Raw genomic sequence first — 115,343 nt, forward strand, 5'->3', positions numbered from 1 at the left:
GTTTGCTTCCAATAATCATGGAATAATTGAATGGTCATCGAGCTAGCTACATCACCAGCTCGATGACCTCCCATTCCATCTGCTACTACCGCTAAAATATTTCCATCTAAATTGTGAAAAACTCCCGCACTATCTTCATTATGTTGACGAACTTTTCCTTTATCTGATAGAAACACGGCTTTCATCTCGTCACCTCGTCTCTTCTTTACGCTCCTTCGCACGTAACTGACCGCAGGCTGCATCAATATCATGACCTTGTTCACGGCGAATTGTTACATTCACTCCACGATCTTTTAACGTTTTTTCAAATAAGAAAATTTGTTCACGTGGGGTACGTACATAATCACGTTCAGGTACGTAGTTTACCGGAATTAAGTTTACATGACATTTTACACCTTTTAAAAGCGCAGCAAGTTCTTCAGCTTGCTCAACTTGGTCATTTTCTCCTCCAAATAAGCCATATTCAAACGTAATACGACGCCCTGTTCTATTTACATAGTATTTAACAGCTTCCATTAAGTCTGGTAGCTTATAAGCACGGTTAATCGGCATTAATTTTGAACGTAACTCTGTATTTGCAGAATGCAATGAAATCGCAAAATTAATTTGCATATCTTCTTCAGCGAACTTATAAATTTTTGGAACAATTCCACTTGTTGAAACTGTCATATGTCTTGCGCCAATATGAATTCCTTTTTCATGGTTTACAATGCGTAAGAATGACATTAAGTTATCATAATTATCAAACGGCTCTCCAATTCCCATAACAACAAGCGAACTTACACGTTCTTCTGTTTCATCAAGTGCACGTTGCACTTCTACTACTTGCGCTACAATCTCTCCAGCCTCTAAGTTTCGTTTTAACCCACCAAGTGTAGATGCACAGAACGTACAACCGATACGGCATCCGACCTGTGTTGTTACACAAATAGAATTTCCATATTCATGTCGCATTAACACTGTTTCAATAGAATAACCATCATATAATTGGAATAAGAATTTAATTGTTCCATCAGAAGATGTTTGTTTTACCAATGTATTTAAAGTAGTAATATCAAAGGAATTCGACAATTTATCGCGTAATCCTTTAGAAAGATTCGACATGTCGTCATAATTTTTTACACGTTTTTTATATAGCCAATCAAAGATTTGTCCTGCACGGAATTTAGGTTCTCCTTGTTCCTTTAACCAATCTTGCATTTCATGAAGTTGTAAAGAATAAATTGATGGTTTTTTCGTTTCTAAATTTTTCTTTTGTTTTCTCACAGTCGTTTCCACGATGCTACACCTTCTTCCTTAAACAAGCAATATAAAAGCCATCTGTTGCAAAATAATGCGGTAAAATTCGCACTTGACCTTCATCAATATACGGATTTAACTTTTCTGGCATGCGATCTTTTATCGTAGTATCCCATTCAAATTCAGGATGCTCTTGTAAAAATTGCTTTATTACTTGTTCATTTTCTATTTTTTCTATTGTGCACGTACTATAAACAAGGCGACCACCTTGTTTTAATAACGGTGCTATTTTTTCTAGTATTGCAAGTTGAATCGTCGATAATCTTTCACTATCGCCTTTATTTTTACCTAACTTAATATCAGGTTTACGTCTAATCACACCAAATCCAGAACATGGTGCATCTACTAATATTTTATCAAATGTTTCATTCGCAAAGTGTTCTTGCACTTTTCTAGCATCTAGTGCTTTTGTTTCGACATTTTCTAGACCAAGTCTCTCTGCTTGTTGTTTAATTAAACGTACTTTGTGTGCATGTAAATCAAGAGACATAACTTGACCTGTTCCTTTTAATCGCTCTGCAATGTGCGTTGTCTTTCCGCCCGGAGCAGCACAACTATCAAGAACTTCATCTCCCTCATTCGGTTCTAAAGCGCGTGCTACAAGCATAGAACTTTCATCTTGAATAGAAAGAAAACCTTTTTTGAACGCATCTGTATGCGCTACATTCCCTCTTTCAATTTGAATTGCATCCTCTGATAAATCGCCGCGCTTCGCTTCTATACCTTCACCAGCCAACAACTCAATTGCTTCTTCTACTGTTATTTTATCAACATTTACACGCGCTGTTGGTACCGGGGGTAACATGTTCACTTCACACATTTTCTCTGCTGTCTCTAAACCATATTCAGAAGCCCAGTCTTGCACAAGCCACATTGGATGACTTGTTGCAATTGCCAAACGTTCTATTGGATCCTTGATTTCATCTACAGAAGGTACCCCTTCTCTCTGAATCGAACGTAATACCCCGTTTACCATACCAGCAATCCCTTTATGCCCGCGACGCTTTGCAATTTCAACTGCTTCATGAATAGCCGCTCTTTCTGGCACTCGGTCTAAATAAATCATTTGATATAAAGATAAGCGAAGTAATACTCTTACCCACGCCTCAACCTTCTTTTTTAAAAAAGGCTGTAAATAATAATCTAATGTGTCACGACGTTGAATCGTTCCATATACAATTTCAGTTAACAAACCAATATCTTTTCTATCAATTGCATTTTTTTCAATTAGATTATTTAAAAGTAAGTTACTGTATGCACCACTTTTTTCTACTTGAATTAAGCCATCAAGAGCTAACTCACGAACATTTTGTCTCATGCATTTTCTCCTAACTTTGTTCCAATTTCAGGTTTTGTGCCACGTAAAAATTGCGAACAACTCATACGTTTTTTACCAGAAGGTTGCAATTCAGTGATTTTAACACCTGTCTCATTCCCTGTTGCAACAACAAATCCATCTTCTTCAAGAGCTACTATTGTACCTGGTTCAGCTTTCTCTGTAATAGAGACCTTCTCTCCCCACCATACTTTAATAACTTGTCCTGCCAAAGTCGTATAAGCGACTGGCCATGGATTCAATCCGCGAATGTGATTGTATACTTCTTCACCTGTTTTTGTCCAATCAATTTTCTCTTGCTCACGTTTTATATTATATGCAAACGTTACTTCTTCTTCATTTTGTTTAATTGGTTCTAACTTACCTTGAATTAATAAAGGTACTGTTTTAGATAGAAGGTGTGCCCCTGCTTCACTTAACTTATCGAATAAAGAGCCTGTCGTTTCACGCTCTTCAATCTCGACTTCTACTTGCGTTAAGATATCACCAGCATCCAATTTCTCTACCATATACATAATTGTAATACCCGTTTTTTCTTTACCTTCCATAATTGCATAATGGATTGGTGCACCACCACGAAGTTCAGGTAGTAAAGACGCGTGGACGTTAATACATCCATACTTCGGTGCTTCTAAAATTTCATTTGGTACAATCTGACCGAAAGCAGCTGTTACAATTAAATCTGGCTCTAATGCCAAGACTTGTTCATATTCGTCTTTTTCACGAATTCTTAACGGTTGTAACACCGGAATACCATGTTTTTCTGCTTCAACTTTAACAGGTGTAGGTGTTAATACTTTTTTTCTACCTACCGGACGATCGGGCTGCGTCACAACACCTATTACATCATAGCCATCTTCGATAAGACGACGAAGCACCGGCACTGAAAAGTCCGGTGTTCCCATAAATACTACTTTTATCATTTAAAAACCGCTCCTTTTAATACCTATTCTAATTCGTTTTCCTCATAATATCTTGTCACTTTCGATGTAAATAACACACCGTGTAAATGATCGATTTCATGTTGAATTGCACGTGCTAAAAATCCTTCTGCTTCTAGTAAAAATACTTTACCTCGGCGATTTTGCGCACGTACTTTAATATAATCCGCACGTTCCACTTCACCATAAAGTCCCGGGAAGCTTAGACAGCCTTCGGGACCTACTTGTTCACCACGTTTTTCTAGTATCGATGGATTGATTAACTCGATTTTTCCCGTATCATCACCGATATCAACTACCGCAACTTGCAAGCTTACACCTACTTGAGGCGCAGCTAAACCGACTCCGTCCGCAATTAACATTGTTTCATGCATATCTTTCAACAATTTCACTAACTTTTTATCAAAGTTAATTACTCTTTCGCATGGTGTTTCTAATACTTCATTTGGATGCTTTACTATTTCTAAAACTGCCATATTTCCCTCCGCTACATTAACATTGTTGGATTAAAATCAATTGAGATTTGTAGCTCTTTTTGCATTTCTGCTTGATAATGTTCATTTACCATTTTGAGCACGTTCTTTAAGTTTGGTTCCCGTTTGTATTTTATCATGCATTGATAACGATATCTATCTTTTATCCTTGGAATTGCTGAAGCAACCGGTCCTAACACCATTGTTTGCTGCGTGCAGTGTGCCCGTAAATGACCGACAATTTTTTCCGTCACTTGCACTGCCTTTAATAATTCTGGATGAGATACTGTTACAAGTACAACATAGTAATAAGGTGGATATTGTCTTGTTCGTCTCATTTGCATTTCTTGGTCAAAAAACACATCATATTGTTGGTTCTTTGCTAACTCTATACTGTAATGTTCTGGCGTATACGTTTGAATTATAACTTCCCCTGGCAATTCATGTCTGCCTGCTCGTCCACTTACTTGCGTCAATAACTGATACGTCTTTTCACTCGCTCGAAAATCAGGTAAGTGAAGCATCGTATCTGCAGTTAAAACCCCGACAAGCGTTACTTTAGGAAAATCTAATCCTTTCGCAATCATTTGTGTTCCAAGTAGTATATCTGCTTTTTCTTCCCCGAACGCCTTTAATAATTTTTCATGCATTCCTTTGCGACTTGTCGTATCTACATCCATTCGAATGACTCGTGCCTCTGGAAATAGTTTTGTAATTTCTTCTTCTACCTTTTGTGTACCTGTACCAAAGAAACGAATATATGTACTTTGACAAGCAGGACACTCAGTCGGCATATTCTCTTCGTGACTGCAGTAATGACATTTTAAACGATGGTTCATTTTATGATATGTCAGCGAGATATCACAATGCGGACATTGTACAACATACCCACAATCACGGCACATAACAAATGTAGAATGACCTCTTCTATTTAAAAAGAGCACCATCTGTTCTTTCTTTTCTAATCGATCTGCTATTTTTTCATGCAATGCCTTCGAAAACATGGAACGATTCCCGTCACGAAGTTCCTCACGCATATCAACAATCTCTACTGTTGGTAAAGCTTGTTTATTCATACGTTTTTCCATCGTTAGTAATTCATACACACCTTTTTTCGCTCTTGCAAACGATTCAAGTGTCGGTGTTGCACTACCAAGAACGATAGGACATTTATGATATTGCCCCCTCCACACAGCTACATCCCTTGCATGATACCTCGGATTATCTTCTTGCTTATAGCTCGATTCATGCTCCTCATCAATAATAATAATTCCTAAATTTTCAAAAGGAGCAAATACAGCTGAACGTGCACCAACTACAACTTTCACTTCTTTTCTTAAAATCTTACGCCATTCATCATATTTTTCTCCAACAGACAGCGCACTATGAAGAACCGCAACTTGCGAGCCAAATCTGCCTTTAAAACGATCTACCATTTGAGGCGTTAGTGCAATTTCAGGAACAAGCACAATAGCTTCTTTCCCTTTCGCGAGCACCGCTGCTATAGATTGTAAATATACTTCTGTTTTTCCGCTTCCTGTAACACCATATAGTAAAAATGGATTGTAAGTTTCATTTGTAATTGATGATAAAATCGGTGCAATAACTTGCTTTTGTTCCTCCGTAAGTGGGAATGGTTTCGTTTGTTCAAAATCATCATCGTCATACGGATTTCGGTAAACTTCCACATACTTTTCTGAAATTAGCCCCTTTTTAACAAGTGCTTTAATCGGAGCGTCTGTTATTTGCAACTCTTCTGTTATCACTTTCAACGGCACACTTTTATAATTTTCCACAAAATAATAGAGTACATCTTGTTGTTTTTTACTTTTCAGTTCAAATGCTGCTAATTCCAATTTATCTTCTGACAACTCCGGTTGAACGACTCTTTGTTTCTTCTTTTGCACTTTATCTTTTACCTGATAAACAACTTCAATCGTGCCATTTTTAATTTCTTGTTGAATCGTGCGGTATAGATGCGGCTGCGTCTCAATCGCTTCCCAATCTATCGCTTCTTTGTCCTGAAATAAAAACAGTAGTTCAGGTGCTACTTCTTCTTGTTTACGAAGTTGTAGACGCTTTTTATACGTTGCTTTTATCGCCGTTGGGAGCATGACTTGAAAGGCTGAAATCATATAACATAACGTTTCGCTTGTAAGCCAATATCCAAGCTTTAATAATTCCTCGTTTAAAACTGGTGTTACATCTAATATTTCATGGATTGTCTTTAACTTCTTACTTTCTACTTCAGCCGAATCTTTGATCCCAATAATAAAGCCTTGCAATTTCCTTGGACCAAATGGAACTACTACACGCATGCCTGTCTGGACAATATCTTCCCACTTTTTAGGGATAATATAATCAAATGGTCGATCAGTCTGACGTGCAGGTACATCAACAATTACACTTGCAAATTTCATAGACGATCATCTTCTAACATCATTTCAATTTGCTTTAATATTTCACGAGCAACCTCTTTCTTCGTTAAAAGTGGTAACTCGATAACTTCTCCATCTTTTCTATACATTGTTACAATGTTTGTATCTGTACCAAATCCAGCTCCTTGTGCCTTTACATCGTTCGCAACAATCATATTCGCATTTTTCTCACGTAATTTTTTTGTTGCGTATTCCTCTACCTTTGTCGTTTCAGCCGCAAAACCGATAAGTAACTGTTTATCCTTCATCTCACCTAACGTTTTTAAAATATCTACTGTTCTCTCGAGTTCGATTACAGCATCACCATTTTTCTTTTTCATTTTATTATCATGAACATATTTCGGGCGATAATCTGCAACTGCTGCTGTTTTAATGACAACATCTACGTTTTGATACTGTTGCAGAACTACTTCTAACATATCTTGTGCAGATTCCACTTGTACCGTGTTTACATGTAATGGTGGGTTTAATGCTGTCGGTCCCGAAACAAGTATGACATCAGCACCTAAGTTCGCTGCCACTTCCGCAATTGCATATCCCATTTTCCCAGAAGAAAAATTGGTCATAAAACGTACTGGATCAATCTTTTCACGAGTTGGGCCAGCAGTTATTAATATTTTTTTTCCTTGCAATGGTTTTTGTTCGGAAAAACCCTCTTCTAACCGTGCAATAATTGCTTCCGGTTCTTCTAGTCTTCCCTTCGCAACATAACCACACGCTAAAAAACCTTCTCCAGGCTCAATAAATGTATATCCTAACGTTTTTAACGTCATCATATTTTTTTGTACAATTTTGTTTTCATACATATGCACATTCATAGCAGGTGCAATCCAAACTGGGGCTGTAGTAGCTAACAAAGTAGTTGTAATCATATCGTCTGCAATACCACCAGCTAACTTCCCAATACAATTGGCAGTAGCAGGTGCAACAAGTACTACATCTGCCCAATCTGCTAAATCGATATGTGCAATAACAGCTGAGTCTTTCTCATCGAATGTATCTGTATATACGTCATGGCGAGAGAGTGCTTGAAATGTAAGAGGCGTAACAAACTTCATTGCCGACTCACTCATCATTACTTTTACAATAGCACCAGCTTGTGTCAATTTACTAGTTAACGCAGCCGCTTTAAAGACCGCAATGCCTCCTGTTACACATAGAAGTATCTTTTTCCCTTTTAGCATATGGCTCGTCCTCTTTCTTTTTCAAACTTATAATACTGAAACAGAATTCCCAGCTCATCAGTACCAATATTTCTTCCCTATCGTAAAAAAATAACAACCTACTTGTAAATAGGTTGTTACCGTTACATAGAAAATTATAAAGTCTATGTTTTAATTTGTCGAAAAGAATGTCTTAATCGATGATTTTGTCTTCGCTTGGTACATATTTTAATACTTCTGCATCGATTTCTTCTAATGATTTACCTACACATTTATGAGAAACAGGTTGCTCGATAACACAGTTATCCGCAAGTTGCATTTCACGTGCACGTTTTGCAGCTACTGTTACAAGTGTATATTTAGAATCGATTTTTGTTAATAATGAATCAATTGATGGATTTAACATAATTATAGACCCTCCGTCATTTCTTTATAATATTTTGCTACTCTTTCACGGCGGCAATGTTCACCAACCACAATTGCTTTAATTCTTTCACAAGCTAATTCAACTTGATCGTTTTCTACAACATAGTCGTAAGCGTCCATCATTTCGATTTCTTCTTTCGCTACCGTTAAACGATTTTCAATAACATCTTCAGTTTCTGTACCACGGCCGACAATGCGGTTCTTTAGTTCAGATAAACTTGGAGGTGCTAAGAAAATGAATACACCTTCTGGGAAAGCTTTCTTAACTTGAATTGCTCCTTGCACTTCAATTTCTAAGAATACATCTTTTCCTTCTTGTAATGTTTTTTCAACATAGTCAATCGGTGTTCCGTAATAATTACCTACGAACTCAGCCCACTCAAGTAATTTTTCATTACGAATCATTTCCTCAAATTCTTCTCTCTCTTTAAAGAAATAATCCACACCATCTACTTCACCTTCACGTGGCTTACGTGTCGTTACTGAAATGGAGTACTGAAAACGTGTATCCTCATGACTAAACAGCTCTTTTCGAACCGTTCCTTTACCAACCCCAGAAGGTCCTGAAAGAACGATGAGCAATCCTCTTCTACTTCTCATAAATATGTAAAACCTACCCTTCCTCACTTAAATCTTCTTTATTATTCAAACGATGTGCAATCGTCTCTGGCTGAATTGGACTTAATACCACATGCCCATCATCCATAACAATAACCGCCCTTGTTTTTCTCCCATACGTAGCATCAAGCAAAGCATTATGTTCGCGTGCTTCCTGTACTGTTCGTTTAATAGGAGCTGACTCCGGACTTACAATAGCAATAATTCGATGAGCAGATACAATATTTCCGTATCCAATATTTAAAAACCGCATGGCCATAGTTTGCGCCTCCTAGTAAGTCTATCCGATTTCTCCACCACGTATAACTTTATATATTTTTTGAAAGCTACTCAATATTTTGTACTTGTTCACGAATTTTTTCAAGGTTATTTTTCATTTCTACAACATATTTTGAAATTGTTAAGTCATTTGCCTTAGAACCAATCGTATTAATTTCTCTATGCATCTCTTGCACGATGAAATCCATTTTTCTTCCAACAGGCTCTTCAATCTGCAGTGTTTCACGAAATTGCTCTAAATGACTTTGCAAACGAACTAACTCTTCGTGAATATCACAACGCTCTGCAAAGATTGCGACTTCTGTTAACAATCTTTGTTCATCTAGATCTTGATTATGTAATTCTTTTAAGCGATTTTCTAATCGTTCACGATATTTTTGTGTAACAATCGGTACATGCGGAATAATTGCGTTTACACAATTGTGAATCTCTTGTAAACGATACGCTATATCTTTATGTAATCGTTCTCCTTCGCCATCTCTCATCGTTTTTAACATATGAGCAGCTTGGCGAACAGCCTCATATAAACCGTTCTCAAATTGTTCATTTACATTTTCTACTTCTTCAATCGCTGTTACTTCTGGCATTTCCATTAATTGCTGAAGTGTAATAGAATCTTGTAATTGAAATTTTCCTTTTATATCTTCCATAATCGATTGGTACTGCTCAAGAAGCGACCAATTCACACTTAATTTTCTTTCAACAAGCCCTTCACCCGTTATACTAATAGACACTTCAATGCGTCCACGCCGAACTTGTTCTGCAATTATTTTACGAATTTTGTCTTCAAATACCATCATTTGCTTCGGAAGTCGAATACTCATCTCTAGAAAACGGTGGTTCACCGATTTCATTTCTACTGTAATTTGAAAAGTATCATTTTCTACTTTCGACCTTCCAAATCCTGTCATACTACAAATCATTTTTATCACATCCAAGCCATGAAATAACTCAATGAAAAAGGTAATAGAGACAAGGCTCTACTACCTTCTGTAAATTATATCACATTTTCATATCATTGACTATTTCAAGTTTAATCCCTTCTTATATAATACTGGCTTTTCCTTCTTCCCCTTTTTCCCTGTTAATAAAGAACCTACTAATAAAAAGGTCGGAATTGATGACAAACCTCCAATTAACAACCAATCTCTTGCTTGTATTGGCATTGTACTAAAGATCGGTTGTAGCGGTGGGTAATATATAACCACTAACATTAACAGTAAAGAAATGATAACCGCTCCTACTAAATACACGTTCCCAAACGGATTACGGTGGAAGATAGAATGTTCACTTCGGCAGTCAAATACATGAATAAGTTGTGCAAGTACCAACGTCGCAAACGCCACAGTTTGTGCATATTTCAATTCATTTGGATGTTGATTATATGCAATAATAAACGCCACTAACGTCACTGCTCCAATTAGAAAGCCACGACTTATAATTTTCCAGGCAAGCCCTCTAGCAAATACCCCTTCTTTCGGATGACGCGGCGTTCTCTTCATCACGTCTCCTTCCGCCTTATCCAATCCTAATGCCATCGCCGGTAATCCGTCAGTCACTAAGTTCACCCATAAAATTTGAATGGGAACCATCGGCAGCGGTAATGCAAGTAACATTGCAAATAACATGACTAAAATTTCTCCTACGTTCGATGCTAATAAATAACGAATAAACTTACGTATATTCTCGTATATATTTCTACCTTCTTTAATTGCTGATTTAATCGTAGCAAAATTATCATCTAGCAAAACAAGAGAAGAAGCTTCTTTCGCAACATCTGTCCCTGTAATTCCCATCGCTATCCCAATATCCGCTGTTTTTATAGCCGGAGCGTCGTTTACTCCATCACCTGTCATCGCTACTATATGCCCTTTATTTTGCAACGCCTTAACAATTTTCAATTTATGTTCAGGTGATACTCGAGCAAATACATACGTGTCTTCTACAACACTTTCTAGTTCCTCTACATCCATATTCGCGAGTTCTACTCCTTCAACAACACGTCTACCAGGTGGTAAAACCCCTAATTGTTCCGCAATTGCCATTGCTGTCACTTTATGATCTCCTGTTATCATCACTGTTCGAATACCAGCTTCTCTGCACTCTTTTACAGCCTGTTCTACCTCTGGTCTTGGCGGATCAATCATTCCCTGTATCCCGACCAACATAAAATCTTTTTCAACGTCTCTTTCATGTTCAATAGAATCTGTTACTTTTAATGGCTTAAATGCAACTGCAATTGTTCGAAGCGCTTGACTACCTAAACTATGAATAGCCGCCTGTACTTCTTTTCTATACAACTCACTTATCGGTTGTTGCTTATCCCCCCATAAAATCGTTTGACTCATTTGCAGGAGGACATCTGGTGCTCCCTTCGTAACAAGAAACTTTTTCCCCTCTCTATCTCGCACAATAACACTCATCATTTTTCGAGTTGAATCGAATGGAAATTCACGAATGATTTCAAATTTCCCTTTCAGTGCCTCACGCGTTATCCCCGCCTTCATTGCTGCAGCTACTAGTGCTCCCTCAGTTGGATCTCCATCTAATACATACGCCTTTTTCTTTTGAATAATATTTGCGTTATTACATAGTGAACCAAATGTGAGTAGTTGATACAATGCTTTTGTTTTAGCTGGATCACATTCTTTTTCACCTTTCAAAAAAGATCCATTAGGTTCATACCCTTGCCCCGTCACTTTCCATAACTCTCCACCTGACCACATATGTGTTACCATCATTTTGTTTTGCGTCATTGTTCCTGTTTTATCAGAGCATATAACAGAAGCGCACCCTAACGTTTCTACCGCTGGTAACTTCCTTACAATTGCTCTCTTTTTAATCATACGCTGTACACCAAGCGATAAAGCTACTGTAACGATTGCTGGTAATCCTTCAGGAATAGCAGCAACAGCTAGCGACACTCCTGCTAAAAACATATGGTACACTTCATTCCCTTGATACACACCGGCTAATACGACAAGCGCTGTCAAAATAAGAGCCACAATAATTAATATTTTCCCGAGTTGCTCTAATCTTCTTTGCAGTGGTGTTTCCATTTGCTCTGCATTTTGTAACATATTTGCAATTTGGCCCATCGCTGTATTCATACCAGTTGCTACAACGACCCCTGTTCCAGCTCCTCGTGTAATCATCGTACCCATAAAAGCCATATTTTTTTGATCACCAATTGAAACATCTTGCCCCTGCAGAGCTTCTACCTTCTTCTGCACCGGTACTGACTCTCCTGTCAAAGCTGATTCTTCGATATATAAACTTGATGCCTCAACAAGACGTACATCCGCCCCAATACGATCACCACTAGAAAATTTAATGATATCACCTAAAACAAGTGCTTTAGACGGTGCTTTTACCCACTTTCCATTCCGCATTACAGTAACTTGCGGGGCGGCTAGCTCTTTTAAAGCTTCCAGTGACTTTTCAGCCTTTCTTTCTTGAAAAAAGCCAAGAATACCATTGATAATAACAATCGCAACAATCGCAATAGAATCAATGTATTCACCTAAAAAAGCCGAAACTATTGTTGCACCAAATAAAACAAGTACCATAAAATCTTTAAACTGCGCCAAAAATACCATCAGTGCAGAAGGCCTTTTGGCTTCATCTAATTCATTTGTACCAAATTTTTTTATTCGCCCTTCTGCTTCCTTCTCTGTAAGTCCAACCTTCACATTCGTATTCGTTCTTTCTTCCACTTCGTGTGCGCGCATTCCATACCAGTTCATCCCGCTATCGACCTCCTGATTCCAGACATACTCTATTGAAAGCTTATTCAGCCTCGTCCAAAAAAATGCTATAATTAACTTTTAGTTAGAAAGGAGTGTTCATTTATGGCATTCGATGGATTATTTACAAGAGCAATTACACATGAAATTGCAAATTCTCTTTACACAGGAAGAATTTCCAAAATATATCAACCTTCAAAATACGAGATTTTATTACATATTCGAGCAAACGGAAAAAATCAAAAACTAATTCTTTCCGCTCATCCGACATATGCACGTTTACACTTAACAAATCAAAATTACGATTCACCTGCACTTCCGCCAATGTTTTGTATGCTTCTCCGCAAGCATCTAGAAGGTGGTTTCATTGAAAAAATTGAACAAATTGATTTAGAGCGCATTATTCAAATTACAGTTCGCAGTAGAAATGAAATTGGTGACGAATCACTAAAAACATTAGTAATTGAAATAATGGGACGACATAGTAACATCATTTTAGTAGACACAAAAACAAACAATATTTTAGATAGCTTAAAACACGTTTCTTTAGCAGTAAACCGACATCGAACTGTATATGCTGGAGCGGAATATATTGCACCACCAGCACAACATAAAATTAACCCACTTCAGATTGAAACAAATGATGAATTTATTAGACCGCTAGACTTTCTATCTGGAAACATGGATAAACAGCTTGTCGGCACCTTTACGGGAATATCGCCGTTATTCGCAAAAGAAGTAGTGAAAAAAGCAGGTATGGTAAATGAAAAAGCATTAGCGAACGCATTTTTCTCCATACAAAAACCATTACTAACTCATACATATTCACCAACAATGACTACTTCAAATGGGAAAGAATTCTTTTATCTTTTCCCTCTTGCACACTTGCAAGGAGAAGATAAAATCTTTTCATCTGTTAGTGAATTGCTAGACCGTTTCTTTTTCGGAAAAGCAGAGCGCGACCGTGTAAAACAACAAGCTTATGATTTAGAGCGCTTTATGCAAAACGAAAAAAATAAAAATGAGAAGAAACTCATTAAACTAGAAAAAACATTACAGGATGCCGGAAAAGCAGATAAATATCAACTCTTTGGAGAACTACTTACAGCCAATATGTACGCTTTGAAAAAAGGTGATAAAGATATTGAAGTCGTTAACTATTACGACGAAAATGGCGGAACTGTAAAAATTACATTAGATCCTTTAAAAACGCCATCTGACAATGCGCAACGCTATTTCCAAAAGTACCAAAAAGCGAAAAATTCAGTTGTTGTTGTAGAAGAACAAATTGAAAAAACAAATGAAGAAATTCTTTATTTTGATAGCTTACTTCAACAAATGGAAGCTGCTTCTTCAAAAGATATTGAAGAAATTCGTGAGGAATTAGCTGAAGAAGGTTATATGCGTAATCGTAAAACGAAAAACGCAAAGAAAAAGCCTACTAAACCAGTATTGGACAAATATTTAGCAAGTGATGGCACAGAAATTTTCGTCGGTAAGAACAATAAACAAAACGATTACTTAACAACGAAATTTGCCCGTCGTGATGAAATTTGGTTACATACGAAAGATATCCCTGGGTCTCATGTTGTCATTCGTTCTCTTGAACCTACCGAAGACACTGTGTTAGAAGCAGCTAAAATCGCTGCCTATTTCAGTAAAGCAAAAGATTCTAGTTCTGTTCCTGTAGATTTCACCAAAATACGCCATGTCAAAAAACCGAGTGGTGCAAAACTTGGTTTTGTTACGTACGACAATCAGCAAACCGTATATGTAACACCTGATGCTGATACTGTAATGAAATTAAAAGCGTAAATATAAAAAATGCGTTGCTTATAAGTAACGCATTTTTTATATATTTTCAATTTAGTTGCTATATCCATTCAATATTGTCAAAAAAATTGACAGTGTCATTTCACATTTGTATAAATTTTTTTACAGCATATAAATAAAGTGCACGTGTAACTCCAATCAATATTTTTTCATCCCCTGCCATTTATTGAAGCAATCTGGATTTTATGAACAAAAAGTCTCCCACAAATTGCGGGCTATTTTTTTATCTCCCCTAAAATATATGTTTCCCCTACTATCCTTTCTTCAAATATACATTTTGGCACGCTATTTGCTTTATTCAATACTATGAATAGGGGGAATTAACATGACTTTAAAAATTAATAAAATCCAAAATCAACTACAAAACTATGAAATTGACGGATTGCTTATTACAAAAAAAGAAAATCGGCAATATGCAACAGGCTTCACAGGTAGTGCTGGCGTCGTCTTAACCTCTGCGGATAAAGCTGTTTTTATAACTGATTTTCGCTATGTAGATCAAGCGAAATCACAAATAAAAGATGCTGAAATTATTATGCATAAAGGAAATTTAGAAAAAGAAGTTGCACATCAAGTATCGAAATTAAACATTCAAAAACTCGGAATTGAAGAAAACAACATGACATTGCAACAATATAAAAACTTACAAAAATACGTACATGCGGAAATGGTTCAAGTGTGCGAAATCATCGAAAATATTCGTATTATTAAAGACACGCCTGAAATAGAAACAATGAAAATCGCAGCTAATATTGCTGACAAAGCATTTCACCACATCCTTACGTTTCTAAAACCAGGAATAAGTGAAAATGATGTACGAGATGAGTTAGAATTTTTCATGCGTAAAAAAGGGGCTACCTCCTCATCATTTCAAATCATTGTAGCTTCTGGCATCCGTTCTTCACTTCCTCATGGAGTTGCATCAAATAAAATAATCGAGCGAGGCGACGTCGTTACATTAGATTTCGGTGCACTTTACGACGGATATTGTTCCGATATCACACGTACTGTAGCAATCGGAGAACCATCAGAAGAATTCAAAAAGATATACAATGTTGTACGAGAAGCGTTAAAACGTGGGACGGAAGCAATTAAACCTGGGGAAACTGCGAAAAGTATCGATGATATAACGAGAGATTACATTACTGAGCATGGATACGGCCAATATTTTGGACACTCTACTGGTCATGGTCTTGGGTTAGAAATACATGAACCTCTTCGCCTATCCCAAGAAAGTAAGACTATTTTAGAAGAAGGTATGGTTGTTACAGTTGAACCTGGTATTTACATACCAAACTGGGGCGGTTGTAGAATTGAAGATGATATTGTCATTACAAAAGACGGATATGAAGTTATTACAAAATCAAATCGGGAACTAATTGTCATACCTTGTTAAAATCATGACCTTTTTTAACAGGAGTTTTTCTCTGCACATAGAATTCTTTCTCTGGAGTAATCGTTTAAAGAGGGGGAATATTAATTGAATTTTGTAATTGATAAAATAGATGGTTTGCAAGCTGAATTTTCCAAACTTGTTTCCATGATGAATTACGCTCGCTATACAACAATGCAAGCGGTGGAAGGTTTAACAATTGAAGAACTTGATTATTTATATGATGAGGAAGCAAACTCAATTGGTATGCTTTTGTGCCATATGGCTGCTATTGAATTTTACTACCAAATTCATACTTTTGAAGACCGTGAACCAACGGAAGCTGAATTAGAACGGTGGTTACCTGCTATTGAGTTAGGGGCTCTTGGCCGCGAGAAAATAAAAGGAAACTCTATAGAATTTTACATAAACACATTACAAGAAGTACGTTCCAAAACGATCGAGACTTTTCAATCGTTACCTGATGAATGGCTATTTAAAACGACAGAATTTTGGTATGACAAACCAGCAAATAACTACTTTAAGTGGTTTCACGTATTTGAAGATGAAATCAATCATCGCGGACAAATTCGTTTAGTTAAAAAGATGCAAAAATCTCATTCAGTAAAATGAGAAAATGCCACCGAATAAGGGTGGCACTTTCTTTTATTCATTAGCGAATAGCTTTTCATTTACTTTTTTGGCGACTACCGCTACCAACATTAAAATGCATATTAAATATATCAATTTCGCAATAAATAACCAGCCTTGAAACATTACAATTCCATCTATTATCTCATTTCCTTTCAATAACAAAAAAGGAATCGTGCTAATTATAATGACAAACTCGATGCTGAAAACAATTTTCTTTTTTCGGCTATACGCTTTCCATTCATCCCAGCGATACATAGGAGCAAATATCAATACTCCTATACATAATATAATTGGTACCCATTCACTTTTAAGAAATTGCCCTGAAATAACTGATAATAGTAAACAAACGAGCACACCATAATAACCTATTTTCTTTCTCATTCGTACTCCCCCATTCTACTTCTCCTTTAATATGTAACTTGCTACGCTTATAACAATTCTTAGAAAAACAACAACGACAATTACAAGATAAAGACCTTTTGCAGAAGACATCCATTCTTGAAAAATAGACATTTTCTCCATTTGCTTCTGCCCTTCTATTAAAATAAACCCTACGAAAAATGAGCAAACAACAATGATACCTATCATAATTCCGATACTTTTCTTACTATATTGTTTCATATCATCCCAGTTATATAAAAGGATAAATACAAACCCGAAAACAGGTATGATACTGATCCATTCATTGTTTGTAAACAAGTTTAAAATGATTAATAGACTACAAGATATAACGAATCCCCAAAATCCAATTTTTTTGTGCATAAGCCCTCCTCGAATTCCATTTTTAGGATTAATTGTATCGTAACATCCATTTCCACTTCTTACCATTATAGTATATGAAATTTTACTTTTTTTCTTTTTCCTATACTCACATACTTTTACTGCTTTCATACAATAAACTACACGAATGCCTAAAGGGTGTGAATGTTATGGGAGTTGAATTATCCCTCTTGCCGTTAGCGGTATTTTTCAAAGTTTCATTTATGCCATTACTGAGCTATTACCAACTATATTAATCATCTCTATTATCGTATCAATGAGCAATCTACTCGTTCATACTGGCATAAATGATACGATGATTTCACCATTTACAAAGATGATTCGTACACCTGCACTCGCCTACTGGATTATCGGCCTTTTAATGATGACAATTTCTTTCTTCTTTTGGCCTTCTCCAGCTGTCGCTTTAATGGGAGCTATTTTATTACCCGTCGCTGTACGCGTCGGCCTTCCGCCAATTGGAGTTGCCATTGCTATGAACTTGTTCGGACACGGCATCGCCTTATCTGGTGACTTCGTTATTCAAGGTGCACCGAAATTAACAGCAGACGCTGCTGGTCTTCCTGTTTCCAGCGTTGTTTCTGCCAGTGTTCCCCTCGTTATCGTTATGGGTATTGTGACAACTTCCGTCGCATTTTTCTTCTTACGAAAAGAATTTCATACAGGCTTATCTATACAAGAATCTATTCCATCAACTGAGTCTTCTAAAACGCCCACCTCATTATCTCCTCAAACAAAAAAATGGCTCGCTATTTGTATTCCGGTCGTATATGCCATCGATATCCTTTGCATGATTCAATTTAAACTACAAGGAAGCGATGCAACTGCACTTATCGGCGGGACGACTGTTATTATGATTATCATCATTTCCCTTATCGCCTACAAAGGTAATGGACTAAATAAAACGACCGATTATTTTATAGAAGGGCTCCAATTTGGATTTAAAATCTTTGGTCCAGTTATCCCAATTGCTGCACTCTTTTATTTAGGAGATAGCGGCTTTGTAAAAATTATCGGAGACTATTTACCGAAAGGTTCACACGGAATCATTAACGACTTAGGAATCGCTTTGTCTCAAACTGTTCCTTTAAATCAATACGTATCGGCGGGAACATTAACTATCGTTGGTGGCATAACAGGATTAGATGGATCTGGCTTTTCTGGTATATCACTTGCTGGTTCAATTGCCAATCTTTTCGGAACAGTACTTGGGCATGGTACAGCTACATTAACAGCTCTCGGGCAAATTGCTGCAATCTGGACCGGAGGCGGGACTTTAATTCCTTGGGCGCTTATTCCTGCCGCTGCCATTTGTAAAGTGGATCCATTTGAACTTGCACGCCGAAATTTTTTACCGGTTGTGATTGGCTTAATAGTCACCACAATCGTTGCGATGTTTATCCTATAACATAAGCAAGTGTTCTCTTGCTTATGTTTTTTTTATTGTAAAATTCATCATGAATTACTGGCTTTCAAAAGGAGTTATGTATATGTTAGCGAAATTATATTAAGAGAGTATTTATTCCAAAACGTTTACGAGAAACAGATTACTTCCATTAGAAAAGGGGACATAACTATGAATGAATTGATTTTCGTCTTATTAATTTGTCCATTACTTATCTTTATCATTTCTGTTAGTGGAACACGTAGAACGAAAACGTATTACGTAATGCCAATTGTAACGTTTGCTAGTTTTTTAATAATAGGTGTTATCGCCTTTACTCCAAAATTTTTCTTTTGGGTTGGCATGTACAGCATCTTCTCGTTCATTGTTTCTTATATGACTCTATTGTTTGTAAGAGGATATGAAGTTGCGGAAAACGCTAAATAGTTATTAGCGAGGAGATTGTAATATGATTTTCTTTGATATTGATGGAACTTCACATGAAATTTTAGCAATGATATAAAAAAACGACCGCGTTCCCCCGCAGTCGTCTTTTTTCGTGTTACGCTGTGATCCAAGCTTCATTAGCTGGATTTTTACGCCACTCTTGTAATTTTTTCATTTCAGCTTGTCCGATCATACCTTTTTCTGCTGCTACTTCAGTTAATGCACTGTAGTCGCTTAAAGAGTATGATGCTACGTTAGCTGCTTCTAGTTTTTCTTTTCCTGATTCTAGCTCGTATGTGAAGATTGATACGATTCCTAACACTTCACATCCAGCTTCGCGAAGTGCTTCTACACATGTAATTGCACTACCGCCAGTTGAAATTAAGTCTTCTACTACTACTACTTTTTGACCTTTTTCAGCTTTTCCTTCGATTTGGTTCCCTTTACCGTGACCTTTTGCTTTACTACGTACGTAGCACATTGGTAAATCCATACGATCGCTTACCCATGCAGCGTGCGCAATACCAGCAGTTGCTGTTCCTGCAATAACTTCTACAGTTGGGAAGTGCTCTTTAATTAACTCTTCTAATCCAGCTGCAATCGCTTGACGTACTTTTGGATAAGATAAAGTTAAACGATTATCACAATAAATTGGTGATTTCATACCTGAAGACCAAGTGAATGGATCATTCGGTTGTAAAAATACTGCTCCAATTTCTAATAAATGCGATGCGATTTCTTTTTTCATACTGTTACACCTTCCCACTGTTGTTTTACTGTTTTATACGCTTCAAGCGGATTTTCTGCTTTTGTAATACTACGTCCAACTACGATGTAGCTTGAGCCAAGTTCCCTCGCACGTTTCGGTGTTGCTACGCGCACCTGGTCATTTACATCATCGCTTGCAAGACGAATCCCCGGTGTTACTGTTACAAATTCATTTCCGCATACTTCACGTAATTTCGGAACTTCAAGTGTTGAACAAACAACGCCATCAAGTCCACTTTCTTTCGTTAGTTTTGCATAATGAGCAACCGCTTCTTCTAACATTTTCTCAATGCCAATCTCTTTTTTCATCATAGCTTCCGAAGTGCTTGTTAGTTGTGTAACTGCAATACAAATCGGTCTCTCTTTTCCTTCTTGCTTACCTTCCTCTAATCCCTCAATCGCAGCTTTCATCATACTGCTTCCCCCAGCAGCATGAACATTTACCATATCAACATCTAGACTAGCTAGGCTACGCATAGCGCTTTTTACTGTATTCGGAATATCATGAAGTTTTAAATCTAGGAAGATCTTATGCCCTTTTTCTTTTAAGTACGTAATAATCGCAGGGCCTTCTTTGTAAAATAACTCCATACCAACTTTGACAAATAACTCTTCCCCTTCAAAGTGGTGTAAGAATTGTTCTACATCTTGTTTCCCTGGAAAATCTAGTGCAACAATTAACGACTGTGACATGTTTGCTTCCAGCTCCTTCCTTGACATTCCGAAATGTGATCAAATCCTAATTCATCTAGTACTGCTGGTAACTCTTCAATAATTGTCGGACAAACGAACGGATCGATAAAGTTCGCTGTTCCAACTGCAACCGCACTTGCACCAGCATAGAAAAATTCAATTACATCTTCCGCAGTTTCAATACCACCCATTCCAATAATCGGAATGTTAACCGCTTGACTTACTTCATGTACCATACGAATTGCTACCGGCTTAATCGCAGGCCCTGATAGTCCGCCCGTACGGTTTGCTAAAATTGGTTTTGCAGTTTTTAAATCTAGACGCATACCAAGCAATGTATTAATCATCGTTAAACCGTCTGCACCCGCATTTTCAATTGCTTTTGCAATCTCCACAATGTTTGCCACGTTCGGTGACAATTTCACATATACCGGTACTTCAGAAACCTCTTTTACTCGCTTCGTTAAATCAGCAGCAATTTCAGGATTCGTACCAAAAGCGATACCACCCGTTTTTACGTTTGGACAAGAAATATTTAATTCTAGCGCATGAACATTAGGTGCCTTTGAAATTTCCTTCGCAACTGCTACATAATCCTCAGCTTGTGAGCCAGCAACATTTGCAATAATCGGAAGATCAAATTGCTCGAGAAAAGGTAATTCAGAATTCATTACCTTTTCTAATCCAGGATTTTGAAGCCCGATTGCATTTAGCATCCCGCCTGGTGTTTCCGCAACACGAGGCGTTGGGTTTCCGTAACGAGGCTGTTCTGTTGTCGCTTTAATCATAATTGATCCAAGTACACTTAAATCATAGAACTGTGCATACTCACGACCAAATCCGAAGCAACCAGATGCTGGGATGATTGGATTTTTTAATGATAACCCTGGTAATTCAATTTGCAATCTGTTCATAGTACAACCTCCCCGATTGGAAATACTGGTCCGTCGCTACACACCTTCTTGTAAGAATGTCCACTCGGATCTGCTTGTAAATGGCATACACATGCGAAACATGCTCCAATGCCACAGCCCATACGCTCTTCTAATGAAATGTAGGCTTTTCTCTCTTTATAGCGTCCTTCTAATGCACGAAGCATCGCTAAAGGTCCACATGAGTATAGAATGTCAAAGTCGATTCCATAGCTATCAATTACATCTGTTACAAAGCCTTCTGTACCATGCGTACCATCAACTGTTGCAACATACGTATCACCAAGCTCTGCGAATTTCTCTTCATAGAAGACAACATCTTTCGTTTGGAAACCTAAGATGTGAATAACGCGTACTCCCTTTGCTACAAGACGCTGTGACAATTCATATAGTGGTGGTACACCAATTCCCCCTCCAACTAATAGAGCCGTTTGTCCAGCTTCCGCTTCTTCTACAGGAAAACCATGTCCAAGTGGGCCTAACACATCTACAAGTTCGCCTTGTTTTCTTTTCGCTAATGTTTTTGTTCCTTGTCCTTCCGCACGATATAGCATTGTAAATTCGTTCTTGTCTTGATTGACATTACAAATACTAATTGGGCGGCGCAGAAGGGGCGTAATGCCCTCTGCTACCTTAATGTGTACAAACTGCCCTGGATCGTTCATTTGCTGCACTAGATCCCCTTGAAGCACTAATTCGTAAATGTTTTTTGCGATTTCTTTTTGGTTAACGACGATCATATTTTGCTTTTGCATCATGCATGTACCACCTCGTGACGCTTCGTTTGCGTAATTTCTTTCATTGAATGAGCTGAGAATGTCATAGATTCTAGTACTCGTAAGATTGCTCTCGTTGTATCAAGTGATGTTAAGCAAGCCACACCATTTTCTACTGATTCACGGCGAATGCGGAAACCATCACGCGCTGGTTGTTTGCCTTTTGTTAATGTATTGATTACAAACTGTGCTTTTCCTTGACGGATAATATCAAGTAAGTTGTATTCTTCAGAATCAATTTTATTTACAACTTGCACTGGAATGTTTTGCTCTGCTAACGATTGTGCTGTTCCAGCTGTTGCTAATAAGTTATAGCCGATTTCGTGGAAACGTTTTGCAATTTCCATTGCTTCTTCTTTATCTTTATCCGCTACAGTGATGATTACTGATCCGTGCGTTGGGATGTTAATTCCTGAAGCAACTAACCCTTTGTATAATGCTTTTTCAAGTGTTAAGTCTTTACCCATTACTTCCCCTGTTGATTTCATTTCAGGTCCTAATGTTGTATCAACTGAACGTAGCTTCGCAAATGAGAATACCGGTGCTTTTACATACACTTCTTTCTCTTCTGAGTGATAACCAGTTCCATATCCTTGCTCTACAAGATCTTTACCTAAAATAACTTTCGTTGCAACATTCGCCATCGGTACGCCTGTAATTTTACTTAAGAATGGTACTGTACGGCTCGCACGTGGATTTACTTCAATTACATACACTTCATCTTTGAATACTACAAACTGAATGTTTAGTAATCCAACAATGTTTAAACCTTTTCCAAGTGCAATTGTATGTTCAATAATTTGTTCTTTCAGTTTTGCAGATAAGCTTTGCGGTGGATATACTCCGATTGAGTCACCAGAGTGAACTCCAGCGCGTTCAATATGTTCCATAATACCTGGAATGAATACATTCTCACCATCTGAAATTGCATCTACTTCAATTTCTTTACCAACCATGTAACGATCGATTAATACTGGGTGATCTGCGTGAACTTTAACCGCATTTTTCATGTAGTGCAGCAGTTCTTCTTGACGATATACGATTTCCATCGCGCGTCCACCTAGTACGTAAGATGGTCTTACTAATACTGGGTAACCAATTTTGTCAGCGATTGCTACCGCTTGCTCTACAGTCGTTGCTGTTTTACCAACTGGTTGCGGGATACCAAGTTGTGTTAGAGCTGCTTCAAACTTATCACGATCTTCTGCACGGTCTAAATCTTCAAGTGATGTTCCTAAGATTTTCACACCGTGAGCCTCTAATTTAGCAGCTAAGTTAATTGCCGTTTGTCCACCGAATTGGACGATAACACCTTCTGGCTTTTCTAAATCGATAATGTGCATTACATCTTCGATTGTTAATGGTTCAAAGTATAATTTGTCAGAAATACTGAAGTCTGTTGAAACTGTTTCTGGATTGTTATTAACAATGATTGCCTCATATCCCGCTTCTTTAATTGCCCATACAGAGTGAACTGTTGCATAGTCAAACTCAACACCTTGACCGATACGGATTGGACCAGATCCTAGAACTACTACACTCTTACGATCTGTTCTAACCGATTCATTCTCGTCACCATATGTGCTGTAGTAGTATGGTGTTGCAGATTCAAACTCTGCCGCACAAGTATCTACCATTTTATAAACAGGAGTTATATTGCTTTCTTTACGCATATCGTAAATTTCACGCTCTGTTTTGTTCCAAGCATTGGCGATGTAATGGTCACTGAAGCCCATTTCTTTCGCTGATTGTAATACTTCCATATTTCCTACATTTGCTTTTACTTCGCGTTCCATATTTACGATATTTTCAACTTTTTGTAAGAAGAAGAAGTCCATTTCACACCAATTATTGATTTCTTCTTTCGTTACACCTTGACGAATTGCTTCTGCTACAATAAACAGTCGCTCATCATCAGCTTTTATAATGCGTTTTTTCATTGTCTCTTTATCAAGCTCTTTTAAATGCTCTAACTCTAAGTGATAAACACCAAGTTCTAAAGAACGAATCGCTTTTAATAATGATTGCTCTAAGTTACGTCCGATTGACATAACTTCACCAGTTGCCTTCATTTGTGTACCCAGTGTTCTGTTTGCTGATTCAAACTTATCAAATGGCCAGCGTGGAATTTTTGAAACAACATAGTCTAATGCTGGTTCGAAACAAGCATATGTTTTTTGTGTTACTGGATTTATAATTTCATCTAATGTTAAACCGACTGCAATTTTTGCCGCTAGCTTCGCAATTGGATATCCAGTTGCTTTAGATGCTAGTGCAGATGAACGACTTACACGCGGGTTTACTTCGATTACATAATATTGGAAGCTATATGGATCAAGTGCAAGCTGAACGTTACATCCACCTTCAATTCCTAATGCACGAATAATTCGTAATGAAGTGTTTCGTAACATTTGATATTCACGGTCACTTAATGTTTGGCTCGGTGCTACAACGATAGAATCACCTGTGTGAACCCCAACTGGATCGATATTTTCCATGTTACATACTACAATCGCGTTATCATTTGAATCACGCATTACTTCATATTCAATTTCCTTACAACCAGCAATGCTCTTCTCTAATAAACATTGTGTTACCGGACTATGTTTTAATCCACCTGATACGATTTCAATTAGTTCTTCTTCATTACTACAGATTCCGCCACCTGTTCCCCCCATTGTAAATGCTGGGCGAACAATAACTGGATATCCAATTTCTTTTACAAATTCATGTGCTTCCTCTAGCGTATGAATAATGGTACTAGATGGAATTGGTTCATTTAATTCCTGCATTAAGGTACGGAATAAATCACGATCCTCCGCTTGCTCGATTGCTGATAATTTTGTTCCTAAAATTTCAACTCCACACTCTTCAAGTATGCCTGATTTCGCAAGTTCAACAGCCATATTCAGGCCTGTTTGACCACCTAATGTTGGTAAGATTGCATCTGGACGTTCTTTACGAATGATACGGCTTACGAATTCTAGTGTTAATGGTTCTATATATACTTTATCTGCTGTTGCAGTATCTGTCATAATTGTTGCTGGGTTAGAGTTAACAAGGATTACTTTGTAACCTTCTTCTCTAAGAGATTGACAAGCTTGTGTACCAGAGTAGTCAAACTCTGCTGCTTGCCCAATTACAATTGGTCCTGATCCGATTACTAAAATTGTGTTAATGTCTAGGCGTTTTGGCATAACTCTTCCCCTTCTTTCTTGAAGTTTTCAATCATTGCTAAGAAATCTTCGAATAAATCGTTTGCATCTTCTGGTCCTGCAGAAGCTTCTGGATGGTATTGCACTGTAAATGCTGGGAACTTCGTATGACGAAGACCTTCTACTGTTCCATCATTTAAAGCAACATGTGTAATTTCAAGTTCTGTATTTTTAACTGATTCTTCTTCTACTGCGTAACCATGATTTTGAGATGTAATTGCTACTTTTCCAGTTGCAAGATGTTTTACTGGATGGTTTAAACCGCGGTGACCGAATTTCAACTTACTTGTATTCGCACCAGATGCTAGCGCAAACAATTGATGTCCTAAGCAAATTCCGAATAAAGGAACTTTACCGATAATGTCTTTTAACATTTCAATTGCTTCTGATACATCTTTTGGATCCCCAGGTCCGTTACTTAACATAATTCCATCTGGGCTAAGACGTAAAATTTCTTCTGCTGTTGTATTGTAAGGTACTACAATTACATCACAGTCGCGTTTATTTAATTCTCGTAAAATACCATGTTTCATTCCGAAGTCTACAAGTACAACTCGGTGTCCACGGCCTGGGCTTGGGTATGGATCTTTCGTTGATACGCGTTTCACGTGATCTGTAAATACTGTCGCTTTTAATTGGCTCACGATGTATTCTACATCTGCATCCATGTTACATAGACGTCCACGTAATGTACCGTATTGACGAATTTTTCTCGTTAATTTTCTCGTATCAATTCCTGCTAACCCTGGGATATTTCTTTCTTTTAAGTAATCATTTAACGAAATTTCATTACGGAAGTTTGATGGATGATCACAAATTTCGTTTACGATTAAACCATTTACAGATGGGTGAATCGATTCAAAATCGTCACGGTTGATGCCGTAGTTTCCGATTAATGGGTACGTGAATGTTACGATTTGACCGCAATATGATGGATCAGATAATGTTTCTTGATATCCAGTCATTCCTGTTGTAAATACAACCTCACCTGACTTTTCGATTTCTCCTCCGAAACCTTTTCCAATTAATACTGTTCCATCTTCTAAGATAAGTTGTCTTTTCATACTAATGCACTCTCCTTTTGCCATGCGATCTTACCACCAACGATTGTCATTACCGGCCATCCTTGGCATTTCCAACCTGCGAATGGTGTATTTTTTCCTTTTGATAAGAATGTTGTTGGGTCAATCTCTTCTTCTTGTTCTAAATCAATGATTGTAATATCAGCTGTTCTACCTTCTTTCAGGCGACCTGCTTCTAAGCCGAATGTATCAGCTGGTTTTTCTGTTAAGAATTGAATTAACTGCTCTAATGTAATAATTCCTTTTTTCACAAGGTTTGTGTATAGAAGTGGGAATGCTGTTTCAAAACCAGTAATTCCGAATGGTGCTCTTTCAATTCCTTGCGCTTTCTCTTCCGCTGTATGCGGTGCATGATCAGTTGCGATCATATCAATTGTTCCATCTAATAAACCTTCAATTAGTGCTGCGTGATCTTCTTTTCCACGAAGCGGTGGGTTCATTTTAAAGTTAGGATCAGCTGATGGGATATCATCTTCACATAACACTAAGTGATGAGGTGTTACTTCTGCTGTTACTTTAATTCCAGCGCGTTTCGCATCTCGAATTACGCGTACAGAACCTTTCGTACTTACGTGACATACGTGATAGTGACAATCTGCTGCTTCAGCAAGCAGTATATCCCTTGCAATATGTACAGATTCACATACTGATGGGATACCATTTAATCCGTGTTTCTCAGAAAACTTCCCTTCATGTACACAACCTTTATTAATAAGAGTATTCTCTTCACAGTGCGCAACTACTGCCATATTTAATTTCGCTGCACGCTTCATAGCAGCTAACATCATGCTAGCATCTTGTACGCCTACACCGTCATCAGTGAAAGCAAATGCTCCAAGTTCTTTTAATGTTTCGAAATCTGTCATTTCAGAACCAGCTTGGCGTACTGTAATGGCTCCGTATGGTAGTACGTTGACATGCGCTTTTTCTTTAATACGATTTTGCAAGTCTTCCATATGTTCTCTGCAATCTGGTACTGGGCGTGTATTTGGCATTGCACAAATTGTAGTGAATCCACCTTTTGCCGCTGCTAGTGTACCTGTTTCAATTGTTTCTTTATGTTCACCACCTGGTTCACGAAGATGTACGTGTACATCTACTAATCCAGGTGCGATTAACTTTCCGTTCACATCGATTACTTCAGCATTATCTGCCGTAATATTTTCTGCTACCTTAGCGATTTTACCGTCTTGTACGAGAAGATCTGTTGCTACGATTTTTCCTTCTTCATTCATATAACGACCATTTTTAAACAAGTAATTCATGTTTCATTCCTCCTAATACATTTGGTAAGGCGCGTTTTAGTACAGCCATTCTTACGTAAACTCCATTTTCCATTTGTTTAAATATGCGTGAACGCTCACACTCAACAAGTTCACTTGCAATTTCAACATCACGGTTTACAGGAGCTGGATGCATAATAATGCTTCCTTCTTTCATACGCTTTTCTCTTTCCACTGTTAATCCGTGTTTCTCATGATACTCTTTCATAATGTCTGTTTCATAATGATCATGACGCTCATGTTGTACACGAAGTAACATCATTACATCCACTTCTGGAACAAGTTCATCTAATGGTTTGTATGTTCCAAATGTGCTGTCTTCATCTTTCCACTCTTCTGGACTTGCAAAGTAAATTGTTGCACCCAGTTTCGTTAATGCTTCTGCATTAGAACGTGCTACTCGGCTATGACGAACATCTCCTACTATCGCAATCTTTAATCCTTCAAATCTTCCAAACTCTTGTTTAATTGTAAGAAGATCGAGTAGGCACTGCGTTGGGTGGTTTCCACATCCATCTCCAGCGTTTAAGATTGGGATATTTACCTGATCTTTTAATTCATCGAAGTAGCGATCTTGCTCATGGCGGACGATCACCGCTTTTGTTCCGATTGATTCTAGTGTTCTTATCGTATCGTATAAAGTTTCTCCTTTTTGTACGCTAGATGCATCCACTGAAAAGTTTAAAACTTCAAGCCCTAATCTCTTCTCAGCAACTTCAAAGCTAAATCTCGTTCTCGTACTATTCTCAAAGAACAAGTTCGCAACAAAAGTTTGCTCTGTCGTTTTGCTCTCTTTTCCATTCGCGAAATCTTCTGCGTCTTTTAGGATTTCTGAAATTTCTACTTCCGATAATTCACTCATCGTTAACAAATGGCTCATCGTCATCCCTCATCTTTCTGATTTTTATGTTATCACTTTTGTATTTTTATAACAACTTTTGTATAAAAATACCCTAGTCATTTGAGACTAGGGTGCAAGGAAGAAGCCACCCTTTCCGGTCTCACAGGACTGAATTAAAAGGTTATTATGAAGCAATCTGCTTAGATTGTTTTATTTGTTTCGTTTCCGGTAGTAGTAGATTTAATAGTACACCTACAATTGCTGCTAGTGCCATTCCTTCTACTTGGAACGATTCTCCTATATGAAGTACCGCTCCACCAATACCGATTACTAGTATTACTGATGCAATCATTAAGTTTCGTTTGTCACTTAGGTCTGTTTTATCATCTACCATCATGCGTAATCCGCTTGATGCGATTACACCGAATAGCAAGATTGATACTCCGCCCATAACCGGTGTTGGTATGGAGTGAATCAGCGCGGAAATCTTACCGATAAAACCAAACATGATTGCGAATACTGCTGATCCGATGAATAAGTATACGCTGTAAGCTCTCGTAATTGCTAGCACACCGATGTTTTCACCATACGTTGTATTCGGTGGTCCACCTATTAGTGATGCAATCAATGTTGCTATTCCATCACCGAAGATTGAGCGATGTAAACCTGGTTTTTCAATTAAATCTCTTTTAATAACATTTCCAAGTACAATTTGATGTCCGATATGTTCTGAAATTGTTACTAGTGCAACTGGTACCATCAAGAGTACAATCTTCCACGAAAACTCCGGAGTATATGTTACAAATGGTACTGTGAAATCTGGTACAACAAACCATTTTGCCTCAGCTACCGGCTTTAAGTTTACTAGCCCTTGGAAGTAAGCGAAGATATATCCGCCGATAATGCCCAGTAACACTGGTATGATACTGAAAAACCCTCTTCCGAATATAGAGCAGATAATTGTAATTGCTAATGTTACTAACGCTACCGAAAAGTGTGTAAAGCTATATTTGCCATCCGCACCGTTCATCGCCATGTTAACTGCTGTATGTGCTAAAGCGAGACCGATTACCATTACGACTGGACCAACTACGATTGGCGGAAGTAATTTCATAATCCACTCTGATCCTGACTTTTTAATTCCGAGTGAGATTAAGATGTACACAAGTCCTGCTAGCAAACCACCGAGCATTGCTGCTCCAGGTCCACCTGCTGTTTTCGCTGTTATAATCGGCGCGATAAAGGCGAATGATGATCCTAGATAGGCAGGTACTTGACCTTTCGTTATAAGAAGAAACGCTAGCGTTCCTAATCCACTTGATATTAATGCTACTGACGGATTCAATCCTGTTAAAAACGGAACAAGCACTGTTGATCCAAACATCGCGAACAAATGTTGTATACTTAAAAATAACCATTTTCCCGGTTTCGGTACTTCATTAACGTCTAACACTGGCTTTTGTTCCATTGTTACATCCTCCTTCAGTTTAAATCTTTGCAATAAAAAAACTCTTTGTGCCTGTGCACAAAGAGTCCTACACTTTCGTATGCCAAATTTGACATATGAAAGCCAAGACCCTTTGGCAGCCTCACAGGACTACATTTAAAAGGGCTTTACTTATCGTATATGCTTACTCGATCTTGTTGATCTGTCTCTTGCAAATCAACTTCGATACGCTCTTCACTTGATGTTGGAATGTTCTTTCCTACATAATCAGCGCGAATTGGTAGTTCACGATGACCTCTATCAACAAGAACCGCCAGTTGGATTTGCGATGGTCTACCTAAATCCATAAGAGCATCCATTGCTGCTCGAACTGTTCTTCCTGTATATAATACATCATCCACAAGGATAACTTTTTTCTTCGTAATATCTACAGGGATATCAGAACCTTTTACAAGTGGTTCTTCATTTTTCGATTGTAGTGTTAGATCATCACGATATAACGTAATATCTAGCTCTCCAACTTCCATTTCTTTTCCTTCAATTTGACCAATTCGTTCTGCTAAACGTTGTGCAATAAAAATTCCACGCGTTTTAATTCCGACAAGAACACAATTATCGACACCTTTATTTCGTTCCACGATTTCATGACTAATTCGTGTTAAAGCGCGGCGAATCATTTGGTCATCTAAAACGACAGCTTTCTCTTGCATGCTCTACACCTCCAAGCTTTTTTCTTGCGTGAGAGTAATGGTATAAAAAAAGTCCTCTCAGCGTGTGCGAGAGGACTTTTGAAAAAAGGGTACAGCATACCCTATGTATTTCAAACCGTTACCTTCTCAACCTCACGGGGCTGTGTTAAAGGATCATTATTTAACTGTTGTCAGTATCTCAGTTTTCTTATGATTTGTCAATACTATTTCCGTAAAATATTTAATGCATCTTCAAACACTTCTGGAATCGGTGCCTCAAACTGAATATATTCACCAGTACGAGGATGATCAAACCCTAAAATACCTGCGTGAAGCGCTTGTCCATTCATGTCTAATGTTTTCTTCGGACCATACTTCGGATCTCCTGCAAGTGGATAGCCAATATATTTCATATGAACACGAATTTGGTGCGTACGTCCCGTTTCTAAGCGACATTCTACAAGTGTAAAATCTTTAAAGCGTTCTAACACTTGGAAGTGCGTAACAGCATTCTTACCATTTTCATCAACTGTCATGCTTTGACGTTCTTTCTTATCGCGACCAATTGGCGCATCGATCGTTCCTTTATCATGCGGAATCACACCGTGTACAATCGCTTTGTAACGTCTTGTTACTGTTTTTGCTACAAGTTGATTTACAAGTGACTCATGCGCCACATCATTTTTAGCAACCATTAATAGTCCAGATGTATCTTTATCAATACGATGCACAATACCTGGACGCATTACACCGTTAATACCTGACAGGTCTGTACAATGGTGCATAAGTCCGTTTACAAGCGTACTGCTTGTATGCCCTGGAGCTGGATGTACAACCATACCACGTGGCTTATTTACAACGAGTACATCTGCATCTTCATAATAAATTTCTAAGCCCATATCTTCTGCTTGGATATCTAACTCTTCTGGATCAGGAATCGTTACTGTAATTTCATCGTTTTCTTTAACTTTATAATTCACTTTTACCGATTTTCCATTAACTGTAACGACATCATCTTTAATCCATTGTTGTACTTGTGAACGTGACCATTCACTGTTTATTTCTGCAACGAATTTATCAATTCGCTCACTTTTTTGTTCTTCTGCAACTGTTACTTGTACTACTTCACTCATTCAATTACTCCTTCGTTTTCTTGCCTTCTAATAATGTTTGAATAATAATTAATACAACACCAATACATAATGCTGAATCAGCTATATTGAATACTGGATAGTTGTACGAGAAAATATACACGTGAATGAAATCCACTACTTCTTGTCTAAATACACGATCAATGAAATTACCAATTGCTCCGCCTAATATTAGACCTAATGAAATCCCTAGAAGTTTGTCTGTTTTCGCATATTTTTGCATATAAATTACGATAAATACTACAAAAACGACTGTAATAATGTAGAAAAACCACATTTTATTTTCTAAAATCCCCCAGGCAGCTCCTCTATTTCGATGTGATGTTATGTATAATACATTATCGATAATCGGAATGCTCGTACCCAATTCCATGTTCTTTACAATTAGCCATTTCGATATTTGATCGATGGCAATGACAAATAACGCTATTACATAATATATCATTTTCATTTCCCCCACAAAGACAGTGTACCTCAAAATTTTAGCATAGCTGCAACCTTTTCACAATGAACCTTTATAGAAGAATAAAATAAATTAAAAAAAGGTAATATAATATCGTTGTGCGCATTCATACATTTACTTTTTCATAGAAAAATTCATGAATGGTACGGGCAGTCGGCATCGTCTTCATTTGTTTTACCGAAATTGCTCTCCCCGTTTCTTCACAAATACCATACATATCTATTTCCATTTTAAATAATGCACGTTCTACATCTTTTAAGTCCTCTTTTATATCATGTAATAGGAGTTTTTTCTTTATCTCTTCCTTAATTTCATATCCAAGCTCTTCGCTAAACTCTGTATCATATTTGTGCATGACCTCTTTAGCTAGCCTCTCTTGTAACTCTTTTCGCATCAATTGCAATTCTTCTTTGATTTCCATATACATTTCATTCACGTGTACATTCCTCCCAGCTGCAATGTACGATTAGTGTGTCCGAAATTTCTATGCTTACCTCACACACATTTTTCCTTCATAGGAAAGAGAGTGAAAGTTATTTTAATATATCATCAATAAAAAAACTGACTGTACTTACGCACAGTCAGTTTTTTTATTATTTTACATAGTTTTCTTTAACAACTGTTGCACAACGCTCACATAATGTTTCATGTTCAGCGTCTTTACCAATTGTTTCTGAAACTACCCAACAACGTTCACATGTTTCACCAGTTGCTTGAGCAACAACAACCGCTGTATGCTCATACTTCGGCGCATCTGCTGGCGCTTCTTCCATCATACCACCAAGTTTATACTCAGAAACGATGAATAATTGCTTTAAGTCTTCGCTAATAGACTCTAACATAGTTTTCATTTCTACAGTCGGATATAGCGTAATACTTGCATTTAATGACTTACCGATTACTTTCTCATTACGAGCTACTTCTAACGCTTTTAATACGTCATCACGCAGCGTCATAAATGCATCCCATTTTGTTTTTAATGCTTCCGCACCATCTAATTGTACAGCTTCTGGCATATTAGTTAATTGTACACTTTCTTCTGTTACACCCGGAATGTATGGCCATACTTCATCAGCTGTATGCGGTAAGATTGGTGTTACAAGTTTCGTCAATGCAACAAGAACATCATATAATACAGTTTGAATTGCACGACGATCTTCATGGTTTGCACCTTCAATGTATAAAATGTCTTTTGCAAAGTCTAAGTAGAATGAACTTAAATCAATTGTACAGAAGTTATGAATTGCATGATACACAGCAGCGAAGTCGTATGTTTCATATGCTTCTTTTACTTTTGTAATTAAGTCATTTAATTTCACTAACATGTAACGATCTACTTCACGAAGTTCAGCTACAGCTACTGTATTTTCACTTGGCTTAAAGTCATCTAAGTTTCCTAATAAGAAACGGAATGTGTTACGGATTTTACGATACACTTCTGCTACTTGTTTTAAAATATCATCTGAAATACGTACATCAGATTGATAGTCAACAGAAGATACCCATAAGCGTAAAATATCTCCACCTAATTGATCCATAATTTTCTTCGGTACGACGATGTTTCCAATCGACTTACTCATTTTACGTCCTTCACCATCTAATACGAAACCGTGGCTTAGTACGCCTTTATATGGAGCTTTACCTGTTACAGCAACTGCTGTTGATAATGAAGAGTTAAACCAACCACGATACTGGTCAGATCCTTCTAAATATAAATCAGCTGGACGTTGTAAGTCTTCGCGCTCTTCTAATACTGCTTGGTGAGAAGAACCTGAATCGAACCATACATCCATGATGTCTGTTTCTTTACGGAATTCACCATTTGGGCTACCTGTATGTGTAAATCCTTCTGGTAATAGATCTTTCGCTTCACGCTCAAACCATACGTTAGAACCGTGCTCACGGAATAAATCTGCTACATGGTTAATTGTTTCATCTGTAATAATTGGATCACCATTCTCTGCATAGAATACAGGGATTGGCACACCCCATGCACGCTGACGAGAAATACACCAGTCACCACGGTCACGAACCATATTATGAAGACGAGTTTCTCCCCATGCTGGTACCCATTTTGTTTCCGCAACAGCTTCTAATAATTCTTTACGGAACGCTTCAATAGATGCAAACCACTGTGCTGTCGCACGGAAAATAATTGGTTTTTTCGTTCTCCAATCATGTGGGTATGAATGCGTAATGAATGTTAGCTTCAGTAACGCGCCTACTTCTTCTAATTTTTCTGTAATTGGCTTGTTAGCTTTATCATAGAATAAGCCTTCAAATCCAGGTGCTTCATTTGTTAATACACCTTTATCATCAACTGGGCAAAGTACTTCTAATCCATACTTTTTACCAACAACGAAGTCATCTTCCCCGTGTCCTGGTGCTGTATGAACACAACCTGTACCTGCATCTGTTGTTACGTGATCTCCTAGCATAACTAATGAATCACGATCGTAGAATGGATGTTTTGCAACTGTATACTCAAGTTCGCTACCTTTTACCGTTTTCACAACTTCAGCATTTTCCCACTCTAACGTTTTTGCAACTGTCTCAAATAGTTCAGAAGCAATAATATATTTTTCATCATTTACTTTTACAATAGCGTATTCAAGTTCTGGGTGAACAGAAATACCTAAGTTTGCAGGTAACGTCCAAGGTGTTGTTGTCCAGATAATGAATTTCTCATCACCTTCTAATACGTTCTTTCCGTCTTTTACAGGGAATGCTACGTAAATAGATGCTGATTTTTTATCTTGGTATTCAATTTCAGCTTCTGCTAAAGCTGATTCACTCGTTGGAGACCAGTAAACTGGTTTCTGTCCTTTATAGATATAACCTTTTTTCGCCATATCACCGAACACTTTAATTTGTTGCGCTTCATAAGCCGGCTCTAAAGTAATATATGGGTTATCCCAATCTGCACGTACACCTAAACGCTTAAATTGTTCACGTTGACGTTCTACTTGTTCATATGCATACTCTGCACATAACTTACGGAACTCAGCAACTGTCATTTCTTTACGCTTTACACCTTTATTTGTTAAAGCTTGCTCAATTGGTAAACCGTGTGTATCCCAACCCGGTACATATGGTGCGCAGTAACCAGTCATTGATTTATAACGAACAATAAAGTCTTTTAACACTTTATTTAATGCATGTCCCATATGAATGTCACCATTCGCATATGGAGGTCCATCATGCAGTACAAATAAAGGACGACCTTTCGTATGTTCTTGTACCTTTTCATAAATATTCATTTCAGCCCACTGTTCTTGCATTGCAGGCTCACGTTTTGGTAAATTCCCACGCATTGGGAACTCTGTTTTTGGCATTAGTAATGTATTTTTGTACTCCATGCTCAATTCCTCCTTACATGTATAAAAGAAACACTTAAAAAACGGAATAAAAAAGAGACCTTCTCATCCCAAAAAGGGACGAGAAAGTCTCCCGCGGTACCACCCTAGTAGATCCTATACGTATGTACACAATCCTCTTTATATTCTTAACGCGAATATACGCCTACGCTTACTCTATTTGTTCAGCGCGGAACTCCAGGGTGATATTCCCATTATCTCCTTATCCTGAGCTTACACCATCCTCAGTTCGCTATATAAGGTATGAAAAAGGTACTTATCCCTATCTTCGTTTTTCTTAATAAATATGTTGTTTAAAATTATATGTAATAATGAGAAAAACGTCAAGCTTACACTGTTTCTTCTTTTTTCAACAGTTCATCTACTTCGTCTTCTAACTCAATTAGTTTATCCCAATCATCGTTGTTTAACATTTCAAGCTGTGTTTCTAATAACATACGGAAACGAGTGCGGAATACTTTCGCTTGTTTCTTTAGCTCTTCAATATCAAAGGCAACTTTTCTTGATTTTACTAACGCTTCGTTAATAATACGGTCTGCATTCTTTTCAGCTTCACGTACGATTAATTTTGCTTCTTTTTGCGCATTACGTTTTACTTCTTCCGCTGCTTCTTGTGCAACGATGATAGATTTGTTTAACGTATCTTCAATATTAGAGAAATGATCTAACTTCCCTTCTAATTGCGCAACTTTTTCTTCTAAAGCTTTTTTCTCACGAATGACTAATTCATAATCTTTGATAATTTGATCAAGAAACTCATTTACTTGATCTTCATCATAGCCACGGAATCCGCGACCAAATTCTTTGTTATGAATATCTAATGGTGTTAACGGCACAACGCCACCTCCAAGTAGTTATCTAAATTTCCTCTTTCAATTATATCTTTTCTTCGACAAAATAGGAGGATTTCCTTCTAAAAAACCAATCATTTTAGTATACCATACAAAATTCTCCATTTGTCGCGCTTTGTTCTACCTTCTACAGAAAACAATTTACTTCGTCCATATCCTCTCACTGAAAAAACATCTCCTGGATAACATTCATAAGAAGTTTGCTCCACTGTTTTCCAATTAACTTTTACTAAACCATTTTTTATGAAAGGTTGTACTTTTTGTCTAGATATATGTAACATTTCAGCTAACATAACATCTAAACGAAGTGAAGAAACCGTTCCAGATTTCTCTCCCCACGTTTCTTGCATCTGTAGAATTTTTTCTCCTTGCACTGGTGATAAGGAGACTTTCACTTTCCCTATAGATTGTAAGTTCATCTCAATATAAGATACAACTTCTTTCGCGACTACAATTTGGGCACGATCTTCTTGAAGCAAAATATCACCACATTTTTCTCTCGTTAAACCAAGAGACATAAATGTACCTAATATTTGCCTATGTTCTAGCGTATAAAACTTGGAAGGATAGTCAATTTCCAATACTTCTACTTGAAATTCCTCTTCATTCACTTCTAGATAATCTGGATAAATGAGTGCTCTTTTACGCTCTGCATGAGGCGTTGCACCATCAAACTGTACAGCAACATCCCCTTGACCTATTACCATAGTGACAATTTGTTGTTGTCTTGGATCAAGGAAGTCTGTTAACTTCACTTGATGGTACTCCGCTGCTCGCTTCCACTCTAACACCTTATCCACAAAGACCTCTTCATCGGGTCTGAAATGTTCATAGATGCTCATGTATTTAACCTCTTACTATAAGAAATAGCGGAATATACTTACTAAACCATTCGTAGCAAGCTTTAACGCAAAAATCGCAACGAGTGGAGAGATATCAATCATACCAAGCGGCGGAATAAATCTGCGAAATGGTTCTAAATACGGTTCACAAATACGTGCAAGAATTTCTCCAAAAGTTGATTCCTTTGCACCAGGGAACCATGATAGAAGAATGTAAATAATAAGTGCCCACGAGTAGATCTCGATAGCAGTAATTAAAACGTTTAAAACTGTTACCATGGCGTATTACCACCTCTTTATATTTGTGTCTTCTTCTTCACCGAATAACTCTGAAATTGCACCAACAATATCTACATTTTCAGGGGTACACATAAATGTTTTCGGTCCTATTTTTTGAATGTCCCCGCCTATAGCGTATACAGTACCACTTAAAAAGTCAACGATACGTACAGCTTGATCAGTAGACATTCGTTGTAAATTAATCACAACAGCTCGTCTACCTTTTAAATGGTCCGAAATCCCTTGTGCTTCCGAATATGTGCGTGGTTCTAATAAAACAACTTTTGAAGATTGCTTTGCCGTTTCAATGCTCACAACATTTTGTTTCGGTTGCGCTTTTGGAAACGCAACATCTTGTTGTTCTGGCGGATCTTGCTGCTTCTTCATGTCTGTTTGCTCCTTTTCATAACTATATTGAGCTGCTTCTTTTTCTTCCGGTGTATCAAAAAAGAAGTATTTTACTTTTGACCAACTCATAATAAGATTCTCCTTCCTTTTACGCTTTTCCTACTAAAATCGTCCCCAAACGAATATATGTAGCACCTTCTTCAATTGCAATCGTGTAATCGTTAGACATTCCCATTGATAATTCTTTACATGGCGCATGTAATAATTCTAGCTCCTGCACCTCTGTTTGTAGCATACATAACTCCTTAAAACAGCGTCTGATTTCTTCCTCTTCTTCTGTAAACGGAGCCATTGTCATTAGTCCAACCACTTCAATCTTATCCAATTCTTGCAAACTTTGAATAAAAGAAACGGTTTCTTCTATTGCCAATCCTTGCTTTGATTCTTCAGATGATGTTTTTACTTGAATAAAACATTTCACTTTCTTATCAGCACGTTTTTGAATTTCTTTTGCAAGTGAAAGACGATCTAACGAATGTAAATAATCAATTTCATTAATGATTTCTTTTACTTTTCTCGTTTGTAATGATCCAATAAAATGCCAATTCACCTTTGAACCGAAATGTTCGTACTTCTGTAAGAAACTTTCATTTCTATTTTCACCTAAATCGATAATTCCAGCTTCAATTACTTCGTTTGTTTTTTCAATTCCTACCGTTTTTGTAACCGCAACGAGTTTAATATCTTGCAACGAACGTCCCGCTCGTACGCAAGATTGTTTAATTGCTTCATTTACAGTTGTTAAATTTTTTTGTACTGTCACTTGCTTTCTTCCTCCTTAAAACCTATGAAACTCAACATTCTTCCTGTCTTACCTTGATCACGACGATGAGAGAAAAATAGTTGTTCTTCACAGCTTGTACAAAGAGATGACATTACAATATTCTCTTCTTTTATGCCTGATTGTACACATAATATACGATTAATTTCTTTTAAATTAATTGCGTACTGCCCATCAGAAATTTTTTTATAAGGGACAGAGCCGTTTACTACTTGCTCTGCTGCTGTTAATACTCGATCATCAACAACGTAACAACAAGATCCAATTGCTGGTCCAATTGCAACATGAATTTCATCACTTGAAATCCCTTCTGCATTCCATTTTTGAATCATTTCCTTTGCAATCTCTTTTACAGTCCCTTTCCATCCAGCATGCGCAAGTCCTATCATACCATGTGATGGTGCATAAAAATAGAGTGGAACACAATCCGCGTAACATGATGTTAGAAGAACATCATTATTAGTCGTATAAATGCCATCTGTTTTTGAAATGCCGTCTTCATATGAATAGACGCCACTTCCTTTTTCCTGTTGTCCTACTTTTTCAACATGATGATCATGAACTTGTTCAGAGCAAATCCAGTTTTCTAATGGTTTTTGTAACTTATTTGCTAAAATGCGTCTGTTTTCATGAACGTTCTCCACGATATCATTCACATGTAATCCTAAATTCATCGCATGAAAGGAGCCCGTACTTACCCCACCATCTTTTGTCGTAAATCCAGCAGTAATGTTTCCAAGTTCTTTCCACGCTTGTAAATACAGTATACCGTCCACATATTTAAATGGTTGTCTCATAAAGTGACTCCTTTTAATTAAAATAACATAAAAAAGCATGGTACTTCCTGTCTATTTTACCATACTTTTATTTTTTCATAATACCAACAGAAAAAAAAGAGGAATTTGTAATATTCTTTATGAAATTGTCGGTGTTTGTATTGATTCTGTTACAGAATTAACAGGATTTACTCTAACAAGTATGACATCTTCCCCAATTTTCATAATTTCCTCCCAAGGAATTACAATTTCTACATCCTTCCCAAAGATCCCTAACATACGTGCCTGTTTGGAAATAATAATAGACCCGATCTTCCCTGTGTTCATATCAATTACAATATCTCCAAAATTCCCAAGCCTTTTTCCATCTGAAACATTTATTATCTCTTTCATCTGCAACTCCGAAATTCTTATCATTTTCATCCTCTCCCTTATATATGACGAATTGAAAAAACACTGTTTCTCAAATTAACAGGAAGCACCCTCTACTAATCCCATATTATTTTCATTATATGAACACAGCTTCCCTACTATGAGCGAAGACAAACTATATTACATATAAAAAGGTTTCACCATAAATGGTGAAACCTTATCCTTGAATCGTCTTATTCATTTGTTTAATAGCTGATTTCTCTAAACGTGACACTTGTGCTTGAGAAATCCCAATTTCTTCTGCAACTTCCATTTGTGTCTTTCCTTGAAAGAAACGTTTTCGAATAATCATTTTCTCACGATCATTTAAACGCTTCATCCCTTCTTTCAGTGCTAACTCTTCAACCCACTGCTCGTCCTTTTGTTTTTCATCACTTAACTGATCCATAACAAAGATAGGATCTCCCCCATCGTTATAAATCGGTTCAAATAATGAAACTGGATCTTGAATCGCATCTAATGCAAAAACAATTTCTTCATGAGTCACTTCAAGCACTTTTGCAATATCCATTGCTGTTGGCTCTTTTGAATTTTCTGCAATCAATTTCTCTCTTACTTGTAACGCTTTATACGCAATATCTCGTAATGATCGAGATACGCGAATCGGATTATTATCACGCAAATATCTGCGTATTTCCCCAATAATCATCGGCACAGCATACGTTGAAAATTTTACATTTTGGCCTAAATCAAAGTTATCAATGGATTTCATAAGTCCGATGCAACCAACTTGAAATAAATCGTCAACATATTCTCCTCTGTTATTAAATCTTTGGATGACGCTCAGTACAAGACGTAAGTTTCCATTCACTAATTTCTCTCTTGCGCTTATCTCTCCACTTTGCATTTCACGAAATAATTTACGCATTTCATCATTTTTTAGTACGGGAAGTTTAGCTGTATCAACACCGCAAATTTCTACTTTGTTTCTCGTCAAAGTGTTCCCTCCTATCGGGAGTTGCTGTACAGTGTAAAGTATTTCCTTTGAAGGGGATTTTATGCATGCGGTTTTCTCTTCATTTTTCATTTTCGTTGTCTCTTCTCATACAACGAAAGAGAATAAGACCAGCCTAGATAACGGCTGGTCTTATTCTTTACACCATTTTATTAAATTCTTTTCGTAATCTTTTTATGATTCTTTTTTCTAAACGCGAAATGTATGACTGTGAAATCCCAAGCATATCCGCCACATCTTTTTGCGTCTTTTCCTCTTCTCCAGCAAGCCCAAACCGAAGTTCCATAATTTGTTTTTCACGATCATTTAATTGATGCAATGCTTTCATTAGAAGATGACGATCTACAGTAGCTTCTAAATCTTTTGTAATAATATCATCATCTGTACCTAATACATCTGATAACAAAAGTTCATTCCCATCCCAATCGATGTTAAGCGGTTCGTCAAAAGAAACTTCTGAACGATTTTTATTATTCCGACGCAAATGCATTAAAATTTCATTTTCTATACAACGTGAGGCATATGTCGCTAATTTTATTTTCTTTTCCGGATTAAATGTATTCACTGCTTTAATAAGGCCGATTGTTCCTATACTAATCAAATCTTCAATATTTATCCCTGTATTTTCAAACTTTCTTGCTATATATACAACTAACCGTAAGTTGCGTTCAATCAGTAACGATCTTGCTGCCTGATCTCCTTTTGGCAATTTATTCAAAAGAACTTCCTCTTCTTCTTTCGTTAACGGTGGTGGCAACGCTTCACTTCCACCGATGTAATAAATTTCATCGGTCTTAATTCCTAATTTCAACAATACTTTATACCAAAGGTATACTAAATAAAATTTTAATTTCATCATATTATCCCGCCTCCCATTATTAAGCAATTACCATTTTTTGCGAAATTAACATTTTCGGATGCACAATACATTGATACTCTCCATTGGTTGACAACTGTTGTGTATTTAATCCAATCAATACTTTGCTGACTACAATAGAACTACCTTCATGATAAATTTGCACACTGTCTGGCTTAATTGCCCATAAAAATTGATTCTCTACTCCTACTGCTCTGAAAGGAATTAAGCGTAATTTTGTCGCCCAGCCAGAATCATTTTCTGGTATTTGAGGAATCTCTGTTTTGGAATAAATTTGTTCTGTTAACCAAGCTGGCAAGCAATGCTCTAATGATGAAATATGCATAATCATAACGGGTGTTTTTGTTAACGGGTCGTAAAGTTGGTTCCCACTATCAATTAAACCTGCGAGTTCTAGTTCCTCTTCAGCTAATTGAATTTTCAATTTCACAATTTGGTCATAGTGTATTTTTGTAACCTCTACGCTTTCAATACGCTTTTTAGAAAAATAATAAATTACTGGAAAACCAAAAACAACAAACAACCAGCTAATTGGATCACCGTAAGAAATTGATTGAGATTGAACCAATCCATTTACCATTTCATTCGTTTGCAAAAAGAAATGAGTCCCAATTAACCCTCCGCCAACCATAAAGGTTACAAAGTAAAAAGTAAAAACAGTTTGTGCATAGTTTCTAAACGTTGTAAACCCAAATGCTGTATACACAATAAGTAACGAGTACAGTAGTTTCATAATTGGATGTGTCATCATAGAAGCAAAAGGAGTAAAGGCAAAAATAACAATGGTTGAACCTATAAATGCCCCTAACACAAGCCTCCATCTTTTGATCTTCTTTTTTAACACGGTTGCTGTTAATAAAAGTAAAAGAAAATCAATGTAGGCGTTTAACAACCAAACAACGTCGGCGTAAACAACCAAACAATTCACCTCTTTTTTTAAGTTGAGACTAGTATAATGCATATCCAATAGGAAAGTGTGTCAATTTGCGGAGGTGTTTTTTTGTTATTTTGTGCTTTCTAGACAAAATCTGTCGGTAAAAAATAAAAGTATATGTTTCATAGAATACTATATTTTTTACTTACATATAAATCGAAATATATAAAATAAAAAAAGACCTGCTTAGCAGATCTTTTCCCTGTATAAAACAAAAAAGGAGCATAAAAGCTCCTTTTCTTTTATCGTCTACGACGGTTACGTAAGAATGCTGGAATATCGATGTCATCTGAATCTGTATGACGCTCATGCACAACCGGCTCTTCACGTTTCATTTCACGCTTAACTTCACGTTGTTTGGAAGGTTGAGCTACTTGCTGTTGCTGTTGTTGCGTGTGATTCGCAGTCGGACGGATAATTGGTTTTGGTGGCTGCGTCGAAGCACTATCATCAAAACCAGTTGCAATTACAGTTACAACGATATCATCTTTTAATCCTTCATTAATAACAGAACCGAAGATCATATTTACTTCTGGATCTGAAGCTGAAGCTACAATGTCTGCCGCTTCTTGTACTTCATATAAGCTTAAGTTAGCTCCACCCGTAATGTTCATGATAACACCTTGAGCTCCATCAATAGATGTTTCTAATAATGGACTAGAAATCGCTTTTTTCGCAGCTTCAGCAGCACGATTTTCTCCATTACCAGAACCAATACCCATTAAAGCAGAACCTCTATTAGACATAATTGTCTTTACGTCTGCGAAGTCTAAGTTAATTAAACCTGGTGTTGCAATTAAATCAGAAATACCTTGAACACCTTGACGTAATACGTTATCTGCTTCACGGAATGCTTCTAACATCGGCGTATTTTTATCAACAATCTCTAATAAGCGATCGTTTGGAATTACAATAAGTGTATCTACATTTTCTTTAAATGCCGCAATACCAGATGCTGCTTGCGTTGCACGTTTACGTCCTTCAAATGTAAATGGACGTGTCACAACACCAACTGTTAATGCACCTAATTCTTTTGCAACTTGAGCAACAACTGGAGCTGCACCAGTTCCAGTTCCGCCGCCCATACCAGCAGTTACGAAGACCATATCTGCACCACGAAGTGCTTCTTGGATCTGTTCTTTACTTTCTTCTGCAGCTTTTTTCCCTACTTCAGGGTTTGCACCTGCACCAAGTCCACGTGTTAATTTTCCACCAATTTGCATTTTTGTTTCAGCTTTTGATAGATTTAATGCTTGTGCATCAGTATTCACAGCGATAAAGTCTACACCTTGTACACCGTGTTCAATCATACGGTTTACAGCATTGTTTCCGCCACCGCCGACACCGATAACTTTTATATTCGCTAATTGATCTTGAGTAGTATCAAACTCTAACATGTCGAAATCCCCCTAGAACCTCATTTTTCGTGTCCAATTTTAATCCCATAAATAACGGAATACACGTTTTACTTTTGACATCATACGTTCATCATTTTGATTATTATTGTTTTGATTACGAGTTTTTTGTTTCGCAGGTTGCTGTTGTACCGGCGTTGGTGCTGGTGCTGGTACTGGTTCAAAATGTTCTTGCTTTTCCTGCACATTTTTTCCACGTAATTTAGCTTTTTGATAAGAATGTTTAATTAATCCTACTCCACTTGTATATTGGGGCTCACGCACACCAATATAATCAGGAGTCGCTATACGAACATTTTCATGTAAAATATCATATGCAAGATCAAGAACACCCGGCATAGAAGCAATTCCACCAGTTAGTACATAGCCAGAAGCTACTTGCTTTACTCCTAACTTACGCACTTCATCTTGAACAAACATTAAAATTTCCTCTACACGAGCCTCTATTATATCCGATAATTCCAACTGAGAATATTGTTCTGTTTGATCGCTTCCCATAATAGGAACCGTAAACATCTCTTCTTCAGATGCTGTATCATAAAAAGCATGTCCATATTTCAACTTTATTTGATCTGCATTTTCTGTTGAAGTTTTCAACCCAATCGCAATATCCTTCGTTATATGGTCTCCACCTAACGGTAATACGCTCGTCGCTTGTAACTCTCCATCTTTAAAAATAGATAAAGTTGTAGATCCTCCCCCCATATCAACAAGGGCTACTCCTCTATGTTTTTCATCTGAAGATATAGCAACTGTTGCAGCCGCTAAAGGTTGAAGACAAATATCAACTATTTCAAGACCTGCTTTTTCTACACAACGAAGTAGGTTATGTAGTAAAGTTCTCGAGCCTGTTATAAGTGTACCTTCCATTTCTAATCTTACACCGATCATCCCGCGTGGATCGTTAATCTCGTCAAGACCGTCTACGATGAACTGTCGAGGTACCACATCAATAAACTCACGCTCTGGAGCAATTGACACAACTTGTGCTGCATCTAGAACGCGTAAGACATCTTCATTCCCGATTTCACGATCTTCATTTGAAACAGCGACTACTCCGTGACAAGGAAGTAGCTGTACCTGGTTTGCATTGACACCTACTACAACTTGCTCAATGTGGATTCCCACCATGCGCTCAGCTTGTTCAATTGCTTTTTTAATTGATCGAACAGTCTCGTCTATATCAACTATCGATCCCTTCTTTAAACCATTTGATTTTACATTTCCAACACCAATAATGTTTAAGCTGTCATTAACCATTTCACCAATGATGACTTTAACATTGGATGTACCGATGTCAAGACTAACATATATTTCATTGCTGTTCATTCTTTGGCACCTCCTTCTTTATTTATACCATACAACTCAATATATGGAACAACAATCGCAACTTTACTATTTATAAGAAAAATATTCAACGTCTTTATACGTTTCCCTTTTTTAACCCTATATTTTTCTTATTTTTATTTAACATTCATTTAAGAATATCGCAGTAAACTGTGAATAACTGCTTATCTTGAAATAATTCTATTTCAAGTGTAAAGATTACCGCCAAGTATAAGTCTACACTAAGATGTACTCATAGAAAAGTGAAACTTGTACCAATCCTAGTATGAATCTAAGAATTTTTACATCTTTTTCATCAAATGAACCATTCTTGTAAATTCAGATGCATCAAGTAGAACATTCGTTTTGTTTTTTCTACAATAACGTAGTGAAAACTATCTTTCTATTCTTTTTTTTCTTCCGCTCCTAATTCTTTCGTATATGCCCCTACTTCTAAATCAATTAATACCTTTTTACCCGGCTCAATTGTTTTTAAGATAAGCGGATAAGCTTCCATACGCTTTGCGAAATTTTGAATCGTAGTACTCACTTCGTACCCTTCGTTCATATATAAAGTAAGGTGATCTTCATTCGCATTCGTCGGTGAATAACGAATTTCAGAAATAGACCTTAAAATAGTTGGTGTTAATTTTTCAAGCTCAGCAATTAACTCCTTCATTTTTTCCTCTTTAAAAGGTTCAAAAATTGGTGCTGCAACAGGAAGTTTTCCGTTCGGAAGTACATCAAGTGTTTTCCCGTTCTCTAGTAACGGTTGTAATTTCCCATCTTTGTTTATATAACCAATCGTTAAATATTCTTCAATATGAACATCAATTTTATTTGGAAAACGTTTTTTTACATTTACTGCTTTAATTTCTTTTCGTTTCGTTAGGTTTTCTTCTGCTTTATGTGCTGTCACTCGGAAATAACTTGTATCATACGTCACACCTGATTCCTTCATCACTTGTTCATCTGTCATATAATGATTTCCAAACACACTTATCTTTTTGATATTGCTTAGCGGAGACCGAAAATAAATTAAAAAGAGCACTAATAAAAATAAAATTGATATGTATAAAATCAACCGATGATTAACATTTTTCTTGTTTTTCTTCTGTTGATTTTTTAACTTTGGTACACGATCCTGTAGTTTAATCACTTTACTATTTTTCATGTACGATCCCCCTACGTAACATAAAAAACGGCATGTTCCTCATGCCGTTCTTATCTTCTTATTATAACATAAATGATAATGAGCGGAACGAATAACCGTTATCTTCCAATGATTTCTACTTCTGTATGCATTTCTACGCCAAATTTATCCTCGATTGTTTGTTTTATTAATGCAATTAAAGATAAGACATCTTGCGCACTGGCTCCCCCAGTATTAATAATAAAATTCCCATGCATTTCAGAAATTTGAGCTCCGCCTATTTGATAACCACGAAGCCCCGCCTTTTCTATTAAGTCTCCTGCAAAGTATGGGATTGGATTCCGAAATATGCTTCCTGCACAAGGATGATTCCACGGCTGTGTTTCACGGCGGTAGTCTTTATTCTTTTGCATGACGCTTACGATTCCCTCACGCTCTCCTACCTGCAATTGAAACTCAGCTTCCAAAACAATACCAGGACGTTTCGTTTGCAATACAGAAGTACGATAGGAAAACTCCATTTCTTCATGTGTTAACCAATCAATTGTTCCATTTTCAAACAAAATAAGAGCTTTTGATAATATGTTTGATATATCCGATTTATGTGCTCCTGCATTCATATACACTGCACCACCAACACTTCCTGGAATACCACTGGCAAATTCCAGGCCGGATAACCCTTGACGACTAAGTAAAGTTGATAATTTAATAAGGGGATACCCACCACCAACTCTTACTCTATGTTTTTCGACTTCTAAGTGATCTAATCCTTCTCCTAAACGAATAACGACACCTTCTATACCTAGATCAGATACAAGAAGGTTCGAACCTCGACCAATTACAGTCCACTTTGTTTTATATTTTTTTACTAACTGCAACGTTTTTTCAATACTGGCAACATGCTTTGGCACAATTAAAATATCAGCTGGTCCACCTATTTTCATAGTGGTATAACGCGCTAACGCTTCATTTACTAACACGCGACCAACATTTGCTTCTATAAGCTCATTTACTAATTGCTCCATAAACAATCTCCCCCATACTAAGTATCCTTATTACAGTAGTATGCAGGGCGTTCACCTAACGTTATTTTTTTACAAGCTTATTCATTACTTCATACAGCTTATTTGCTGCATCTGGAATACCTAATTGCCCCGCAGCCAGCTTCATATTTTGTAATGTTTGTGCATCTAATAAAATCTCATCAATATCACGAATAAGCGTTTCTGCTGTTAAATCTTTTTCAAGCAACATTTTTGCTGCTCCTTTATCGACAACGGAACGTGCATTCTTTTCCTGATGGTTATTTGTTACGTAAGGACTCGGTATTAACACACTTGGCTTACCTAACGCGGTTAATTCTGCAAGTGTTGTTGCCCCCGCTCTTGAAACAACAAGATCTACACCTGTAAGTACCTCTGGCATATTATGAATGAAAGGTTTAATAATAACATTATTCGGATTCCCTTTTTGCTTCACTGCTTCCATCACTTTGTCATAATGAACTTCACCTGTTACATACAATATTTCATAACTTTTATTTCCAAACTGTTCAATTGCCTCTACGAAAGCATCGTTAATCGGTCTAGCCCCACGACTTCCACCAAAAATAAGTACCGATTTTTTAGGAAGAGATAAACCTACTGAACGTTTTCCTTTCATTCCATTCTGATCCATTACTTCTGATGCTCTTGGATTTCCTGTCATCACCACTTTTGACTGTGGAAAATGTTCTGCAGCCGCTTCAAAACAAACCGCAACTTTATCAACATAGCGGCTTAAAAATTTATTCGTTACACCAGGTACACTATTTTGTTCATGTACAATGGTTGGAATACCTAATTTTGCTGCAGCATATACAACTGGTCCACATACATATCCACCCGTTCCAATCACAATATCCGGATTAAAACGACGAATATATCGTTTACTATCTTGTACACCCTTTAGGAAACGCATCACCGTTTTCACGTTATCTAACGATATTTTACGCTTAAATCCACTTATAACAATAGATTGAAACGGTATGCCTGCTTTTGGAACGATTGTGCTCTCTAATCCACTCTCCGTACCAATATATAAAAACCTTGCTTCCGGATTTAATTTTTTTATTTCTCTTATTAGAGCAAGAGCCGGATAAATATGACCTCCAGTGCCCCCACCACTTACTAATACACGCACTACTAACTCCTCCGCTTCTCTTTTCTTATTTCAGTCGTATTTATTTCTATATACATCATGTTTCTTCGCGCACATACGAAAAACCCTGTCTTATAAAACAGGGTTTAGTAGCGAGAATGGCGACTTATATTTAATAATACACCTACTGCCATTAACATTAATGTCAAACTTGATCCACCATAACTTAAAAACGGCAAAGTAATACCTGTTACAGGCATCAATCCTGTTACAACACCAACATTAATCATTACTTGAATCGCAATCATCGCCACAATACCTACTGCTAAAAACGTACCATATAAATCTGGCGCTCCTAAAGCTATACGAATCCCACGCCATAATAATAGACTAAATAATAATAACACAAATGAACCACCAATAAAACCTAATTCCTCTGATAAGATTGCAAATATAAAGTCTGTTTGCGGTTCAGGTAAATAAAGAAACTTTTGTCTACTTTGTCCAAGTCCAAGCCCGAATAATCCACCAGGTCCAATTGCGAGTAACGATTGAATAATTTGAAATCCACTTCCAAGCGGATCTGACCATGGATCTAAATATGATGTAATACGCTTCATTCGATACGGTGCTGATGCAATTAGCCCTACAAATCCTGCTACACCAAGCAAACCAAACATTGCAAAGTGAAAGACCCTTGCTCCCGAGATAAATATCATAATAATACATGTCCCAACCATTACTGTTCCTGTGCCAAGATCTGGCTGTAACATAATCATCCCAAAAGCAAGAAATACAAAACTAAGGGCTGGTAGTAAACCACGTTTAAACGAGGTAATTAATTTTTGTCGTTCCGCTAAAAATTTCGCTAAAAAAATAATCATCGCAAACTTCATAAATTCTGACGGTTGAATGGAAAATGCCCCGATTCCAATCCAACTTCGCGCTCCTCCTCGAACAAGTCCTACCCCAGGAACAAGAACAAGAATAAGAAGAATGAAGCAAACTAGCAAAATTACTTTTGAATACGTACGCCACACCCAATAATCAATTTTCATAATTAAAAACATAGCCACTACACCAATACTTGCAAATAGCAATTGCCTTTTTGCAAAAAAGAACGAGTCCCCCATTTTATAAGAGGCCCAAACCGCACTCGCACTATACACCATAACCATTCCGATTGTTAACAACGCAAGTGTAACGATGATGAGAATAAAATCAGGCGTTTTCTTCATTACCCATAAACACCACCTCTTTAGGCAGAAACTTTTGCCCTATGTAACAAAACATCAGTAGGTGTTAGCCTACTGATGTTTTGATTTACTTTATATAAGTTTATGCACAGCTTGTATAAAAATGTCTCCTCTTTCTTCAAATGTTTTAAATTGATCCCAGCTTGCACATGCTGGAGAAAGAAGAATTACATCGCCATCTGTAGAATGAGCATAAGCTTTCACTACCGCTTCATCTAAAGTATCGACACTTTCAACTGTATCTAATCCCGCTTTTTCTGCAGCTCTTACTAATTTGGGAGCTGTTTGTCCAAATGTTACAATTGCTTTTACATTTTTAAAATATGGAATTAAATCATCGAATTCATTTCCACGATCAAGCCCACCTGCTAATAACACAATCGGTTGTGTAAACGCAGATAAAGCTTTCTCAGTCGCTAACATATTCGTTGCTTTTGAATCATTATAAACCTTACGATTGTTAATAGTTGTTACATATTCTAAACGATGTTTTACACCTGTAAAACGTTTTAACACCGCCGTAATCGCTTCATTAGAAACACCTAATAATTTTGCGATACTCATCGCTGCTAAAATGTTTTCTAAATTATGTTGACCAGGTAAAACGATATCGCCTACTTCAACAACTTTTTCACCTTTAAAACAAAGAGCATTCTCTTTTATACACGCACCATCTTCAATTTCTTTCGTTGTCGAGAATAGTACTTTTTGCCCTTTACTATAAGCAGATAAAGCCATCACATCTGCATCATCTGCATTTATTACACTATAATCATTTTCTGTTTGGTTTTTAAAAATATTTGCTTTTGCTAAACCATATTCCTTCTTCGTCCCGTGATAATCTAAGTGGGCCTCAAATAAATTTAAAAACGCAGCAATTTTAGGTTGGAACAATTCTACTCCCATCAGTTGGAACGATGAAAGTTCTGTAACTACAACTTCATTTTCTTTTGCATCCTGTGCTACTTCACACGCTACAGTTCCTATGTTCCCTGCAATTACAGGATGCTTTTGTCCTTCTTTTAGCATTTCAAATGCAAGCATTGTCGTCGTCGTTTTACCGTTAGACCCCGTAATCCCAACAAATGGCGCTTCTGAAATACGATATGCTAATTCAACTTCCGTAACAATTGGAATTTGCTTTTCTTTCGCAGCAACTAATATTGGATTAGAATATGGGATTCCTGGATTTTTTACTACAAGAGAAATATTTCTCTCTAACAATTCTAAAGGATGACCACCGCATACAACGTCCATTCCTTTTGCTTGTAATTCTGCAGCAAGTACATTATCCGCTAAAGGCTTTCCGTCATTTACAATTACATTTGCCCCTAATTTTTGTAACAGCGTAGCTGCTGCATAACCACTTTTTGCAATGCCTAATACAAGAATATTTTTATTTTGAAATTCAGTTACAGTTTTCAATTACATCCACACCCCGATATAAATTCCTAACACAGCTAATAAAAATCCTACAGACCAAAATGTCACAACAACACGCCACTCTGACCAACCACATAATTCATAATGATGGTGTAATGGACTCATTTTAAAGACACGTTTTCCTGTTGTTTTAAAAGAAATGACCTGAATAATTACAGATAAAGTTTCCATTACGAATACTCCACCAATGATTACAAGTAGTAATTCTTGTTTTAATAAAATCGCTACAGCTGCAATGGCTCCACCTAAAGCTAAGGAACCTGTATCTCCCATAAACACTTTCGCTGGATTTGCATTGAATACTAAAAATCCAAGTACAGCTCCTACAACTGCCATACAGAATATCGCTACTCCAAATTGCTCTTGCGCTACTGCAATAATACTAAACGCTCCAAATGCAATAGCAGCTGTTCCTGATAATAAACCATCTAAACCGTCAGTTAAGTTAACTGCATTTGATCCACCAATAAGCATAAATAATACAAGTACAAAATACGCCCAACCTAGTTCAAACTTAACATCTGTTCCCGGAATCATGATGTATGTGTGGAACGCTTGCCCTTTTCCAATTAAAAAGAACGCAATAGCAATAACAAGCTGACCTACTAATTTTTGTTTTGATGTTAAACCAAGATTTCTCTTCTTAACTACCTTTATGTAGTCATCTAAAAATCCAATTAATCCGTAGCCAAATGTCACTAATAATAATAACGAAACCTCTGCACCTAAATGATTAAACTTAATCGCCATAATAAGTGAAGTTACCATCATAGATACATATATGACAATACCACCCATTGTCGGTGTCCCTGATTTTTTTTGATGTGACTTTGGTCCCTCATCACGAATACTCTGTCCGAACTTTAATTTCCTTAAAAATGGAATAAACAATGGCGAAAGGGCAACAGAAATTAAGAATGCTACCCCAGCCGTTACTAATAAACCTTGCTCAAGCACATGTAGTCCTCCTCTCACGTTGTTACTCTTCGTTGTTTAAACGCTCTGTAATTGCTTCTTTAGCGACTTCACGATCGTCAAAATGATGAACGTCTTTACCAATAATTTGATACGTTTCATGACCCTTACCAGCAATAATGATGATATCTTCAGCTTTCGCGTTAGCAATTGCATGGTATATCGCTTCTTTTCTATCAATAATTACTTCATAATTATTCCCATTTGCACCTTGCACCATATCATCTAAAATAGCTCCTGGCTCTTCACTTCTTGGATTATCTGAAGTGTAAATTGCATGAGTTGCATATTTTGTTGCAACACTTGCCATGATTGGTCTCTTTGTTCGATCTCTATCTCCACCACAACCGACGATACAATATACATCGCCTTTTGCAAACTGTTTTGCTGTTTTTAATACATTCTCTAAGCTATCTGGTGTATGTGCATAATCAACAATAACTGTATAATTTTGTCCACCATCAACTACTTCAAAACGTCCTGGAACTCCAGCTAGTTGCTTTATTACATCAATAACCGTTTCTAAACTTACACCAGAAACAAGTCCTGCCGCTGTTGCCGCTAGTACGTTATATACATTAAATTTCCCAATCAATTTCATCGTAACATTTACACTTTCATACGGTGTTACAAGCGTAAATGTAGTTCCACCACTCGTCATAACGATATCTTTGGCCATAATATCACTTGTTGTATCAATTCCATACGTTACAACAGTTGCCGCAGTACTTCTCATATATTCCACAGTTACAGCATCATCGTTATTCAGTACCGCGTACTTTTCACGATCATGGTTATAACTATTGCCAAGTTGTGCAAATAGCAATCCTTTTGCATGTTTATATTCTTCCATCGTTTTATGATAGTCTAAATGATCTTGTGTTAAATTTGTAAACACTGCTACATCGTAATCACATCCGTGTACACGACCAAGATCTAAAGCATGTGACGAAACTTCCATTACTGTACTATCTACACCGTTCTCAACCATTTTTAAAAATGTCTGTTGAAGTGTTAGTGCATCTGGTGTTGTATTTTTCACCTCAAATGTTTCATCACCGATTTTCATATTAATCGTTCCAATTAGCCCCGTTTTATGACCATGTGCGCGCATAATCTCATCCATAATATGCGATGTTGTTGTCTTTCCATTTGTACCTGTAATTCCGATTAAATGTAACTTGTGTGTTGGTTGACCATAAAAATAATCAGCTAAAACCGCTAACGAACGAAAAGTGTTTTTCACAAGTACAACTGGAACGTCAACATCAATTGGTCTTTCCGCAACAATAGCAGCCGCTCCTTGTGCCGCTGCTTGCTTAGCAAAATCGTGGCTATCAACCGTATATCCTTTCATACATACAAATAAGCTTCCCTCTTTCACTTTACGTGAATCAGCTTCTATAGATGTGATTTCTGGATTTTCTTTTGGAACAACTGGAAAATCATGCAAACATGATAAAAGTGTATGCAACTTCATTTCACTAAACCCTCTCTACATTGTGTATTTATCTCTTTTTTAATAAGCAACACGTTACCTCCTAAATATGTAAAATAGGAGGTAAGTGCTACTGTGTCTAATAAATAGACTTATTTATAATTGGGGCTCTTACAGCCTCAAATTAAGTAACTCTTCTATAAAGAACTCACTTCCACCAATTGTACCATAAAACGTACTAGGTTACCTTTAATTCCCGAAGTAAATTCTAATTTTTGAGCCTTCTTTCACTTTAGCTCCTGCTTCTGGGGATTGTTTAATTACTTTCTCTCCGTCTCCACTTATATCAAGCTTCAAATCGACGAGTTGTGTCTGTAAGTCTTTCTTTTTCATACCAATTAAATTCGGAACTTCCACAGTTGGTGTATCGCCCCATTTATATTCTCTCTCAACTTGTTCTTTTCTCGGTTTCACTCCCATAACAGGAAGTGCATCCCGAAGAATATTCCCAACAATTGGAGCTGCTACTACTCCACCAAATTGCGTTACACCTTTCGGATTATCAACAGCAACATAGACAACAATTTCCGGATCATCCGCTGGAGCAAAACCGATAAAAGATACTATATAATTATTCTCTAAATATTTACCATCTTTCACCTTTTGAGCCGTACCTGTTTTTCCACCTACACGATACCCATCAATGAAAGCGCCTTTACCAGATCCCTTTGCTACAACATTCTCTAATGCATACCGAACTTTTTCTGAAGTTTCCTTGGAAATAACTTTTCTTTTTTCCACAGGTGTCTTTTTACTTACAACTTGATTGTTCTTCGGATCAATAAATTCCTTAGCTATATACGGTTGATACAATGTTCCACCATTTACAGCCGCTGCTACTGCCGCTACTTGTTGGATTGGCGTAACAGAAACACCTTGACCGAATGAAGTTGTTGCTTGCTCGACTGGACCGACTTTATCTAAATTAAATAAAATCCCACTACCTTCACCTTGCAAATCAATTCCGGTTTTCTGTCCAAAGCCGAAATTACGAATATATTTAAACAATCGGTCTTTACCAAGACGATCACCAAGTTCAATAAATCCTGGGTTACATGAGTTTTGAACTACTTCTAAAAACGTTTGGCTACCATGGCCTCCCGCTTTCCAGCATTTCAATCTAGCTCCACCCACTTCAGCTGCTCCATCATCATAAAACGTATCTTTCTCTAAGTCTACTAAATTTTCATTCAAGGCTGCTGCTAACGTAATGATCTTAAATGTTGAACCAGGTTCATAGGTACTCCATACTGGTAAATTTCTATTATACACTTCTGGAGAAACACTTTGAAAATCTGCTGGATCAAAACTCGGCCGACTCGACATACCTAAAATTTCACCATTTTTCGGATTCATTGCAATCGCAATCATACCATCTGGATTATATGTCGACTCTGCAATATTCATTTCTCTTTCCATAATTCTATTGATACGTGCATCAATTGTTAAACCTAAATTCAAACCAGCTTTTGGTTTTTTGAAATCATCGCCAACATTAGGCATCCTTTGTCCTTTTGCATCTGCAAAAAAACGCACATGACCTTCATCACCATTTAGCTCTTTATCATAATATTTTTCCAGTCCCATAAGACCTTGGTTATCACTACCTGCAAACCCTAATACGTGTGATAAAAAGTTGCCAAATGGATAGTACCGGATAGAGTCCTCTGCGATATAAACACCTTTCAAACTTAATCCTCGTACCTCTTTCGCTTTATCATGTGATATTTTTCTTCCACCTTTATCTAACCTTACAATCGATTCTTTTTTTGTAATCCGCTTATAAACCTCATCTTTTTCCACACCTAATACTGCAGCTAACTTCTCTGCAGTCTCTGCTGGTTTTTCAATTTGCCTCGGTACAACAAAGACAGTTGGGGCACTTTTATTCGTAGCAAGTTCCACACCATTCCGGTCTAAAATCTTCCCACGTTCAGGTTCAAAAGTAATATTACGACTCCATGAATCTTTCGCACGATCCGTTAACATATTCCCAAGAAAAAATTGCACATATCCAAGACGAATATCGATGATAGTGAAAATAAGTATACCTGATATGAGTATAAAAATAAGTCGTTTTCTAACTGTTACATTTGATACACGCATATTGGAACAAGCCTCCCTTACGCCTAGCTTGTTCCAATATATGCTTGTACTTATTTAATTAGAACTTCTTCTCTTTTACCATTACTGGTTTTCTGCTTCTTGTTGTGGTTCAAGTGGCGGTACAAGTGTTACACCTAACTCTGTACCAGGTTGTAACACTGTTCCTTCTGCCACACTTTGTTCAGTTACATATCCGGTACCAGTAGGTTTTAGGTTAAGCTTTAATGTTTTCGCTAAATTCATAACATCACGCAGTGCCCAGCCTTGTATATTTGGCATTGTAGGTTTATCTCCTACTAAGAAGACTCGGTCACCTTTTAATGTTTGCTCAGTTGCTTTTGGCACTTGCTGCTGCACTTTCCCTTCACCTAATACGATTGGACGAAGTTTTGCTTTATCAATTGCTTTTTTCGCTTCTTCCATCGTTTTCCCTGTTACATCCGGAACGACAGTTTGTTGTTCTTTCACATATTTTTTCGGGTCTTTTATTTCATTTGGCTTAATCTTTAAATACTCTAAACTATTTTTAGTTACATATTTAAAAATATCAGCTAAAGGCTGTGCGCCATTCTCATCATCTTTCAATTTCGGCTGTTTTACAGCTACATACACAACAAGTTGCGGATCGTCCATAGGTGCCATCCCTAAGAATGAGAATATATAATTCTCTCTTCCCGTCATATAGCCACCTTTTCCATCCGGAATTTGCGCTGTCCCTGTTTTACCACCAACTGAATATCCATCGATTTTATAAGCAGTTCCTGTTCCTTTCGGCGATGTAACGACGCGCTCTAATAACTGTCTTACTTGCGCTGCTGTTTCTTTCGTAACAGGTTTTCCCACTTCCTCTGGCTTATGTTCTAATTTTACTTCGTCTGTTATTGGATCTACAATTTTATCAATTGTATAAGGCTTCATCATTTTCCCATCATTTGCAATAGCAGTTGCAGCTTGTACAAGCTGAATTGGCGTTACAGTAGAACCTTGTCCAAATGCTGTTGTTACTTGCTGTATTTGCTGATCGAATCCAATTGTATTTGAACCTTCACCAGGTAAATCAATGTTCGTTTTTTCATCTAATCCAAAACTATGAATATATTTTCGGAAACGTTCGGGGCCAAGTTTTTGATCCCCTAAAATTGCAAACGCTACGTTTGAAGAGCGCTCTACCCCTTCATCAAATGTGATAGATCCCCATCCAGCGCCGCCGTTATGATCTTTTATTTTTCGGTTTCCGACTTGATATGTACCAGACTGATAATAATCTTGCCCTTTATACACACCTTCATTAATGGCTGCTGCTAGCGTGAAAATTTTCATTGTTGATCCAGGTTCAAATGCATTTGCAATTGCGTCATTGAAGAAATATTTAATTTGATGATCATTTGGATCATAACTAGGTTTACTAGACATCGCTAATATTTTCCCTGTTTTCGGATCCGCAACAATCCCTATTAAACTTTCTGGGTCGTAATGCTTACTTGCAGATTTCATCGCATCTTCTAAGTAACTTTGAATGCGTTGATCTATCGTTAAATAAGCGTTATCTCCATTTTTAGGTGCCTTTACGTTCACTTTTCCACCATCTAGAGATACACCCTTACGATCCCCTGTATAAGCTACTTTCCCGTTAGAAGCACTTAAATATTTATCCAAACTTTGTTCTAAGCCAAATTGACCTACCGAGGTTCCCTTTTCATTCGGCTTCGCATGACCTATAACGTAAGATGCAAAATCACCGTTTGGATACACTCTTGCATTTTCAGTAATAAAAGATATTCCCGGTAATTTCAATGCTTCTATTTGTTCTTTCTGTTCTTTCGTTAAATCTTTACCTAGCGTTCCAAATTCGACTTGACTTCTATCTTTTTTATTTAAAGTTGCTAAAATCTTATCTTCATCTTTTCCGAGTACTCCCGCAATTTTTTTTGCAGTGTCCTCTTTATTTTCAACATGATTCGCACCTTTTAATTCCGCCACAAGTTTATAGGAGTTTGCGTCTTGCGCTAACACATGACCGTTTTGGTCATAAATCGTTCCTCGATTCGCTTCGAGAACTCCTGTTTTACTATGTTTTTGCTGCGCAAGTTTATCCAAATCCTGATTATGCACTGTTCCTGTCGCTTGTATGTAAAAAAATCGGGCTAATAACAGCAAAAAGAGCAGGAGGAATAAAATCATAAAATACCCTGCTCCCTTATTGGTATGAAATTTAGTCATATTTCTCTTCATTTTCCCTTCACACCTATTGCCTTATTTGAGGCCCTTCACATTATTCGCATTAATTTCTAGCCCGTGCTTTTTTGCAACTTCAGCGATTCGTTCATAGCGACTTAACTTCTCTACTTCAGCCTGTAACTCTTGATTTTCTTTTTGCTGCTGTACAATTTTTTGTTCTATCGTCGCTGCTTCTACATTAACTTGATAAAGGCCTGCTTTATTTCCAATAAACGCTACACAGGCATACAATAAAAAGCCAATAAATGCTACATACAACAGTTTTTCGATTCTTGTAATCTTCGCTTTAGCTTTTGGCTGAACCATCTGCTGTGGGGGCGTTTGAATCTGTACCTCTTCTTGCGCTTGTTGTTTGTACTTTACAGCTAAGTTACTCATACCTCTCTCCCCTTTTTATCGTTTTTCAGCGATTCTCAATTTCGCAGAACGCGCTCGATTATTTTCTTCTAACTCTATATCAGAAGGTAAAATCGGTTTTCTTGTAATAAGCTTTAATTTCGGCTTAAATTCATCAGGAATAATTGGTAATCCTGGCGGCAATGGTGGCGTTGTACTATTTCGCTTAAACGTCGTTTTACAAATACGGTCTTCTAAAGAATGGAATGTTATAACACTAACTCTTCCGCCTGGCTTGACCATCTCAATTGCAGATTCCAACGCTTCTTCAAATACTTTCAATTCATCATTTACCGCAATACGGATTGCTTGGAACACTCGCTTCGCAGGGTGTCCACCCGTTCTACGAGCAGGAGCTGGAATACCCTCTTTAATTAGTTCTACTAATTCTCCTGTCGTTTCAATAGCTTTATTCTCACGATACGCTTCAATTTTCCTTACTATTTGTTTTGAAAATTTCTCTTCACCATACTGGAAGAAAATCCTTACAAGTTGCTCATATGACCAGCTATTTACAACATCATATGCTGTTAATGGAGCCTCTTGATCCATCCGCATATCTAACGGTGCATCATGATGATAACTAAAGCCACGCTCTGGTGTATCTAATTGTGGGGATGAAACACCTAAATCAAATAAAATACCATCTACTTCTGTTATACCTAATTCCTGTAGTTTTTCAGATAAATAACGGAAATTACTCTTTACTGTTATGAACTGCTCACCGTATGAAGAGAATCTTTCTTTCGCATTTTGAATTGCTATCTCATCTTGATCAAACGCGATTAGCTTTCCGCCTTCAGTTAATTGGGATAATAAATAAGAACTATGTCCTCCTCCCCCCAGTGTACAATCTACATATGTACCATCTGGCTTTATATCTAAGCCGTCTACTGTTTCCTTCAAAAGCACTGTTACGTGTTTAAACATTGTTGCACCTACTCTTTTTCCAATTAATTATGTTGAATGCATCTCCTCCTCCAAACGCATATTTCACGATTAGAGAACGAAATACTATGAAAGAACGACTCATTTAACTTGCCTACAAAGGCAGCATACTATACAAATCGCTATTTTCTTTTATTATATACTAAATTTTATCATCTTTTGCGGGAATTTAAATAAAAAACTGTCGAAAAAGATGATAATACGTTTACATTTTGTGCTATTTTGTCATATATTTAAGTATCCTGCATAATTACGATATTCACTTTTTTAAAATTAATAATTCAGAAAAATTTCACTTCACAGTAAATTCAACAGAACAAAAATAAAATCCTGCTCCTAAGAGCAAGATTCTATAGTTTTATAACATGATGTTTTCCGTCCCAAGAAAACGGTTTTTCCATTACACGATCAACGAAATCCAAACCGAACTGATTTAAATAGTAACATACATTCCACACACGCTCTTGCGGCGCCCCTAATGGACGAAGTGCAAATTGTATGCGACGGAATTTATTTAGCTGTACTTCATGTTTTTTCTCAACATTTCTTTTCAACATTCTTTCCAACAGTTCAATTTGTTCATTAATTTTGAATTCATTTTTCCCTGCAAACGCACTTAATCCAGGATCTATTTTCTTCACAAACTGTTGTAATGACGTATGGATATCAATTATTTCTTTTTTCACCTCTACAAATCGATCATCTATCGGTTCCTCTATTTGATTAGATAACCAGTTTTCACGCAACTTATCTACGTTATTTAAAAACGGATCACTGTCTTGCAATTGCAAATCGTATAAATCTGTCGCTATATCCCTCTCTACATAAGTGATTGTAATACGCGGAACGACAGGCGGCATTTGGAAACCAATCGTATGGAAAACTTGTTGCAATTCACTCCAGTAAGCTAATTCCCCTGGTCCTCCAATAAACGCGAGCGTAGGAAATAGATACTCTTGCATAAGAGGGCGCGTTACAACATTATTACTAAAGCGTTCCGGACTTCTTTCCATCTCTTCCATCAATTCCTCATATGAAAAGGAATACGCTCCATCCTTCCCTACAAACTTCCCTTGATCGTCTTCAAGTAATACTCGCTCATTATCAATTTCCATGAATATATGTACTGCATTATACTTTGTTTCAATAATCGGTTTATATCCTAATTCTTTAATTATTTCCTGTTGGTTATGAAGCCCCTCTTGCACTTCTTTATACTTACCTATAATTTGCTTAAAAAACGGCACTTCTAATTTTCTTAATTCAGGATGATGTGAATCAACAAGAATTAAACCAGAATTAACGAACATTTTCATAATAAGATGGGCAAAGAAATCTACATACGTATTCGATTCCCCCAAAGAATCATCCATAAATTGCAGTACATCCTTTGTAAAATTCGTTTCAGGGTATGTTTTGAAAATTTCTTCAATCCACTTTCTACAGTCTTCCAAAGAAAGCTCGGACTCTGAAGCACTCGCCTTTTTCGGATTACGATCATGAAAAATAGTCTTTTTTATTTTTTTATTCTTCGTTACAAAAGTATGATTAATTTCATCCATATCATGGTCTTCACCAGCAATCCAGAAAACAGGAACAACTTTAACACCTAAACTTTCTTCCTTTTCCCTCGCAAGCTGTAAAACTGAAATAATTTTATGAATTGTATAAAGTGGTCCAGTTAATAACCCAGCTTGTTGTCCAGCTATAACAACATATGTATTTTCATCTCCAAGCCCTTTTACATTTTGAATCGTAGCTTCTCCCGCTTGTAATTTTGTATTATATTCTAATAAATGCGCTACTAAATCTTGGCGGAAAAACTCCCTCTCACGCAAATCATGTACACGCTGTTTAAAAGCATCTTCTGTTAACATATAGTCAAAACACGACTGTATCTCTTTTTTACCGTTCATATAGTCCTCTACAACACCTTGTTGCGGAACAGAGATTTCTTTTATCTCCATATAATTCTTCCTTTCGTATCCTGTTCTCTCACCAATCCACATTGTAGTCAATGTTGCACGTAAAAGCAAAGAATTACACTTATTCTTTTACTTCTAATCCTTTTATTGCATCGAACAAAAATTGAAGTGTCGGAACGGATCGTTGCTGTTTCTTAGCTTCCTCTAATACATATCCAACAATCGCACCAATTTCCGTTTGTCTATTCGCCCTTACATCTGCCAGCATAGATGATGTATTATGAGACGTTCTTTCACATACGTGACGTACCATTTTCCATACCATTTCTTTTTCTTCTTTAACAAGAAAAACGACTTCCTGAAATACTTGCTCCATCAATCGAATAAAAAACGGGTTCGTAATCAACTCTCCGTTCTGGACTTGTAATAATGCTGTCAATGGATTGATACATACATTAACTACTAATTTTTTGTGCATGACATCCTTCCAATCATCTTCTATTTGAATCGGAAAATGAGGAAATGGAAAGCACTTAAATATTTTTTCGAAGTGTATAGACTGGCCGTGCACGATTCCAAACTTCGTTACACCTATCCCCGTATGATAAACGGTATGTCTTTCTTCTTTTTTTGCACCATGCTCTACAATCCCAACTGCAATATTTTCATTCCCTATTTTCTGCATAGCATGAAGATGCGACATTCCGTTTTGCAAAAAGATTAATGAGGATTCCCCTCGCACAAAAGGCAGTATGTCAGTTATATGATATTGCTTAACAGCAATAAATATATAGTCTAGCTTCTGGTCTAGCATACTTTCTATTGGCAAAACAGGTGGGAATACGGTTTCACGTTTTTCCTCCCTCATACAAGTTACACCCGTTCTATTCAATTCCTCAGCCTGTTTAGCTGTCCTTGTAAACAACGTAACATCTTGATTACTTTTTTGTAAATAAAATGCATATAACAGACCGATAGCTCCTGGTCCCACAACTCCGATTTTCATTTTCACACAAGGAACTCATATAAATACGATACACAAGTCCCTTTTCCCTCCCCCTTTTTATCCCGCAAACGCCTGATTGGTGCGGAATCATAATTAACTAAAGGTGAACAAATCCCACCGATTACAGTTTCACTTTATCTTTCCCAATTCCATGAACACATTTTACAATTTCATTGCTCTTTAACAACCAAATGCAACCTCTTCTTTCAATATGTATATACTACCTATTAATATGCTTCTACTCTTAGTTTAGCAAATTCTCAAAAAAATAATAAAAGAAATATACTATCTTCTTCATAAAAATAAAAAAATGAGTTATAATATTATTATAAATATTTTTACTTTTCTGCATTCAATGAGACAAGAAAAGGATGTGATGTTATGGGATTCCCAAAAGTTGAGCGCTTGCTCATCAATTATAAAACATTAGACGAATTTAAAAAATTTAAAGGTTGCGGAGCTCAAGAACTATCCATGTTAGAAGAATTACAGGCAAACATTATTGAAAACGATAGTGAATCTCCATTTTACGGTATTTATTATGGCGGATCACTAATTGCACGTATGAGTCTATATATGAAAAGGAACGGCGGGGAACCATTCGAAATTACAGGTACTTACCTAGAACTCTATAAACTTGAAGTGTTACCAACTTTCCAAAAACAAGGATTCGGAGAAATGCTTGTAAATTATGCGAAGGGGCTACAGTTCCCAATTAAAACGATCGCACGTATCCATTCAGCTGGTTTTTGGGATAAATTAAATTTCCAGCCTATATCAGTACCTGATGGTGATTTTTATGTTTGGAAGCCGGAAACAAATTTGAATGCGGTTACAAACGAAGAGTCTGCATAAGAAATAAAAAAACAGCTACATAGCAGCTGTTTTTTTATTTCTTTAACTTTTCTAATTTCCCATTTGAACGAGCGCTATTTCTTTCCGCTACCATTACACTTCTTTTTTGATCGATATAATCAAGCAATGTTCTATACTCTTCCTCATATACTGATAATCGCTCCAAAAGACTCTCTCTCTCTGTTTGTAACGATTCAATTTGCTGTTGCAACACCATTAAAGAGTTTTCATCTTTATAATTTTGCAAGAAATCAATAACATCATTCAATGTAATTGACGTAGGCTCTACTACCTTTGTCTCTTTTACTTCATAATTTTCTACTTTACGTAGTTGCTTCGCTTCTTCAATACGTTCTTTGTATTGCTTTCTAACGTAAGAATTCCATCTAAAGCCACATGCTGCTGGTGTACGAGATAAATGTCTTCCCACTTCTTTAAAGGCAGATAATTGCGTTCCACCTTCTCGAATATGCCGGAGTACTACTTCTGCCAGAAGCAAATCTTCATCATCAGTCCAAGCATCTTGTCTTGTTGTCGCCATCTCTCTAGTCCTCCCTATGCATTTTTTATTAAGCATATGCAGTTACTAGAAAAGATAGAATACAACAAATAAAGAATAAGACAAAAAAAATAAACGTAGAAGATATCTTCTACGTTTATTTTCCCGCAATTACTTGCTGATTACTTCTTTACCTTTGTAAGTACCGCATGCTTTACATACACGGTGAGCTAATTTCGCTTCACCACAGCTTGGGCACTCTACCATACCAGGTACTGATAATTTGAAATGCGTACGACGCTTTCTTTTTACTGTTTTAGAAGTTCTTCTAAAAGGTACAGCCATTCTTCCCACCTCCTTAAAAGAAATAGTTATTTTCATATGAAGGCCTAAACCAGTCTTCCGATTATTTGTCAAAAAACTTTGCAAGTCCTGCTAATCGTGGATCAACAGTCTTTTCTTTGTTTTCTTCCGAAATCACTTGCCAGTCTTGACCTTGCATCGGTGCTCCACCAGAAACATCATCACTGAAAATTTGCATTGGAATCTCCAAAAGTATATTTTCCTTGATTACGGGCAGTAAGTCAAGTACTTCTCCTTCTAAACAATGAATTTCAGCTTCAGTTTCAAATTCTTCTTGTGAAGTTTGGAACACCTCAGTTGTTTTAATGTCAAATGGTAATGTCACATCTACTAAAGAGCGAGAACATGGTAAAACCATGCTTCCAGTTATATGTAGATGGAACGTAAACTTACCGGAGCCAAAATCAACTCTTCCTGTTACATGAGCAGGATTAATTTCACGAATATCTTTCTCGACCTCTTGCAGCTCACTTACATCTACCATCTCATCCAATGTCAATCCTTTATTTCTCAATTTATTCAATTGATGGATGGACCATTTCATATCATATCACCTCAAGGCAACAAACAAAATTATAGCTAGCCATTTTATATTTGTCAATGTTTTTTCTTTACACTATAATGAAGTCATCATAGTAAATAATATATAGAGTATCACGTTTTTGAAAAAGATGCTACATCGAAAGGAGAGATTACCATAAAAGCCAGTGGTATTGTTGTTGAATATAACCCTTTTCATAACGGTCATGATTATCATGTGCAACAAACAAAAAAGTTAACACACGCCGATATTACAATCGCTGTTATGAGTGGCCCTTTTTTACAGCGTGGTGAGCCAGCACTCATATCCAAATGGTATCGTACCAAAATGGCCTTATCATGCGGTGTAGACCTTGTTGTAGAGCTTCCATACGCCTTCTCAACACAAAAGGCTGAAACCTTTGCAAATGGCGCTATTTCTATTTTAAACGCCCTGCGTGTTTCTGAAATTTGTTTCGGTAGTGAAGATGGGCAGATTGAAAATTTTCATAACACCATCTCTGTGCAAAAAAATGAAGAAGATACTTTTAATCGTCTTGTAAAGCAATTTATGAATGCAGGTAACAGTTACGCAAAAGCTACATCTGAAGCCTTCCTACACATTTTACCATCCGAAAAAAACATAGACATGTCACAACCGAATAACATATTAGGATTCCAATACATGAAATCAATTTTCTTACAAAATAGTTCTATGCAAGCACAAACGATAAAAAGATTCGCATCTCATTATCATGATGAAACATTTAGCGACCAACATATTGCAAGCGCAACTAGTATTCGTAAACAACTTTTTAGCGAAAATAGTTCTTTTACAGAAATTGAGCCTTTTATCCCAAAAGCGACTGCTTCTCTTTTAGCAAGTTACAAACAAAACTACGGGATATTACATAATTGGGAACAATACTTTTCATTTTTCAAATACAAACTCATGACGATGTCTCCAGAAGACTTACGACATATATATGAAATAGAAGAAGGTTTAGAGCATCGTATTTTATCAAAAATACAAAACAGTTCCTCCTTCCATTCATTCATGGAAGCATTAAAAACGAAGCGTTATACATGGACTAGATTACAAAGAGCTTGTACACACATTTTAACAAATACAACAAAAGAAGAAATACATAGCGCAAATATAGAGCAGCATGCACCGTACATTCGTCTACTAGGCATGTCACAAAAAGGACAAACTTACCTTTCAAAAAACAAGAAAAAAATAGAACTTCCCATCCTTACCCATACAAAAACATTTGACCATCCTACTTTACATATAGAGCGAAAAGCCAATTCTGTATATTTCTCCATCATGCAAGAACCATTACGAACACAACTACTAAAACAAGATGCAACACACCATCCAATTCGTTATGATGAAACAACTGCAAAATTTCTATAAAAAAACCTCTCTTTTTCAGAGAGGTTTATTTTTTCTCGCCCATTTTTTCCAAATACAGCAATGCATCATCCAGCGTATCAACTGGTACAACTTTCATTTTTGTTTTAATATCTTTCGCAGCCTCAAGCGCATCTTTATAATTCGATTTCTCCGCACCTTTTTCATTTGGCGCAAAGAACACTTCAGCACCAGCATCACTTGCAGCGACCACTTTTTGCTGAATACCACCAATCGGGCCAATTTCTCCCTTTTCATTTATCGTCCCTGTTCCAGCTATTTCATGCCCTCTTGTTAAATCATCTTCCACAAGTTGATTATATATTTCTAATGTAAACATTAGGCCTGCCGATGGTCCGCCTATTTCATGAGAATCAATTTTCACTTTCGGATCTACCACTAATTCTCTTTCAGTAACGATAGAAACCCCTATACCAACACGCCCATTACCATTCGGAATGGTCTTTACATTTAAATTTTCTTTTAGCTGTTTTCCATTCCTCTTGTACTCAATATTTACTACTTCCCCTTCTTTTTTTCCTGTCATATATTCAATAAATTGCTCCGTCTTTTCAAATGTTTTTCCGTCGACAGCTATGATGACATCTCCAAGCTTAAACTTTCCTTCTGACGGCATCCCTTTCGCTACTCCTGCAACCAATACACCTTTATTTTCAAAAGAAACAGTACGGTTTGCACGTTTATACGCATTATAGATTGCTGCATTTTGCGAATCTTTCATCGCATAATTTTGGCGAAATTGATATTCTTCATCACTCTCACCTTTTTGCAATATTTCTTCCGCTTTCGAAATATGTGTATATTTATTAAACTGTGCCGCTATTAAATTCACCACATTTGCTGGTCCCATTGAAACCGTAACAAGCATAAAATCACCGGATTCTTTCGTTCCACCCTCAACTTGAACGTAAGGCTCTAACTTGGCCGCCATTCCTGGTTTTGTTACATAATACGGTAAACGTACGTAAACAAGTAACATCGCCAATATAACCCCTATTAAAATTGCATATATAAACCGAAAACGCTTAAACATTATGTTTCTCCTTCCACTGCTCAATTAATAAATAAATATTTGCAACATGTTTTTCCGCCTCTACTTCTCCAACTCGAATAATGTCTTCAATGTTTGTAAAAGCACGTGAACTAAATTGTTCTACAGCTGGTCGCATCATTAAATCCGATGCAATTTGTCGATTCATCACCAGCTCATGTTGCATAATTTCAATACTTTGCATAATTACATCATAAATAGACGTAACCTCTCCATTCACTTTAATCGGCGATACATCAACAGCAATAACAATATCGGCACCTAACTCTTTCACAACCGATACTGGAATGCGATCAATCACTCCGCCATCCACCAATAATCGTCCATCTATTTTTTCTGGCACAAACACTCCAGGTACAGATATGCTAGCTCTCACAGCCTCTGCAACAGGACCACTTGTAAAAACTACTTTTTCCCCCTTCAAGATGTCAGTAGCCACAACAGCCGTCGGGATATCTAACTCTTCTAAATTTTTATTATATGTAAACATTTTAATCATATCTTTGACACGTTTTCCAGCAATAAATCCCATTTTCGGAACTGTAAAATCTAAATAATATTTCCTCTTAAAAACATTTGCCAGTTTATACAACCTTTCAACGTTTGAGCTAGCTGCATAAAACGTACCTACTAAAGCCCCCATACTACTTCCTGCAATCATATGAATCGGTATACCATTTTCTCTTAAAACTTTTATAACACCAATATGCGCAAACCCTTTTGCGCCCCCAGATCCAAGAGCTAAACCAATTTTCGGTTCTTTCATTTTTCTCACCCTTTAATTTTTTTCATTCCTTTTTCATACTTATGGTCTAAATGCACTACGTATCCACGTATACTGAAATGAACGTTTTTTGGGACAAAGGGGGATTTACTTACATGTATGAAAAATGGAAAACGGCTTTTCTTACCATATCAACACTGTTTTTAACCTTTTCTCTTGTACTTCACCCCCAAGCTGCTTTGCAAGCTTCCATTCGAGGGTTAAATATATGGTGGGAAGTTGTATTCCCTTCACTTTTACCGTTTTTCATCATTGCGGAACTTCTAATTAGTATTGGTGTTGTAAAATTTATAGGTGTTATATTAGAACCACTCATGCGACCACTTTTTCGCGTTCCAGGGATAGGCGGATTTGTTTGGGCAATGGGAATGGCTTCAGGATTCCCTGCTGGCGCCAAATTAAGCGCTAGACTGCGTAAAAGTAATCAGCTAACACAAATCGAAGCAGAACGCCTCGTATCTTTTACAAACTCATCTAATCCACTTTTTATTTTTGGAGCTGTTTCTATCGGTTTTTTCAATAATCCGAAATTAGGAATCGTATTAGCTGCTGCACATTATTTAAGTAACTTTGCCGTCGGGTTATTGATGCGTTTTTACGGCAATAACAATATTTCCACGAAGGATCAACATCCTACTAAAAAACGTCCTTTTCAAAACCCTTTTTCAGTCCTACACGAGACGCGCATGCAAGAAAAAAGACCATTAGGAAAATTACTTGGGGACGCTATCGTTTCTTCTATTCAAACGTTACTTATGATTGGTGGATTTATTATTTTATTCTCTGTTTTAAATAAAATGATTACTGTATTTCATATTACAGCAGCACTTTCTTTTATTATGCAACATATTTTATCATTCTTCCAACTAACTACAGAATTTAGTATTCCAATCTTATCAGGCATTTTTGAAATGACACTCGGTAGCCAAATGATTAGTCAAATAAATGAAACACCCCTCCTGCAGCAAGCTATGGTAACAAGCTTTATTTTAGCGTTTAGCGGCCTTTCTATTCAGGCACAAGTTGCTAGCATATTAGCTGAAACAGACATCCGATTTAAGCCCTATTTTTTCGCACGAATTATCCAAAGTATTCTGGCTCCTATTTTTACTTTTATATTTTGGAAACCATTTTATGAAAAAGTAAGCTCTTTTTCACCTATGCAAAAAGATATCCCCGTATTTTTATCGAATCATTCTTCTATACTGCAAGAAATTTGGACATCTTTTGTACACTATGGACCGATCTTTACTTTATTTTGTTTATATGTATATGTTATCTTATTATTTTTTCGTAGCAACAAAGAAAAACCCCGTTCACTTTAACGGGGTTTGAAACTTTTCTTTTAAAGCACGTTCTACAACAGGAGGTACAAGATCTACTACGCTTCCTCCATATCTCGCAACTTCTTTTACAATGCTCGAGCTTAAAAATGAATATTGGTTATTTGTCATAATAAAAAAGGTTTCAATATTTTCATCTAATTTTCGATTCATAGAAGTAATTTGCATCTCATATTCAAAATCAGAAACCGCTCGTAACCCACGCAAAATCGCGTTTGCATTACGCATTTTCGCATACTCCACTAGTAGTCCACTATGTGAATCTACTTTTACATTCGGGATATCCTTTGTTGCTTCTCGAATTAAATCTAAGCGCTCTTCAACTGAAAAGAACGGTTTTTTTGACGAGTTGTTTAAAACTACTACGTATACCTCATCAAATACTTTTGCTCCCCTTTTAATAATATCCAGATGCCCAAGGGTAATTGGATCAAAACTTCCCGAAGAAATAGCTATACTAGTCATTCCGTCCCCTCACCTTCATACTTATAAATCGATATTGCTGTAATCCCATAATTTTCAGCTCTTACTTTTACAAGACTCCCTATAGAATCAGGTAAAACCACATCATTACCATGCTCTGACATAATTAATCCATCTCTATGTAGCAATCCATGTTGATCCATCACACTAATTAAAGATACAATTTTTTGATCTTTATATGGAGGATCAATTAATATAAGATCGAATGATATTTCACGTTTTATAAGAGCCTTTACCGCACGTTCTGCATCATTTCGATATACTTCAGCTTGTTCCTGTATTCGACAACTTTCTAAATTTTGATGGATTACTTTTATCGCTTTATTATCTCGATCAACAAAAATTGCTTTATCAATCCCTCTACTTATAGCCTCGATTCCAAGACCACCACTACCGCCAAATAAATCAAGAGCGATACCACCATCAAAATAAGGACCTATCATATTAAAGATTGATTCTTTTACTTTATCTGTCGTTGGACGTGTTGTATTGCCTGGCACCGCTTTTAGTGGATGCCCTTTACATTTTCCTGAAACTACTCTCATCTGTTGTCACTACCTTTATTTCAATCTATCGAGCAATTATAGAAAACCTTTCTCCATTCGGTAACCGCTACCAAACTATACTATTCCATGAAATTTCACATTCATCTCTCAACGAACAATAGGAGAACTTTGGCTTAAAATAACCGCTCTGCATTTTTATGTATTCATCTCACCATGCGCTAACACGAACCCATTATGTATATTCGTTTCACTTTATCTTTTTTATCCTATCATAAAATAAAAAAAAGAAAAATAAAAAGCCAAACATAAAATTTAATTTCATGATGTATATCTTCATTTAGATTGGACATAAATAATTATAACAACATCACCTTCGATGTTGTTGCCAACCGCGGAGAAGACTTACGTTTCCCCATAAGTTCTTCCTCCGGTTTCTCCTCTCCCTTTGCCTTCTTACTAGTACATGCTAGTATAAGAAGGGCCCTGCTTTGCAGGGTTTTTTTTCTTTGTCTACTTTTCATTTAAAAAGTGAGATGTTACAGTAAGTAAAAGAAAGAGGAGGAAAAAACATGATTCAACGCTTTATAGAACTCGGAGAAGGCTACTCTGATTTATATGAATTACTTGAAATTGCCAAAGCAAATCAAGAACGTATAACACATATGTTACAATTTGAAACGATTAAAAATGAAAAAAAAGTGTGCTCACTTGTTGTAATATTAAAACCAACTACTACTGGTGATTTCCAACCATTATACATATGTCGTGAAGGCATTCCTGTACTTGAAAATAAAAAAAGTAAACGCGTCATTTTATTTGAAGAAACGGCAGAACAACTAGGAAGAAAAGTGACTACCTTTACGGTAAAACCATCCACAACTTTCCCAGAAAAAGAACTGTTTTTCAATCATTTAATTGGTATTTTACGAATGAATAATTTCATTCCTCCAATGAAATAAAGTGTTACTTCAAGTAAAAAAATCCCCTACTAAAATTAGCAGGGGATTTTTTCTATTAACTATAATCGTATTCTTTTGCCCGATCAGGACGTGAATTTTCAAATTCCGTTTTTAAATACGGGCGGTACGACTGTTCTATCTTCTTCACAAAAGGAAGTTTGTTCAACTTTTGCATCATATGCTCAATTTGTTCCATATCACAATATACTACTGCGTATTTTAAGCGTTTTGATATGTAATGTATGTTACCATATTTCCTTAAAATCTTGGCATGTTTCAATGAATGTAAATAAACAATCATACTTTGTCGTTGCCCGAACATAATCTTCTCCATCTTCTCCTTTTAAAAACATATATTTTATATTTTATGAAAACCAATCAGAAATTTATGACATTACAGGACAAACTCTGTATACGTTTTCTTCTATCTTCTAAAAAACGGGGTAATTTACCCCGTTTTACAGCCACAACCTCCGCCGGTACCACAACCGCCACCACAGCCACCAGCATCAAAAAATGGATTTCCTGTTGGAACTTTGATGGAAGAAGACACCTCAGAACCGATTGCTACACTAACTTCATCTAACAACTTTTGCAAAGCTGTTTCTACTCGTTTAAAAGCTGCAACCTTATCATGTAAGTCTACAGAACGCTTTAACTCCCTCATTTTCGTCGAAACGAAAGTATAATCAGGATGGTATTTACCGAAACGTTGCACTTCTTCATATCGTTCTTTCATCGCTGTAAATTGCTGAATTAACGTCTGAACTTCCATATCTTCATGCAATTCTTTATAACACTTACGATAGTCTTCTGCTATATCTGAACAGATAATCGCTTTTGCAAGCTGCTCTGCCTTATCTAATATCAATACGCTTTCCAGCGTCGCTACAATCATGAGAGACACCTCCGAGTATTCATCATACCACATTTAGAATAGAACTACTAATTGAAGTGTCTCACTAAACAGAAAGATATCACTCTAACTATTTTCCGTATAATCCCAGCACATACTTATACATTAATATGTTCCGCAATATTATATTTCAGAACATCCCATTTTCCACTATTTTCTTTCACATAACTAATACATGCATTTTTTAATGGTGTCTTAAACGAAATATCTTCCGGTGCAATTGCATGTAAAATCGCTTTTATCGCATGTGAATGAGCTACAATGATAATACGTTTGCCAGAATGAGTTTCTGCAACATCTTTTATAGCAGCAAAGCAACGAGTTACAATCTCTTCATCTTGCTCCATACCTTCTACTTTACCTTCTGCAATTAGCTCCCTAACAGTCGCAACCGGCTTACCAGAAGCTTCACCAAAATTACGTTCAACAAATCGCTCATCTAATAAAATCGATTGCAATCCTGCAGCCCCTGCAATTTCCTTAGCTGTTTCGTGCGCTCTAATTAATGGGCTACTTATAATTACATCCCATGCTTCCGCTTGCAAAGCAACTGCACTTTGACTTGCTTGCTTCTTTCCCACTTCATTAAGTGGAATATCTTCACGTCCCTGAATAATCTCTTGAAAATTCCAATCAGTTTGTCCATGTCGTACTAAACAAATTTCCGTCATGCTCATGCTGCAACTCCTTTTTAAATAATCCCCTTCTATTGTATCAAAAGTTCTGCATGACGGACATAGTTTTCCCTTCCAATTATGTTGTATTTTGCTGCTTCATATACTGAAACATATCGATCATAATGGAGGCAACTGCCAATTGGTTTTGAAATTTCTCAACTTTATCTGGTATCGTTTTTTTGAAATGCTGCATAGCCGCTAACTCAAATGCCTCTTTTTCTTCAGGGTTTCGCGTTAGTTTTCTATACCAGTACGGTTGCTCCCTAATATAGCGAGATAAATCCTCATCAGCCTTTATAAACTCCATAATTTCTGCTCTCATCCGCTTTCCCCCTAATCCTTCTGAAAGAAAAATGGATTATTTCCGGAAGTACTTTCTTCTTGCCGCGCGGGCTTCCCTTGAAATTGTTGAAAAACTTGTTGCACACTACCAATAGCACTCGTCACATTAGCTAAATGGTGTTGCATCTGTTCCACATCTAGCTTTTTAAAGAAAGAAAGCATTTGTCCCATCACATCAGCAGTTTTTTCCTCTTCAGTTCGATTATCTTTTTCTTTTTCTTGTTTATTTTCTTTTACCGAAGAAAAAGCTGGCGCTCCATCAGGCCTAAAAGTTGCCCATATCGGATCTTCTTCACCAAGTAAGTACCATTCTTCATAAAACTGTTGCCAAGTTTTGTGACCACTTCTAACCTCATGAACCATTTTAGGGTGATGGTTTACAAACTCTTTAAACTGTTGAACCGATGGATGTAACGGCCCTTTTGTTGTTGGCATAATCCTCACCTCTTCATGTATATCTACTATATAGTAAGAAAAAAAAGGCACATGGTTCGCCTATTTTTAGACGATTCATGCACCTTTTTATCCTGCTATTTGCATACGGTAAGATTCCGACCTACAATTCAGTGAATACGAAGTACTTAAACGTGAGGTGTCCCCTACACAACTTAAAATTTCACTTTATTTCCGAATAAAGTTTTGTGTATAAAACTTATCGTATACCCCAACACCTAATCCTGTAAATTGTTCATTTAATACATTCTTTCTATGCCCTTCACTATTTAACCAACCTTGCACCGCCGCAATTCCATCACTATGTTGCGCCGCTATGTTCTCACCAGCAAGTTGAAACCCTACTTTCCCGCGCTGTAAACGATCTCCTAACGTACCTAATGTAGGTGAATCGTGTGAAAAGTAATTATTATCCTTCATATCTTTACTATGCCCTATAGCCACATCTGCTGTTTGTTGATCCCAAGCTAACAGCGGTAACTTATGGCGACTTCGAATAATATTTGTTAAATCAAAAATTTGTTGCATATTCCCATTCTCTATTTGTTTCATTTTATCTGGAGTCAATGGTTGTTCAGCTAGTAATTCACCCGAATAAACAAGCTGATACGGTCTTTGGCGTAATAACGTTTCATCATCCATATAACGAACACCAACAAGCTCATGTGTAAAATGATCAAAATATAATTGTGCCCAGCCATCTTCTACAGGTATTAATGGTTGTTCCATCACTTCCGTGTCAGATAACTCAAATTGATAACTATTTTTCCCTCTTTTTAACGAAATCTCATGCGAGATTGGATTCTTTTTATACACTTCTTCATACTTTTCATTTATATAATAAGGCGGCACCTTAACTTGCTCACCAGCAACATACGCCGTTACAACTTTTCGTTCTGCAACCCCAAATTGCACATACTGAGTTAAATCTTGATTATATACCCACCATTCATATCCGTAAGCAGATGGCTCTATTCGAGATGGTTCGCCCCATTTTGCTAATAAATTTTCAGAGTCCCCACCAATCATATTTAAAACAGTATCGGAAGAGTCTTCATTTACTTGTTTTTTCTTTTTCACAATTTTATTTTCTTGCTTTGATTGAGATGGGGTTAATATATATTGTGAAACGAGTAATTTCCCGTATAAATCAACAGCTAAAATTAAAAATGTAATCATTACGATACGCAATAATTTCTTCAATCGATATACCTCCTGCACAAAACATAAAATTGAGATATACACAAATCCTTTTCTTTCCTTTTTTGTGTGTACCGTACTCTTTTCACTATATCATATTTTCGCAAAAAAAGTCTGGATTATCCCTTTTCTCTCAATATGAATTGCACTTTCTTATTATTCATACTATTATAAAAATAATGATGTAACATGAAAAGAGGAGGTATTATATGCAATTTACAAATACGAAATTTAATGGGGCAGTCGTTGATTTAACACTATTAACAGAGATTATGGAAAAGAACCATTTTGTACTTGCTGGACAGTGGGATTATGAACGAGTTACATACGATTATAAATTTGAAATATTAAATGATATTTATTATTTGCGCGTACAAGGTTTGGCTGTTGAAGGTGATGTTGGTAGCAGACACGCTGAAATAAAGCTACTTCCTCCCTTATTAGGAAAACATTATTATCCTCACGGCGTTGAATATGGTGATGGTGAAACTTTCCCAACGAATGTACTTCAAAAAAGCGAACAACTCCTACAAAATATCGAAAAAGAGTTAAAAGAATTCCAAATCATTGAATAAAATAAAAGTGAGTGCATCAATATGATGCACTCACTTTTATTTCGTTTGTAAATACGGCGGCAATTGTTGCAACTGCTCTTTATCCTTTTCACGCTCTCGACGCGCCCATCGAAAGAATACATAGCCTATAATTGTGCCATACACTATTTCCTGGACAATTTTCATAATGATGCCACCTGTTTGTTGGTCTTGTACGACTGGCATCCAGTGTAAAAATTCTGGTCCCGTTATATTTAAATCTGATAAAGTTCCCGCCGGTACACAAAGTTCCATCGCCTTCATCCAAGCAGCCGGATCCGTATAGGTTGCAAATAACGGTGCAGTTGCAAAAATGATTAACGCACAAGCTGGTGTTAATAATATACCGTTAGCAAACATATAACCAAGTTTCTTTATATCACTTAACGTTTGATATTCTGGTAATGGATTTAGCATCGGCCACCACATCATGATTGCCGTAAAGAACAATATAGCGAGACAAATAGGATGAGCAATTTGACTTTGTTTTACTGTATCAAAAACAACTGGTAAATGATAAAAAGAAAACAGGCCATTAAATACAAACAATGCAATAAGTGGTTTAGTAAATATCTTTAATATAATTTGAACGAACTTAAAAGAAGTAATATAACGATATAACCAATCTGGTATACCAAGCAACAATAACGGTGGAACTGCAATATACATAACTGCCATTTCAAACATATGTGCACTAAATATAATATGACCAATTAAATCAATAGGCCCTCCCTTTACAAAATACAAAAGAACAATCCCGGTCGTAAAATAAAAAATTTGCTTCTTACTTACCTTCGTCGCATTTTCAAATCGCATTCTATATGGCCCAATAATTAAAAAGTACCCAATAAGAATCGAAAGCATAAATAATAAAAAGATTGGACTCCATAGAGCTTGAAAACCAAATATCCACAAGTTATTCATTGTTACACCTACCTTCTTAAGGTTATCCTTTCACATAATAAGAAGAGGGAGCTGTGACAACACAAGCTCCCTTATTTTTCACTTTTCAAATCCACACAATTGTCATAAAAGCTAAAATTGTAATTAACCCGATTAACAGACCAGAATAAAGAAAGAAACTTGCCGCTTCATGTCCTTTATGACTCATATGCATAAAATAATACAATTGAAAAATTACTTGTACCACTGCTAATAATAAAATAAATGGTACTGAGAAAGTCGGACTAAAAGTTTTCGGATATGCTACTGCTACAAATGCAACAAATGTTAAAAAAATCATTAATGCAAACGTAATAACTTGATGCTTCATTTCCTCCGCACTTTTTCTCTTCCGATAAACAAGATCAACTTTAGGATTATTCGTTTGCTTTATCGCCATTGTTTATCCCACCATTCCCATTAAATATACTACAGTGAAAATAAACACCCAAACTACGTCAATAAAGTGCCAATAAATCGATGCAACATAAAACTTCGGTGCATTGTATAAATTTAGACCTCTCTTCGCATTTCTAAAGATTAATGTTAAAATCCAACACAATCCAAACAATACGTGGAGTCCATGCGTACCAACAAGAGCATAAAACGCGGAACCAAACGCACTACTTCTCATAGTATGCTTAAATTCATGCGTATAATGATAAAACTCATATATCTCAAACCCTAAAAATCCTAAACCTAGCAACACTGTTACTAATAGCCAAAGTTGCATTTTCTTAAAGTTAAAGTTTTTCATATGATACATCGCATATACGCTCGTTAAGCTACTCGTTAATAAAAGCATCGTCATAATGAAAACGAGTGGCATTTGGAACATCTCTTGAGATGTTGGTCCACCATTTGTAGAATTCTTTAACGCTAAATATGTGCCAAACAAGGAAGCGAACAATACTGTTTCGCCTCCAAGAAATAACCAAAAACCGACAAACTTATTTTTTCCCTCAAGGGTTGCTTTTTCAGGCTCTGCTGGAAATGTTTCATTCGTTAATTTTTCATCTACATGCATTATGCCTTGCCCCCCTTATCTTCTAAATCTTCCTTATGAATATGATATCCATGATCATCGATTACTGAACGTAGGAACATTGTACCGAATGTAATGATTAAACCAATAATTGCTACTAATAACCAAAACTTATCTTTTCCACCCTGCATATACATTGCACCGAATGCCGCTATAAACAATCCTAAAGAAATGATAAATGGTGAAAACGATGGATTTGGCATATGAATATCACCAACTGGTTCCGCCGCTGTCATCTCTTTATTCCCTTCACGTTTTTCAATCCAAAATGGATCTAATCCGCGAACAAATGGTAATTGTTTAAAGTTATATTCCGGTGTAGGTGCTGGCATTGTCCATTCTAATGTACGTGCATCCCATGGATCACGACCAGCCTTTTCTTTTGATACTGTTGTTTTGATTACATTGAATAGAAGAACAATCGTTCCAAGAGCCATAAATACCGCTCCAATAGAACTAATCATATTCCCCATTTCCAACCCTTGACCTTCAAGATATGTGTAGTAACGACGCGGCATACCAATCAATCCAAGGAAATGCTGAATGAAGAACGTTAAATGGAAACCGATAAAGAATAGCCAAAATGTTATCTTTCCTAACGTTTCATTCAATACTTTATTAAACATCAGTGGCCAATAATAATGAGCTCCTGCAAGTAAACCAAATACAACACCGCCGACGATTACATAATGAAAGTGCGCTACTACGAAATAGTTGTCATGAAATTGATAATCAGCAGGCGCAGATGCTAGCATAACACCTGTAACTCCTCCCATTACGAATGATGGAATGAAAGCTACTGCCCACATCATCGGTGTCGTAAAACGAATACTTCCGCCCCACATCGTAAAGAGCCAGTTGAATATTTTAATACCGGTCGGAACCGCAATCGCCATTGTTGCAACTGAGAAAATAGCATTTGCAACTGGACCAAGCCCGACAGTAAACATATGATGCGCCCATACCATAAATCCTAAGAATCCAATTAATACTGTCGCAAACACCATCGATGAATAGCCAAATAATCGCTTTTTCGAAAATGTCGCGAAGATTTCTGAGAATATTCCGAAAGCTGGGAGTATAAGAATGTATACTTCTGGATGACCGAAAATCCAGAATAAATGCTCCCATATAATTGTATTCCCGCCCAATGCTGGATTAAAGAAACTTGTTCCAAATAAACGATCTAACATTAAAAGTCCTAATCCTACAGTTAACGGCGGAAAAGCGAATAATATTAGCGAAGATGTTACAAATGTCGTCCATGTAAACATCGGCATACGCATATACGTCATTCCTGGCGCACGCATATTAATAATGGTTACAAGGAAGTTAATACCTCCAATTAATGTACCAATACCGGAGATTTGCAAGCCGAGTACATAAAAATCAACACCATGGCCTTTTGAGGCTAAAGCTAAAGATGCATAAGATGTCCATCCTGCATCAGGTGCTCCACCTAAAAACCAACTTAAATTTAAAAATACTCCACCAAAGAAAAATAACCAAAATCCAAGTGAATTCAAAAACGGGAACGCTACATCACGTGCACCAATTTGAAGCGGTACAGCGGCGTTCATAAATGCAAACACGAGTGGCATAGCTGCGAGGAAAATCATTGTTGTACCGTGCATCGTTAATACTTGATTATAAGCATCCCCAACAAGAAAAGCGTTGTTAGGAATCGCTAATTGAAGGCGAATAAATAGAGCTTCTATTCCGCCTATTATAAAAAACAATCCACCTGCAATTAAATAGAGAATGGCAATCTTTTTATGGTCTACTGTCGTTAAATAATCCCATATGACAGCACCCATCCCCTGTTTTTTTGCTACAGAACTCACGTTTTCAACCTCCCCTTCGCGAATAATCCCTCTTTACTTTTCAACTTTTAACGTTTGTAAGTATGCATTTAATGCATCAATTTGATCATCCGTTAAGTTGCCATATTTACCAGTCATTTTATTTCCTGGTTTCATATTTTCAGGATCTTTCAGCCATTTTTTTAAGTTTTCTTCATTGTTTTCGGCAATACCGGCAACCATATCGCGATCCGCAAAGTTTGCTAAGTTTGGTGCGATACGAGCGGAAGGTGGTCTACTATCATTAGATCCAACTGCGTGACAACCAATACAGCTTTTATTAAATATTTCTTGGCCCTCTTGCGCCTTTGTTGAAGCTACTTCTTTCTTCCCATCAATCTTCTTCATATCAGCAAGCCACTTTTTGTACTCGCTTTCATCTAAAGCTTTCACTTTGAATTGCATTAAAGAATGTGATGGGCCGCAAAATTCTGTACAAAAACCATTATAAGTGCCCGATTTATCTGCCTTTAACCACATTTTGTTCACATTATCTGTATTTGTATCCATTTTCCCAGCTAAAGATGGAACCCAAAACGAATGTTTAATATCGGCACCCTTCAAATTCAAATACACTTTCTTACCTGTGGGGATGACTAAATCTTGAGAAGTGACTATTTTTTCTGATTTATAAGAAAATTCCCACCAATAAAGATTCGCTGTTACATCAACAACGATAGTATCTTTATCAATATTCTTTTTCTCCATCGCACTTACATCAGCAAGTTTGAATGTATATGTAACCGTCGGAACAGCTAAGATTAACAAAAGAATAATCGGAATAACTGTCCATATAATTTCTAGCTTGTGATTCCCTTCAACTTGCTCCGGAATATAATCTTCCTGACCTTTCTTTTGTCGGAAACGCACAATTACATATAAGAAAATAATAGTAACTACTAGTACTACTCCTACCATGATCGCAGTTGCTAGCAAGAGCAAATCATATTGCATTTTTGCTACTTCTCCTTGCGGAATTAAAGTAGATTGAAAGGCTTTACCGCATCCCCCTAACAGTAAAGCCAGCAGTGAAACGAACGAAAGCAGTCGCCACTGTTTCTTCATACAAACAACCCCCACTTTCCTTGTGAATTAGATTGTACTTTATAGTTAAGTAAAGTAAATCTCAACGTAAAGAAATCCAATTATGTCGTTGTCTTAGAAGAATGTAACTACAATCATTGATACAAATAAGATTGTTAAATAATTTAGGGAATAAACAAACATTTGTACGGACCATTTGATGTCATCTTGCTTACGGAAGCCATAAAATCCTAAAACGATCCATCCGATGTTTAACAATGTTGCAATTACCATAAATGTTATCCCTAGTCCACTCATATAAAATGGTAGTGGTAATAAACATACTGTCCAAATCATAATTTGGCGTTTCGTAATTTCAAATCCATGAACTACAGGAAGCATTGGAATTCCTGCATTTCGATATTCATCAACACGTTTCATCGCTAATGCGAGAAAATGTGGGATTTGCCAAATAAACATAATTAAAAATAACATCCAAGCAATTGGATGGCCTAAAGATGGATCGATTGCCGCCCATCCAATTAAAGGTGGAACTGCTCCAGATATACTACCTACAACAGTATTTAGTGTATACTTTCTCTTTGTCCATAACGTATATAAGACAACATATGTGAAAGCACCAATAAATCCCATTAATACTGCCATTGGTGTTGTTAATAATAAAAATACAAATCCAAGAAGTAATATAACTAGTCCAAATGTAAGTGCAAATCCCGGTTTATACTTCCCAGTAACCGTTGGACGGGTTTTTGTTCTTTCCATTAACGGGTCGATGTCTCGATCAATGTAATTATTTAAACAACATACCCCTGCCATAATTAATCCAGAACCAACGATTGTAAAGAATAACTTATCCAGATTGTCCATCACACTTAATCCATTAAAATGTAATGCCAACCAAAATCCTGTAAATACAGTAAGTGTATTTGAGTTTACAATCCCCATTTTAACGAGCGCTGATAAATCTTGTAGCCGAGTTGTTTCCGGTACACTTGTAACAGCTGACTCATCATGCAGCTCACTTGTTGCATGGTTCATCACTTTAACCCCCTCTTAAAACTTTCATCTTTCTTTTTGCGCCTATTTCGAATGAAATATTTCGCTTCTATATAGCAATATTATTACAGTAGAAATATTGTTAATCCATTCTACTACTAATCTACGCCCATACTCCAATATATTAAATCATATTTCCCGAACATTTTGTGAAGAAAACATGAACTTTTTGTGTCGAATATAAAAAACTTAATTCTTACTTGTCCTTATCATAACATGATGTTACCTTCTATAATAAACTTTTTTGTCATATTTAACACGTATTCTCCCCATATCTTTTCAAAATAGCCTGTTTTTCACCTAAAAATTCCCTTATATATCCTATTTCCACACCCATTTTCTCTCCCCTGTCTGCCCCCGCCATTTCTTTGCTATTTTATTATTTTTTATATATCATAGGAACTAGCGCTTTTTATTCTATACATAATGGAATGAAAATATTTCGCAATAACTTCATAGCAGAAAGATGGTGAAATAGATTGCAACGCTTTATTAAATGGTTAGCAGTCATTACGAGTCTTGATTTATTAATAGTTTTACTAGGAGGCGCCTTAGTTACAAAAACAGGTTCTGGCCAAGGGTGCGGTAAATCATGGCCACTTTGTAACGGTGAATTTGTTCCATCTAATTTATCAATGGAAACTATTATTGAACTAAGTCACCGCCTTACATCAGGATCAGCAGGAATTCTTGTCACTCTCCTTTGTATTTTGTCCTGGAAATATTATAAACATGTGCGCGAAACAAAAACGTTAGCAATTTTATCCTTCGTATTTTTAGTTGCACAAGCATTAATGGGAGCGGCAGCAGTTGTTTGGGGACAGATGCCAGCTGTACTTGCTATCCATTTCGGTATTTCCTTAATTTCATTTGCTTCTGTCATTTTATTAACGTGTCTTATCTTTGAAATTGACCAGAAATTTGATGCACGTTCACTTATTATGGACAAAAAAATGAAATTTCATATTTATGGTGTAACAATTTACAGTTATATTGTCGTCTACACAGGTGCTTTAGTACGTCACGAACGAGCTAGCTTAGCCTGTCCAGACTTTCCTTTATGTAGTAAAAATAGACCTATGCCAACTCAACTACATGAATGGGTTCAAATGGGACATAGAGTTGCAGCGATGTTAATTTTCGCTTGGATACTATACGCAATGATTCTCGCTATTCGCCATTACAAGCAACAGCCTGTCGTATACTGGGGATGGATCATTTCATTTATCCTTGTTACACTTCAAGCGATCGTGGGAATTTTAGTCGTATTTACAAATGCTAATTTAGTAATGGCATTATTACATTCACTATTCATTTCTTGCTTGTTTGCTGTACTATGCTATTTAGTTATGTTAGGTACAAGAAGTAAAGTGAATGCAAAAGAAGCTGAATCAACTTCTAAACAAACAAAATAAATTTAAATTAAAATACCTTGCCGAATTGGCAAGGTATTTTTTGCAATAAAGTGAAACTTTAATCAGTGGAGGGTTCTTCATCCCCCACTGATTATTAGCCTGCACCAATCAGGCTTTTATGGGCAGTTGATCCCCCACCTAACTCCTTTGCTTTCGCTGAATTTTGAGGTGGGGATCTTACTGCCCGGTGAATAGCGGGATAAAGAAAAAGAGCTGTATTTACACAGCTCTTTTTCTATTTTAGTGATCTAATTCAATCAGTAAGTCACCCGTTTGAATTGCATCTCCATCGTTAACATATACTTTTTTCACTTTACCATTGAACGGCGCTTGAACTGTCGTTTCCATTTTCATCGCTTCTGTAATTGCCATAGAATCGCCTTTTTTCACTTCATCGCCTTCTTTTACAACTACTTTAATAACCGTTCCTGGCATTGTTGCACTAATGTGGTTTGGATTTTCACGGTTTCCTTTCACACGTTGTGCCACTGTTGCTTTCACACTTTCGTCTTTCACAACAATCTCACGTGGTTGACCGTTAAACTCCAAGTAAAGAATACGATTTCCATCCGGCTGAGGCTCTCCGATTGATACTAGTTTAACCATCAATGTTTTACCTTGTTCGATTTCCACATTGATTTCTTCACCAAGTCTCATACCATAGAAGAATGTCGGTGTATCAAGCACAGATACACTTCCATAAAGCTCAGCAACTTTTTCGTAATCCATAAATACTTTTGGATATAATGCATATGCAACGACATCAAAAATCGTCACTTCGCGTCCAAGCTTATGGAATAGCTCTTCTTTTAACGCGTCGAAATCTACTGGCTCTAATAATTCACCCGGTCTTACTGTTAATGGCTCTTTCCCTTTTAAAATAATTTCTTGCAACTTTTTCGGGAAACCACCATATGGCTGTCCTAAATCTCCTGAGAACATTTCAACAACAGATCCTGGGAAGTCCATAGAATGCCCACGCTCTAAAACATCTTGTTCTGTTAAGTGATTTTGAACCATAAATAATGCCATATCACCGACAACTTTAGATGATGGTGTTACTTTAACAATATCGCCAAACATGTCATTTACACGACGGTACATTACTTTCACTTCGTCGAAGCGATCTCCTAAACCAACCGCCTTCGCTTGTTGTTGTAGATTACTATACTGTCCGCCTGGCATTTCGTGCATATATACCTCTGTATGAGGAGCATTCATACCACTTTCAAACGGCGCGTAGTATTTACGTACATCTTCCCAGTAATGAGATAGTTTTTCTAATGAATCTACGTTAACGTCTGGCTGTCTTTCGTTTCCACCTAACGCATAGTATAGCGTGTTTGCGCTTGGTTGTGACGTTTGACCAGCCATAGAACTTACTGCCACATCGACAATATCAACACCTGCTTCAATTGCCTTTGTATACGTTAATATACCATTTCCACTCGTATCGTGTGTATGCAAGTGAATCGGAATCGATACCGTCTCTTTTAATGCAGAAACTAAATCATATGCCGCATTAGGTTTTAATAAGCCTGCCATATCTTTAATTCCTAATATATGTGCTCCTGATGCTTCTAACTCTTTTGCTAAGTTTTTATAGTAATTTAAATCATATTTACTACGTAACGGATCATGAATATCTCCTGTGTAGCACATTGTTGCTTCTGCAATTTTACCAGTATCCCGTACAGCATCAATCGCAACTCTCATACCTTCTACCCAGTTTAAGCTATCAAAAATACGGAACACATCAATTCCAGCTTGAGCAGAACATTCCACAAACTTTTGAATTAAATTATCTGGATAGTTTTTGTAACCAACTGCGTTTGAAGAACGAAGTAACATTTGGAATAAAACGTTTGGCATTTTTTCACGAAGATCTAGTAATCGTTCCCATGGATCTTCTTTTAAGAAACGATATGCAACATCAAACGTTGCACCGCCCCACATTTCCGCTGAGAATAGGTTCGGTAACATTCTCGCTGTCGGCTCTGCAATTTGATGTAAATCTTTTGTACGAATACGCGTGGCAAGTAGCGACTGATGTGCATCACGGAATGTTGTATCCGTCAAAAGTACACGCTTTTGATCTTGTACCCATCTTACTAATCCGTCCGCTCCACGCTCATCCAAAATTTGTTTCGTTCCATTTTGAATCGGCTCTGAGTGTAATACATTCGGTATACGAGCATCCGGGAAAATTGGTTTCTCTTTTTTTCCTACTCCTGGGAAGCCATTTACTGTTACTGTCCCAATGTAATTTAACATTTTCGTTCCGCGGTCTTTACGTTTCGGGAACAGGAATAGTTCAGGTGACGCATCAATAAATGAAGTGTCATATTCTCCTGATAAGAAGTTTTTATGTTTTACTACATTCTCTAGGAATGGAATATTTGTTTTAATACCACGAATACGGAATTCTTTTAAGTTACGTTCCATTTTCGCAGCAGCTTGTTCAAAAGTAAGTGCCCATGTTGTAACTTTTACAAGTAAAGAATCATAGTACGGTGTAATAACAGCACCTTGGAAACTATTACCTGTATCAAGACGAACACCGAAACCACCGCCTGATCGGTATGCCATAATTTTCCCTGTATCCGGCATAAAATTATTTAGTGGGTCCTCAGTCGTTACACGAGATTGGATCGCAAATCCATGAACAACTACTTCCTCTTGCTTCGGAACACCTACCATTTTACTATGTAATGCATGTCCATCAGCTATTAAAATTTGCGATTGAACGATATCTACCCCTGTGATCATTTCTGTAATTGTATGTTCAACTTGAACACGCGGATTTACTTCAATAAAGTAAAACTCATCACCTTTTACAAGAAATTCTACTGTTCCTGCGTTTAAATAATTTACATTTTTCGTTAATTTCACAGCAGCATCACAAATACGCTGACGCAAATCATCTGAAAGCGACACACTAGGTGCGATTTCTACCACTTTTTGGTGACGACGTTGTACAGAACAGTCACGCTCGTATAAATGAACAACATTGCCCTCTTCATCTGCTAAAATTTGAACTTCTATATGTTTAGGTTTTTCAACGAATTTTTCAACGTATACTTCATCATTACCAAAGGCTGCTTTCGCTTCTGACTTCGCTCGATTATACGATTCTCTTAATTCTTCACTAGTACGTACAATACGCATACCACGACCGCCACCGCCAAGGGAAGCTTTAATAATAATCGGGTAATCATACTTTTCAGCAAATTCTCCAACTTCTTCTACTGAATTTACCGGCCCATCACTACCAGGAATAACTGGAATTTGTGCTAGCTGCGCTTGTGTTCTTGCTTTCACTTTATCTCCAAACATATCTAAATGCTTACTCTTTGGACCAATAAAGATAATCCCTTCTTCTTCACAACGTTTTGCGAATTGAATATTTTCTGACAAGAAACCATATCCAGGGTGGATTGCATCTACATGATTACTTTTCGCAATCTCAATAATGCCCTCAATATCTAGATAAGCATCAATTGGCTTTTTCCCTTCCCCAACTAAATAGGACTCATCGGCTTTATAACGATGATAAGAACCACTATCCTCTTTAGAATAGATTGCAACTGTTTTTAATCCAAGTTCCGAACAAGCTCGAAACACACGAATTGCAATCTCTCCACGGTTAGCTACCAATACTTTTTGAATACGTTGCAGCTTTGTCATGATTTTCCCCCTCTACTTTCCTACCACTCTAGAGATAAAATATATACACACCCTAAAGAGCGTGAAGTTCTTCACTTTCTACATTATATTATACTTAGAAAGCTTCACTTTATTTTTATCCATCATACCTTATTTTTTAACAAATGATAAGTTTTCTGATCAATTTGTTTCACAAAAATAGTATAGCATACCTCTTCCTTTTCTAACAACTTAATTGTATATCACATTTAATTTAATGTGATATATTTTTTTGGTGTATATACCAATTAATGTATCCTATTTAATGTTTCTTGCACATAAAAAAACACATCGCGCTCTAAAGCACAATGTGTTTTTTATTTTACTACAACAAGACGCGGTCCATCTTGCTCTCTTTCTTTCATTATCTCATTTTGTTGTTTCTCTTGTCGTTTTACATGACTAGCAACATTTAATAATATACCCATCGCAATTAGATTAGCCAATAAAGAACTACCACCATAACTAATAAACGGTAAAGGTACTCCTGTAAGTGGTATTAATCCAGACATACCACCAACATTAACAAAAGTTTGTATCCCAATTAAACTTGCAATTCCGATTGCAATTAAACTTCCAAATGGATCTTTACACTTCTGTGCTACTCTAAACGAACGAATGATAATAAGTAGTAAACAGATTAAAATGATAGCTACACCTATAAAACCTAGTTCTTCAGATATAATCGCCATAATAAAATCCGTTTGCGGCTCTGGTAAGTAGCCATACTTTTGTATACTATTTCCTAGTCCTCTACCATTTAACCCACCTGAGGCAATTCCAATAAATGAATTTATTAATTGAAATCCATCTTTTTGCGGATCACTAAATGGATCAAGAAAAACTGAAAATCGAGCTTTTTGGTATAGACTTAATTTATAGTTTCCGATAAAATACAACGCCGGAATCCACACGACAGATGTTAATAAAAATCTTTTAATCCACAAGTTAACATTAACTCCTGAACAGAAGAACATAATTAACACTGTTCCACCTATTAATATGTCAGTCCCTAAGTCATTTTGTAATAAAATTAATACCATCGATCCACCGACAACAAATATAGGAGGTATTATCCCTTGAAAAAAAGGGGTTTGCCTCTCTTGTTTCTTAGCAAAAAAACTTGCTAGCGTAATAATAACTGCTATTTTTACAAACTCAGCTGGTTGTATACCTAGTATCCATCCTTTTGCACCATTGATTACCTTACCGAAAAGGAAAGCTGCTGTTAGTAAGCCCAGACTCCCTAACCCCATCGCTGTAAGAACTATTTTTTCCCTCCAAAATTTGTAAGGAATTACAGCGACAATCACTAGTATTACCGTTCCAATAGCAAGAGCAACTAATTGTTTTTTAAAAAAATGATCTGCTGGCCAGTTATATTTCGACGAAATCGCGACAATGGAACTAGAACTATATACCATTATAACTCCCAACACACATAAGATAACAAGAGGAAGTAATAATGAATAATCCATTGATTTCCATACTCTTTTCATTTCATTTCCTCTTTCTGTTTCAATTTAATTATTGTTGTATTCCATATGTACATTGATTCTTCCTGCTTTATTATACAAATAAAAAGCCCAAACTATTTCAGTTTGAGCCCCCCTATTTGAACCCGTTATTGTTGTTTGTTCGTAAATGCTTCATGAAGTGCAGATAACTCACGTTCAAGCTCTCCTAACATTGCTTTCCCTTGTTCTTCTGCAATAAGACCAAGGCGAACTGCAAAATCGACCTCGCGGGATAGTCCAAACATTTGTGTGTCTAACACTTCTTCATATAATGGACATTGCGGCATTGTAAGATTGTCCATTTGCACCTTAATAAGTCTTAAAATCTTCTCCGCATCCGCTTGTAGAAGGGCTAGTGCCTTTTCCTGATGATTTGATACTGTCTCAGACGCCAAATTGATTCCCTCCGTTTCCGTCCTACTCTCTCCTATCTATTAATATTAGCGATAGTTTTAGTAAATTGCAATAGAAACATTTTTTGTGACAACCGTGTCTAATGCTATTATACTGAAAAGTGGGAGTATAACACAAATGGGGGAACAACAATGAGCGAAATTTTATTTATTAATGGAAAAGTTCGTTTTCCAATCACTATCGATCCAACTGTTTGGATCTTTGATGATCGAAAAGTAGATTTGACAACTTACTTTGATGAAACAAGAGAAAACACTTCAGAACTAGAAGCTTATTTAAAAAACACTTCAGAACATTGGGATCGCGAAATCCGTGATGGTGCTGCGTTTCCACCGATACAACAAAGTGTAAAGAAATATAAAAAAGAACAGCTAATTACTGGAACGTTCGGTATACCATTTCATCCATTTCTTGCTAACGCCGAAATTTCAGATGGCGCTACGCAAGTCGAAATTGAAACAGTAGATCAAACAATAATACTTCCATTAGAAACTGTCAAAAATGCTATTCTTGGTTTTTCAAAAGAAGGAAAGCCATTAAAAGAGGATGGACCTGTTCATCTATATTACAATGATGGATCTAATAGACAAAATCCAATCCGTAACATCCGTAAATTTACTATTATTTAACATGTATACTTGAAAGAAAAAAGGAGTGAGCTTCAGCTCACTCTTTTTTATAATAAATCTGCTGCTAGTTGAGCTAAATTAGACCGCTCCCCTTTAACAAACTTTACATGACCACTAATACGCTGCTCTTTAAACTTCTCTACAACATATGTTAAACCGTTATTATATTCATCCAAATACGGGTGATCAATTTGCTGTGGATCTCCCATTAATACAATTTTACTTTTTTCTCCTACCCTTGTTAGTATCGTTTTCACTTCATGCTTCGTTAAATTTTGTGCTTCATCAATTATAATGAACTGATCTGGAATACTTCTCCCACGTATATAGGTAAGGGCCTCCACTTCAATCGAACCCATTCCAGCTAAAATAGCATCTAACTCTCCTGGCTTTTTCGTATTAAATAAATACTCTAGATTATCAAAAATCGGTTGCATCCATGGTCTTAACTTTTCTTCTTTTTCTCCTGGTAAATAACCGATATCTTTTCCGACTGGAACAATTGGCCTTGCGACGAGTAGTTTTTTATATAGCCCTAAATCTTCAGTTTGCATGAGCCCCGAAGCTAAAGCAAGTAATGTTTTTCCTGTACCAGCTTTCCCTGTTAACGTTACTAGCGGAATATCTTCACGAAGCAACAATTCTAATCCCATAATTTGCTGCACATTTCGTGGTCGTATCCCCCATACTTGTTCATTGTGAAAAATAAGTTTCTTTACCTTCTTACCTAAGTGATCCACAATGCCAAGTGCTGAACTAGATCCCCCTAATGCATCTTTCATTACTACAAACTGATTTGGATAAAAAGGGTGATTTGCAATTTCGGATAAAGGCAATTCACCTTTTTCATAAAAATAATCTAATTGCTCTTTTGATATATACCCTTCTAAAAATCCTGAATATATATTATCTACTTCTATTACACGATCACTTAAATAATCTTCCGCCTTCAAACCAATTGCATCAGCTTTTACCCTTACGAGCACGTCTTTACTTACTAAAATAACAGACTTCCCGTCCTCTTTTTCTTGTTCTTCTAAAGATAGATTTTTTGCTACAGCTAAAATTCGATTATCATTCGTTTTTTCTACAAAAATATCTTGTAGTTGAACAAATGAACGATGATTTAATTCAATACGAAATGTACCGCCGTTTTCTAACGGAATACTTTCATGCAGCTTTCCTATTTCACGAAATTTGTCTATTAACTTAGATACATAACGAGCGTTTCGTCCTACTTCATCCATATAACGTTTTTTCGAATCAACCTCTTCTAATACAACTGCTGGAATCACTACTTCATTTGTTTCAAATGAAAAAATAGATAAAGGATCCTGCAAAAGTACATTCGTATCTAACACATAAATTTTATCCAACCTGTTACCCCCTGACTCCACTTTTAAATTTGTAGAACAAGGGTTTCATCCATAAAATATGGACGAACCATTGTTATAATTATATGTACCGTATAAACGAGGTAGAATCGAAATTCATAGCCATTAAACCTTTTATTTATTTTTTATTCATTTCTATTCAATATATTACTTTTAATTATAATTATTAACATAAAATCACAATAACTGATTACAAAAGTTAATAACTTATTTTCTTATTTATCACATTTATAATTCTTTTATTCCTACTAACACTTGGTTATCCAGCTTTTTCGCTGCGCGAATATCATATGTTTTTTCATAGGTTGGCTCAGTTGCAAGCTTCGCTCCATAAAACATAACATCACGTACTTCTTGTACATTTACTTCTATTACAGTTAATTTTAGAGGAATGCCTTCCATTCTATCAGTCAAAATTTCACCTGCACCACTTATGGAAAATACGGATTCATTCGCCATTATAGTCAATACTAGCCCAGTACTATGACGTATATTTTCCACAATACGTGAACGTTGATCTACTGCAAATCGAATACTAGTTTTACTCACTGCATACACCCAAGAAATAGCACTTACGTTAGGAACTTGTTTTTCGAAGTCTGTTGTTGCTACCATAACAATACATTCTTTACGTAACGTTTGTACTAAATCATCTGTTAATGTAGGATCTACTACATTCGCCATATTTCCACCTCCAAATATAATTAGTATATCCTTATCATAACTTATTTTTCGAATTGCGAAAATATTATTTTTTCCCGCTATTATTCAAAAATATTACACTTCCATGATATACTTATACTGATAGAATTCGTATTGAGGTGACGAAATGAGAGTCAAATGTATGATTTGTGATAAAAAAGATATGTTAGATGATGAAAATCCTATGGCAAAAAAACTGCGTAACCGCCCTATTCATACATATATGTGCATGGAATGTTCGGAACGAATTGCAGAACGTACGATGGAACGTCATGCAAGTGGTAATTTCCGATTATATCGTGATAAAAAAGTCGAAGACGATTGGTAAAATGTAAATAAGTCCTTAATCATATAGATAAGGACTTATTTATATTTTTCAGGTTCACGATTCATTTGATCCAAAAAACAATCAATAGCTTCTAATGGAAACCTGGCAGATTTTTTTTCTCCATTCATTTCATATGTAATCAAATACATTTCTTCGTTCTTTTTAACTTCCACATTCTTTAATTTATGTTCTTCATATATCATATTTTGAAATAACAAATACGTTTCTTTTGCAGCACAATCATCTGGACGTGCTTCGGCAACTGTTTTAATCGTTAACCAATTATATAACGCATCTTGTACTGAACGCATAAAAATTCGCCCCCTCACCCAGCATTTTGTTGTCTTGCTTGACGTAAACGCAACCTATAAATCCCAAGTACAATTGCCGCTACAACAAGGCCCTCTCCAACAGGTAAAAAAACTGCAAAGAAAGTTAAAACTGTACACCCAATCGCTAACGATACATATATCACTATATTTTTTATTATTGATAGTTTTCTTGCAAAACCTAAATTATACACAAGTGCACTTAATATAATAATGATGCCATATAGCAACCACATCCCTAGTTCTGGATTTTCATCAACTTTACATAATTTCGCAAAAAACGACATTCTTTCTAACATCATTCATCCCCCTTTCTCACAAAAAACAAATTTTATTTATGTACTTAATACAAGAGTAACCTGCAAAAAAAATACTGTCCACAAAAAAGAGTAAATATTCCAAAAATAAATACAATAAAAAAACAGCTACCCCTCAAAGGTAGCTGTTCTATTATTTTACGCTTCTACAGATTTCTTTTTCTTAGCAGCTCTTTCGCGCTCGCTCTTATCAAGAATCTTTTTACGTAGACGAATTGATTCTGGAGTTACTTCACAGAACTCGTCATCGTTTAAGTACTCTAATGACTCTTCTAAAGTCATTAAGCGTGGTTTTTTCATTGTTGAAGTTTGATCTTTCGTCGCAGAACGAATATTAGTTTGTTGTTTCATTTTTACAACGTTAACTGTTAAGTCATTCTCACGAGTGTGTTCTCCAACAATCATACCAGCATATACTTCTGTACCTGGTTCAACGAAGATTACACCACGGTCTTCAACTTGCATAATACCGTATTGTGATGCTTTTCCTGTTTCAAGTGAAACTAGAACACCTTGGCGACGTCCACCAACTTGTCCAGCGTGTACTGGTTGGTAGCAATCGAATGTATGGTTTAAAATACCGTAACCACGAGTTAATGTTAAGAATTCTGTTGTGTAACCAATTAAACCACGTGCTGGAACCATGAAAGTAAGGCGAACTTGACCGTTTCCGTTATTCACCATATCTAACATTTCACCTTTACGTGCACCCATAGATTCCATAATAGAACCAGTGTATTCTTCAGGTACATCGATTTGCACGCGCTCTACAGGCTCACATCTTACGCCATCAACTTCTTTAATAATTACTTCAGGCTTAGATACTTGTAGTTCATAACCTTCACGACGCATGTTTTCAATTAGGATAGATAAATGTAATTCCCCGCGTCCAGATACGATCCACGCATCAGGAGAATCTGTATTATCTACACGTAAACTTACATCTGTTTCTAATTGTGAACGAAGGCGCTCTTCAATTTTACGAGATGTAATGAATTTACCTTCACGACCTGCAAATGGGCTGTTATTTACAAGGAATGTCATTTGTAGTGTTGGCTCATCAATACGTAATAATGGTAAAGCCTCTTCATGCTCAACCGGACATACCGTTTCACCTACGTTAATGTCTTCCATACCTGAAACAGCTACTAAATCTCCAGCTTTTGCTTCTTCAATTTCTTGACGTTTTAATCCAATGTAACCAAATAATTTCGTTACACGGAATTGTTTTACAGTTCCATCAACTTTCATTAATGCAACTTGTTGTCCTACTTTCATTGTACCACGGAATACGCGTCCAACCCCGATACGACCAACATAGTCATTGTAATCAAGAAGTGCTACTTGGAATTGAAGTGGCTCTTCGCTGTTATCAACTGGTGCTGGAATATGTTCAATAATTGTGTCAAACAATGATTTCATATTCTCTTCTTGATTTGCTGGATTTGAATCTAAGCTTGCTGTTCCGTTCATTGCTGATGCAAATACAACTGGGAACTCTAATTGATCTTCGTTTGCACCAAGTTCGATGAATAAGTCAACTACTTCATCAACTACTTCATCAGGGCGAGCGAAGTCACGGTCAATTTTGTTTACAACAACGATTGGAGTTAAATTTTGCTCAAGAGCTTTCTTTAAAACAAATCGTGTTTGTGGCATACAACCTTCATATGCATCAACAACAAGTAGAACACCATCAACCATTTTCATGATACGTTCTACTTCTCCACCGAAGTCAGCGTGACCAGGTGTATCTAAAATGTTAATTCTTTTATCTTCATAGTGAATCGCAGTATTCTTCGCTAAAATTGTAATACCACGTTCTCTTTCTAGATCGTTTGAGTCCATTGCGCGTTCTTCAATATGTTCATTCGCACGGAACGTCCCCGCTTGACGTAATAACTGGTCAACAAGTGTTGTTTTACCATGGTCAACGTGGGCAATAATTGCTATATTTCGTAAATCTTGTCGTTTTTTCAACATGTCCAACTCCTAATGTCTTTTTAATCCTTCTCTATTATAAGAGCGAAGGGGATACAATGGCAATCAAAATAAAATCAAGAATGAAAATATAGTTGTATTCTTACTTTTGTGAAAGTAAAATGAGATTGGAGGGTGAAGAAATGGAACACATTCAATATCGCTTTTTATTAACTGCAATTATCGGTGTTATTTTCTTAATCGGTATCGGTATTATGGTTGCTGAAAATAGTCCCATCGGTATTATTATTTGCATTATCGGCACATTTGTTACAGTTGGATACGGTTTTGTAACAAAAAGAAAAATGCGTAAATCGTAATAACGTCAAAAAGTAAGAAGCGCTTATACAGCCTCTTACTTTTTTTGTTACTCCGCTATAAATCGTAACACCTCTTCATACACTCCTGGTTTTGCAACTAATACGCTGCTCTTCTCTACGATAGAAAGCGGTGATCCAGAAAATGTTGTCACCTTGCCTCCAACTTCCTCTACAATTATCTGTCCCCCACCAAAATCCCATGGTGATAATCTCGGCGTTACATATGCATCTATTCTTCCTGTTGCAACGTATACCATCTCTAACGCTGCACAGCCATATGATCTCGTGCCTCTTGCTTTCTTAACCAGTGCCATCATACTTTCCTTATTAAGCAATGAATTGTCGGTAAGCCATATCGCATTTAAAGCTACAATACCTTGCTCTACAGTTCCTTTTTCCAATAAAGGTATTGGTACTTCATTACAAAATGCTCCGGCTCCCTTTACCGCATGGTATAATTCATCATGAACTGGGTCATAAATGAGTCCAACCTTTCCGATACCGTTCTCATAAATTCCAATTGAAATTGCAAAATTTCTTTTTTGATGAACAAAGTTCATCGTGCCATCAATTGGATCAATTAACCAAACAACCCCATCAGAAGAAGTTACCTCATCTCCATAACCTTCTTCTCCTAAAATATTATGGTTCGGGAATGTTTCTTTAATTTTCCCAATTAAAAACTGTTCTATTTCTCGGTCCATATTTGTTACTAAATCAGCTGCATTGGATTTCGTTTCTATAATAAGTGCTTTTTCCATTGATGCCATTAAAAACTCTCCTGCATCTCGAATCCACTGTTTGGCGTGTGCATCGATGTCTTTCCATACTTCTTGCATGTTTAAACACTCCGATCTATACTGTTCACAGAAAAAACGAACCCTTTATAAGGTTCGCACCAACTAATTTTTTATACATATACTATTATTACGCTTCTAAACGAATCATTTCAAGTCTTAACACTTCTAACTTTTGTACACACTCTTCTTTTTTCAGTTTATCATTCTCCATCATCGCATCATATAAAGTTGCTAATTCATAATCTAGCTCCAAACGTAGCACCGGTATTCTCTTTTCAGCATCTGTTCTCTTTAACGCATTAATCACCTGTCTCATATTATTTGCCTCCTCCCAATATTCGTCTGCCCTCGGACTGGAATTGATTCAATTTTCTGATTTTTTGTTTTATACTATACTATGTTGGATAAATCATCTATGCAACAAAATTATATTTTTTTATTTAATTTTTTTTGTGCTGTTTTTTTTATGAATAGTACAAGCTATGCTAAAATAAAAGCAAAATAGGAGTTGGAGGAACAATCATGACACTACAAACATTCAAGTCAACTGATTTTGAGGTCTTTACAGTTGATGGTCTCGAAGAACGAATGAGTGCAATTAAAACGAACATTCATCCTAAGCTGGAAGCTTTAGGGGAACAGTTTGCAACGTATTTATCCAAACAAACTGATGAGAACTTTTTTTATCATGTAGCAAAACATGCACGCCGCAAAGTCAATCCACCAAACGATACTTGGGTTGCTTTTTCAACAAATAAACGCGGTTATAAAATGCTGCCACATTTCCAAATTGGATTATGGGGTACTCATGCCTTCATATACTTTGGTTTAATCTATGAGTGTCCACAAAAAGTGGAGACGGCTCACGCCTTCTTAGAACATTTAAATGATTTAAAAACAAATATTCCAAATGACTTCGTTTGGTCCATTGACCATACTAAACCAAGTGTAAAATTACATAAAACACTTGAAACAGAAGACTTACAAAAGATGATTGAACGTCTAGCTACTGTGAAAAAAGCAGAATTATTAGTTGGTATTCATATATCACCAGAGGAGTTTTCAGCAATGACCAACGAACAATTCCTTGCTAAGATTGAATCTACGATGCAATCACTCCTTCCTTTATATGCACTTTGTAATCGATAGTAGAAAACGGACAATTTATATTGTCCGTTTTTAGTTGTTATCACATTATATCACTTCAGTTTTCATTTTTCAAAATATTTTTACATTTTCACAAGCTTTTGTTCTTCAGTTTCTTTCGCCCTTTGAATCGCACGGTATATAGAATATCCACTTACTTCTTGAAACTCTTTATCAATTTTCTTCTCTTCTGCTTTAGATGGAACAATCTCTTTAAAACGACGATATAATCCCATTAATTCTTCTCTTATAATTCCTTTTTCGTATGCTTTCTCAATTGCTTCATAAAACTTCACAATTACAACCATTTCCTCATTTGACCAATCATAATCTAACGGATATTGATATTCCATTTCGCACCTCATTTATCATTTCTTCTTATTTCAATATGCTATCTTAAAGGGATTTTTTTCTTCTTCACTATAGCCACTTTGCATTATACACTATTTATTCATTGTGATGGAATTGTCTTCCTCTATAAGTTAATTGGAAATAACTATTTAACATACTCACTGTAAAAATATTTTTTTCTATACATCTATAATTATTGGTGATATAATGCTTTTGTTTTATAGAAAATAAAGTGAACCTACCATCTCAAAAATGCTTTTGTGATTGGCAGAAAAACAAGTCTCATTCTAAAAAGCACTTAACTTTTTTAGAACAAGATTATATAAAACAAACTCTAATAAATATTATGAAAAAGAAGGGGTGTATAGATTGTCCCAATACGAAACACCATTGTTTACCGCTTTAGTTGAGCACAGTAAGCGAAATCCAATTCAATTCCATATTCCTGGTCACAAAAAAGGTCAGGGCATGGATCCTACATTTCGCGAATTTATTGGGCATAATGCATTAGCAATTGATTTAATTAATATTGCGCCGCTCGATGATTTACATCATCCAAAAGGTATGATTAAAGAAGCACAAGATTTAGCAGCCGCTGCATTTGGTGCAGATCATACTTTCTTTTCTATTCAAGGTACAAGTGGTGCAATAATGACAATGGTGATGAGCGTGTGCGGTCCTGGTGACAAAATCCTAGTGCCACGAAACGTGCATAAATCAGTAATGTCAGCTATTATTTTCTCAGGTGCAAAACCGATTTTCATGCATCCTGAAATCGATCCAAAACTTGGTATTTCACACGGAATCACAATTCAATCTGTCAAAAAGGCACTTGAAGAGCATTCAGATGCGAAAGGCTTACTTGTTATTAATCCAACATACTTTGGCTTTGCTGCGGACTTAGAACAGATTGTCCAATTAGCGCATTCTTATGATATCCCTGTACTAGTTGATGAGGCTCATGGTGTTCATATTCATTTTCACGATGAATTGCCGATGTCAGCGATGCAAGCCGGTGCAGATATGGCAGCAACAAGTGTTCACAAATTAGGAGGATCTTTAACGCAAAGTTCTATTCTTAACGTGAAGGAAGGCCTTGTGAACGTTAAACATGTTCAATCTATTATTAGCATGCTTACGACTACATCAACTTCTTACATCTTGTTAGCATCCCTAGATGTTGCTAGAAAACGTCTTGCTACAGAAGGAACAGCACTCATAGAACAAACAATACAATTAGCGGAACAAGTTCGTGATGCTATTAATGCTGTTGAGGATCTTTACTGTCCTGGGAAAGAAATGCTAGGTACAGATGCTACTTTTAACTACGATCCTACAAAGATAATTGTATCTGTAAAAGATTTAGGTATTACAGGCCATCAGGCTGAAGTATGGCTTAGAGAGCAATATAACATTGAAGTAGAACTCTCGGATTTATACAACATACTATGTCTTGTCACTTTTGGGGATACAGAAAGTGAGACAAATACACTTATTGCAGCATTACAAGATTTAGCAGCAACATTTAGAAATAAAGCCGATAAAGGTGTTCAAATACAAGTAGAAATTCCAGAAATACCAGTGCTAGCACTTTCTCCTCGAGATGCTTTTTATTCGGAAACAGAAGTCATTCCGTTTGAAAATGCAGCAGGTCGTATTATAGCTGATTTCGTTATGGTTTATCCGCCAGGGATTCCAATCTTTACTCCGGGGGAAATTATTACACAAGATAACTTAGAGTATATTCGTAAAAACTTAGAAGCGGGTTTACCTGTACAAGGTCCTGAAGATATGACATTACAAACATTACGTGTGATTAAAGAGTACAAGCCTATCAGTTGATAGGCTTTTCTTTCACCCTTTTTCTCTTTTCCCATACGATATTAAGTAATGTAACGTATAGGTGGGGATACGATTATGATTGTAATAGGCCGTTCTATTGTACATCCTTATATCACAAATGAATATGAGCCATTTGCAACTGAGAAACAACAAATTTTATCGATAATGGCAGGAAATCAAGAAATTTATTCCTTCCGAACATCTGATGAACTCAGCTTTGATCTAAATTTGCGAGTGAATATTATTACTTCTGCATTAGAACTTTTTCAAAGTGGATTTCAGTTTCGCACATTTCAACAATCCTTTTGCAACCCCCAGTATTGGAAAAGAACGTCACTTGGAGGATTCGAGCTACTACCAAACATACCCCCTTCCATTGCCATACAAGATATTTTCAAAAACGGAAAACTATATGGAACTGAATGCGCCACCGCTATGATCATTATTTTTTACAAAGCTTTACTATCATTATATGAGGAAGAAACTTTCAACCGTCTCTTTGCAAACCTTTTACTTTATACGTGGGACTACGATCAAGATTTAAAGCTCATAACAAAAACGGGTGGCGATCTTGTTCCAGGTGATCTCGTTTATTTTAAAAATCCACAAGTGAATCCAGCTACGATCGAGTGGCAAGGAGAAAATACAATCTATCTAGGAAATTTCTTTTTTTACGGACATGGCGTAGGTGTAAAAACAAAAGAGGAAATTATATACTCATTAAATGAACGACGAGTCCCTTACGCTTTTATTTCAGCTTTCTTGACCGATACTATTACCCGTATCGATAGCCGTCTCATGAGCCACTACGCCTCTCCTAGCACTCCACAGACATCGATAGGCTTTATTCCGATTAGAGATGATGCAATCGTTGCAACAGTTGGCCATACAACTACAATTTATTAAAAAAGCGCCTACATATGTATATGTAGGCGCTTCTTCTTATTTAAGCTTTTGTATGTTCTTTATGGTCACATTCGCAATGAGATCCACATTTTCCGTATAGTACTGTTGATTTTTCATCTTCAAAATGTCCGATTGTTCCTTCACATACTTGGCATACGATTGTTCCCATTTTTCATTTCCCCCTGAGTTTTAATAATAATCTACTTATTTATAATTAAGCTTTCGCCTTGTCTCTATTAGCACAGTCACAATTTGTACCACATTTTCCGTAAAGCACTGTCGTTTTTTCATCTTCAAAATGACCGATTGTTCCTTCACATACTTGGCATACGATTGTTCCCATTTTTCATTTCCCCCTAAGTTTATGGTCCTAAAAACTTTTAGCTGTCCATTTCCTATCAATTATTGGGCTTTTGTATGCTCTGTGTGATCACATCCGCAAGATCCACATTTCCCGTAAAGTACCGTTACTTTCTCATCCTCGAAGTGTGCAATTGTACCTTCACAATCTTGACATACGATCGTTCCCATTTTTCATTTCCCCCTAAGTTTATAATCCCAAAAACTTTTGTAACCGCTTAACTTTCTGTCTTTATTTTAATATGTTATACTTTTTACGTCAATAGGTTTTTAGTATAACACATTAAATATTTTTAATTTAAATTAGTATGCGATATTCAAACAAAAAAACAGCCATATTTATACGTACGACTGTTTTACATTAATTATTCTTCATATTCCGCATGCAAAGAAGTAGATGGGACTAAAAATTTAAAAAACTGAGCTAACTCTGCTGCTTCCTCTTCTGACCCCAATTTAAAAACTTCCTGTATATGTTGCACATTCTCTACATCATCTCTTCCAAGTAAAGTAGACCTTCCTGTTTGCATGCAAACAATGAGCGGCTTTCCAAAAAACATATTTGTATAAATAACACCAAAATCATAACGAGTATCATGTGTCATAAACCCCAAAAATCGTACCTTCACACTTTCATGCTCATCATACAATTTTTCAAACATCGGTTTCCACCTTTCTACATCACCTTTCATTAGTATATTAAACAAAAAAAGGAATACTCCTTTTAATTGTCAAAAAATTCAGTAGGATGTAGAATGATAGTATTCTACTAAGTTAGGAGGAACTTATATGCAACATGCCTTTATTACGCTTGTACCTAAATCCAATCAACAAACTGTTTCAACAGATGATATAAAACAACTTTTTCAGTACTATAAAACAGTTACTTCCAAAACTGGTGTTCAAATTAATTACGCTTATACAAATACCGCTTTTCCTTATGAAATTTTAGATACATCAGCAACAACATTAAAACTACAAGCTACTCACGATCGATATGACTCCATATATGTTGGTGTTGGTATAGAAAAGGAACAATCTTTTATTCAGATTTCTTTACCACCTAATGCAACATTCGGTGATAAAGGAAAAGCAAATGAATTTTGCCGTTTTCTAGCGAAGAAATTAGAAGGAGAATTACAATTATTTAATGGAAGAACAATGTATTTCTATAAACGTTAATTTAAAAACAAAAATAAATGATTAGAAAGATCATACTATTTGTGCAAGTAAGAAGCATCGCTTTTCTCCTTGCACTTAGTATGACATACGCTATTACATACGCTAAGTACAAAAATATAAGAAAGAGAAAAATTTTATAATGAAGTTTATCACGACTTGACAATAATAACACTGCTGAAAATCCACTCCATAAAACTAGATGAAAAAATGAAGCTAGTGTAATTTTCATAGCGTTACCTCCTTTTTCTTCCTATTATATGCTTCAGCTCTTCCCTCTTAACATTTTGAAGGTAGACTTTTCCAAATCCCACCTAATTCATCGTTGTATTTTTCTTTTTCAAATTCTCCAACTATTCTAATGCGAATATTCCTCGTTTTTAACAATAAATTCTCTCATATCTCCTATAAGATAGATTATTCATTTATCGCATGGCATACTCCTTAAAGAGAAAAGATAGAAAGGATTTAATGATACATGGTATTTAGCAATTTGTTTTTCTTATGCCTTTTTTATCTGCAATTCTTTTCGTGTACTACTCAGTACGGAAAGAATTACAAAACATAGTTCTTCTATTATTTAGTTTATTATTTTATGCTTGGAGAGAACTAATATATGTCTTCCTAATGCTTTTTTCTATTTTCATCAACTATTGGTTCGAAATATGGCTTAATAAAGACCGACTGTCTAGTACAAATAGAAAAGTTATTCTGACTATAGCAATCGTTGTCAATACTGCTATACTCGGATATTTTAAATACGCTAATTTCTTAGTAGATAATATAAATGGCATTTTTCATACAAACATTGTACTAGAAAAAATCCCCTTACCAATTGGGATTTCATTTTTCACTTTCTATGCAATGAGTTATATTATTGACATTTATAAGAAAAAAGTAGAAGCTCAGCGAAATCTATTTGACCTTGCACTATACTTTACTATTTTCCCACAATTAGTAGCAGGACCCATTGTTCGATATAATACAATCGCTTTTCAATTACATGTTAGAACAGTTACTGCTGATAAGTTTTCAGAAGGAATTCGTCATTTTATCATTGGATTAGGAAAGAAGGTTTTAATTGCGAATCAATTAGAAGCTATTGCCGATGAAATATTTGCGATGGATCCAGCAACAATGAGCGTATCTACCGCTTGGATTGGTGCAAACGCTTACGCATTACAAATTTTTTTCGATTTTTCAGGTTACAGTGATATGGCAATTGGATTAGGAAAAATGTTCGGATTTGATTTCTTAGAAAATTTCAATTACCCATATATTTTAAAATCCATCTCTGAATTTTGGCGTCGTTGGCACATTTCACTTCGTTCTTGGTTCCGTGATTATGTTTATATTCCATTAAGTGGGAATCTCGTATCCACTTGGAAAATCTATCGTAATCTCTTCATTGTATGGGCGTTAACCGGATTTTGGCATGGAGCTAGTGGACATTTATGATTTGGGGTATTTATTACGGATGTTTAATTGCTTTAGAAAAGGCTAGTTTCGAAAGATTATTACAAAAATTATGTTGGCCGATTCAACACGTATACGTTATGTTTTTAGTAATTATTGGTTGGGTGTTCTTCCACGCTGATAATTTTAGCTACTGTTCTAAATTTTTACTAGCAATGTTCGGATTAAATGGATCGTTGACTGACATTACGAGTTATTTCTATGTGATGAATTATTGGGGAATCTTTATACTTGCTATTATTACATCAGCTCCATTTTTCTCTTGGATCAAGAATCAATTAGCAAATAAAAAGGTAGTCATTTTATCTCCACTTTATTACTTGAGTGTCTTAATCATAACTATGATGTATTTAACGAATGCAACTTACAATCCATTTATTTACTTCCGCTTCTAAAGGAGGGCTAACTATGGAAAATTTCACTAAAGGAATTTACTCATGAACAATTAGAAGATCTATACTTTAAGACCGATCATCATTGGAATATGAAAGGTGCATTTTATGCATACGAGCAAACAATGAAGCACATTGCTAATGAATCTAAAATATTTAAAGGTAATGCTGTTAATCGAGATGATTATAAAATAACTACAGAAAAACCGAATGAACAATTTATCGGTAGTTGGAATAAACAACTGTATAATTTAATAGAAACACCTGAAACAATCCCATATGTACAATTAAAGCAAAACCCAAATATGTGGGATAATTATACTGTATATCTCGGTCCAAAATCAGAAGAATCGATGAAAATGCCGATGAAGGAATTCTTTGCAGTGGACAAAAATAAGCTTTCACCAGACTATAGTTCCGTTTACCAAACAGACTATGCACAGATAAATATTTTAAATCCAGATGCAAAAACCAAACTACATGCTGTCATTATTAAAGATTCTTATGCAGATGCAACTTATCCTTTATTTGCACAAGAGTTTGAACAAACAACATTTATTGATCCACGATTTGCGGCAAGCAAAAATGTAAAACAAGAACTCAAAAAACTAAATGCTGATATCGTGTTATTCCTTTATAATGACACTAGTACAAATAAAGAAATGTATCAATTTGAAAATAAAGAATAAAAAAAGAGGTGAATCAAAAAAATTCACCTCTTTTTTTCTATGCATATAACGCATGAAAAAAACGTCTTCTAAATTTAGAAGACGTTTTTTTATAATTATTTTACAATGTGAATTGGCATTCCAAGAGCAACTTCAGCTGCTTCCATTGTGATCTCACCTAATGTTGGGTGAGCGTGGATTGTTTGAGCGATATCTTCTGCTGTCATTCCAGCTTCGATAGCTAAACCAATCTCAGAGATAATATCAGAAGCGCCTGCACCTGCAACTTGAGCACCTACAAGAAGACCATCTTCTTTACGTGTTACAAGTTGTAGGAAACCGTCAGTGCTGTTTAATGATAATGCACGACCGTTAGCAGCGAATGGGAACTTAGATACAGCTACTGTCATTCCTGCTTCTTCAGCTTGTTTCTTAGTGTAACCAACAGATGCTAATTCTGGATCAGTGAAGCATACTGCAGGAATTCCGATGTAATCGATTGCTGATGCATGGCCACTAATTGCTTCAACAGCTACTTTACCTTCGTAAGAAGCTTTGTGAGCTAATGGTGGTCCAGGAACGATATCACCGATTGCATAGATGTTTGGTACGTTTGTACGACATTGCTCATCGATTTCGATGATGCCGCGGTCAGTCATTTTAACTCCAACTTGCTCAAGACCGATTTCTTGAGTGTTTGGACGACGACCTACAGTTACTAATACGTAATCTGCTTCTACAGTTTGGATTTCACCTTTAACTTCAAAGCTAACTTTTACGCCAGTTTCTGTTTCTTCAACGCCTTTAGCCATAGCTTTTGTATGGATATTTACGTTACCTTTCTTTTGAAGAGCACGTTTAACAACAGAGCTCATAGCTTTTTCGAAACCAGCTAAGATTTCGTCGCCAGCTTCTACTACAGTAACTTCTGTACCGAAGTTAGCATATGCAGTTCCTAATTCCATACCGATGTAACCGCCGCCGATTACAACAAGTTTTTTAGGAATTTCAGGTAAGCTTAAAGCACCTGTAGAGTTGATAACACGTTTAGAGTATTTGAATCCTGGAATTTCGATTGGTGTAGAACCAGTTGCAAGAACAGCATTTTTAAACGTATACGTTTGTGCTGCATCTTCAGTCATTACGCGTAATGTGTTAGCATCTACGAAGTAAGCTTCACCGCGAATGATTTCAACTTTGTTACCTTTAAGAAGGCCTTCAACACCGCCAGTTAATTTCTTAACTACGCCGTTTTTCCATTCTTGAACTTTTGTAAAGTCAACTTTCACGTTCTCTGCAGTAATACCCATGTCATCAGAATGCATTGCATTCTCATAACGATGACCTGCATTGATTAACGCTTTTGAAGGAATACATCCAACGTTTAAGCATACGCCACCAAGGTTAGCTTTTTCGATAATTGCTACCTTTTGACCTAATTGTGCTGCACGAATTGCCGCAACGTATCCACCAGGACCTGCACCAACAACGACTGTATCTAATTCAATTGGGAAATCTCCTACTACCATTGTTATTACGCCTCCATTACTAATAATTGTGGGTCATTCAATAGACGTTTAATTTGGTTTAATGCTTTTTGAGCAGTTGCGCCGTCAATTAAACGATGGTCAAAGCTTAGAGATAATGCTAATACTGGAGCTGCAACGATTTCACCGTTTTTCACAACTGGCTTCTCAGCGATACGGCCGATACCAAGGATTGCTACTTCTGGGTGATTGATAACTGGAGTGAACCATTGTCCACCTGCAGAACCAATGTTTGTAATTGTGCAAGAAGCACCTTTCATTTCAGCCGGAGCTAAACGACCATCACGTGCTTTACCAGCAAGATCATTGATCTCGTTAGAAATAGTGAAGATAGACTTGCGATCTGTATCTTTAACAACTGGTACTAATAGACCTTTGTCTGTATCAGCTGCGATACCGATGTTGAAGTAATGTTTATGAACTACTTCTTGAGAAGCATCATCTAAAGAAGTGTTTAACATTGGGTATTCACGTAATGCAGATGTTAAAGCTTTAACAACGTATGGAAGGTAAGTTAATTTAATACCTTTGTCAGCTGCAACAGCTTTGAACTTCTTACGGTGAGCAACAAGTTCTGTTACATCTACTTCATCCATTAATGTTACGTGAGGAGCTGTATGCTTAGAGTTAACCATTGCTTTAGCAATCGCTTTACGGATACCACTCATTTTCTCACGAGTTTCTGGATATTCACCAGCTGGGATTGGTTGTGCTTTTGGTGCTTCTTCTTTCGCTGCTGCTGGAGTAGCTTCTACTGCTGCTGGAGCCTCAGTTGCTGCTACTGCTTGTCCACCATTTGCAAATGCATCGATGTCAGCTTTTACGATACGGCCGTTCTTACCAGAACCAGCTACTTTATGAATGTCTACGCCGTTTTCACGAGCATATTTACGAACAGATGGCATAGCGATTACGCGCTCATTTACTACTTCTGCAGTTGCTGCTGGAGTAGCTTCCGCTGCTGGAGCTTCTACTGCTGCTTCTTCAGCTTTTGGAGCTGCATCATGATCGTCACCTTTAAATTTAAGGTTTTCGTATCCAGGAGCATCAAATTTAATTAATGTATCTCCTACAATTGCAACTGTTCCTTCTTCTACAAGTACTTCAAGTACTTTACCTTTAACAGGAGAAGGGATTTCTACTACTGCTTTATCATTTTGTACTTCAAGAAGTACATCGTCTTCGTTTACTTCATCGCCTGGTTTAATAAACCATTTTACGATTTCACCTTCGTGGATACCTTCACCGATATCTGGTAGTTTAAATTCAAATGCCACGGAATTCAGCCCCCTGATTCATTTCATTATTATGGAATATGTACAAAAGAAACCAGCATGTGCTGATTTCTTTTGCACATGAAAAGCTAAAAATTAGAAGTTCATTACTTTGTTAACAGCTTCAACAATATCTTTATGGTTTGGTAACCATACGCTCTCAGCTTGAGAGAATGGGAATACTGTATCAGCAGCTGCAACACGTACAACTGGAGCTTCTAAGTTTAAGATTGCACGGTCGTTAATTTCCGCTACAACGTTAGCTGCAATACCAGCTTGTTTTTGTGCTTCTTGAACTACAACTACGCGGCCTGTTTTTTCAACAGAAGCGATGATTGTTTCGATATCTAATGGTTGAACTGTACGTAAGTCAACTACCTCTAAAGAGATACCTTCTTTTTCAAGTTCTTCAGCAGCTTTTAATGCAGCATGAACCATAGCACCGTAAGCGATAACAGATACATCTGTACCTTCACGTTTAATATCAGCTTTACCTAAATCAATTGTGTAATCGCCTTCTGGTACATCTTGACGGAATGAACGGTACAATTTCATATGCTCTAAGTAGATAACTGGATCGTTGTCACGAATCGCAGAGATTAAAAGACCTTTTGCATCGTATGGAGTAGATGGAATAACAACTTTTAGACCAGGTTGTTGAGCCACTAATCCTTCTAAGCTATCAGCATGTAGTTCAGGAGTATGAACACCGCCACCGAATGGAGAACGAATTGTTACTGGAGCAGTCCAACGTCCACCAGAACGGTAACGCATACGAGCTAATTGACCAGAAACTGAATCCATTACTTCATAAATGAAACCGAAGAATTGGATTTCTGGAACTGGACGGAAGCCTTCTAATGCAAGTCCAACTGCAAGTCCACCAATACCAGACTCTGCAAGTGGAGTATCCATTACACGATCTTCACCGAATTCAGCTTGTAAACCTTCAGTAGCACGGAATACACCGCCGTTTACACCAACGTCTTCACCAAACACAAGTACGTTAGGGTCATTTTTCATTTCAACGCGTAAAGCATCAGTGATTGCTTGAATCATTGTCATTTGAGCCATGGCTTACTTCGACTCCTTTTCTTTGTAAATTTCATATTGTTCAGCTAAGTTGTAAGGCATTTTTTCGTACATGATTTCCATTAAATCAGTAACTTTTTGTTTTGGAGCTTGGTCAGCCTTAGCAATTGCTTGTTTGATATCTTCTTTTGCTTCTTCGATTACTTTCTCTTCAACTTCTTGAGACCATAGGCCTTTGTTTTCTAAGAATGCACGGAAGCGTACGATTGGATCTTTTTGTTCCCATTCGTTCTCGATATCTTTTGTACGGTAACGAGTTGGGTCATCACCAGCCATTGTATGTGGACCGTAACGGAATGTTAAAGTCTCGATTAAAGTAGGGCCTTCGCCGTTTACTGCACGCTCACGAGCGAAAGCAGTTGCTGCGTATACAGCTAATGGATCCATACCGTCTACTTGAATTCCGTAAATACCTGCTGCTACTGCTTTTTGTGCTACAGTTTTAGCTGCAGATTGCTTTTCTACTGGAGTAGAGATTGCATAACGGTTGTTTTGTACAACGAAGATTGCTGGAGCTTTGAATGCACCCGCAAAGTTCATACCTTCGTAGAAGTCACCTTGTGAAGCACCACCGTCACCAGTGTAAGTAATTGCAACAGATTTTTTACCACGTAGTTTCATACCTAACGCAACACCAGCAGTTTGGATGATTTGCGCACCGATAATGATTTGTGGAGCAAGTGCATTTACATTCTCAGGCATTTGGTTACCCATGAAATGTCCACGAGAGAATAAGAATGCTTGGTATAATGGTAAACCGTGCCATACTAATTGTGGCACATCACGATATCCTGGTAAGATGAAATCTTCTGCTTCAAGTGCGAAATGACTTGCTAATTGAGAAGCCTCTTGTCCAGCTGTTGGTGCGTAGAAACCTAAACGTCCTTGACGGTTTAAAGAAATAGAACGTTGATCTAGTACGCGAGTATACACCATACGGCGCATTAATTCTTTTAATTGATCATCAGATAATTCAGGCATAGCTGCTTCATTCACAACTTCGCCTTTTTCATTTAAAATTTGTAATGTCTCAAATTGAGCTGCGATAGCTTTCATTTGCTCATCAACATTAAATAGGGTCTTTTTTGTTTTAGTACCCATTCCGTTCACCTCTTCCTCTCTTGAACCATATTCTGAAACGCTTTCACTATCTATTAGCTAGACTGAAAACGCAACAATGTAAACCAACAAATTTATCTGTCGGTTGAGAATAATTTTGTGTACCTAACAATCTGTACTAATGTTTTTTCAGAAACATATTAATACAATCTTGATCACGTTTTTTAGTTTACAACTATTCTAATTACGATGTCAATTACTTTGGTTACGTTTTTTTATAAATAATCTGCAGGTTTCTTCTACACAAACGTGTTTTTATTTTTCACATCTGTATTAGTAAGCATTAACCTACTGTTATATTATTCCCTTTTTAACTTATTTTTTCTCTTAGAATAATATGTAAACGATTTAATTCTCTTTAGTTTTTCTCTCTTCTTAGCAAAAATATACAAACTCTTCTTCCTTTTATAGGTAATTACCCATACATTTCTACTCTTCCCTCCATACATTATAGTAACCGCAGTGTTAGCGGGAAATGATAAAGGAGGTCATCTCATGTACGGATACTCATATTGCTATCCAACTTGTTCAAATCCTTCCTACGGTTATGGCGGTTCTTGTGGCGGGTCTGGACGCGGCTTTGCCTTAATCGTTGTGTTGTTTATTCTTTTAATTATCGTTGGTGCTGCTTGCATTCGCTAATGTAAAATGAAACAACTATGGAAAGAAACAGACGGCTTTGCCGTCTTTTCTTTTTATTACATACATAAATATTCTATAGTAAAACACTTTCCAAAGTGCTTCCCTACTTGTCGATGACTTTTTCCACCTCCTTTGGTAGACTAAAGAAGAAAGGAGAGATTACATATGCTTACAATGAAAGATGTAATTCGCGAAGGAGATTCTATTTTGCGAAACGTTGCAGAAGAGGTATCAATGCCAGCGAGCGAAGAAGATACAACTGCCCTTAAAGAAATGATTGAATTTGTAATAAATAGCCAAGATCCTGAAATGGCTGAAAAATATAGTTTGCGCCCTGGAATCGGATTAGCGGCTCCACAAATCGGTATTTCGAAGAAAATGATTGCGGTTCATGTAACTGATACGGACGGTACGTTATATAGTCATGCATTATTCAACCCAAAAATCATTAGTCATTCTGTTGAACGTACATATTTACAAAGCGGGGAAGGCTGTCTATCAGTAGACCGCGAAGTACCTGGTTATGTCCCTCGTTACACAAGAATTACAGTGAAAGCAACATCTATCAACGGCGAAGAAGTAAAATTACGTTTAAAAGGTTTACCAGCAATCGTATTTCAACATGAGATTGACCATTTAAATGGTGTTATGTTCTATGACCACATTAATAAAGAAAATCCATTTGCTGCTCCTGACGATTCAAAACCTTTAGAGCGATAATAAAAAAAGGCGGAAGTTAATCTTCCGCCTTTTTTATATGAAATGGGTTCCATATTCACTTATAGCAATCCAGCCCATTTTAATCCATGATATATGCCGTCTTCACTAACATCCTTTGTCACGTGATTTGCAAGTTTTTTCAAGTCTTCATGACCATTACCCATCACAATACCTGTCCCAACTGCTTCGATCATTTCTAAATCATTTAAGCCATCTCCAAATGCATACACTTGTTCACGGTTAAATCCTAATTTTTCAATGAATTTCTCAATTCCTTTTGCCTTCGAACCACCATTCGGAATAATATCCATTGAATATGCATGCCAGCGAATAAAATGAAAGTCTGGGTAATGATTAATAAACTTTTCTTCTTCATTCACTTCACAGAAAAGAAGTGTTTGATAAATATTACGTTTCTCATAGAAATCAGGTTCATATGCCGGATGCTCAAAATTTAAGCTTCCAAAACCTTCTTTCACATAATCATGATATTCCACTGATGCTCTCATTTCTTGATGATCAAGATATACAAGTGGATATCCTTCTTGTTTTGCAAACTGAGTAAACTTATGTAAGGCAGCTGGATGTAACGGGTTATTAAATATTACCTCATCCTCAAATACAACGTACTGTCCATTAAAGCTAACATAATTATGTATATTGAGTTCCTCACGAATATCTTCAAACATAAATGGCGCACGTCCTGTCGCAATTGCTACATGCACACCTTTCTCTTGTAAATGTCTTACTGCATCTCGTGTAGATTGCGGAATCTTCTTATCATGATCTAATAATGTTCCATCAATATCAAAAAAGACAATTTTATCATTCATTTGTCAAAATCCTTTCTGTTACTCTATATTCCTATTTTGATTATCGCTTTTCAAATTCTAAAAAAAAGTATAACATATTAAACATCTGTGAAGAAAGCGTTCACTTTCTGACCTTATTTATGAAACCTGCATATATATATTAGTAAAAAATGTGGATACTTGTTCGTATGAATTTTCTTTTCTATTCTTTATCATACTATACCTATAACTAACGGCTACTAATCGTTACTATAGAATAACTTTCCCTGTATGAGAAAGGACAAGATTCAACGTTCACTTTTGTCTTCTTTCTTATATCAGAGACGGAGTTTTCACTAGTAATATGCATGTTTTAAATAAGGAAAGGAAGGAGTAATCATGCTGAAGAAGCTGAAGAAAAAGCTCAAGCGTTATTTAAAAGATCTAGTCCGTAAAAAGACAATCGCTTAAATTGTGCCCATTTCGGGCTTTTTCTTCATTCTCATTCGAAAAAACATGAAAATCGTGACTGTTTGCTTTATAATAAGTAACAGATAATGCAAAACATAGACAAGGAGAGGTTTTCCAAATGATTTTTAAAGTATTTTATCAAGTAAAATTGACTGAGGTTCCAGTACGTGAAAATACAAAAGTTTTATATTTAGAGGCTACGTCTGAAAAGGATGTTCGTAAGAAATTAAATAAGTTCGCATATAATATCGAGTTCGTTCAGTCTGTTACTGGTGCTCATCTTGAATATGAAAAAGAAAACGCTGATTTAATATTAGCGGAAATCGTATAGTCATATGAAATTTCTAAAGAATGATCAAGCTGCCGTTTTTGCTTTAGGTGGACTTGGTGAAATCGGTAAAAATACATATGCTGTTCAATTTCAAGATGAAATTATTATTATTGATGCTGGAATTAAATTTCCAGAAGACGAACTCCTCGGAATCGATTATGTAATACCAGATTACACTTATTTTGTGCGAAACGAAGATAAAATTAAAGGATTATTCATTACTCATGGTCACGAAGATCATATCGGTGGAATTCCTTACTTATTACGTCAAGTAAACATCCCGATTTATGGCGGAAAATTAGCAATTGCACTAATCAAAAACAAATTAGAAGAGCACGGATTACTTCGTAAAGCAAAACTTTATGAAATTCAAGAAGATGATGTTATTAAATTTAAAAAGACATCTGTTTCCTTCTTCCGTACAACTCACAGTATCCCAGATTCATACGGAGTTGTTGTGAAAACACCTCAAGGACAAGTTGTTCATACTGGCGATTTCAAATTTGATTTCACACCAGTCGGTGAACCAGCGGACTTAACAAAAATGGCTGAAATCGGAAAAGACGGCGTACTTTGTCTCTTATCTGACAGTACAAACAGTGAAGTTCCAAACTTTACAATGTCTGAGCGCCGTGTTGGTGATAGTATTCAAGATATTTTCCGCAAAGTAGAAGGTCGTATTATCTTTGCAACCTTTGCATCAAATATCCATCGTCTACAACAAGTTGTTGAAGCGGCTGTTGAAAACAATCGTAAAGTGGCTGTGTTCGGTCGCAGTATGGAAGCGGCGATTGAAATCGGACAAAACCTTGGTTATATTCGCTGTCCGAAGGATACATTCATAGATACAGCTCAACTAAACCGCCTACCTGCTAATAAAGTTGTTATTTTATGTACAGGTAGTCAAGGTGAGCCAATGGCAGCACTTTCACGTATTGCTAATGGTACTCATCGTCAAATTCAAATCATTCCTGGCGACACAGTTGTTTTCTCTTCTTCACCAATCCCTGGTAATACAATTAGTGTAAGCCGTACAATTAACATGTTGTATCGTGCTGGTGCTGATGTAATCCACGGAAAACTGTCAAACATTCATACGAGTGGACACGGTGGACAAGAAGAACAAAAACTAATGCTTCGTCTAATTAAACCGAAGTATTTCATGCCAATTCATGGTGAATACCGCATGCAACGTATGCATATGAAGTTAGCAAACGATTGTGGTATTCCAGAAGAAAACTGTTTCATCATGGATAATGGAGATGTTCTTGCTCTTCGTTCTGATGAAGCAAGCGTAGCTGGTAAAATACCATCTGGGTCTGTCTATATTGACGGAAATGGTATTGGAGATATCGGTAATATTGTATTACGCGATCGTCGTATTCTTTCTGAAGAAGGACTTGTTATTGTAGTTGTAAGCATTGATATGAAAGAGTTTAAAGTTGCAGCAGGACCTGATATTATCTCACGTGGTTTCGTGTATATGCGCGAAAGTAGTGATTTAATTAATGATGCTCAAACATTAATTACAACTCATTTAGAAAAAGTAATGGAGCGTAAAACAACACAATGGTCTGAAATTAAAAATGAAATTACAGACACATTAGCACCATTCCTATATGAGAAAACGAAACGTCGCCCAATGATTTTACCAATCATTATGGAAATATAAGAAAAAGGACAATACCTTCATGGTATTGTCCTTTTCTCTTATCTTAAAAAGTGTTTAAAACGATCTACTTCATCGTCATGACCAATTACAATTAATATATCTCCCGCTTGAATATTTTCCGTAGCTCGAGGAGATACAATAACTTCTTTACCACGTTTAATCGCTACAATATTCAATCCAAACTTCGCACGAATATCTAATTCGATTAAAGAATGACCATCAATTTTTTTATTTGCAATAATCTCTACAATACTATGCTCATCTGAAAGCTCAAGATAGTCTAATACATTACTTGATGCAATATTATTAGCAATCCTTTTTCCCATATCACGCTCGGGGTGCACAATGTGATCTGCCCCTATTTTACTTAACACTTTTTCATGGTAATCATTTTGAGCTTTTACAGTAATATTTTTTACACCTAACTCTTTTAAAATTAATGTTGTTAAAATACTTGAATTTAAATTGTCTCCAATAGCAACGACTACATGATCAAAATTACGAATACCAAGACTTTTTAATACCATCTCATCTGTTGAATCTGCAATTACCGCATGTGAAGCTATATTTGCAAACTCATTAATTTTATCCTCATCTGAATCAATTGCCATTACTTCCATACCTAATTGAGCGAGTTCTCGGCAAATGCTTCCACCAAAACGTCCAAGCCCAATGACAGCAAATTCTTTCTCTTTTTCACCCACAGGAATTCCTCCAATAACATCGAATACTATGTATTTTTATTGTAACATACTTTAGATTTGCTACAAAAACCTGTATATCATTCTTATTTTTGTTTTTGCATATAAAAATACTGTTGTAAATAAAATGCGATACTGAAAATTAACATACCAAATACAAATATATTTCCAAATGAACTAAATGTTTCAAAAACGAATAATAACGTTTCTTGTCCGAAGAAAGCAAATAATAGTTGTGTAAATGCGAATAGCAATGCCAATATATAATGATGTTGATGGAATAAATAATGTGTTGCACCTAAAAAAGCGATAAACGAAATAATGAAAATCCACCAATTTTCTAAAAACAGTTGCCAATTAGTAAATTGATATCCATTTACTAATATCGCAATAATTCCTATAACAGCCATCGTTGGCACACTCCAAAATAATGCTCGCCCTCTAAAGAAGCGCGTTCCTTTAACATCACCTTTTTCATGTGCAATGTATGTGAGTACTACCGTACTTATGTACAAAACTGAAAGAATTGTTAAAACGATAATAAGCCAAAAATGTAATTGATAATACTCATGCTCTATGTTTGTCACGATAGCCGCTAACATACACGGGATTAACATTCCAGTCCAACCATCTACTTTTCTTTCATTCCAAAACACTGTGTTACCAATCCGTATCCCTAACAACATAAAAATAATGATACCTAGTACAAATAATGTCGTTTTATTCCCTACCAAACTCGTCGAGAAAGCAATTAATCCAATAAATAAAAAGAGCACAAACCCATTCATAATTTCTAATACAGGTGATAAATACCTTTTCACCCATTTATATGTTTCTTCATATTCGTGATTATCTACTAAACGGTAGGCATAAAAACTTATCCCAAAATACACCGCCGCAATAATAACATACGCATATAAGACGAAACACAACATTGCACTGCTAATTTGCACGTAATTCCCCACCCTTTTTTCTATGTTTCACCTTGATTTTACACACTTTCTACACGAAATGTAAA

General features: G+C 36.5%; 116 protein-coding genes, 3 pseudogenes and 1 other annotated feature (1 of these 120 cut by a window edge). Of the genes and pseudogenes, 24 read left to right on the top strand and 95 right to left on the bottom strand.

From position 1 onward, the window contains the following. From FS802_RS15135 to FS802_RS15190, 12 genes are all read right to left on the bottom strand, one after another. Positions 1-185: the beginning of a Stp1/IreP family PP2C-type Ser/Thr phosphatase gene (locus tag FS802_RS15135; protein WP_000648695.1), read on the bottom strand. 568 nt of this gene lie to the left of the window's left edge; 185 of the gene's 753 nt are visible here — the first part of the coding sequence; the start codon lies at positions 183-185; the stop codon falls past the left edge of the window. 4 nt (positions 186-189) lie between these two features. Next, a complete protein-coding gene (rlmN, locus tag FS802_RS15140) occupies positions 190-1,278 on the bottom strand; it encodes a dual-specificity RNA methyltransferase RlmN (protein ID WP_000450539.1) in 1,089 nt (362 codons plus the stop codon). 4 nt (positions 1,279-1,282) lie between these two features. Then, positions 1,283-2,617 carry a 16S rRNA (cytosine(967)-C(5))-methyltransferase RsmB gene (gene rsmB, locus FS802_RS15145; RefSeq protein ID WP_001249653.1) on the bottom strand — a complete coding sequence of 445 codons (1,335 nt, stop codon included), beginning with the start codon at positions 2,615-2,617 and terminating at the stop codon, positions 1,283-1,285. After that, complete coding sequence (gene fmt / locus FS802_RS15150) at positions 2,614-3,558, bottom strand: methionyl-tRNA formyltransferase (RefSeq protein ID WP_000598793.1); 945 nt, start codon at positions 3,556-3,558, stop codon at positions 2,614-2,616. The genes rsmB and fmt overlap by 4 nt, the downstream gene beginning before the upstream one ends. Before the next feature lie 23 nt (positions 3,559-3,581). Next, complete coding sequence (gene def, locus FS802_RS15155) at positions 3,582-4,052, bottom strand: peptide deformylase (RefSeq protein ID WP_000279468.1); 471 nt, start codon at positions 4,050-4,052, stop codon at positions 3,582-3,584. 11 nt (positions 4,053-4,063) lie between these two features. Further along, positions 4,064-6,469: a primosomal protein N' gene (priA, locus tag FS802_RS15160; protein WP_048563184.1), complete on the bottom strand. Its 2,406-nt coding sequence runs from the start codon at positions 6,467-6,469 to the stop codon at positions 4,064-4,066. Further along, on the bottom strand, positions 6,466-7,671 hold the full coding sequence (coaBC, locus tag FS802_RS15165) for a bifunctional phosphopantothenoylcysteine decarboxylase/phosphopantothenate--cysteine ligase CoaBC (protein ID WP_000911723.1): 1,206 nt from the start codon (positions 7,669-7,671) through the stop codon (positions 6,466-6,468). Before coaBC ends, priA begins: the two co-directional genes overlap by 4 nt. Positions 7,672-7,843: 172 nt before the next feature. Beyond that, the gene (gene rpoZ, locus FS802_RS15170) at positions 7,844-8,056 is read right to left on the bottom strand and encodes a DNA-directed RNA polymerase subunit omega (protein ID WP_000933964.1); all 213 of its coding nucleotides are present in this window, start codon (positions 8,054-8,056) and stop codon (positions 7,844-7,846) included. A gap of 2 nt (positions 8,057-8,058) precedes the next feature. Further along, entirely contained in the window at positions 8,059-8,676 is a 618-nt protein-coding gene (gmk, locus tag FS802_RS15175) for a guanylate kinase (RefSeq protein WP_001257740.1), read from the bottom strand. Between the two features lie 13 nt (positions 8,677-8,689). After that, the gene (remA, locus tag FS802_RS15180; protein WP_001251456.1) at positions 8,690-8,953 is read right to left on the bottom strand and encodes an extracellular matrix/biofilm regulator RemA; all 264 of its coding nucleotides are present in this window, start codon (positions 8,951-8,953) and stop codon (positions 8,690-8,692) included. A gap of 67 nt (positions 8,954-9,020) precedes the next feature. Further along, positions 9,021-9,896 carry a YicC/YloC family endoribonuclease gene (locus tag FS802_RS15185; RefSeq protein ID WP_000564115.1) on the bottom strand — a complete coding sequence of 292 codons (876 nt, stop codon included), beginning with the start codon at positions 9,894-9,896 and terminating at the stop codon, positions 9,021-9,023. Positions 9,897-9,995: 99 nt separating this feature from the next. Then, on the bottom strand, positions 9,996-12,719 hold the full coding sequence (locus FS802_RS15190; protein ID WP_098653375.1) for a calcium-translocating P-type ATPase, SERCA-type: 2,724 nt from the start codon (positions 12,717-12,719) through the stop codon (positions 9,996-9,998). 105 nt (positions 12,720-12,824) lie between these two features. On the opposite strand from FS802_RS15190, the gene FS802_RS15195 reads away from it, so the two are divergent. The 3 genes from FS802_RS15195 (at position 12,825) to FS802_RS15205 (ending at position 16,557) form a co-directional block, all read left to right on the top strand. Beyond that, complete coding sequence (locus FS802_RS15195; protein WP_098653374.1) at positions 12,825-14,534, top strand: Rqc2 family fibronectin-binding protein; 1,710 nt, start codon at positions 12,825-12,827, stop codon at positions 14,532-14,534. Positions 14,535-14,877: 343 nt separating this feature from the next. Continuing rightward, entirely contained in the window at positions 14,878-15,948 is a 1,071-nt protein-coding gene (locus FS802_RS15200; protein ID WP_098653373.1) for a M24 family metallopeptidase, read from the top strand. An 84-nt stretch (positions 15,949-16,032) separates the two neighbouring features. Continuing rightward, positions 16,033-16,557, top strand: coding sequence for a DinB family protein (locus FS802_RS15205; RefSeq protein ID WP_098653372.1), 525 nt, complete (start codon positions 16,033-16,035; stop codon positions 16,555-16,557). A gap of 33 nt (positions 16,558-16,590) precedes the next feature. On the opposite strand, the gene FS802_RS15210 is transcribed toward FS802_RS15205, so the two are convergent. Both FS802_RS15210 and FS802_RS15215 read right to left on the bottom strand, forming a co-directional pair. After that, complete coding sequence (locus tag FS802_RS15210) at positions 16,591-16,959, bottom strand: YoqO family protein (protein ID WP_087981680.1); 369 nt, start codon at positions 16,957-16,959, stop codon at positions 16,591-16,593. Between the two features lie 15 nt (positions 16,960-16,974). Next, positions 16,975-17,406 (bottom strand): YoqO family protein, encoded by a 432-nt coding sequence (locus FS802_RS15215; protein ID WP_176545799.1) that lies wholly within the window; start codon positions 17,404-17,406, stop codon positions 16,975-16,977. 115 nt (positions 17,407-17,521) lie between these two features. Between FS802_RS15215 and FS802_RS15220 the strand changes: the two are divergent. Beyond that, positions 17,522-18,766 (top strand): annotated as a pseudogene (locus tag FS802_RS15220) (hypothetical protein); the annotation flags it as partial. A gap of 168 nt (positions 18,767-18,934) precedes the next feature. Next, positions 18,935-19,189, top strand: coding sequence for a YbeF family protein (locus FS802_RS15225; protein ID WP_098653371.1), 255 nt, complete (start codon positions 18,935-18,937; stop codon positions 19,187-19,189). Between the two features lie 115 nt (positions 19,190-19,304). Here the strand turns inward: FS802_RS15225 and pyrE are convergent, their stop codons facing one another. The 39 genes from pyrE to panE form a co-directional block, all read right to left on the bottom strand. Further along, positions 19,305-19,937, bottom strand: a complete 633-nt coding sequence (pyrE, locus tag FS802_RS15230; protein ID WP_098653370.1) for an orotate phosphoribosyltransferase — start codon at positions 19,935-19,937, stop codon at positions 19,305-19,307. Then, positions 19,934-20,650, bottom strand: a complete 717-nt coding sequence (gene pyrF / locus FS802_RS15235; RefSeq protein ID WP_098653369.1) for an orotidine-5'-phosphate decarboxylase — start codon at positions 20,648-20,650, stop codon at positions 19,934-19,936. The genes pyrE and pyrF overlap by 4 nt, the downstream gene beginning before the upstream one ends. Further along, positions 20,635-21,564: a dihydroorotate oxidase B catalytic subunit gene (pyrD, locus tag FS802_RS15240; protein WP_001081030.1), complete on the bottom strand. Its 930-nt coding sequence runs from the start codon at positions 21,562-21,564 to the stop codon at positions 20,635-20,637. The genes pyrF and pyrD overlap by 16 nt, the downstream gene beginning before the upstream one ends. Then, complete coding sequence (gene pyrK / locus FS802_RS15245) at positions 21,561-22,340, bottom strand: dihydroorotate oxidase B electron transfer subunit (RefSeq protein ID WP_076539776.1); 780 nt, start codon at positions 22,338-22,340, stop codon at positions 21,561-21,563. The genes pyrD and pyrK overlap by 4 nt, the downstream gene beginning before the upstream one ends. Then, on the bottom strand, positions 22,337-25,555 hold the full coding sequence (gene carB, locus FS802_RS15250; RefSeq protein WP_144525159.1) for a carbamoyl-phosphate synthase large subunit: 3,219 nt from the start codon (positions 25,553-25,555) through the stop codon (positions 22,337-22,339). The genes pyrK and carB overlap by 4 nt, the downstream gene beginning before the upstream one ends. Continuing rightward, complete coding sequence (locus FS802_RS15255) at positions 25,540-26,637, bottom strand: carbamoyl phosphate synthase small subunit (RefSeq protein WP_098653367.1); 1,098 nt, start codon at positions 26,635-26,637, stop codon at positions 25,540-25,542. The genes carB and FS802_RS15255 overlap by 16 nt, the downstream gene beginning before the upstream one ends. After that, complete coding sequence (pyrC, locus tag FS802_RS15260; protein WP_001108374.1) at positions 26,634-27,920, bottom strand: dihydroorotase; 1,287 nt, start codon at positions 27,918-27,920, stop codon at positions 26,634-26,636. Before pyrC ends, FS802_RS15255 begins: the two co-directional genes overlap by 4 nt. Continuing rightward, complete coding sequence (gene pyrB, locus FS802_RS15265; protein ID WP_098653366.1) at positions 27,904-28,818, bottom strand: aspartate carbamoyltransferase; 915 nt, start codon at positions 28,816-28,818, stop codon at positions 27,904-27,906. Before pyrB ends, pyrC begins: the two co-directional genes overlap by 17 nt. Positions 28,819-28,963: 145 nt before the next feature. Then, on the bottom strand, positions 28,964-30,247 hold the full coding sequence (uraA, locus tag FS802_RS15270) for a uracil permease (protein ID WP_141545898.1): 1,284 nt from the start codon (positions 30,245-30,247) through the stop codon (positions 28,964-28,966). A gap of 146 nt (positions 30,248-30,393) precedes the next feature. Beyond that, complete coding sequence (gene pyrR / locus FS802_RS15275; RefSeq protein WP_001156490.1) at positions 30,394-30,936, bottom strand: bifunctional pyrimidine operon transcriptional regulator/uracil phosphoribosyltransferase; 543 nt, start codon at positions 30,934-30,936, stop codon at positions 30,394-30,396. Between the two features lie 203 nt (positions 30,937-31,139). Then, positions 31,140-32,048, bottom strand: coding sequence for an RluA family pseudouridine synthase (locus tag FS802_RS15280; protein ID WP_144525160.1), 909 nt, complete (start codon positions 32,046-32,048; stop codon positions 31,140-31,142). 4 nt (positions 32,049-32,052) lie between these two features. Then, complete coding sequence (gene lspA / locus FS802_RS15285) at positions 32,053-32,511, bottom strand: lipoprotein signal peptidase LspA (protein WP_000642186.1); 459 nt, start codon at positions 32,509-32,511, stop codon at positions 32,053-32,055. A gap of 124 nt (positions 32,512-32,635) precedes the next feature. After that, positions 32,636-32,965, bottom strand: coding sequence for a TraR/DksA C4-type zinc finger protein (locus FS802_RS15290; protein ID WP_001004658.1), 330 nt, complete (start codon positions 32,963-32,965; stop codon positions 32,636-32,638). A 157-nt stretch (positions 32,966-33,122) separates the two neighbouring features. Continuing rightward, on the bottom strand, positions 33,123-35,888 hold the full coding sequence (ileS2, locus tag FS802_RS15295; protein ID WP_000455964.1) for an isoleucine--tRNA ligase: 2,766 nt from the start codon (positions 35,886-35,888) through the stop codon (positions 33,123-33,125). A 71-nt stretch (positions 35,889-35,959) separates the two neighbouring features. Next, positions 35,960-36,184: a binding site (T-box leader), on the bottom strand. A gap of 51 nt (positions 36,185-36,235) precedes the next feature. After that, complete coding sequence (gene divIVA / locus FS802_RS15300) at positions 36,236-36,742, bottom strand: septum site-determining protein DivIVA (RefSeq protein WP_001131609.1); 507 nt, start codon at positions 36,740-36,742, stop codon at positions 36,236-36,238. Positions 36,743-36,831: 89 nt separating this feature from the next. After that, on the bottom strand, positions 36,832-37,599 hold the full coding sequence (locus FS802_RS15305) for a YlmH family RNA-binding protein (protein WP_048563200.1): 768 nt from the start codon (positions 37,597-37,599) through the stop codon (positions 36,832-36,834). 15 nt (positions 37,600-37,614) lie between these two features. Continuing rightward, positions 37,615-37,878, bottom strand: a complete 264-nt coding sequence (locus FS802_RS15310) for a YggT family protein (RefSeq protein ID WP_000259081.1) — start codon at positions 37,876-37,878, stop codon at positions 37,615-37,617. Positions 37,879-37,884: 6 nt separating this feature from the next. Next, on the bottom strand, positions 37,885-38,355 hold the full coding sequence (locus tag FS802_RS15315; RefSeq protein ID WP_000119131.1) for a cell division protein SepF: 471 nt from the start codon (positions 38,353-38,355) through the stop codon (positions 37,885-37,887). A 19-nt stretch (positions 38,356-38,374) separates the two neighbouring features. Continuing rightward, on the bottom strand, positions 38,375-39,049 hold the full coding sequence (locus FS802_RS15320; protein ID WP_000218035.1) for a YggS family pyridoxal phosphate-dependent enzyme: 675 nt from the start codon (positions 39,047-39,049) through the stop codon (positions 38,375-38,377). Further along, on the bottom strand, positions 39,046-39,864 hold the full coding sequence (gene pgeF, locus FS802_RS15325; protein WP_046956465.1) for a peptidoglycan editing factor PgeF: 819 nt from the start codon (positions 39,862-39,864) through the stop codon (positions 39,046-39,048). The genes FS802_RS15320 and pgeF overlap by 4 nt, the downstream gene beginning before the upstream one ends. Before the next feature lie 117 nt (positions 39,865-39,981). Continuing rightward, a complete protein-coding gene (locus FS802_RS15330; RefSeq protein WP_144525162.1) occupies positions 39,982-40,260 on the bottom strand; it encodes a YlmC/YmxH family sporulation protein in 279 nt (92 codons plus the stop codon). Positions 40,261-40,432: 172 nt separating this feature from the next. Beyond that, on the bottom strand, positions 40,433-41,212 hold the full coding sequence (gene sigG, locus FS802_RS15335; RefSeq protein WP_000197753.1) for an RNA polymerase sporulation sigma factor SigG: 780 nt from the start codon (positions 41,210-41,212) through the stop codon (positions 40,433-40,435). Positions 41,213-41,369: 157 nt separating this feature from the next. Continuing rightward, entirely contained in the window at positions 41,370-42,089 is a 720-nt protein-coding gene (gene sigE, locus FS802_RS15340; protein WP_000976947.1) for an RNA polymerase sporulation sigma factor SigE, read from the bottom strand. A gap of 19 nt (positions 42,090-42,108) precedes the next feature. Then, the gene (spoIIGA, locus tag FS802_RS15345; RefSeq protein ID WP_144525164.1) at positions 42,109-43,026 is read right to left on the bottom strand and encodes a sigma-E processing peptidase SpoIIGA; all 918 of its coding nucleotides are present in this window, start codon (positions 43,024-43,026) and stop codon (positions 42,109-42,111) included. Positions 43,027-43,283: 257 nt separating this feature from the next. After that, the gene (gene ftsZ / locus FS802_RS15350) at positions 43,284-44,438 is read right to left on the bottom strand and encodes a cell division protein FtsZ (RefSeq protein ID WP_000888983.1); all 1,155 of its coding nucleotides are present in this window, start codon (positions 44,436-44,438) and stop codon (positions 43,284-43,286) included. 39 nt (positions 44,439-44,477) lie between these two features. Then, a complete protein-coding gene (gene ftsA, locus FS802_RS15355; RefSeq protein ID WP_098653362.1) occupies positions 44,478-45,785 on the bottom strand; it encodes a cell division protein FtsA in 1,308 nt (435 codons plus the stop codon). 400 nt (positions 45,786-46,185) lie between these two features. Continuing rightward, complete coding sequence (gene divIB / locus FS802_RS15360; RefSeq protein WP_000798232.1) at positions 46,186-46,956, bottom strand: cell division protein DivIB; 771 nt, start codon at positions 46,954-46,956, stop codon at positions 46,186-46,188. Positions 46,957-47,054: 98 nt separating this feature from the next. Beyond that, positions 47,055-47,960 (bottom strand): UDP-N-acetylmuramate dehydrogenase, encoded by a 906-nt coding sequence (gene murB, locus FS802_RS15365; protein WP_048546089.1) that lies wholly within the window; start codon positions 47,958-47,960, stop codon positions 47,055-47,057. A 61-nt stretch (positions 47,961-48,021) separates the two neighbouring features. Next, positions 48,022-49,116 carry an undecaprenyldiphospho-muramoylpentapeptide beta-N-acetylglucosaminyltransferase gene (murG, locus tag FS802_RS15370; protein WP_001265424.1) on the bottom strand — a complete coding sequence of 365 codons (1,095 nt, stop codon included), beginning with the start codon at positions 49,114-49,116 and terminating at the stop codon, positions 48,022-48,024. A 104-nt stretch (positions 49,117-49,220) separates the two neighbouring features. Continuing rightward, positions 49,221-50,312, bottom strand: coding sequence for a stage V sporulation protein E (spoVE, locus tag FS802_RS15375; protein WP_000753517.1), 1,092 nt, complete (start codon positions 50,310-50,312; stop codon positions 49,221-49,223). A 90-nt stretch (positions 50,313-50,402) separates the two neighbouring features. Beyond that, complete coding sequence (murD, locus tag FS802_RS15380; protein ID WP_098653361.1) at positions 50,403-51,755, bottom strand: UDP-N-acetylmuramoyl-L-alanine--D-glutamate ligase; 1,353 nt, start codon at positions 51,753-51,755, stop codon at positions 50,403-50,405. Next, positions 51,756-52,730, bottom strand: a complete 975-nt coding sequence (gene mraY / locus FS802_RS15385; RefSeq protein ID WP_000893058.1) for a phospho-N-acetylmuramoyl-pentapeptide-transferase — start codon at positions 52,728-52,730, stop codon at positions 51,756-51,758. It abuts the gene before it with no gap. 22 nt (positions 52,731-52,752) lie between these two features. Then, on the bottom strand, positions 52,753-54,228 hold the full coding sequence (murE, locus tag FS802_RS15390; protein WP_144525166.1) for a UDP-N-acetylmuramoyl-L-alanyl-D-glutamate--2,6-diaminopimelate ligase: 1,476 nt from the start codon (positions 54,226-54,228) through the stop codon (positions 52,753-52,755). A gap of 207 nt (positions 54,229-54,435) precedes the next feature. Beyond that, complete coding sequence (locus FS802_RS15395) at positions 54,436-56,352, bottom strand: stage V sporulation protein D (protein WP_144525168.1); 1,917 nt, start codon at positions 56,350-56,352, stop codon at positions 54,436-54,438. An 81-nt stretch (positions 56,353-56,433) separates the two neighbouring features. Then, positions 56,434-58,584: a penicillin-binding protein gene (locus FS802_RS15400; protein ID WP_098653360.1), complete on the bottom strand. Its 2,151-nt coding sequence runs from the start codon at positions 58,582-58,584 to the stop codon at positions 56,434-56,436. Positions 58,585-58,605: 21 nt separating this feature from the next. Further along, a complete protein-coding gene (ftsL, locus tag FS802_RS15405) occupies positions 58,606-58,968 on the bottom strand; it encodes a cell division protein FtsL (protein WP_000067081.1) in 363 nt (120 codons plus the stop codon). A 15-nt stretch (positions 58,969-58,983) separates the two neighbouring features. Beyond that, the gene (rsmH, locus tag FS802_RS15410) at positions 58,984-59,916 is read right to left on the bottom strand and encodes a 16S rRNA (cytosine(1402)-N(4))-methyltransferase RsmH (protein WP_098653359.1); all 933 of its coding nucleotides are present in this window, start codon (positions 59,914-59,916) and stop codon (positions 58,984-58,986) included. Positions 59,917-60,284: 368 nt separating this feature from the next. Next, the gene (bshC, locus tag FS802_RS15415; RefSeq protein WP_144525170.1) at positions 60,285-61,901 is read right to left on the bottom strand and encodes a bacillithiol biosynthesis cysteine-adding enzyme BshC; all 1,617 of its coding nucleotides are present in this window, start codon (positions 61,899-61,901) and stop codon (positions 60,285-60,287) included. Between the two features lie 79 nt (positions 61,902-61,980). Continuing rightward, positions 61,981-62,871, bottom strand: coding sequence for a 2-dehydropantoate 2-reductase (panE, locus tag FS802_RS15420; protein WP_098653357.1), 891 nt, complete (start codon positions 62,869-62,871; stop codon positions 61,981-61,983). Positions 62,872-63,246: 375 nt separating this feature from the next. Between panE and FS802_RS15425 the strand changes: the two genes are divergently transcribed. Beyond that, positions 63,247-63,720 carry an N-acetyltransferase gene (locus tag FS802_RS15425; protein ID WP_098653356.1) on the top strand — a complete coding sequence of 158 codons (474 nt, stop codon included), beginning with the start codon at positions 63,247-63,249 and terminating at the stop codon, positions 63,718-63,720. Positions 63,721-63,754: 34 nt separating this feature from the next. Here the strand turns inward: FS802_RS15425 and FS802_RS15430 are convergent, their stop codons facing one another. The 3 genes from FS802_RS15430 to FS802_RS15440 form a co-directional block, all read right to left on the bottom strand. Then, entirely contained in the window at positions 63,755-64,261 is a 507-nt protein-coding gene (locus FS802_RS15430; RefSeq protein ID WP_000246481.1) for an RsfA family transcriptional regulator, read from the bottom strand. Between the two features lie 129 nt (positions 64,262-64,390). After that, entirely contained in the window at positions 64,391-64,564 is a 174-nt protein-coding gene (gene rpmF, locus FS802_RS15435) for a 50S ribosomal protein L32 (RefSeq protein ID WP_001984764.1), read from the bottom strand. A gap of 61 nt (positions 64,565-64,625) precedes the next feature. Then, positions 64,626-65,126, bottom strand: coding sequence for a YceD family protein (locus FS802_RS15440; RefSeq protein WP_000872150.1), 501 nt, complete (start codon positions 65,124-65,126; stop codon positions 64,626-64,628). Positions 65,127-65,279: 153 nt separating this feature from the next. Here FS802_RS15440 and FS802_RS15445 point away from each other — a divergent pair, with 153 nt between their 5' ends. Further along, the gene (locus FS802_RS15445; protein ID WP_176505825.1) at positions 65,280-66,521 is read left to right on the top strand and encodes a nucleotidyltransferase; all 1,242 of its coding nucleotides are present in this window, start codon (positions 65,280-65,282) and stop codon (positions 66,519-66,521) included. Between the two features lie 25 nt (positions 66,522-66,546). Here FS802_RS15445 and FS802_RS15450 read toward each other — a convergent pair whose 3' ends face one another. Both FS802_RS15450 and FS802_RS15455 read right to left on the bottom strand, forming a co-directional pair. Further along, positions 66,547-67,572: a SepM family pheromone-processing serine protease gene (locus FS802_RS15450; protein ID WP_098653355.1), complete on the bottom strand. Its 1,026-nt coding sequence runs from the start codon at positions 67,570-67,572 to the stop codon at positions 66,547-66,549. Then, on the bottom strand, positions 67,565-68,356 hold the full coding sequence (locus FS802_RS15455) for a patatin-like phospholipase family protein (RefSeq protein WP_000662602.1): 792 nt from the start codon (positions 68,354-68,356) through the stop codon (positions 67,565-67,567). The genes FS802_RS15450 and FS802_RS15455 overlap by 8 nt, the downstream gene beginning before the upstream one ends. 113 nt (positions 68,357-68,469) lie before the next feature. On the opposite strand from FS802_RS15455, the gene ylbJ reads away from it, so the two are divergent. Then, positions 68,470-69,699 carry a sporulation integral membrane protein YlbJ gene (gene ylbJ / locus FS802_RS15460; protein ID WP_000273093.1) on the top strand — a complete coding sequence of 410 codons (1,230 nt, stop codon included), beginning with the start codon at positions 68,470-68,472 and terminating at the stop codon, positions 69,697-69,699. Here the strand turns inward: ylbJ and coaD are convergent. Beyond that, positions 69,691-70,182 (bottom strand): pantetheine-phosphate adenylyltransferase, encoded by a 492-nt coding sequence (gene coaD / locus FS802_RS15465; protein WP_000200598.1) that lies wholly within the window; start codon positions 70,180-70,182, stop codon positions 69,691-69,693. The two genes, ylbJ and coaD, sit on opposite strands and share 9 nt — an antisense overlap. Continuing rightward, positions 70,179-70,745 carry a 16S rRNA (guanine(966)-N(2))-methyltransferase RsmD gene (gene rsmD / locus FS802_RS15470; RefSeq protein WP_001266975.1) on the bottom strand — a complete coding sequence of 189 codons (567 nt, stop codon included), beginning with the start codon at positions 70,743-70,745 and terminating at the stop codon, positions 70,179-70,181. The genes coaD and rsmD overlap by 4 nt, the downstream gene beginning before the upstream one ends. A 530-nt stretch (positions 70,746-71,275) precedes the next feature. On the opposite strand from rsmD, the gene FS802_RS15475 reads away from it, so the two are divergent. Beyond that, positions 71,276-71,665, top strand: coding sequence for a DUF7147 family protein (locus tag FS802_RS15475; RefSeq protein ID WP_000616012.1), 390 nt, complete (start codon positions 71,276-71,278; stop codon positions 71,663-71,665). A 55-nt stretch (positions 71,666-71,720) separates the two neighbouring features. Here FS802_RS15475 and FS802_RS15480 read toward each other — a convergent pair whose 3' ends face one another. From FS802_RS15480 to FS802_RS15505, 6 genes are all read right to left on the bottom strand, one after another. Continuing rightward, entirely contained in the window at positions 71,721-71,987 is a 267-nt protein-coding gene (locus FS802_RS15480; protein ID WP_002080814.1) for a YlbG family protein, read from the bottom strand. A gap of 126 nt (positions 71,988-72,113) precedes the next feature. After that, the gene (locus FS802_RS15485; RefSeq protein WP_000634355.1) at positions 72,114-72,563 is read right to left on the bottom strand and encodes a YlbF/YmcA family competence regulator; all 450 of its coding nucleotides are present in this window, start codon (positions 72,561-72,563) and stop codon (positions 72,114-72,116) included. 116 nt (positions 72,564-72,679) lie between these two features. Continuing rightward, positions 72,680-73,252: a histidine phosphatase family protein gene (locus FS802_RS15490; RefSeq protein WP_033657734.1), complete on the bottom strand. Its 573-nt coding sequence runs from the start codon at positions 73,250-73,252 to the stop codon at positions 72,680-72,682. 82 nt (positions 73,253-73,334) lie between these two features. Beyond that, a complete protein-coding gene (locus tag FS802_RS15495; RefSeq protein WP_001200991.1) occupies positions 73,335-73,580 on the bottom strand; it encodes a YlbE-like family protein in 246 nt (81 codons plus the stop codon). An 11-nt stretch (positions 73,581-73,591) separates the two neighbouring features. Then, positions 73,592-74,035, bottom strand: coding sequence for a YlbD family protein (gene ylbD, locus FS802_RS15500; RefSeq protein WP_098653354.1), 444 nt, complete (start codon positions 74,033-74,035; stop codon positions 73,592-73,594). A gap of 186 nt (positions 74,036-74,221) precedes the next feature. Further along, entirely contained in the window at positions 74,222-75,256 is a 1,035-nt protein-coding gene (locus FS802_RS15505; protein WP_098653353.1) for a CAP domain-containing protein, read from the bottom strand. Positions 75,257-75,462: 206 nt separating this feature from the next. Between FS802_RS15505 and FS802_RS15510 the strand changes: the two genes are divergently transcribed. Next, positions 75,463-75,828: a YugN family protein gene (locus FS802_RS15510; RefSeq protein WP_001160938.1), complete on the top strand. Its 366-nt coding sequence runs from the start codon at positions 75,463-75,465 to the stop codon at positions 75,826-75,828. Between the two features lie 36 nt (positions 75,829-75,864). Here FS802_RS15510 and ctaG read toward each other — a convergent pair whose 3' ends face one another. From ctaG to ctaB, 6 genes are all read right to left on the bottom strand, one after another. Continuing rightward, positions 75,865-76,770, bottom strand: coding sequence for a cytochrome c oxidase assembly factor CtaG (gene ctaG, locus FS802_RS15515; protein WP_098653352.1), 906 nt, complete (start codon positions 76,768-76,770; stop codon positions 75,865-75,867). Between the two features lie 85 nt (positions 76,771-76,855). Further along, complete coding sequence (gene ctaF / locus FS802_RS15520) at positions 76,856-77,188, bottom strand: cytochrome c oxidase subunit IVB (RefSeq protein ID WP_048563214.1); 333 nt, start codon at positions 77,186-77,188, stop codon at positions 76,856-76,858. Positions 77,189-77,191: 3 nt separating this feature from the next. Next, the gene (gene ctaE / locus FS802_RS15525) at positions 77,192-77,815 is read right to left on the bottom strand and encodes a cytochrome c oxidase subunit III (RefSeq protein WP_000557861.1); all 624 of its coding nucleotides are present in this window, start codon (positions 77,813-77,815) and stop codon (positions 77,192-77,194) included. Further along, the gene (gene ctaD, locus FS802_RS15530) at positions 77,815-79,650 is read right to left on the bottom strand and encodes a cytochrome c oxidase subunit I (RefSeq protein ID WP_000501451.1); all 1,836 of its coding nucleotides are present in this window, start codon (positions 79,648-79,650) and stop codon (positions 77,815-77,817) included. Before ctaD ends, ctaE begins: the two co-directional genes overlap by 1 nt. Positions 79,651-79,710: 60 nt before the next feature. Then, positions 79,711-80,760, bottom strand: coding sequence for a cytochrome c oxidase subunit II (gene coxB / locus FS802_RS15535; RefSeq protein ID WP_000745278.1), 1,050 nt, complete (start codon positions 80,758-80,760; stop codon positions 79,711-79,713). A 93-nt stretch (positions 80,761-80,853) separates the two neighbouring features. Further along, complete coding sequence (gene ctaB / locus FS802_RS15540) at positions 80,854-81,777, bottom strand: protoheme IX farnesyltransferase (protein ID WP_001015062.1); 924 nt, start codon at positions 81,775-81,777, stop codon at positions 80,854-80,856. 497 nt (positions 81,778-82,274) lie between these two features. Between ctaB and ctaA the strand changes: the two genes are divergently transcribed. Continuing rightward, positions 82,275-83,210, top strand: coding sequence for a heme A synthase (gene ctaA, locus FS802_RS15545; protein ID WP_001188735.1), 936 nt, complete (start codon positions 82,275-82,277; stop codon positions 83,208-83,210). 240 nt (positions 83,211-83,450) lie between these two features. Here ctaA and pyc read toward each other — a convergent pair whose 3' ends face one another. The 3 genes from pyc to FS802_RS15565 form a co-directional block, all read right to left on the bottom strand. Then, positions 83,451-86,897, bottom strand: coding sequence for a pyruvate carboxylase (gene pyc / locus FS802_RS15550; RefSeq protein WP_098653351.1), 3,447 nt, complete (start codon positions 86,895-86,897; stop codon positions 83,451-83,453). 335 nt (positions 86,898-87,232) lie between these two features. After that, positions 87,233-88,414, bottom strand: a complete 1,182-nt coding sequence (locus tag FS802_RS15560) for an FtsW/RodA/SpoVE family cell cycle protein (RefSeq protein WP_000832769.1) — start codon at positions 88,412-88,414, stop codon at positions 87,233-87,235. A gap of 125 nt (positions 88,415-88,539) precedes the next feature. Next, positions 88,540-88,827, bottom strand: a complete 288-nt coding sequence (locus FS802_RS15565; RefSeq protein WP_000135698.1) for an Fpa/YlaN family protein — start codon at positions 88,825-88,827, stop codon at positions 88,540-88,542. A 150-nt stretch (positions 88,828-88,977) separates the two neighbouring features. Here FS802_RS15565 and FS802_RS15570 point away from each other — a divergent pair, with 150 nt between their 5' ends. Further along, entirely contained in the window at positions 88,978-89,475 is a 498-nt protein-coding gene (locus FS802_RS15570; RefSeq protein WP_098653350.1) for a hypothetical protein, read from the top strand. Positions 89,476-89,522: 47 nt separating this feature from the next. On the opposite strand, the gene FS802_RS15575 is transcribed toward FS802_RS15570, so the two are convergent. Together FS802_RS15575 and FS802_RS15580 are read right to left on the bottom strand one after the other, a co-directional pair. Continuing rightward, positions 89,523-90,851: a PhoH family protein gene (locus FS802_RS15575; protein ID WP_000358079.1), complete on the bottom strand. Its 1,329-nt coding sequence runs from the start codon at positions 90,849-90,851 to the stop codon at positions 89,523-89,525. 246 nt (positions 90,852-91,097) lie between these two features. Next, positions 91,098-91,553 (bottom strand): PNPOx family protein, encoded by a 456-nt coding sequence (locus tag FS802_RS15580; RefSeq protein WP_000024571.1) that lies wholly within the window; start codon positions 91,551-91,553, stop codon positions 91,098-91,100. Between the two features lie 145 nt (positions 91,554-91,698). Here FS802_RS15580 and FS802_RS15585 point away from each other — a divergent pair, with 145 nt between their 5' ends. Further along, the gene (locus FS802_RS15585) at positions 91,699-91,899 is read left to right on the top strand and encodes a YlaI family protein (protein ID WP_001995040.1); all 201 of its coding nucleotides are present in this window, start codon (positions 91,699-91,701) and stop codon (positions 91,897-91,899) included. 35 nt (positions 91,900-91,934) lie between these two features. Here the strand turns inward: FS802_RS15585 and FS802_RS15590 are convergent, their stop codons facing one another. The 3 genes from FS802_RS15590 to typA all read right to left on the bottom strand — a co-directional run bounded on the left by FS802_RS15590 (position 91,935) and on the right by typA (position 94,528). Further along, positions 91,935-92,210 (bottom strand): hypothetical protein, encoded by a 276-nt coding sequence (locus FS802_RS15590; RefSeq protein WP_048563221.1) that lies wholly within the window; start codon positions 92,208-92,210, stop codon positions 91,935-91,937. Between the two features lie 14 nt (positions 92,211-92,224). Beyond that, a complete protein-coding gene (locus FS802_RS15595) occupies positions 92,225-92,527 on the bottom strand; it encodes a YlaH-like family protein (RefSeq protein ID WP_098653349.1) in 303 nt (100 codons plus the stop codon). 156 nt (positions 92,528-92,683) lie between these two features. Next, a complete protein-coding gene (gene typA / locus FS802_RS15600) occupies positions 92,684-94,528 on the bottom strand; it encodes a translational GTPase TypA (protein WP_000914755.1) in 1,845 nt (614 codons plus the stop codon). A 140-nt stretch (positions 94,529-94,668) separates the two neighbouring features. Here typA and FS802_RS31095 point away from each other — a divergent pair, with 140 nt between their 5' ends. Continuing rightward, entirely contained in the window at positions 94,669-94,845 is a 177-nt protein-coding gene (locus tag FS802_RS31095; RefSeq protein WP_048563222.1) for a DUF5325 family protein, read from the top strand. 47 nt (positions 94,846-94,892) lie between these two features. Here FS802_RS31095 and FS802_RS15605 read toward each other — a convergent pair whose 3' ends face one another. Together FS802_RS15605 and FS802_RS15610 are read right to left on the bottom strand one after the other, a co-directional pair. Then, a complete protein-coding gene (locus FS802_RS15605; RefSeq protein WP_098653348.1) occupies positions 94,893-95,684 on the bottom strand; it encodes an inositol monophosphatase family protein in 792 nt (263 codons plus the stop codon). A gap of 88 nt (positions 95,685-95,772) precedes the next feature. Further along, positions 95,773-95,961 carry a hypothetical protein gene (locus FS802_RS15610; protein WP_001250166.1) on the bottom strand — a complete coding sequence of 63 codons (189 nt, stop codon included), beginning with the start codon at positions 95,959-95,961 and terminating at the stop codon, positions 95,773-95,775. Positions 95,962-96,167: 206 nt separating this feature from the next. Between FS802_RS15610 and FS802_RS15615 the strand changes: the two genes are divergently transcribed. Next, positions 96,168-96,794, top strand: a complete 627-nt coding sequence (locus FS802_RS15615; RefSeq protein ID WP_000175087.1) for a YktB family protein — start codon at positions 96,168-96,170, stop codon at positions 96,792-96,794. Positions 96,795-96,874: 80 nt separating this feature from the next. Here the strand turns inward: FS802_RS15615 and FS802_RS15620 are convergent, their stop codons facing one another. Beyond that, on the bottom strand, positions 96,875-97,144 hold the full coding sequence (locus FS802_RS15620) for a UPF0223 family protein (RefSeq protein WP_000456565.1): 270 nt from the start codon (positions 97,142-97,144) through the stop codon (positions 96,875-96,877). A gap of 367 nt (positions 97,145-97,511) precedes the next feature. Here FS802_RS15620 and speA point away from each other — a divergent pair, with 367 nt between their 5' ends. Together speA and FS802_RS15630 are read left to right on the top strand one after the other, a co-directional pair. Beyond that, on the top strand, positions 97,512-98,984 hold the full coding sequence (gene speA, locus FS802_RS15625) for an arginine decarboxylase (protein WP_000084901.1): 1,473 nt from the start codon (positions 97,512-97,514) through the stop codon (positions 98,982-98,984). 75 nt (positions 98,985-99,059) lie between these two features. Continuing rightward, the gene (locus FS802_RS15630; protein ID WP_098653347.1) at positions 99,060-99,890 is read left to right on the top strand and encodes a protein-glutamine gamma-glutamyltransferase; all 831 of its coding nucleotides are present in this window, start codon (positions 99,060-99,062) and stop codon (positions 99,888-99,890) included. A gap of 40 nt (positions 99,891-99,930) precedes the next feature. On the opposite strand, the gene FS802_RS15635 is transcribed toward FS802_RS15630, so the two are convergent. From FS802_RS15635 to FS802_RS15650, 4 genes are all read right to left on the bottom strand, one after another. Beyond that, positions 99,931-100,059, bottom strand: coding sequence for a GapA-binding peptide SR1P (locus FS802_RS15635; RefSeq protein WP_000536796.1), 129 nt, complete (start codon positions 100,057-100,059; stop codon positions 99,931-99,933). A gap of 45 nt (positions 100,060-100,104) precedes the next feature. Then, positions 100,105-100,233: a GapA-binding peptide SR1P gene (locus FS802_RS15640; RefSeq protein WP_000536801.1), complete on the bottom strand. Its 129-nt coding sequence runs from the start codon at positions 100,231-100,233 to the stop codon at positions 100,105-100,107. A gap of 59 nt (positions 100,234-100,292) precedes the next feature. Beyond that, a complete protein-coding gene (locus tag FS802_RS15645; RefSeq protein WP_000536778.1) occupies positions 100,293-100,421 on the bottom strand; it encodes a GapA-binding peptide SR1P in 129 nt (42 codons plus the stop codon). 194 nt (positions 100,422-100,615) lie between these two features. Further along, positions 100,616-100,912, bottom strand: coding sequence for a DUF3055 domain-containing protein (locus tag FS802_RS15650; protein ID WP_033656384.1), 297 nt, complete (start codon positions 100,910-100,912; stop codon positions 100,616-100,618). 127 nt (positions 100,913-101,039) lie between these two features. On the opposite strand from FS802_RS15650, the gene FS802_RS15655 reads away from it, so the two are divergent. After that, the gene (locus tag FS802_RS15655) at positions 101,040-101,432 is read left to right on the top strand and encodes a DUF1885 family protein (protein WP_001163318.1); all 393 of its coding nucleotides are present in this window, start codon (positions 101,040-101,042) and stop codon (positions 101,430-101,432) included. Position 101,433: 1 nt separating this feature from the next. On the opposite strand, the gene FS802_RS15660 is transcribed toward FS802_RS15655, so the two are convergent. Next, the gene (locus FS802_RS15660) at positions 101,434-101,661 is read right to left on the bottom strand and encodes a hypothetical protein (protein WP_000705129.1); all 228 of its coding nucleotides are present in this window, start codon (positions 101,659-101,661) and stop codon (positions 101,434-101,436) included. A 246-nt stretch (positions 101,662-101,907) separates the two neighbouring features. Between FS802_RS15660 and FS802_RS15665 the strand changes: the two are divergent. Next, positions 101,908-103,300, top strand: a pseudogene (locus tag FS802_RS15665) (MBOAT family O-acyltransferase). Positions 103,301-103,329: 29 nt separating this feature from the next. Then, positions 103,330-103,986, top strand: a pseudogene (locus tag FS802_RS15670) (DHHW family protein); the annotation flags it as partial. 95 nt (positions 103,987-104,081) lie between these two features. Here the strand turns inward: FS802_RS15670 and lpdA are convergent. From lpdA to pdhA, 4 genes are all read right to left on the bottom strand, one after another. Beyond that, positions 104,082-105,494 carry a dihydrolipoyl dehydrogenase gene (lpdA, locus tag FS802_RS15675; RefSeq protein ID WP_061678278.1) on the bottom strand — a complete coding sequence of 471 codons (1,413 nt, stop codon included), beginning with the start codon at positions 105,492-105,494 and terminating at the stop codon, positions 104,082-104,084. Positions 105,495-105,499: 5 nt separating this feature from the next. After that, on the bottom strand, positions 105,500-106,789 hold the full coding sequence (pdhC, locus tag FS802_RS15680) for a pyruvate dehydrogenase complex dihydrolipoyllysine-residue acetyltransferase (RefSeq protein ID WP_000863412.1): 1,290 nt from the start codon (positions 106,787-106,789) through the stop codon (positions 105,500-105,502). A gap of 93 nt (positions 106,790-106,882) precedes the next feature. Continuing rightward, on the bottom strand, positions 106,883-107,860 hold the full coding sequence (gene pdhB, locus FS802_RS15685; RefSeq protein ID WP_000068162.1) for a pyruvate dehydrogenase complex E1 component subunit beta: 978 nt from the start codon (positions 107,858-107,860) through the stop codon (positions 106,883-106,885). Between the two features lie 3 nt (positions 107,861-107,863). After that, a complete protein-coding gene (pdhA, locus tag FS802_RS15690) occupies positions 107,864-108,979 on the bottom strand; it encodes a pyruvate dehydrogenase E1 component subunit alpha (protein ID WP_000536893.1) in 1,116 nt (371 codons plus the stop codon). Between the two features lie 513 nt (positions 108,980-109,492). Between pdhA and FS802_RS15695 the strand changes: the two genes are divergently transcribed. Together FS802_RS15695 and def (FS802_RS15700) are read left to right on the top strand one after the other, a co-directional pair. Continuing rightward, positions 109,493-109,639, top strand: coding sequence for a YjcZ family sporulation protein (locus FS802_RS15695; RefSeq protein ID WP_000274561.1), 147 nt, complete (start codon positions 109,493-109,495; stop codon positions 109,637-109,639). A 165-nt stretch (positions 109,640-109,804) separates the two neighbouring features. Then, the gene (def, locus tag FS802_RS15700; RefSeq protein ID WP_000957060.1) at positions 109,805-110,359 is read left to right on the top strand and encodes a peptide deformylase; all 555 of its coding nucleotides are present in this window, start codon (positions 109,805-109,807) and stop codon (positions 110,357-110,359) included. A 59-nt stretch (positions 110,360-110,418) separates the two neighbouring features. Here the strand turns inward: def (FS802_RS15700) and FS802_RS15705 are convergent, their stop codons facing one another. Continuing rightward, on the bottom strand, positions 110,419-111,192 hold the full coding sequence (locus FS802_RS15705) for a Cof-type HAD-IIB family hydrolase (protein ID WP_000998280.1): 774 nt from the start codon (positions 111,190-111,192) through the stop codon (positions 110,419-110,421). A 547-nt stretch (positions 111,193-111,739) separates the two neighbouring features. On the opposite strand from FS802_RS15705, the gene FS802_RS15715 reads away from it, so the two are divergent. Both FS802_RS15715 and rnjA read left to right on the top strand, forming a co-directional pair. Beyond that, a complete protein-coding gene (locus FS802_RS15715; protein ID WP_048546139.1) occupies positions 111,740-111,952 on the top strand; it encodes a DNA-dependent RNA polymerase subunit epsilon in 213 nt (70 codons plus the stop codon). Between the two features lie 4 nt (positions 111,953-111,956). After that, on the top strand, positions 111,957-113,624 hold the full coding sequence (gene rnjA, locus FS802_RS15720; protein ID WP_000670370.1) for a ribonuclease J1: 1,668 nt from the start codon (positions 111,957-111,959) through the stop codon (positions 113,622-113,624). A 38-nt stretch (positions 113,625-113,662) separates the two neighbouring features. On the opposite strand, the gene FS802_RS15725 is transcribed toward rnjA, so the two are convergent. Continuing rightward, a complete protein-coding gene (locus tag FS802_RS15725; RefSeq protein ID WP_000504032.1) occupies positions 113,663-114,328 on the bottom strand; it encodes a potassium channel family protein in 666 nt (221 codons plus the stop codon). A gap of 83 nt (positions 114,329-114,411) precedes the next feature. Further along, positions 114,412-115,278: a hypothetical protein gene (locus tag FS802_RS15730; RefSeq protein ID WP_001167334.1), complete on the bottom strand. Its 867-nt coding sequence runs from the start codon at positions 115,276-115,278 to the stop codon at positions 114,412-114,414. Positions 115,279-115,343: the final 65 nt, after the last annotated feature.

The sequence above is a fragment of the Bacillus sp. DE0042 genome (genome assembly GCF_007680225.1).
Taxonomy (GTDB): Bacteria; Bacillota; Bacilli; order Bacillales; family Bacillaceae_G; genus Bacillus_A; species Bacillus_A wiedmannii.

Coding starts and splice junctions, on each gene's coding strand:
- rsmB (WP_001249653.1), bottom strand. CDS start 2,617: ATGAGACAAAATGTTCGTGAGTTAGCTCTTGATGGCTTAATTCAAGTA.
- fmt (WP_000598793.1), bottom strand. CDS start 3,558: ATGATAAAAGTAGTATTTATGGGAACACCGGACTTTTCAGTGCCGGTG.
- def (WP_000279468.1), bottom strand. CDS start 4,052: ATGGCAGTTTTAGAAATAGTAAAGCATCCAAATGAAGTATTAGAAACA.
- priA (WP_048563184.1), bottom strand. CDS start 6,469: ATGAAATTTGCAAGTGTAATTGTTGATGTACCTGCACGTCAGACTGAT.
- coaBC (WP_000911723.1), bottom strand. CDS start 7,671: ATGCTAAAAGGGAAAAAGATACTTCTATGTGTAACAGGAGGCATTGCG.
- rpoZ (WP_000933964.1), bottom strand. CDS start 8,056: ATGTTAAATCCATCAATTGATTCATTATTAACAAAAATCGATTCTAAA.
- gmk (WP_001257740.1), bottom strand. CDS start 8,676: ATGAGAAGTAGAAGAGGATTGCTCATCGTTCTTTCAGGACCTTCTGGG.
- remA (WP_001251456.1), bottom strand. CDS start 8,953: ATGGCCATGCGGTTTTTAAATATTGGATACGGAAATATTGTATCTGCT.
- FS802_RS15185 (WP_000564115.1), bottom strand. CDS start 9,896: ATGATTTGTAGTATGACAGGATTTGGAAGGTCGAAAGTAGAAAATGAT.
- FS802_RS15190 (WP_098653375.1), bottom strand. CDS start 12,719: ATGAACTGGTATGGAATGCGCGCACACGAAGTGGAAGAAAGAACGAAT.
- FS802_RS15195 (WP_098653374.1), top strand. CDS start 12,825: ATGGCATTCGATGGATTATTTACAAGAGCAATTACACATGAAATTGCA.
- FS802_RS15200 (WP_098653373.1), top strand. CDS start 14,878: ATGACTTTAAAAATTAATAAAATCCAAAATCAACTACAAAACTATGAA.
- FS802_RS15210 (WP_087981680.1), bottom strand. CDS start 16,959: ATGAGAAAGAAAATAGGTTATTATGGTGTGCTCGTTTGTTTACTATTA.
- FS802_RS15215 (WP_176545799.1), bottom strand. CDS start 17,406: ATGGTAAGAAGTGGAAATGGATGTTACGATACAATTAATCCTAAAAAT.
- FS802_RS15225 (WP_098653371.1), top strand. CDS start 18,935: ATGAATGAATTGATTTTCGTCTTATTAATTTGTCCATTACTTATCTTT.
- pyrE (WP_098653370.1), bottom strand. CDS start 19,937: ATGAAAAAAGAAATCGCATCGCATTTATTAGAAATTGGAGCAGTATTT.
- pyrF (WP_098653369.1), bottom strand. CDS start 20,650: ATGTCACAGTCGTTAATTGTTGCACTAGATTTTCCAGGGAAACAAGAT.
- pyrD (WP_001081030.1), bottom strand. CDS start 21,564: ATGAACAGATTGCAAATTGAATTACCAGGGTTATCATTAAAAAATCCA.
- pyrK (WP_076539776.1), bottom strand. CDS start 22,340: ATGATGCAAAAGCAAAATATGATCGTCGTTAACCAAAAAGAAATCGCA.
- carB (WP_144525159.1), bottom strand. CDS start 25,555: ATGCCAAAACGCCTAGACATTAACACAATTTTAGTAATCGGATCAGGA.
- FS802_RS15255 (WP_098653367.1), bottom strand. CDS start 26,637: ATGAAAAGACAACTTATCTTAGAAGATGGAACAGTATTAATTGGAAAA.
- pyrC (WP_001108374.1), bottom strand. CDS start 27,920: ATGAATTACTTGTTTAAAAATGGTCGTTATATGAATGAAGAAGGAAAA.
- pyrB (WP_098653366.1), bottom strand. CDS start 28,818: ATGAGCCATTTGTTAACGATGAGTGAATTATCGGAAGTAGAAATTTCA.
- uraA (WP_141545898.1), bottom strand. CDS start 30,247: ATGGAACAAAAGCCAGTGTTAGACGTTAATGAAGTACCGAAACCGGGA.
- pyrR (WP_001156490.1), bottom strand. CDS start 30,936: ATGCAAGAGAAAGCTGTCGTTTTAGATGACCAAATGATTCGCCGCGCT.
- FS802_RS15280 (WP_144525160.1), bottom strand. CDS start 32,048: ATGAGTGAAGTAGTACAAGTAACAGTTGCAGAAGAACAAAAAAGTGAG.
- lspA (WP_000642186.1), bottom strand. CDS start 32,511: ATGATATATTATGTAATAGCGTTATTTGTCATTGCCATCGATCAAATA.
- ileS2 (WP_000455964.1), bottom strand. CDS start 35,888: ATGGAGTACAAAAATACATTACTAATGCCAAAAACAGAGTTCCCAATG.
- FS802_RS15305 (WP_048563200.1), bottom strand. CDS start 37,599: ATGAGCATCTATGAACATTTCAGACCCGATGAAGAGGTCTTTGTGGAT.
- FS802_RS15310 (WP_000259081.1), bottom strand. CDS start 37,878: ATGGTAACAGTTTTAAACGTTTTAATTACTGCTATCGAGATCTACTCG.
- FS802_RS15315 (WP_000119131.1), bottom strand. CDS start 38,355: ATGAGTTGGTCAAAAGTAAAATACTTCTTTTTTGATACACCGGAAGAA.
- pgeF (WP_046956465.1), bottom strand. CDS start 39,864: ATGAGACAACCATTTAAATATGTGGACGGTATACTGTATTTACAAGCG.
- FS802_RS15330 (WP_144525162.1), bottom strand. CDS start 40,260: ATGATAAGAATTTCGGAGTTGCAGATGAAAGAGATAATAAATGTTTCA.
- sigE (WP_000976947.1), bottom strand. CDS start 42,089: ATGATGAAATTAAAATTTTATTTAGTATACCTTTGGTATAAAGTATTG.
- ftsZ (WP_000888983.1), bottom strand. CDS start 44,438: ATGTTAGAGTTTGATACTACTCAAGATCAATTAGCGAATATAAAAGTT.
- ftsA (WP_098653362.1), bottom strand. CDS start 45,785: ATGAACAGCAATGAAATATATGTTAGTCTTGACATCGGTACATCCAAT.
- divIB (WP_000798232.1), bottom strand. CDS start 46,956: ATGAAAAATAGTAAAGTGATTAAACTACAGGATCGTGTACCAAAGTTA.
- murB (WP_048546089.1), bottom strand. CDS start 47,960: ATGGAGCAATTAGTAAATGAGCTTATAGAAGCAAATGTTGGTCGCGTG.
- spoVE (WP_000753517.1), bottom strand. CDS start 50,312: ATGAAGAAAACGCCTGATTTTATTCTCATCATCGTTACACTTGCGTTG.
- murE (WP_144525166.1), bottom strand. CDS start 54,228: ATGAAGTTGCATACACTTTTATCATGTTTGCATGATTTTCCAGTTGTT.
- FS802_RS15395 (WP_144525168.1), bottom strand. CDS start 56,352: ATGCGTGTATCAAATGTAACAGTTAGAAAACGACTTATTTTTATACTC.
- FS802_RS15400 (WP_098653360.1), bottom strand. CDS start 58,584: ATGAAGAGAAATATGACTAAATTTCATACCAATAAGGGAGCAGGGTAT.
- ftsL (WP_000067081.1), bottom strand. CDS start 58,968: ATGAGTAACTTAGCTGTAAAGTACAAACAACAAGCGCAAGAAGAGGTA.
- rsmH (WP_098653359.1), bottom strand. CDS start 59,916: ATGTTTAAACACGTAACAGTGCTTTTGAAGGAAACAGTAGACGGCTTA.
- bshC (WP_144525170.1), bottom strand. CDS start 61,901: ATGGAGATAAAAGAAATCTCTGTTCCGCAACAAGGTGTTGTAGAGGAC.
- FS802_RS15425 (WP_098653356.1), top strand. CDS start 63,247: ATGGGATTCCCAAAAGTTGAGCGCTTGCTCATCAATTATAAAACATTA.
- FS802_RS15430 (WP_000246481.1), bottom strand. CDS start 64,261: ATGGCGACAACAAGACAAGATGCTTGGACTGATGATGAAGATTTGCTT.
- rpmF (WP_001984764.1), bottom strand. CDS start 64,564: ATGGCTGTACCTTTTAGAAGAACTTCTAAAACAGTAAAAAGAAAGCGT.
- FS802_RS15440 (WP_000872150.1), bottom strand. CDS start 65,126: ATGAAATGGTCCATCCATCAATTGAATAAATTGAGAAATAAAGGATTG.
- FS802_RS15450 (WP_098653355.1), bottom strand. CDS start 67,572: ATGTTTAAGCGTTTTCGGTTTATATATGCAATTTTAATAGGGGTTATA.
- FS802_RS15455 (WP_000662602.1), bottom strand. CDS start 68,356: ATGAAAGAACCGAAAATTGGTTTAGCTCTTGGATCTGGGGGCGCAAAA.
- ylbJ (WP_000273093.1), top strand. CDS start 68,470: ATGTATGAAAAATGGAAAACGGCTTTTCTTACCATATCAACACTGTTT.
- coaD (WP_000200598.1), bottom strand. CDS start 70,182: ATGACTAGTATAGCTATTTCTTCGGGAAGTTTTGATCCAATTACCCTT.
- rsmD (WP_001266975.1), bottom strand. CDS start 70,745: ATGAGAGTAGTTTCAGGAAAATGTAAAGGGCATCCACTAAAAGCGGTG.
- FS802_RS15475 (WP_000616012.1), top strand. CDS start 71,276: ATGATTCAACGCTTTATAGAACTCGGAGAAGGCTACTCTGATTTATAT.
- FS802_RS15480 (WP_002080814.1), bottom strand. CDS start 71,987: ATGTTCGGGCAACGACAAAGTATGATTGTTTATTTACATTCATTGAAA.
- FS802_RS15485 (WP_000634355.1), bottom strand. CDS start 72,563: ATGATTGTAGCGACGCTGGAAAGCGTATTGATATTAGATAAGGCAGAG.
- FS802_RS15490 (WP_033657734.1), bottom strand. CDS start 73,252: ATGACGGAAATTTGTTTAGTACGACATGGACAAACTGATTGGAATTTT.
- FS802_RS15495 (WP_001200991.1), bottom strand. CDS start 73,580: ATGAGAGCAGAAATTATGGAGTTTATAAAGGCTGATGAGGATTTATCT.
- ylbD (WP_098653354.1), bottom strand. CDS start 74,035: ATGCCAACAACAAAAGGGCCGTTACATCCATCGGTTCAACAGTTTAAA.
- FS802_RS15510 (WP_001160938.1), top strand. CDS start 75,463: ATGCAATTTACAAATACGAAATTTAATGGGGCAGTCGTTGATTTAACA.
- ctaG (WP_098653352.1), bottom strand. CDS start 76,770: ATGAATAACTTGTGGATATTTGGTTTTCAAGCTCTATGGAGTCCAATC.
- ctaF (WP_048563214.1), bottom strand. CDS start 77,188: ATGGCGATAAAGCAAACGAATAATCCTAAAGTTGATCTTGTTTATCGG.
- ctaE (WP_000557861.1), bottom strand. CDS start 77,815: ATGCATGTAGATGAAAAATTAACGAATGAAACATTTCCAGCAGAGCCT.
- ctaD (WP_000501451.1), bottom strand. CDS start 79,650: ATGGGTGCTGTCATATGGGATTATTTAACGACAGTAGACCATAAAAAG.
- coxB (WP_000745278.1), bottom strand. CDS start 80,760: ATGAAGAAACAGTGGCGACTGCTTTCGTTCGTTTCACTGCTGGCTTTA.
- ctaB (WP_001015062.1), bottom strand. CDS start 81,777: ATGAACCATGCAACAAGTGAGCTGCATGATGAGTCAGCTGTTACAAGT.
- pyc (WP_098653351.1), bottom strand. CDS start 86,897: ATGACAAAGCTGCAACGTATTCAAAAAGTATTGGTAGCTAACCGTGGA.
- FS802_RS15560 (WP_000832769.1), bottom strand. CDS start 88,414: ATGAAAAGAGTATGGAAATCAATGGATTATTCATTATTACTTCCTCTT.
- FS802_RS15570 (WP_098653350.1), top strand. CDS start 88,978: ATGAGCGAAATTTTATTTATTAATGGAAAAGTTCGTTTTCCAATCACT.
- FS802_RS15580 (WP_000024571.1), bottom strand. CDS start 91,553: ATGGCGAATGTAGTAGATCCTACATTAACAGATGATTTAGTACAAACG.
- FS802_RS15585 (WP_001995040.1), top strand. CDS start 91,699: ATGAGAGTCAAATGTATGATTTGTGATAAAAAAGATATGTTAGATGAT.
- FS802_RS15590 (WP_048563221.1), bottom strand. CDS start 92,210: ATGCGTTCAGTACAAGATGCGTTATATAATTGGTTAACGATTAAAACA.
- FS802_RS15595 (WP_098653349.1), bottom strand. CDS start 92,527: ATGTTAGAAAGAATGTCGTTTTTTGCGAAATTATGTAAAGTTGATGAA.
- typA (WP_000914755.1), bottom strand. CDS start 94,528: ATGTTGAAAAAACGACAAGATTTACGAAATATAGCAATTATTGCCCAC.
- FS802_RS31095 (WP_048563222.1), top strand. CDS start 94,669: ATGGAACACATTCAATATCGCTTTTTATTAACTGCAATTATCGGTGTT.
- FS802_RS15605 (WP_098653348.1), bottom strand. CDS start 95,684: ATGCAAGAAGTATGGAAAGACATCGATGCACACGCCAAACAGTGGATT.
- FS802_RS15610 (WP_001250166.1), bottom strand. CDS start 95,961: ATGAGACAGGTGATTAATGCGTTAAAGAGAACAGATGCTGAAAAGAGA.
- FS802_RS15615 (WP_000175087.1), top strand. CDS start 96,168: ATGACACTACAAACATTCAAGTCAACTGATTTTGAGGTCTTTACAGTT.
- FS802_RS15620 (WP_000456565.1), bottom strand. CDS start 97,144: ATGGAATATCAATATCCGTTAGATTATGATTGGTCAAATGAGGAAATG.
- FS802_RS15630 (WP_098653347.1), top strand. CDS start 99,060: ATGATTGTAATAGGCCGTTCTATTGTACATCCTTATATCACAAATGAA.
- FS802_RS15635 (WP_000536796.1), bottom strand. CDS start 100,059: ATGGGAACAATCGTATGCCAAGTATGTGAAGGAACAATCGGACATTTT.
- FS802_RS15640 (WP_000536801.1), bottom strand. CDS start 100,233: ATGGGAACAATCGTATGCCAAGTATGTGAAGGAACAATCGGTCATTTT.
- FS802_RS15645 (WP_000536778.1), bottom strand. CDS start 100,421: ATGGGAACGATCGTATGTCAAGATTGTGAAGGTACAATTGCACACTTC.
- FS802_RS15650 (WP_033656384.1), bottom strand. CDS start 100,912: ATGTTTGAAAAATTGTATGATGAGCATGAAAGTGTGAAGGTACGATTT.
- FS802_RS15655 (WP_001163318.1), top strand. CDS start 101,040: ATGCAACATGCCTTTATTACGCTTGTACCTAAATCCAATCAACAAACT.
- FS802_RS15660 (WP_000705129.1), bottom strand. CDS start 101,661: ATGAAAATTACACTAGCTTCATTTTTTCATCTAGTTTTATGGAGTGGA.
- lpdA (WP_061678278.1), bottom strand. CDS start 105,494: ATGGTAGTAGGAGATTTCCCAATTGAATTAGATACAGTCGTTGTTGGT.
- pdhB (WP_000068162.1), bottom strand. CDS start 107,860: ATGGCTCAAATGACAATGATTCAAGCAATCACTGATGCTTTACGCGTT.
- pdhA (WP_000536893.1), bottom strand. CDS start 108,979: ATGGGTACTAAAACAAAAAAGACCCTATTTAATGTTGATGAGCAAATG.
- FS802_RS15695 (WP_000274561.1), top strand. CDS start 109,493: ATGTACGGATACTCATATTGCTATCCAACTTGTTCAAATCCTTCCTAC.
- def (WP_000957060.1), top strand. CDS start 109,805: ATGCTTACAATGAAAGATGTAATTCGCGAAGGAGATTCTATTTTGCGA.
- FS802_RS15705 (WP_000998280.1), bottom strand. CDS start 111,192: ATGAATGATAAAATTGTCTTTTTTGATATTGATGGAACATTATTAGAT.
- FS802_RS15715 (WP_048546139.1), top strand. CDS start 111,740: ATGATTTTTAAAGTATTTTATCAAGTAAAATTGACTGAGGTTCCAGTA.
- rnjA (WP_000670370.1), top strand. CDS start 111,957: ATGAAATTTCTAAAGAATGATCAAGCTGCCGTTTTTGCTTTAGGTGGA.